Below are 93250 nucleotides of genomic sequence, written 5' to 3'. Positions count from 1 at the left end.
GGTGTCCGTCCTCGGTCCGGCCGCCCGTCCCCTGACACGGCGCCCTGTGCCGGTGCCGGACGCTGCGGGCGGACACCCCCCACCCCGGCCCCTCACCGCCGTACGCGGGTGCGGCAATGTCGTGGCGCGCGTCTCGACCCGCTTCGCTGCGGGTTGCAGCGGGGGCGCGGGCGGCTTGTCCGCTCAGTCCGCGGGCATGCGTGCCTCCCCCCAAGCTCTTCGAGCAGGGGGCCCAGGGCGGCACGGGTGGGCGCGGCCGGTGCCCCCGTCAGCGCCGACCTCCCCACCCCCGGCCGGCCACAACACCCGCCGGGCGGCCAGCGCCGTGGGGTGGGGTCAGGTTCGCAGGGCGTCCAGGCGGCCCTCCAGGCGGGCCAGCAGGTTGCCGAGGAGGGTTGCCAGGTCGTGCTGGTCGGTGTCGTCGAGGGCGGACAGTACCGCCGTTTCGTAGGCCAGCTGTTCCGGCAGGATCGAGTCGACCAGGTCGCGGCCGGTGGCCGTGAGGCGGACGTGCGAGACGCGGCGGTCGCGGGTGTCGGTGCGGCGGTCGACCAGGCCGCGCTCGGTGAGTTGCTTCAGCCGCTTGGTGACGGCCGCGCCGGACGAGAAGGTCTCGCGGGCCACCTCGCCCGGCGTCAGCTCGTGCCCGGTGCGGCGCAGCGCGCCGAGCAGGTCGAACTCGGCGCGGCTCAGCCCGGCCCGGCGCAGCGGCGCGTCCTCCGCCTGCTGGAGGAGGGCGGCGCAGCGGTTGACCCGGCCGATGATCTCCATGGGGCCGGTGTCGAGGTCGGGGTGGACCGCCCGCCACTGCCGGACGACGGCGGCGACGGTGTCACCCCTGTCGTCTCTTCCCTTGGTCGCCGTCATGGCCGTACGTCCTCCGCTCTCGTGCGTCCGTCCCGGTCCGGGGTCAGACCCTGGGCCCGTACCGTCGCCGCGAGCGTACGGTGTCCGGCCTGTTCGGTGAGCACCACCCGGTCGTGCGGCAGGGCGCGCTGCCACCACTCGCCGGACGCGGCCTCGGCGGTGGCGCGCAGGTCGACCAGCGCGCCGGCGAGCGCGCGGCGGGCGGCTTCCAGGGCGGCGGCCGGGGTGTGGGGTTCGGTGAGGAGGCGGGCGGCGCGTTCGCGGGCCTGCTCGGCGGTGGTGAGGGCGTGTTCCAGGCGGTCGCCCGAGCGGCGGTTGGTGACGGCCACGGCGGCCATGAACCCGACGAGGGCGCCGACCAGCGTGTCGATGGTGCGCTCGGTGATCAGTTCGGCGGAGTCCTGGAAGCGGGCGAACTCGGTGATCAGCAGCGCCATCGGGGTCACGCAGATCGTGCCGAGCCAGTAGTTGCGGCCGATCAGCGCCTCCGCGCCGAAGTTGAAGGCGAGGCACAGCAGGACGAGCGCCGCCTGGTGGAGGTGGGCCAGCGGGACGACCGCCGCGAAGACGAGGACGCCGATGACGTTGCCGACCACGCGCTGTACGGCCCGGCTCCAGGTCAGCGTGAGGTTGGCCTGGTAGAGGCTCGCCGCGGTGACCAGGGCCCAGTAGGGGCGGCCGACGCCGAGCGCGAGGGAGGCGTAGCCGGCCAGCGCGCAGCCGACGAAGGTGCGCACGGCGACGGGGGTCAGGTGGTGTCGAGGGGTGGGGGCGGTCCGCTCCGCTTCCACGCCCAGGAGTTCCTCCGCCTCGCCGGGCAGGTCGTCCACGCGGGGCAGGGGGCCGTTGCCGCGCAGGTCGCGGGCCCAGGCGCGCAGGCGGCCGGGGTCGCTGTCGGCGGGCGCGGCCAGGGCGACCTCGGCGCGGACGAGGAGGCGCTCCAGGCCTCGCCGGGTGCGGTCGGAGCGCAGACCCGCGGTGAGCAGGGTCTGCCAGGCGGCCTGGACGGCGGCGGCCGCCGCGCCCCGGGTGTGCGCGTCGCCGGTGGCGGCGTGGGCGGCGGCCGCGGTCAGGGCCTGCGCGGTCGCGCGCCGCTCGGGGCCGTGCGGCCGGACCAGGCCCGGGGCCATGCCGACCAGCCACGCCCAGGCGCCCGCCACGAGGGCCAGCCCGAGGTGCCCGGGGATCTGGGCGAGGGTCTGGGGGACGAAGAGGGACGCGGAACTGATGAAGGTGAGGACGACGTTGCCGGGCGGGCCGACGCGGGTGGCGTCGCACACCGCCTTCTGTACGGCGGCCAGCAGCGCGCCCACGGTGACCAGGACAGCCGCGTTGGTGGTCAGTGACGCGGCGGTCAGCGCGACGGCGAGGCCGCCGGTCATGCCGAGGACCACCCAGGCCAGCGTCCGGGCCCGGGCGGCGTAGGGGCGGTTGTGGGCGTACAGGGCGCACAGGGATCCGGCCATCGTGTACATCGCCAGGTCGAGACGGCCGAGCGCCAGCAGGATCAGGTTCGGCGGCGCCACCGAGACGACGGCGCTCAGCGCGGGCTTGAACCAGATCGGAGAGGGGCGGCCGAGCCGCAGGGCTCCGGCGAGGGGGAGGGGACGGATGTGCATGGCAATTAGTTTAACAGGTGTTTTACTTGTGAAATATCGCGTGCGCGCTCCCGCCTGCGCGCCCCGTGTACACCTCTGCGCTTGCGTGCGCACCGGGTGGCCCGGGCATCGCTCTCCCTGGACCGACCGTCGAACGGGGAGGCGCGCGTGCACGGACCGGCTTCTTCCGGCTGGCTCCTGGTCGCGCTGTGCGCGGCGACCGGCGCTTACTGCCTGGTGCGCATGCGCAGTGGGACACGGGAACAGCGCCGGGCCGCCGGCAGTGAGGCGCTGATGGGTTTCGGGATGGCCGCGATGGCGGTGCCGGCGGCGGTGTACACGCCGCCCGGGTGGGCCTGGCCGGGCTACGCGGTGGTGTTCGGGCTGGCCGCCGTCCGTGCCCTGTGGGCGGCCCGTCGCAGCGCCCATCATCTGCACCACCTGGTGGGGGCCGTGGCCATGGTCTATATGTCCGTGGTGATGGCGGGCGCGCCGGCCCACCACCACACGGGCGGCGGCGTCCCGCCCGTGACGGGGGCCCTGCTGCTCTACTTCGCGGTGTATGTGCTGCTGTCCGGGGCGCGGCTGGTGCCGGTGGCGGCGGTGGCCGGTGCGCCGCCCGCGGCGGGCTGGGGCGGCCGGCCGGAGCTGACGCGGGCGTGTCGGCTCTCGATGGGCATAGCGATGGTGGCGATGCTGCTGACGCTGTGACGCGTGGGGTGTGTCACTTTGCCCGCGCTGTACGTACCGCCCGGTAGCCCGCGCCTCATAGGCTGCTGCCCATGTTGGTGCCCGCGACGTTGATGCTGCTCGGCGCCCTGACCGCGGTTGTCGCGCCGCGGTTGCTCGCCCGGGCCGACTGGCCGGACCGTGAACCGGTGGTCGCGCTGTGGGTGTGGCAGTGCGTGGTGGCGGCCGTACTGCTGTGCTGCGCCCTGTCGATGACGCTCAGCGCCGCGGCGGCCTGGCAGGCGGTGCGCGGCCATGTGTTCGCGTCGGCGCCGCGCGCCGTGGTGGAGGCCTACGAGCTGGGTGTAGGCGCTCCCTGGGCGGCCACGACCGCCGTGACGCTGGCGCTGGGCGGGGTGTGGACCGCGGCGATGCTGGTCCGCGAGGTGGCCCGGGCGCGGGCACGGCGCAGGCTGCGCCGGACCGAACTCCTCGTGCGCGTCCCTCGACTGCCCGGTGAGGGCACGCGCCGCGAGCGGCTGGTCATCCTCGAGGGAGAGCGCCCGGACGCCTGGTGGCTGCCTGGCACACCGGCCCGGCTGGTGGTCACCACCGCCGCGCTGCGCCGGCTCGAGGGGCGTCGGCTGGACGCCGTGCTCGCACACGAACAGGGGCACGCGCGCGCCCGGCACGACTGGCTGCTGCACTGCTCCTCCGCGCTGGCCGGCGGCTTTCCGCAGGTGCCGGTGTTCGCCGCGTTCCGTGACGAGATGCACCGGCTGGTCGAACTGGCCGCCGACGACACGGCCTCGCGCCGCTTCGGCCGGCTCACCACCGCGCTCGCGCTCGTCGAACTCAACGAGGACCGTGGCGTGTTCGGACCCTGCCCCGGCGGGCACGGGCAGGTGCCGCAGCGGGTGAACCGGCTGCTCACCGCGCCGGCCCGGCTCACCGCGGCCCGCAGACTGCAGCTGACGGCCGCGGCCGCGCTGGTGCCGGTGATCCCGGTGCTGGTGGCGTTCGGTCCGGGGCTGCGGGCGCTGGGCTGACACGGGGCGGAGTTGGCCTCGCCCACCGCCCGTCGGCGAGGATCGCACCATGCACCCTCCGTCCGCCGACGCGCCGCCCCGCTCCCCCGCCCCTCGCTTCGCACTGCGCTGTGCCCTCGTGCTCGCGCTGTGCTCGGGGCTGCTGACCGCGCTGGTCGCGATCAGATGGCGTCCGCTCACCGGCACCGACGGCGACATCGCGCGGACCACCCACCGTTGGGCGGTCGGCGACCCCGGTGTCACGCACGTCTTCCGCGTCCTGACCGACTGGGTGTGGGACCCCACGACGATGCGCGTCCTGTGCGCGGCCGTCGCCGTGTGGCTGCTGTGGCGGCGCGCCGCGTGGTGGACGGCGGTGTGGCTGGTGACGGCGACGGCGACGGCCACGGTGGTGCAGCAGGCACTGAAGGCCGTGGTCGACCGGCCCCGCCCCGTGTGGCCCGACCCGGTCGACTCCGCCCATTACGCGGCCTTTCCGTCCGGCCACGCCCTGACCGCCACGGTGGTGTGCGGCCTGCTCGTGTGGCTGGTGCACGCCTACGGCGCCGGGCCTGCCCTGCGCCGGACGGCTCTCGGCGTCGCCCTGGTCAGTGTCGTCGGGGTCGGTGTGACCCGGGTGTGGCTCGGCGTGCACTGGCCCTCCGACGTGCTCGGCGGCTGGCTGCTGGGCGCGGCGCTGGTGGCGGGCGCGGTGGCGGCGCATCTGCGATGGCGGCCGTGATCCGGCCGGAGGGTGGTCACTAGGATCATCGTCATGACCGCTGTTCTCTTCGACTTCTCCGGCACGCTCTTTCGGATCGAGTCCGTCGACACATGGCTGCGCGCCGTCCTCGCGGACGCGGGGATCACCCTCACCGAGGACGAACTGGCCGACACTGTCAGCGCGTTGGAGGCGGCGGGCGCGCTGCCCGGCGGTCCGGACCCGCAGCAGGTCCCCGGCCATCTCGCCGAGCTGTGGGAGACCCGCGACGAGAGCGGCGCCGGGCACCGGGCCGCCTACACCGGCCTGGCCCGTCAGGTGCCGCTGCCCGATCCGGGGCTGTACGACGCCCTGTACGAGCGGCATCGCACACCGGCCGCCTGGACGCCGTACCCGGACGCGGCCGACGTGCTGAGCGCCCTGCGGGAGCGGGGGGTGCGGATCGGCGTGGTGAGCAACATCGGCTGGGATCTGCGTCCCGTCTTCCGCGCCCACGGTCTGGACGCGTTCATCGACACCTATGTGCTGTCGTACGAGCACGGCATCCGCAAGCCGGACCCGCGGCTGTTCGCCCTCGCCTGTGCCGCGTTGGACGTCGAACCGGCAAAGACGCTCATGGTCGGCGACAGCCGCCACGCCGACGGCGGCGCGGCGGCCCTGGGCTGCCGGGTGCACTTCGTGGACCATCTGCCGGCCCACGAGCGACCCGACGCGCTGCGCCCCGTAACGGCCCTGGTGGGCTGAAACCCGGGCCCCGTGTCACTCCAGGTAGCCCTCGACCTCCGAGGACGAACGGGCCTCGGCCTCGTCCGGGTTCTCCCCGAACTCCGCCTTCGCGCGCCGCTGGCGCAGCAGGTCCCAGCACCGGTCCAGCTCGTGCTCCAGTTCGGTGAGGCTCTGCCGCTCGGTGACGCCGTCGATCCGCCCGGACGCCAGGTCCGCCCGCAGCCGGTGCTCGCGCTCGACCATCTCCGTGATCCTGGCCAGGATCTTCTGGTCCTGTTCCATCCGCCCACGCCTCCTCGGCCGGCTCTCTCCGCATCACTCTAGGGAGCCCGGAGCACGCCTGCGACCGATGGCGGCTCGGTGATCGCCGTCGGCACGTCGAGGCCCTCCACCGATTGCCTGAGGCGACCATGCGGGCGAAAAGGGTCCGCTCTGGACGATCCCCCGCGTCGTCCAGAGCGGACGGCAACGCCGACCGGGCCCGAACACGGGCTGGTCGACACGCGTTGAGTATAGTTGGCTGGCAGCCAGTCAACGCAGGAGTTACAGCATGTCCCCGCGCAGCGCCTCGGTCAATGAGGAATTGCGGCGGCGCTCCCGGGAGCGGCTGCTGCAGGCGGCACTCGAGCTGGTCAGGGAGCGCGGCTACGAGGCGACGACGCTCGCCGACATCGCCGATCGCGCGGGCTCGGCCCGCGGACTGGTGTCGTACTACTTCCCCGGCAAGCGCCAGTTGGTGCAGTCCGCCGTGCACCGGCTGATGCACTGCACGCTGGAGGAGGCCCTGGAGCGCGAGCCGCGCACCGAGGACGGCCGCGAGCGCATGGCACGGGCGATCGACGCGATCCTGGGGCTGGCCCGGGACGAACCGGTGCTGATGCGCCAGCACATGGCGGGCCTGCTGCAGGCGGAGGGCTTCGTGCAGTGCCCGGAGCAGCAGCGACTCGCGGAGCTGCTGCGCTCCACCGTCGCCGGGTACGGCTCACGCGACATCGACCGCGACTACCCGATACTGCGCTCGGTGCTGATGGGCGCCGTGTACGCGATGGTCCTGCCGAACGTGGCGATGTCGATCACGGCGATGCGCGCCGAGCTGTTCCGGCGCTACGGACTGGCGTGGGAGGCGGGGAACCCGCCGGACGCCGAGGCGCCCGGCGGGGGCTGCGAGCAGGATCTGTCCCGCTTCTTCGCGACCGGCGCGCGGCCGGAGGGTCAGTCGAAGTAGTCGGGCTGTGTCTGGACGTTGAGCTCCCGCAGGTGGACCCGGCGGGCCGGGTCGGTACGGCGGTCGCTGAGCTTCAGCACGTCGAAGCCCTTGGCGATGTCGTTGGCGTAGATGTAGCCGTTGTAGTAGTACGCCGACCACGCCCCGCCGACGGTGAGCGTGTCGGTGCTCAGCGGGCCGCGCTCGAAGTAGGCGATCTCCTTCGGGTGCGTGGAGTCGGTGAACTCCCAGACGGAGACGCCGCCCTGGTACCAGGCCTGGACCATGATGTCGCGCCCCTCGACCGGGACCAGCGAGCCGTTGTGGGCCACGCAGTTCTCGGTGTCGGCCTGGTGGCGCGGGATCTTGTAGTAGCCGCGGAAGACGAGTTTGCGCTTCTCGCCCTTGCCGACGATGTCGTAGATGCCGTCGGCGCCGCGGTTCGGGCCGGTCGCCGCGTTGCACGTGGCCGCACCGCCGCCGCCGAGCTCGTCGGTGAAGACGACCTTGTTCGCCTTCTGGTTGAAGGTCGCCGAGTGCCAGAAGGCGAAGTTGACGTTGTCCTGGACCTGGTCGATGACCTTGGGGTGCTCGGGGTCCTTGATGGAGAACAGGATGCCGTCACCCATGCAGGCGCCGGCCGCCAGGTCCGCGGAGGGCAGCACGGTGAGGTCGTGGCAGCCGGTGGTCTTGGAGACGCCGGGGTTGGTGGGGGCGCCGGGGTTGCCGCCGCCGTCCGGGCCGTCGCCGGGGAAGAGCACCGGGAAGTTCACCACGGCCGCCTTCTCGGGGGCGTCGCGCGGCACCTTGATGACCGAGATGCCGTCGTGCGGCGGCTGGCAGTCGGGGTAACTCGCGCTGGGCGAGTAGGAGGAGACGTACACGTAGACGTTGTCCCGCTTGGGCACCAGCGTGTGGGTGTGCGAGCCGCAGGCGGTCTCGACGGCGGCGACGTACCGGGGGTTGCGCTTGTCGCTGATGTCGAAGACCTTCATGCCCTCCCAGGAGGACTTCTCGGTCGCCGGCTGCGTGGTGCTGTGGCAACTGCTGTCGCTGCGCGAGGAGTCGGTGGACAGGAAGAGCAGGTTGCCGGAGACGGAGATGTCGTTCTGCGAACCGGGGCAGAGCACCTGCGCGACGGTCTTCGGTGACGCGGGGTTGCCGATGTCGAAGATGCGGAAGCCGTCGTAGTTGCCGGCGAAGGCGTACCGGCCCTGGAAGGCGAGGTCCGAATTCGTGCCGGGCAGCGCGTCCTTGGGGATGTTGGTGAGGTGTTGGACGTTGGCGGAGTGGACGATCTGGTCCTGGCCGGGTATCTCGCCGGCCGCGATCGCCTCGGCCGCCTGCGTCCGGGCACTGCGGGAGACCTCCTTCGGCGCGGCCGGGTGATCGCCCGGGTCGGGGGTGGCGCCGGCGGGTGCGGCGGTGATCAGCGCGGCCAGCAGCCCGGCCGCCGCGGCGGCAACGCCCAGGCGTCTGCGTCGTGTTCGGGGATCGTGCAGGGTCACTGTTTCCTCCCTCGGCACCGTTCCGGTCGGAACGGTTCACGCTTCCCCGCAGTATCGTCTTCATCATGCCCAGATCAACAGATGGCAATGGGATCGTCATGAAGAACCCGGGAGGTCGCCTTGCTCCTGCGCCGTGGATCGCGTCCGGCCCTCGCCACGGTCTCGCTGACCGCCCTCACCCTGCTCGCCCTCGGGGGCTGTGACTCCGGCGCGGACGCCAGGTCCGCGGCGGCCGGCGGTCCTTCGGTGCTGGTACCGGGCAAGCCGGGCGAGGCCAACCGCACGCTCTCGGCCGAGGAGGCGGCACAGCAGCGGGCGGACGACGACACGCCCAACGCGGCCGACGTGTCGTATGCGCGCATGATGATCGCTCATCACGAACAGGCGTTGCGGATGACCGGACTCGCCCCGGACCACGCCCGGTCGGAGGGCGTCAAGCGCCTCGCGGCCCGGATCGCGGCCGCTCAGGGGCCGGAGATCGCGACCATGCGGGCCTGGCTGAAGGAGCACGGCAAGGAGGAGGCCGGCGGCGGGCATGTGCACGGCCGGATGCCCGGCATGGCGACCGAGGCACAGCTGAAGCAGCTGGGGGCAGCGCGCGGCGCGGCGTTCGACGCGCTCTTCCTCACGCTGATGATCACCCATCACCAGGGCGCGATCACCATGGCGACGGACGTCAAGGCGCAGGGCAACAACGTACGCATCGAGGAGATGGCCGACGACGTGGTGGCGCAGCAGACGAGTGAGATCACGCGGATGCGTCAGATGCGGTGACGGCCCGGGTCCTGCCGCCTGGAGCGTCCCGGCGTCGCGGCCGGCCCGATCCGGGCGCCCGGGTCTAGTCCGCCTTGCGGCGGGCGTGACGTGGGGTCAGGAAGCCGGCGTCGCGGGCCTGGGCGATCAGGCGCAGGGACTTGCGGCGGCTGTGGCCGGTCGCGCACATCACGGCGAGGACCGGGTCGGCGCCCTCCTCCTGGGCCGCGCGGTACTCCTGGGCGACCTGCCATCGCCCCTCGATGCCGCGCGGCCAGGCCGGACGGGCCCGGCGCCCGCCGGACCGCTCGCCCTCGCCGGCGTCCGCGCCGTCCTCGTCGGCGTCGTCGGCGTCCACCCCGCACGCCTCGAACAGCGGGCCCTCGATCCAGTCCGCGAGCACGGAAAGGTCGTCCAGGGACAGCGCGGGTTCGGCCCGGACGTCCTCGATGGACACGCACCCTTCGGTCATCACGGCGAGCGCCTCCACACCGGCGCCGTCGGGGAACGCCAGCCGGACGTGGAACCACCTCGTCGCGCCGGCGTCCTCCTGCACTTCCCACGCGGGCGACACGGTGACCGCGCCGTCCGCCTCCGATCGATCGGAAAGATTAAGAAAGGATGCTTCAAGCACACACGCAACGTAACCTCATGATCACATTCCATACGAACGGACACGCATCCGTCCACCCGGACAGCACCCTGTCAGCGCAGCCGTCACGGTGCGACGCCGGGGCCGGGAAGAAGCCCTCCCCCTGACAGAGGAGTTCCGCCGTGCTCCGTGTCGCCGTCGTCGGTTCGGGCCCGAGCGGGGTCTACACCGCGCAGAGCCTTCTCCAGCGAAGCCCCGAGGTACGCGTCGACGTCCTGGACCGCCTGCCGTGCCCGTTCGGCCTGGTCCGCTACGGCGTCGCACCCGACCACGAGAAGATCAAGTCGCTCCAGCACACCCTCCGCGAGGTCCTGGAGGAGCCCCGGGTCCGCTTCCTGGGCGGGGTCCGGATCGGCGGACCGGGCGGCGTGCCGGCCGCACGGCTGCGGGAGCTGTACCACGCGGTGGTGTACTGCGTGGGCGCCGCCGCCGACCGGCGCCTGGGCATCCCCGGCGAGGACCTGCCGGGCAGCCGGCCGGCGACGCAGTTCGTCGCCTGGTACAGCGCCCACCCGGACGCCGCCGCCGACGGCCTTCTGGACGGCGTCCGCTCGGCCGTCGTCATCGGCGCGGGGAACGTCGCCGTCGACGTCACCCGGATGCTCGCGCGCGGCCCGGCGGAGCTGAGCCCGACCGACGTCCCTCAGGCGGCACTGACCGCGCTGGCCGCGAGCCGGGTCACCCGGATCCACATGGCGGCCCGGCGCGGCCCGTCGCAGGCCCGGTTCACCACCAAGGAGCTGCGCGAACTGGGCGCGCTTCCGGACACCGAGGTTCGCGTGGACGCGGCGGAACTCGCCTTGGACCCGGGGTACACCGATCCCTCGGAGCTCCCGGCGGCGCAGCGCCGCAACGTCGAGGTGCTGGGCGAGTGGGCGGGGCGCGCGGGCACGGGTGGCCGGCGCCGGATCGGGCTGCGGTTCTTCCTGCGGCCGGTCGAGCTGCTCGCCGACGGGGGCCGGGTGGGCGCGGTGCGTTTCGAACGGACGGCGCCGGACGGGCACGGCGGGGTGAGGGGAACCGGCCGGTTCGAGGAGATCGAGGCACAGTTGGTGCTGCGGTCGGTGGGTTACCGCGGGGTGCCGCTGGAAGGGCTGCCGTTCGACGCCGAGCAGGGCACGGTGCCGAACCTGGCCGGGCGCGTCCTGCGCGAGGGGGCCGTCGTACCGGGCGAGTACGTGGCGGGCTGGATCAAGCGGGGGCCGACGGGTGTCATCGGCACCAACCGTCCGTGCGCCCGGGAGACGGCGGCCTCGCTGCTGGAGGACGCCCCCGCGCTCATGACCGCCGAGCTGCCCGGCGATCCGCTGCACGCGCTGCGGGCGGCGGGGGCCGAGCCGGTCGAGTGGGCGGGCTGGCTGGCGATCGAGCGAGCGGAGGCGCGGCTCGGGGCGTCACTCGGACGCTTCGTCGTCAAGCTGCCGGACTGGCGGTCGCTCATGACCGCGGCACGCGCCGCCGCCCCGTGACGGGACCCGCCGGGGGTGGGCCGGGTCAGGCGGGCCGGACGCGGTGAGCGTCAAGGGGAGCTGGGCGCATTGAGGCGAGGCGGGCCGGGCGCGCTGAGCCAGGGCGGGCCGGTTCAGGCGAGTCGGGTGGCCTGGCGAGCCGCGGCGTCCAGGAGGGCGTCGAGCAGACCGGGAAAGAGGTCCTCCAGGTCCTCGCGGCGCAGGCCGTTCATCTTGGCGGTGCCCTGATAGGTCTGCTGGATCACCCCCGCCTCGCGCAGCACCCGGAAGTGGTGCGTGGTGGTCGACTTGGTGACCGGCAGGTCGAAGTGTGAGCAGGACAACTCATCGGTGGCCACAGCCAGTTCGCGCACGATGCGCAGGCGCATGGGGTCGGACAGGGCGTGCAGCACGGTCTCCAGCCGGATCTCCTCCCGCGCCGGGTGCGGGAGCTCACGGCTGCTGACGGCGGGGGTGGCGGGGGCGGGGGTCACGGCGGGCTCCAGTTCGTCGGATGCCCTCCATTGTACGAAGGCTCTCGTAGTTTGACATCCACCGTACTACGATGGCTATCGTACGAGTCGACCACCGGCCCCGTGACGAATGGAGTCCGCCGTGAGTGCGCTCTTCGAGCCCTACACCCTGCGCGAAGTGACCATCCCCAACCGTGTGTGGATGCCGCCGATGTGCCAGTACTCGGCCGCGGCCGAGGGGCCGGAGGCCGGGGTGCCGCACGACTGGCACTTCGCGCACTACGCGGCCCGTGCGGCCGGCGGCACGGGCCTGATCATCGTCGAGGCCACCGCCGTCTCGCCCGAGGGGCGGATCTCGCCGTACGACCTCGGTCTGTGGAACGACACGCAGGTCGAGGCCTTCCGCCGCATCACCCGCTTCCTCGCCGGCCAGGGGACGGTGCCCGCGATCCAGCTCGGTCACGGTGGGCGCAAGGCCTCCACCGACCAGCCGTGGGAGGGCGGGGCGCCGGTCGGGCCCGACGCGCACGGCTGGCAGCCGCTGGCACCGAGCGCCGTCGCCTTCGACGAACGGCACCCGGTACCCACCGAGCTGACGGTGGACCAGATCAAGGAGATCGTCGGCCAGTTCGCGGACGCCGCCCGGCGCGCGCTGGCCGCGGGCTTCGAGATCGTCGAGATCCACGGTGCCCACGGCTACCTGATCAGCGAGTTCCTCTCCCCGCACTCCAACCGCCGCACCGACGCCTACGGCGGCTCGTTCGAGAACCGGACCCGGTTCCCGCTCGAGGTCGTCGACGCCGTACGGGCGGTGTGGCCGGACGACAAGCCGCTGTTCTTCCGCATCTCGGCGACCGACTGGCTGGAGGAAGGCGGCTGGACCGCCGACGACACCGTGCGCTTCGCGCGGGACCTGCACGCCCACGGCGTCGATCTGCTCGACGTCTCCACCGGCGGCAACGCCTCCGGCGTGCGCATCCCGACCGAGCCCGGCTACCAGGTGCCGTTCGCCGCGCGGGTCAAGGCGGAGACGCCGCTGCCGGTGGCCGCCGTCGGCCTGATCACCGAGCCGGAACAGGCGGCGAAGATCCTCGCCAACGGTGAGGCGGACGCGGTCCTCCTCGGCCGCGAACTGCTCCGCAACCCGTCCTGGGCCCGGCACGCGGCGCGCCTGCTGGGCGGCGAGGTCCACGTGCCGGACCAGTACCACCGGTCGGTGTGACCGCGGGCGGCCGACCTGACCGGCCGCGCCGGCGGCCGGTGCGGCACGGGGTGGCGACCGCCGCCGTTCTCCAACGGGTTGTCGTCGGCACCCTTCTGTGCCGCTGACCGGGCACCGGGACGGCAAGCCCCGTCCGGAGCCCCGCGCGGCCTCCTGCCCGTCCGCGCGGCCGATCCGTGCAGCCGCGGCGGGCTGCGCCGACCGGCGCGGGGCGGGACCCCGTCCGGGGCCCCGCGCGGCCGATCCGCGGCGGCGGGCTGCGCCGACCGGGTGCCGGGGCGGCGCCCCCTCCAAGGCCAGCCAGGGTGCCGCCCCGTCCACGCGGCCGATCCGTGGCAGCCGCCCTCGGTTCCCGTCCGCGCAGCCGCGGCGAAGGCCGATGCTGCGCTCCGGTCGGCGTCCCGTCCCGTCGACCGGGCCGTCGGCCGCACCGGGGTACGGCGGACCTCACCGGCGGTGCGTCCCCGTGACCGGCCGGCCCGCGGCGCCGTGGCGGTCCGGGGCGGGTCGGAGCCGCACCCGGTCCCACCCGGCGCCCCCGCGGAACGGCCGGTCCGCGGGGGCGCTCAGGGGGCGGCCGGAGCCTCACCCGGTTTCCCACCCGGCGACCCGCCGCCCCCGCGCTCAGCTCACCGCGTCAGCCTCAGTACGGTCTCCTCCAGGCGGGGCAGGGCTCGCTGGCCCGCGAGGGCCAGGGCGATCGCCGCGGCCACGCCGGCCCAGGCGAGCGGGCCGAGCGGGGTGCAGCCGAAGACCTGGCTGGCGCCCGGTGTCTGGACCAGCAGCACCAGCGCCGCCGCCGACCCGAGCACGGTGCCCCGCACCAGCGGGCTGCCCCGCCGGTCGGCCAGCGTCTGCGCGAGCTGCGTGCCGACCACCGCGCACAACGCCATCGTCGTGGACCGGCGGGTCGTCCCCGGGGTGAACCGGCCGAACAGCCAGGCCACCACAGCCCCCAGACACGTCGTCAGGGCCCGGTGCCGGATCTGCTCGATCAGCGGCTCGCCCAGCATCGACGAGCCCAGCGGCCCGCTCGCCTCCTCCGTCGGGTCCTTCTCCGGGGTGACCGCGACGGCCATCGCCGGGAACAGGTCCGTGAAGAGGTTCACCAGCAGCATCTGCCGCGTGGACAGCGGCGCCCGGCCTCCCAGCAGGGTACCGACGATACCGAAGCCGACCTCACCCGCGTTGCCGCCGATCAGGATGGCGATGGCGTCCGCGACGCTGTGCCACAGGGCGCGGCCCTCGCCGACCGCCTCGACCAGCACCCCGAGGTCGTCATCGGTCAGTACCAGGTCCGCGGCGTTGCGCGCGGCCGCCGAGCCGCGCGCGTTGATGCCGACCCCGATGTCGGCGGCGCGGATCGCGGCGGCGTCGTTGGCTCCGTCGCCGACCATCCCGACCACCCGGCCCGCGTCCCGCAGCGCCTCCACGACCTGGAGTTTCTGCTCCGGCGCGACCCGGGCCACGACACCGCAGTCACCCAGCATGCGGGCGCGTTCGGCGCGGTCGGCGGCGGCCAACTCGTCGCCGGTGACCACGCCGGTGTCCTCCGGCCAGCCCAGCTCGACGGCGATCGCCCGCGCGGTCTGCGGGTGGTCGCCGGTCAGCATGACGGGTCGTACACCCGCCTCGCGCAGCCCGTGCACGAGCGCGTTGGACGTGTCGCGGGCCACGTCGGCCAAGGCGACCAGGCCGGTGAACTCCAGCTCGCGCAGCGCCTCTTCGAGGGCGTCGGCGCCCGACTCGTCGTCGTCCAGGCGGCGTTCGGCGACCGCCAGCACGCGCAGTCCGTCGGCGGCCAGCGCGTGCGCGGTGTCGGACGCCTCGCCTGCCCGGTCGCCGCAGGCGGGCAGGACGTTCTCCGGGGCGCCCTTGACGACCAGGACACGTCCGCCGTCCGGGGCGTGTCCCACCGCGGCGGCGTACCCGCGCGCGGCCTCGAACGGCAGCGCCTCCTCCTGCGTCCACTGCGGATCGTCGGCGGCGGCCTCCAGGACGGCCTCGTCGGTGGCGTGCACCGGCCGGTCGGACCCGCCGTTCATCTGCGGGCAGGCGCGCGCCGCCTGGATCAGGGTGCGGCTGTCCTGGGCCTCGTCCCGCTTGCGGACGGTGCCGTCGGTGTCGGTGACCCGCACCAGACGCAGCCGGTTCTCGGTGAGGGTGCCCGTCTTGTCGAAGCAGATGGTGTCCATCCGGCCGAGGGCCTCCAGGGTGCGCGGCGCCCGCACCAGCACCCCGCGCCGGCTGAGCCGGCGGGCCGCCGCGAGCTGCGCCACCGTCGCCACCAGCGGCAGCCCCTCGGGTACGGCGGCCACGGCGACCGCCACTCCCCCGCTGACCGCCTCACGGATCGGCGTGCCGCGCAGCAGCGACAGACCGGTCACGGCGGCACCGCCGGCCAGGGTCAGCGGCAGCGCCTTGCGGGTGAGTTCCTGCAGCCGGGCCTGGACGCCCGCGGAGGGCGGCTTGCGGGCGGCCAGGTGGACCGCGCGGGACGCCTCGGTGCGCTCACCGGTCTCGACGACGACGGCGCGGGCGTTTCCGGCCACCACGGTCGTCCCCTCGAAGACCATGCAGTGCCGCTCGGCCACCGCGGCGCTCGGGCAGGCGTCGATGGTCTTGTCGACCGGCAACGACTCGCCGGTCAGCGCGGACTCGTCGACCTCCAGGCCGTCCGCCCACAGCAGCCGGGCGTCGGCGGGGACGACGTCGTCCGCCTTGAGGTCGATGACGTCGCCGGGGTGCAGCTTGGCGGCGTCGACCGTACGGGGTTCGCGCCACTCGTTCGAGGTGAGGCGGGCCTTGCGCTTGTGCTCGGCGAGCAGCCCGGACAGCGCCCGCTCGGCGCGCAGCCGCTGGACGCCTCCGACCAGGGCGTTCAGATCGAGCGCGCCGACCACCAGCAACGCGTCCGCGGCCGAGCCGAGGATCGCCTCGGCGGCCGAGCCGACCGTGAGGACGGGGGTGAGCGGGTCGTGGAGTTCGCCGCGCACCGCGCGGGCCAGCTGAAGGGTCCAGCGCACCGGCGCGAGCGCGGGGACCTTCTCGGCCCGCTTGGCCATCTGGTGCACGCGGCCCGACGTCTGTTCCCTGAGTGTCGGCCGGTCCTCACGGCGCCGCGCCAGCCGCTCCCGTACGGCGTCGGCGTCCAGGGCGTGCCAGGCGACGCGTGCGCGGGGGCGCGGGGAGCGGGCCCAGGCCACGCCGAGCGCCGCCCGGGCACCGCTCAGCAGCGCGGCGGTCGCGCTCACGTCCACCGGGGCGTGCCGCAGTCCGGGAATCATCGGGGAGCGCCGGACACGGCGTGCGTCGCCGATCGCCACCAGCAGGCCCGACAGGGCGGCGCCGGACCGGGCCAGCGTCTGCGACCTGCGGCCCACGTCCCGCGCCACGGGCACGGCCCGCAGCAGCCGCCACACGTCGGGCAGGCCACCGGGCGCCACCAGGTCCGCGCCCCACACCACCGTGGCGTCGCCGTCCGCGAGCGCGACGGCCACATCGCCGGCGAGCAGCCCGGTCAGCACGTCGTCGTCCTCGGCCGCGGCCGCGCGGGCGACGGTGAGCACCGCGCCGCGTTCCCGCAGCCGGTCCACGGCCTCCCCGAGCGGCCGGTCCGCGGACACGAGGTGGTCGGCGAGTCCGGTGAAGTCCGCGAGCGCCGGGTCGTCCACCATCACCACCCGCAGCCCGGCGGCGCGGGCGGCGTCCAGTACGGCCTCGGCCCAGGGGTCGGCGCCCGCGCCCGGGGTGCGCAGCGCGCTCGGGTGCAGCAGCACCGACTGGACCGTCTCCAGCTGCCGCAGCCGCTCGCTGTCCCGTACGAGGACGCCGGTGCGGGCGAGGGCCATGCCGAGGACGGCGTTGAAGGCGGCGGGGCCGTAGCGGGCGGCCTTCGGGGAGCCGGCGAGGACCGCCTCGGCCGCCTCGTTCACGTCGTGCTTGACGAGCAGGGCCGCCACGGCGCCCAGCATGCTGCCGGTGCCCGCGTGTGCGGCGTACTGCTGGGCCGGAGTGCTGCGCAGCGGCGGGCGCGGCCGGGCGCTCGCGTGCACTCCGGTGCGGTCGGGGGTGCACAAACGGTCGTGGACGGCGTCGAATGCCGCCGAGCGGGCCACCGTCTCCGCCAGCTGGCAGGCGCGCAGTGTGCCGTCGAGCACCAGCGCGGTCGGTGTCTGCCCCGCGCCGTGCGCGGCCGCGTTGGCGGCGGCCAGCAGCAGGTCCATCCGGGAGCGGCCGAAGCGTCCGCGCAGCCAGGCCCGGACACGGGGGTTCTCGCGCAGCAGGGTCACGCACGCCGTCACCAGACGCGGGGACGGCGGAAGGTGCAGGGCGTACGCGGTCAGCGCGGCCCCGGTCCCGGCCGCGTCGGTCAGCAGCGCCGCCATGGCGGTGCGCACGCCGGCCGGGTCGCCCGGGTGCGGGAACTCCTCGATGTCGATGTCGGAGGAGTCCGCCGTGCCCAGGCCGTGGCGTTCGGCCAGGGCGGTGGCGTGTTCGACGACCCGGTCGGTCATGGCGTCCTCGGTCGCCGTCACCACCAGCCGGGCCAGCCCGCCGTCCCAGTACGCGAAGGCGACGTCGGGCCGTTCGGCAAGGATGCGCGCCACCCGCCGCGCCGTGTCCTCCAGCCCGCCCGCCCGCCGTACGTGTTCCTCGGCGGTCGGCCGCAGCGCGAGGTGCGCCCGTCGGCCGGACCGCCAGTGGCTGCCCGCGCCCGGCAGCGCACCGCGGGTGACCCGGCCGACCCGGACCGCGGCGTCCGCGCCGCGCACTCCGGCCCGGGCCGCCCCGGCGACCGCGCCCGCGGCCAGGCCGACGGCTCCGGCGGCCAGGTCCGCGGCGGGCGCGACACCGCGCGCCAGCAGGCGGGGGCCGGCAGCCGGCAGGACGGCGGCGGCCGCCGCGGGGAGCTTCAGCAAGCCCAGCGCCATGGAATCCTCACTCTTCGCCGTGTCGCGGCCGGACGTCCGGGGTGGACGCTCCCGCCCTGGTCCTCGTGGGGGACGCCGTGGTCCGTCGTGCCCGGGTTCCGGAGTAGTGCGCGCTCGCCCCCCTGGACGCGCTGAGCGCCGCGTTCTTCGCCACCTGCTTGGCGGCGCTCTTCGCCACCGCCCCTTCGTGCCGCGAGGTGGCGGGACGGGCTCCGGGAGCTCCGGTGCCCGCGGACTCGGACGAACCTGCGGGCGCGGGCCCGGGCGAGGCGGCGACGCCCTCGTGTGTCGTCGCGCCCGTGGCGTATGTGGTCCCACCGCCCGCGGCGTCCTCCGGGCCGCCCGGGGCAGGACCGGGCTCCGTGCTCGCGATGTGCGTGGACATACCGCCCGTGGCGTGGCCCGACGTGTCATCCGTCTCCTGCTCGACCCGGCCCGCCGTCTCGGACGCCGCTGCCCCGGCGGTCGCCGCGGCGCCTTCCCGTTCCCCGGACCGTGGCTGCGTCAGCCAGGCCACCGCCGCGCCGGTGAGGGCGACGGGCCACTCCACCACGCCCGCGACGCCGAGCACCCCGGCGCCGGTGTACACCGCCAGTCGCCGGCCACGCGGCGACACGGCCCCGATTCTGTCCAGCGCCCCGCCGGCCGCCCGGCCCACCAGCCCCGCGCCGGGCACCCGCCGCAGCGCCGAGACGGCGGTGCGCAGCGGCTGCGGGAGCGTCGCCGTGGGCGACTGCTGCGTTGCCATGACTGTCCTCACCTCGCGCGACCTCGCTTTCCGGAGGGCCGGGTTCCCGCAAAGCGCCTCGTCATCACGCGGTTCCGTGGAGGAGTCGCGGCGGGGCGTCAGTGGCTGATAACGCCCCTCGTGAAGCGTTGACCAGAAAGCGCTTACCCTCTACGGTCCGTTCAAGCATGTGACCGACCAAAACCCTTGAAGGGAGGGGTCGGCTCACAGCACGCGCACTTTGTTCGTCCTGCAGTCCATCTTTCACATAGCCGACCACGGAAAGGAAGGCACTCAGGACATGGCCCCCACGACACCCACGCCCACCCGGCGGCGCGCACTGACCGGCGCGCTGGCCGCCACCGGCCTTGCGTTTGGCATGCTCATGACTAGCGGCGCACTCTCCCCGGCGAGCGCGGCCACCTGGCCCACCGCCAACGGCAGCCAGGCGGTCTCCTCGACCATCGAGCTGTCCGGCACCAAGGACTACGGGATGAAACGCCTGTACGGCACCGGGGACCTCGGCTCCGGCAGCCAGGACGAGGACCAGGGGCCGATCCTGGAACTCGCCCCCGGGACCGTCCTGAAGAACGTCGTCATCGGCTCCCCCGCCGCGGACGGCATCCACTGTCTGGGCAGCTGCACGCTGCAGAACGTCTGGTGGGAGGACGTCGGCGAGGACGCGGCCACCTTCCTCGGCTCGTCCTCGTCCAACGTCTACACGGTCTCGGGCGGCGGGGCGAAGGAGGCCGGCGACAAGGTCTTCCAGTTCAACGGCGCCGGAACGCTCAACGTGTCGAACTTCGCGGTGAAGAACTTCGGCAAGCTGGTGCGCAGCTGCGGCAACTGCAGGACGCAGTACAAGCGGACGATCAATCTCAACACCATCGAGGCGACCTACAAGGGCACCGCGCTCGTCGGGATCAACACCAACTACGGCGACAGCGCCACGCTGCGGAACATCACCCTCGTCGGTGACACGAGCAAGAAGATCGTCCCGTGCCAGAAGTACATCGGCAACAACACGGGCAAAGAACCGACCACCAACGGCTCCGGCCCCGACGGCACCTACTGCAAGTACTCCGCGTCCGACATCACCTACAAGTGAGCCCGCCGAAGTGAACGGCGGCCGTACGCGGAGGCGTTCGCCCTCCTCGTACGGCCGCCGGTGCCGTCACCCCGTGCGGGCGTGGCCCACCGAGGCGGCCAGCTCCGCCTGGTACGCGGCATAGGCGGCCCGCAGGGCCGGGGCCGGCCAGTCCTCGGGGAGCAGCTCGGACGGCAGCACGGGGTCGGCGAGAAGGTGCCGTACGAGCGCGGCGAAGGCGGCGAGCCGGTCGGCCGGGCGGTCGGCCTCGTCCGCGTGGGCGAGCAGGGCCCGTGCGGTGGCGGACCAGGCGTCCAACGGCCACAGCTGCGCGACCAGTTCACGTGCGGGGCGGTCCGGGCGGGCCGTGTAGGACTGGGCGACCTCGGCGAGCCCGGCAGGCAGCGGCCGGTCGAGATTGGCCGGGCGCAGCCAGACGCCCTCGCGCAGTTCCGCCAGGCGCAGGGCTGCCAACCGGCTGCGCAGGTCGGCGCGTTCGGCGGGGCCACGGCCGGTCGCAGTGATCACGACCATCTCCCAGTCGCCGTGCCACGCGCGCGTCCGGGGCCGGACCGCCTCGTCCTGGCGGCGCCGGCGTTCCAGGAGGCGGTCGCCGATGCGGTAGCCGGTGCCGGTGCGCCGCAGATCGCCGGCTGAGGTCATCCGGCTGAGCGCGGCCCGCAGCGTGGACCCGCCGACGCCGAACGGCTCCACCGCGCGGGTCAGCTCCCTGACCGGCAGCTCCGGCGGATGGGCGCCGAGCAGCAGGCTCAGGACGATCGAACGGGCGGAGAGCGGGCGCAGGGCGAGGCCGCCGCCGGGCGGATCCTCCGAGACGTGCGTGCTGCGCATGGGGACGTACTGTAACCGCGCCGCTCGCTGTTGCACTATTGCTACGATCGCAGACAGAGTGCAACATGACGGCTATGACTTCGCTCCCGGGCTCCGCGTGGCCGCAGCCGTACCGCACGCACGACGTCACCAACCAGCCGCCGCCGCTCGCGCCGTACGACGCCTCCGACGACGTGGCGCTGCTCGAGGGTCTGCGCCGGGAGGGCGCCGGCTGGGCCGAGGCCGACATCCGGCGGCTCGGCGAACGGGCGGGTGGCGTGCAGGCCCAGGAGTGGGGCGACCTGGCCAACCGGCACGAGCCCGAACTGCGCACCCACGACCGGTACGGCGACCGGATCGACGAGGTCGAGTTCCATCCGGCGTGGCACGACCTGATGCGGGTGGCGGTCGCCGAGGGTCTGGCCGGGGCGCCGTGGGCGGACGGACGTCCCGGTGCGCACGTCGCGCGGACGGCGGGCGGACTGGTGTGGGGGCACAGCGAGGCGGGGCACGGCTGCCCGACGTCGATGACCTACGCCGCCGTGCCCGCGCTGCGCCGCGAACCGGAACTGGCCAAGGTGTACGAACCGCTGCTGACCAGCCGCGAGTACGACCCCGGGCTGCGGGTGCCGGCCCAGAAGCGCGGTCTGCTCGCGGGCATGGGGATGACGGAGAAGCAGGGCGGCTCCGACGTCCGGACGAACACGACGACGGCCACGCCGACCGCCGAGCCGGGCGTGTACACACTGCGCGGGCACAAGTGGTTCACCTCGGCGCCGATGTGCGACGTGTTCCTGGTGCTCGCCCAGGCGCCGGAGGGTTTGTCGTGCTTCCTGGTCCCGCGCATCCTGCCGGACGGCAGCCGCAACCCGTTCCGGGTGCAGCGGCTGAAGGACAAGCTCGGTAACCGGTCCAACGCGTCCTCGGAACCGGAGTTCGACGGGACGGTGGCCTGGCTGGTCGGGCCGGAGGGCCAGGGCGTCAAGACGATCATCGAGATGGTCAACTGCACACGGCTCGACTGTGTGATGGCCTCCGCGACGCTGATGCGCAAGACGCTGGTGGAGGCCGGTCACCATGTCCGGCACCGCAGCGCCTTCGGGGCGCGACTGCTGGACCAGCCGCTGATGCGCAACGTGCTGGCCGATCTCGCGCTGGAGTCCGAGGCCGCGACGACGCTGACACTGCGGCTGGCCGGAGCGGCCGACCGGGCGGTGCGCGGCGACGAGGGCGAGCGGGCGTTCCGCCGGATCGCCACGGCCATCGGCAAGTACTGGGTGACCAAGCGGGGCCCGGCCTTCACCGCCGAGGCCCTGGAGTGCCTCGGTGGCAATGGCTACGTGGAGGACTCGGGCATGCCGCGGCACTACCGTGAGGCGCCGCTGCTGTCGATCTGGGAGGGGTCCGGGAACGTCAACGCGCTCGACGTGCTGCGCGCCCTGGTCCGCGAGCCGGTGACCGCGGAGGCCCTGTTCGCCGAGTTCGCCCTGGCCCAGGGTGCGGACGCGCGCCTGGACACCGCCGTGACGCGGCTGCGGGACGACCTGCGGGAGGCGTCACCGGTCGGCGCCCGCCGCCTGGTGGAGCGGATGGCACTCACCCTCCAGGCGTCGCTCCTGGTCCGTCACGCCCCGCCCGCGGTGGCCGACGCCTTCTGCGCGACCCGCCTCGGCGGCGACTGGGGACTCGCCTTCGGCACCCTGCCGGCCACGGCGGACCTGGACGGAATCCTGGGGCGGGCGCTTGCGGAGGGCGCGTGAGGCGGCGGGGCCGTCGGGTGACGGGACGGTGAGTGGCCCTCCTCCGTCGGCGGCAGGGCCGCGGCGTCCACCTCGCCGCGCACGGCGATCAGCAGCGGCACCGACGGCACCAAGGCATCGGCTCCCTTGATCATCCGTCCCACGGTCGTCAGCCCGTCCTGCCCCTCCCCCACAGCGGGCCGAAGCGGGCCCACTCCGCCTCCCACTGATCCAGTCGGCGCTGCTCGAGGCGGCTGCGCAGGGCGCGGCCGGCGACGAAGGGGACGACCGCGGTACTCACTCCGGCCAGGGTGCCGAGCAGGACGGCGCGCAGGTGGGCCTGTCCGGCGGTGGCGGGGCGGGAGACGAGGCGGCCTCGGGGGTCGGTCCACACCGTCACCTGGCCGCCCGTCGCGCTGCCCGGCCGCACCCGGACCTGACCGGTGTGCGCGGAGCCGTCCGCCGCCCGCCAGGACACGTCCGCCCACACGTGGTCGGCGCCGGTGCCGGCCGTGGGCGCCCGCTGGGTGAGGCGGGCGACGACGGGACGCCATTCGGCACGCTCGCGGGCCAGCCCCTGCTCCACCGACCGGGAGGCGCCGAGCCCGGCGAGCACTCCGGCCACGACGGTGCACGTCCACAGCGCGAGCACCACCCAGGCCTCCACCTTGTCGGCGCGGCGCCTGAGCGGATTGCGCCGCCAGCGCCACAGCCAGACCTCGGGACCACGGACCGCCATCGACGGCATCCTCCTCATCAGCGCGAGCATCCCCGGCGCCCTCCAGTACGGCGGACGGGCGCCCGGTGCTCAGGACGAGCCCTGCGCTTCGACGGTCCCACGGTCGTCCGCGCCCCGCACGCGTTGTCGGGAAAACGCCCCGCGCACCGCCCGCGTCTGCCACAATCGCCGCTCTGACCTGCGGCGACACCCTCCGGAGAGGCCGCTGTCAGTGGTGGGGTGCACACTGGCCGATGTCTGGGACAAAGACGTCGCGGAGGTGTTCGGCATGACCGAGGTACTACTGGCCGTGGGCACCCGCAAGGGCCTGTTCATCGGGCGCGGGCGGGACGGCGGCTGGGAATTCGACGAGAGCCCGTACTTCAACGCACAGGCCGTGTACTCGGTCGCGATCGACACGCGCGGCGGCACCCCGCGGCTGCTGGCGGGCGGCGACAGCGCGCACTGGGGGCCGTCGGTGTTCCACTCCGACGACCTGGGCCGCACCTGGAAGGAGCCGTCCAAGCCGGCGGTCAAGTTCCCCAAGGACACGGGTGCTTCGCTGGAGCGGGTGTGGCAGCTGCACCCGGCGGCGGCCGAGCACGACGTGGTGTACGCGGGCACGGAACCGGCGGCGCTGTACCGCTCGGAGGACCGCGGGGAGACCTTCGAGCTGGTCCGCCCGCTGTGGGAGCACCCCACGCGGTCGAAGTGGGTGCCGGGCGGCGGCGGGGAGGGGCTGCACACGGTGCTCACCGACCGGCGGGACGCGCGGGCGGTGACGGTGGCCGTGTCCACGGCCGGCGTGTTCCGCACCACCGACGGCGGCGCCAGCTGGGTCCCGTCCAACTCCGGTGTCTCCGCGGTGTTCCTGCCGGATCCGAACCCGGAGTTCGGCCAGTGCGTGCACAAGGTGACGCGGGACGCGGCCAATCCGGACCGGCTCTACCTGCAGAACCACTGGGGGGTGTACCGCAGCGACGACGCGGGCGCCCACTGGACGGACATCGGTGAGGGGCTGCCGTCGACGTTCGGTTTCGCCGCGGCCGCGCATCCGCACCGCGGTGACACGGCGTACGTGTTCCCGATCAACGCCGACGCCGACCGGGTGCCGGCCGGCCGGCGCTGCCGTGTCTACCGCACGGCGGACGCGGGCAAGAGCTGGGAGCCGCTCACGGCGGGCCTGCCGCAGGAGGACCACTACGGCACGGTGTTGCGGGACGCGCTGTGCACGGACGACGCCGACCCGGCGGGTGTCTACTTCGGCAACCGCAACGGCGAGGTGTTCGCCTCGGCCGACGACGGCGACACCTGGCGGCAGTTGGCGTCGCATCTGCCGGACGTGCTGTGTGTGCGGGCGGCCGTGATCGGATGAGGTCCATGGGGGGAACGGGGGAACGAGGGGGGGAACACAGTGGACACGGTGTGGCGGGCGGGTGTTGGCCACCGGTTGATCGTCACCTTGTGTACGGCAGTAGGGTGACGCCCGTGGCACCACGACCGTTGCATGAAATCGTCGAAGCAGGCTGGGCGAAGGCCCTGGAACCCGTGGCCGGGCGCATCGCCGCGATGGGTGACTTCCTCCGCGCGGAGATCGCCGCGGGGCGCACCTATCTCCCGGCGGGCGCCAACGTCCTACGGGCGTTCCAGCAGCCGTTCGACGAGGTCCGCGTCCTGATCGTCGGGCAGGACCCCTATCCGACGCCGGGGCATGCGGTGGGGCTGTCGTTCTCGGTCGCGCCGGACGTGCGGCCGCTGCCCGGCAGCCTCATCAACATCTACCGCGAGCTGCAGGCCGACCTGGGGCTGCCGGCCCCGTCCAACGGTGATCTGACCCCGTGGACCCAGCAGGGGGTGCTGCTGCTGAACAGGGCGCTCACCACGGCCCCGCGCAAGCCCGCGGCGCATCGCGGCAAGGGCTGGGAGGAGGTCACCGAGCAGGCGATCCGGGCGCTGGCGGCCCGGGGCAAGCCGCTGGTGTCCATCCTGTGGGGGCGGGACGCGCGCAATCTGCGTCCGTTGCTCGGTGACCTGCCGAGCGTGGAGTCGGCGCACCCCTCCCCCATGTCCGCCGACCGCGGCTTCTTCGGCTCCCGTCCGTTCAGCCGGGCCAACGACCTGCTGATCCGCCAGGGCGGCCAGCCGGTGGACTGGTGCCTGCCGTGACCCCGGCCGACGCGGCGCGCGGTGCTTCCTCCGCGCCCACGGCCGACGCCGCCGGCGGGGATGCCACGGCGCCCGACGGGCACGCCGGTGTCCGAGGGCGCGCCGGGGGCGTCGAGGCGCCCGGCCCCGACGGGACCGCCGAGTCCCCTGGACCTGTCACGCGGCCTGCCGGTGCCGCCGCTCCCGTTGGGCGGGTGGCCGCACCCGGAGCCGCCGACGCGGTGGGACACGAGCCGGTCGGGCGCGCCGCGACGCGCCCCGGCGAAGCCGATGCGGTGGTGCTCGCCGTCGACTCCGGAGGTTCCGGGCTGCGCGTGGCCGTCGGGACGGTCGCGCGGGGGGTGCTGGGGCAGCGGGCCTCGCGTGAGCCGGTGCGCACCGGTGACCGGGGCATCGACGCGGATCATCTACTGGCCCAACTGCTTCCGCAGACCCGGGCGTTGCTCGCCGAAACCGGGCTGTCGGCGCCGGTCGCGGCGACCGTCGGGGCGGCGGGGCTCGCCACCCTCGGTGAGGCGCTGAGGGCTGAACTGCCGGGCGCGCTGCGGCAGGAGCTGGGGGTGCGGCGGCTGGCGCTGGCCGCGGACGCCGTCACGGCGTACACCGGCGCTCTGGGCCCGCGCCCCGGCGCGGTGATCGCGGCAGGTACGGGTCTGATCGCCGTCGGCACGGATCTGACCGGCTGGCGGCGGGCCGACGGCTGGGGTCATCTGCTCGGCGACTGCGGTTCCGGCGCGTGGATCGGGCGGGCCGGTCTGGAGGCCGCGCTGCGCGCCCACGACGGCCGGCCCGGCGGTTCGGCGGCGCTGCTGGCCTGCGCCGAGAAGACGTTCGGGCCGGTCGCCGGATTGCCCGGCGCGCTGTACCCGCGCCCCGACCGCCCGGCCGTCCTCGCCTCGTTCGCGCCGCAGGTGGCGGTGTGCGCCGCCGACGGCGACCCGGTGGCCGTGGCCGTTGTGCGCGAGGCGGCCCGGCACATCGCCGACTCGGCGGCCGCCGTGTGCCCCCCTTCGGGGGAACCGTGCGTGGCTCTCACCGGTGGCCTGTTCAAGACGGGCGATCCTCTGCTCGTCCCCCTGGAGGAGGAACTGGCCGCACGGCTGCCGCACGCGCGCCGGGTGCCCGCCGAGGGCGACCCCCTGCACGGCGCGGTCCGCGTCGCCACCGCTCTCGCCCTGGGCACCCTGGCCCTGCCCGCCGACGGCACGATGCTGCACGTGCTGGATACGGCGGGGCCGTGACCCGGCAATCCGCCCGCACGGAACAAGTCGCCCGGAACAGACACCGATCACTTCCAAACCGTACGTAACTCATCAGACAAATCCGGACGGATACCGCTCACCTGCACCCTCCCCGAACAGGGGAGCCCAGGAAACCAGTAACATGCGGCGCCATGAGCTCCCCCACTGGGCCCGCGTCCGGCCTGCCAGTACGAATGCCGCGCCCCCGCCAGCCCGGGCGGCACCGCCGACCCGAGCCCCTGGCGGCTCCCGAGGGCGCGCCCGCGCTCGTCCTCGCGGTTCCGGGCACGACCGGCGCCGCCACGCGCAGCCTCGCCGAGGAGGTCGTGAGCATCGCGCGCTCCGAGCTGCCCGGCCTGGACGCGCGGATCGGGTACGTGGACGGGGACGACGCGGAGTTCCCGACGCTGCAGTCGGTGCTCGTGTACGCCGCGGAGGAGCGCACCGCCCGCTACGAGCAGGCCCTCGCCGCCGGTCTCGAGGTCAAGGAGCCCGAGGGCCCGGTCGCGGTCGTCGTGCCGCTGCTGGCCGGTCCGGACAACGCGCTGCTGCGCCGGATCCGCCAGGCCCTGATGGACAGCCGGGTCGCCGCCGAGCTGACCGACGTCCTCGGCCCGCACCCGCTGCTCGCCGAGGCGCTGCACGTGCGCCTGTCGGAGGCCGGTCTGGCCCGCGCGGACCGTGCCCGCCTGTTCACCGTGGCGACGGCCGCGGACGGCATCATCCTCGCGGCCGTGGGCGGCGAGGAGGCGGTGCAGGCGGCCGGGATCACGGGCATGCTGCTCGCCGCGCGCCTCGCCGTGCCGGTGATGGCGGCCGCCCTCGACCAGGAGGGTTCGATCGCGAACGTCGCCGAGCAGCTGCGCTCCTCCGGTTCCCAGCAGCTGGCCCTCGCGCCGTACCTGATCGGCCCGGAGATCGACGCCTCGCTGGTCGAGGGGGCGGCCAAGGAGGCGGGCTGCCCGGCGGCCGAGGCGCTCGGCCCGTACCCGGCGATCGGCAAGCTGGCCCTGGCCAAGTACACGACGGCGCTGGGCATCGCGCCGCAGCAGGCGCAGGGCGCCCCGGTCCGCTGACCCGTACGACATTCCCGGAGACACCCGGACGAAAGCCGAAGGGCCCGCTCCCCACAGGGGAGCGGGCCCTTCGGCGTACGGTCCGACGAGCCGGACCGGGCGGTCAGGCGAGGACCACGCAGGACGCCGCGGGGACCGCGATCGAGCCGCCGCGCCGGGGCAGCCCGGTGGCCGGCTGCACCGCGAACCAGGTCACGTCGCCGGAGCGCTCGTTGGCGACGTACAGGACGCCGTCGGCCTCGCTGAGCGCCCGCGGCCAGTGACCGCCGCACGGCACCGTCCCGACGAGCCGCAGCACGTCGCCGCCGCCCTCCACCGCGAAGACGGACAGCACGTCCTCGCCGCGGGTGGCGATCCACAGGAAGCGGCCGTCGGGCGAGGCGACGATTCCGGACGGGTAGGCGTCACCGGCCGGGGCGTACGGCAGCACGGGCGTCTCGGCGAGCGGGGTGAGGACGCCGCCGGCGGCGTCCCAGCGGCAGACGGTGACCGTGGGCGTCAGTTCGTTGACGACGTAGGCGTACCCGCCGGACGGGTGGAACGCCAGGTGGCGCGGGCCGGAGCCGGGCCGCATCGCGAACTCCCGGTGCACGGACGGGCTGCCGTCCGCCAGGGTGCACACCCGCACCGAGTCCGTGCCGAGGTCGACGCTGACCGCCCAGCGGCCGCTGGGGTCGGGCTGCACCTGGTGGGCGTGCGGGCCCTGCTGTCGCTTGCTGTGCGGTCCGGAGCCGGTGTGCCGCAGCACGCCGGAGGCGGCGGGCGCGAGGGTCCCGTCGGCGCGGACGGGGACGGCGGTGACGCTGCCGGAGCCGTAGTCGGCGGTCAGGACGTGGCCGTCGTACAGGCTGAGATACGTGGGGCCGCCGCCGACCGCGACGCGGGGGCCGGCCGGCTCGGGCTTGTCGCCGTCGACTCGGAACGCGGCGATGACGCCCTCGGAGGTCTCGCTGACCGCGTACAGCGTGCGGCCGTCGGGCGACAGGGCCAGGTAGGAGGGGTCGGGGAGGCCGTCGACGCTGCTCAGGGGCGTCAGCGCGCCAGTGCCGGCCGCGACGGCCGCCGTGAGGATGCCGGGGCCGCCGGCCGCCGTGAACGACCCGATGAACGCCCGCCGACCGCTGTTCGCCACCGCTGTCCCCTCTCGTCACCCGGTATCGGGTGCGACGCTAGCAGCCGACGGACCCGGTCTAGACCAAACAGGGCCAGATCGCCGGGAGAGGACGGAGAGGACGACGGAAGGTGCGCGGTCCACCGGCCGTGCCGGGTCAGCGGGGCTCCGGCCCCCGCGGGAGTGTCGCCGCGTCCGCGTCGACCGCCCTCACGCGCCCACCAGGGGTGAGCCCGACGGGGTGCGCAGCGGGGTGGCCAGTTCGGCGAGGGCGCGCTCCAGGCCGTGCAGGTGGGCGAGGGCGGCCGGTTCGGTGGCCGGAGGGTGGGAACAGACCGCGAGCTCGCGGGTTTCACCCTCGGTCAGTGCCTCCACCGCCGTCTGCACCCGCCAGCACGCCGCGGCCAGACGGGCGTCGTGGGAGGCCTCGGGGTCGGCGGCGACGGCGACCAGGCCGCGGATCTCGCGGGCGCAGTCGTCGAGCAGGGCGAGGACGGTCCGGGCCCGCTCCTTGCGGCCGCGCATCGGGTTCAGCGGGTGCACCAGCGGCGCGATGGACAGCCGGACCCGGCCGAGCAGCTGCTCCAGCTCGGCCACCCGCGGCGCCGGGTCGGCATCGGGCGTGCCGGCGAGGCGCGCCGCGGCCTCGGCGGTACAGGCGTGCACGCAGCGCAGGGCACGCTGGATCCACGCGTCGGTGACGGCGTGCGTGGTGACCGGCAGCACGAACAGCACGGCGAGCACGGCGCCGAGCGCCCCCACGGCGGTCTCCGTCAGCCGCAGCGCCAGCAGCCCGGGGGTGAGGACGCCGAGGAGGCCGTAGAGCAGCTCGGCCAGCAGCGTCACGCAGAGCATCATCCAGGTGTAGGAGACGGCCGCAGAGTAGAAGATGCCGAAAACACACGCGGCGACGAGGACGGCCGTGGGGACGGGAGCCCCGTGCACGGGCACGGCGACGAGCAGGCCGAGCCCGATGCCGATGACGGTGCCGAGCACCCGGCGGAAGCCGCGCACCAGGGTCTCGCCGCGCGAGGTGGTGTTGACGAAGACCCACCAGGTGGCGCCGACGGCCCAGTACCAGCGCTGTCCGCTGACCAGCTGGCCGACGACCAGGGCGAACCCGGCGCCGGTGAACGCCTGGACGGCCTGCCGGGTGGTCACCCGGGCCAGTACGCCGCCGCCGGGCGGCGCGGGCGCGGCGGCCGGGGGCAGGCGTCGCTCGTAGCACCACAACCCGAAGCGCACCGCGGCCGCGGACGCCACGGACAGCAGCAGCGCCACGAACAGCTCGGGAAGTTGCCGGGGGCCGGCGTGCAGGAACTGAGCGATGAAGAACATCATGAACGCGAACACGCCGAGGCTGTGCCCGCGCGGCCCCCACCGGCGCGCGTACACGCCCGCGCCGACGACGGCGAGGAACGTGACGTCGCGCAGGACGGGCAGGTCGTGCAGCACGGCCGCGGCAGCGAGCACCGGCAGTCCGGCGACGGGCAGCAGGGCCGTGGTGACGGCCTGGCGGCGCACGGTGGCGTCGGCGACCGTGAACAGGGCGAGCAGCGCGGCGAGTCCGCCGGTGACGGCGCCCGGGAGGGAGTGTCCGGCCAGGCCACACACGATCACGGCCAGCCCGATACCGAGCACGGCCCGCGCCGCGAAGCACAGCCGCACCCGCCCCGGGTCCGGAGCCACGAACACCCGCTTCAGCACTGTCTACCGCCCCCTTGGCACACTCGCACGAAAAAGGCGCCGCGGAGGTCCGCAGCGCCATCGACCTCACTATGAGAGCATCAACGCCGCTGCTGGCTCAAGTCTTCACCTGAGCACTGGGCCATTGGCCCAATAAGAGCAGTCTCTCTTCGGCCGTAGACAGGCCAACGGACCAGCCTCGCTGGTCCGCCCGGCCAGCGCACCGCTGAGCCATTGGTACAGTCGGCAGTGATCGCCGCACGACCTGGAAGACCGGTGGAACCATGACCGTGGACGAGCTCGACACCCGCATCCTGCGGTTGCTGCTCGAACAGCCGCGCACGAGCGTGCGCGAGTACGCCCGCATCCTCGGCGTGGCCCGCGGCACGCTCCAGGCGCGGCTGGACCGCCTCGAGCGGGACGGCGTCATCACCGGTACCGGCCCGACCCTCTCCCCCGCCGCGCTGGGCCACCCGGTGCTGGCGTTCGTGCACATCGAGGTCACGCAGGGCCACCTCGACGACGTGGGCGACGCCCTGGCGGCCGTACCGGAGATCGTCGAGGCGTTCTCGATCACCGGCGGCGGGGACATGCTGACCCGGGTCGTGGCACGCGACAACGCACACCTGGAGGACGTGATCCAGAAGGTGATCAGCCTGCCCGGCGTGGTGCGCACCCGCACGGAGGTCGCCCTGCGCGAACGCGTCCCGCACCGTCTGCTGCCCCTGGTGGAGTCGATCGGGCGGCAGACGGCGCAGTGAGGACGCCGGACGGCTCGGTGACGTACGTCAGGGCGCGGGCCGGCTGCCACGGGCCCGCGCGGCCAGCTCCGTCTTCCTGATCTTGCCGGTCGGGGTCAGCGGCAGTCGGGGAACGATCTCGACCAGCGGCACCTTGTACGCGGCCATCGTCTCGCCCGCCCAGCCGCGCAGCTCCTCGGCGGTGAGCGTGGCGCCGGGCGCGGTGGTGACGTAGGCGTACGGCAGCTGCCCGCTGCGTTCGTCGGCGACGGCGACGACGGCCGCGGCGAGCACGTCGGGATGGCGGGCGAGGTAGGTCTCGATCTCGGTCGGGAAGACGCTCATCCCGTTCACCTTGATCATGTCCTTGTGGCGTCCGAGGTAGCGCAGGCAGCCGTCCTCGTCCAGGCTGCCGATGTCGCCGGTGTGCAGCCAGCCGTCCCGCAGCGCGGCCGCGGTCGCCGCGGGCGCGCGCCAGTAGCCGGTGAGCAGCGAGGGCCCGCGGACGACGATCTCGCCCGCCTCGTCCAGCGGCAGCGGCTCGCCGGTGGCGAAGTCGACGACCATGAACTCGGTGCCGGGCACCGGCAGCCCGCAGAACACCGGGTCACCGAGCAGGTCGGCGTCGCCGTCCTGGAAGCCGAGCGTGCTGGTGTCGCTCGTGTGGGTCTCGGTCATGCCGTACGACGCCTCGCGCAGGACGGCGCCGGTGGCCTTGCGCCAGCGGGCGCGGACCTCCGGGGTGAGCGCCCGGATGAAGGAGACGGCGAGCGGGTGGGTGAGGCTGCTCAGGTCGCGGTGCGGGAAGTCGGGGTGGCCGAGGAGTTCGAGGTAGTTCTCGACGGTGCCGGCCATGGTGGTGACCCGGTGCTCCTCGATCAGCCGGAGCACGGCGGCCGGGTCCCAGCGGGGCAGCAGCACGCTGGTGCCCCCGGAGACGAGCGGGGCGAGGATGCCGAGGTTCTCGCCCGCGATCCAGAAGACGGGCAGGTAGCACAGCGAGACGATGCCGTCCTCGGCGCCGGGCAGACCTGCCTGGATGGCGGTGGCCGTGTAGACCATGTGCCGCTGGGTGTGCTCGACACCCTTGGGCAGGCCGGTGGTGCCGCCTGTGTAGTTGAGGGCGGCGAGCGCTTCGAGGTCCTCGGGGCCGTCGGTCAGCGGGGCGTGGGCGAGGACCTCCTGCCACACGTCCTCCAGGAGCACACGGTGCGCCTCCCGGCCGGCCAGTGCCTCGTCCAGCACGTCTCTCAGCGGCTCGAAGGACAACACCAGCCGGGCGCCGGAGTCGTCGATCTCGTGCTGTATCTCCGGCGCCCGGAACATCGGGTTGACCGGGACGTGCACAGCCCCGAGCCGCAGGATCGCGAGAAAGGCGACCGCGAAGAACACGCTGGTGGGCAGGCAGACGGCGACCCGGTCCCCGGGCCGCACGCCGCGGTCGGCGAGCCATCCGGCCAGGCGGTCGGTGACGTCGTCGAGTTCGCGGTAGGTGAGGGATCCGCCGAGCGCGATGATCGCGGGCTGCTCGGGTCGCTCCCGCGCCCAGTGCCGTACGTACCCGGGTACGGTCCGTTCGCCCGCGCGGTGGCGCACGGCCTCGGGCTGACGGCCGCGCCGGGCCCGGGCCCAGCGGGTACGCAGATCGGTCAGGTACTCCTCGGTGCGGGGCGTGTGCGTCATCGCGGCTCGTCCTCACGTCTCGGGGCGACACGGAGCAGCTGCATGTACATGGCCGTCACATCACGCACGGCGGCCGCGTGGCCGATCCGGCGGGCGGCGACCTGGCGGGCGAACTCGACGCTCATGGCGCCCACCGCGCGGGCCACCGCGAGCGGTTCGGCGACCGGACGCGCCCGGTCCTCGGCGACGAGGCGGCGGATGTAACGGGCGTGGCGGTGCACGGGCCGCTCGCGGATCTCCTGCCACAGGGCGCGTACGTCGTCGTCGGTGCGGGCCTGCTGTTCCAGCAGCGGCATCAGCGCCGCGTGCCGGGCGTAGGCGGCGACGAACGCGGCGACGGACTCCCGGGCGACGGCGCGCACGTCGTCGGTGTCGACCCCGGGCACCTCCTGGGAGGCGAGGAAGGCGTCCCGCACGCGGGCCGCGAGGACCCGGAAGACGTCCTCCTTGGAGGCGAAGTACACGTAGAAGCCGGCCCGGGAGACCTCGGCCTCGGCGGTGATGTCGGCGACGGTGGCCGGGCCGTAGCCGAGCCGGGCGAAGACGGCCTCGGCGGCGTCGAGCAGCCGGGCCCGCGCGGGGGCCTCGGTGCGGTCGCGGGCGGTGCGGACCGCCCAGGTCTTCGGGGTGTGTGCCACGCCGTCAGCGTATTGACGTTGACGTCAATGTCAATGAGCATGGCTGAGCCGGTCGTCCGCGCGCTCTGGGAGCTGCCATGGGTTCTGCCGCCGTCCTCGTCGCCAACCGTGGGGAGATCGCCGTCCGCGTGCTGCGGGCCGCGCAGGAGGCGGGGCTGCGCACGGTCGCGGTGTACGCCGACGGCGACGACGCCCATGTGGGGCTCGCCGACGAGGCGGTGCCGCTCGCCGGTGGCTATCCGGACGCCGGGGCGCTGATCGAGGCGGCCCGCCGGACCGGCTGCGGCTTTCTGCACCCGGGGTACGGCTTCCTCAGCGAGGACGCGGACTTCGCCGACCGCTGCGCCGAGGCCGGCATCCGCTTCGTGGGACCCTCGGCGAGGACCCTTCGCCTGCTCGGCGACAAGGTGCGCGCCCGTGAACTGGCAGCCCGGGCGGGGGTGCCGGTGCTCGACGGGGCCTCGGACCTCGCAGAGGCTCGCGCGCTGCTGGCCGGTGGGCCGTTGATGGTCAAGGCCGTCGGCGGGGGCGGCGGCCGCGGAATGCGGGTGGCACGCTCGGCCGAGGAGCTGGCGCAGGCCTGGGAGCAGTGCCGATCGGAGGCGCGGCAGGCCTTCGGACGGGACGAGGTGTACGCGGAGCGGCTGCTGGAGGGCGCCCGGCACATCGAGGTGCAGATCGTCGGCGACGCCACCGGCGCGGTCACGCATCTGTGGGACCGTGACTGCAGCGCCCAGCGCCGCCACCAGAAGCTGATCGAGATCGCGCCGGCGCCCGAACTCCCGGAATCCGCCCGGGACAAGGTCCTCGACGATGCACTGCGGCTGGCGCGCGCCGCGGGCGTCACCAGCCTGACGACGGTCGAATTCCTGCTTCGCGGCGAGGAGTTCCGCTTCATCGAGGCCAACCCCAGACTGCAGGTGGAGCACACGGTCACCGAGGAGGTGACCGGTGTCGACCTCGTCGCCGTGCAGCTGCGGCTCGCGGCCGGGGACACGCTGGCCGACGTGGGGCTCGCGGGCCCGCCGCCGGCGCCGCGCGGGGTGGCCGTGCAGGCCCGCGTCAACGCCGAGGTGACGGCGGGCGACGGGAGCGTGCTGCCGCAGTCGGGCCGGATCACGCGGTTCGACGTCCCCACGGGCCCGGGCATCCGGGTCGACACGGCGCTGCGCGCCGGGACGGAGATCGGCACCCGCTACGACGCCCTGCTGGCGAAGGTGATCGCGCACGCACCGCACGGCGGGGTGGAGGCGGCCTGCGCCCGGGCCCGGCGAGCGCTGGCGGAGTTCGCCGTGGACGGCGTGCGCACCGGCATCCCGCTGCTGCGCGAGGTCCTGGCCCGGCCGAGGTTCTGGGCGCACACCGGCGTGGTCACCGAGCACGTCCGCGCGACGGAGCCGCAGGCCCTCGCACCGCAGGACGGCACGGTCACCGCGCCGATGGGCGGCACGGTCGTCTCCGTGGACGTGGCGCTCGGCGAACCGGTCCGCCCCGGCCAGCAGGTGCTGGTGATCGAGGCGATGAAGATGGAGCACGTGGTCCGCGCACCCGCCGCCGGAGTCGTACGGCGGCTGCACGCGCGCGTGGGCGGGACGGTCGCCGCGGGGGCGCTGCTGGCGGCGCTGGACGAGGTCACCGGCGTGGAAGCGGCCCGGCCCGAGGGCGAGCCGGTCGATCTGGACGCCGTCCGCGCCGACCTGGCCGAGTCCGTCGCCCGGCACGGTTTCACCCGGGACGCGAACCGGCCCGAGGCCGTGGCCGGACGGCACGCACGGGGCCGTCGTACGGCACGGGAGAACATCGACGACCTGTGCGACGAGGGCTCGTTCACGGAGTTCGGCGCGCTCGCGATCGCCGCGCAGCGGCGGCGCCGGCCACTGGACGAGCTGATCCGCTCGACCCCGGCCGACGGCATGGTCACCGGCACGGGGCGCATCGACGGCAGGGCGTGCGTGGTGATGTCGTACGACTACACGGTGCTGGCGGGCACGCAGGGGCTGAACAACCACCGCAAGACCGACCGGATGCTGGGGCTGGCGGAGCAGCGGCGGCTGCCGGTGGTGCTGTTCGCGGAGGGCGGTGGCGGCCGTCCCGGGGACACGGACACCACGTCGGTCGCGGGCCTGGACGTCACCACCTTCCAGCGCATGGGTCGGCTCAGCGGCCGGGTACCGCTGGTCGGCATCGCCTCCGGCCGCTGCTTCGCCGGGAACGCCGCACTGCTGGGCTGCTGCGACGTCGTGATCGCCACACCGGAGGCCAGCATCGGCATGGGCGGCCCGGCGATGATCGAGGGCGGTGGGCTCGGCGTGTACCGGCCGGAGGAGGTCGGCCCGCTGTCGGTGCAGGTCCCGAACGGGGTGGTGGACCTCGCGGTGGCCGACGAGGCGGAGGCGGTGCGCGTCGCCCGGCGCTATCTGTCGTACTTCCGCGGGCCGCAGGACGGCTGGGAGGAGCCGGACGCGCGGCTGCTGCGGCACGTCGTGCCCGAGAACCGGCGGCGGTCCTACGACATGCGGGCGGCCGTGCGCGCCCTGGCCGACGTCGACTCGGTGCTGGAGCTGCGCCCCGCCTTCGGGGTGGGCGTCCTGACCTGTCTGGTCCGCATCGCGGGCCGGCCGCTCGGTCTGATCGCCAGCAACCCGGCCCATCTCGGCGGGGCCGTCGACCGGGACGCCGCCGACAAGGCGGCCCGTTTCCTCCAGCTGTGCGACGCGTTCGGGCTGCCGGTCGTCTCGCTGTGCGACACGCCCGGTTTCATGGTCGGCCCGGACGCCGAACGCACCGCGACCGTACGGCACTTCGCCCGTCTCTTCGTCACCGGCGCCAACCTGCGCGTGCCGCTGGTGAGTCTGGTGCTGCGCAAGGCGTACGGTCTCGGGGCGATGGCGATGATGGGCGGTTCGACGCGCGCCCCGCTGGCCACGGCCGCCTGGCCCAGCGGCGAGTTCGGCGGCATGGGCCTGGAGGGCGCGGTCCGCCTCGGCTACCGCAGGGAACTGGAGGCCATCGCCGACCCGGCGCAGCGGCAGGGCGCCTTCGAGGCCCGGGTCGCCGAACTGTACGAGCACGGCAAGGCGGTGAACGCGGCGGCGGCGCTGGAGATCGACGCGGTGATCGATCCGGCGCAGTCCCGGGCGTGGATCTGCGCCGCTCTGCAGGACTGGTCCGAACCGGCCGAGCAGCGAAGGGCGTTCGTCGACACCTGGTGAGACGGGCGGGGCGGTCGCAGCCGCCGGACGCGAACTCGTCGGTACCGTTGACGCCCTCCTCTCTCCCCTCTAGCGTCTGGTCGACTTCCCGTACATCGTTCGCGATATCGAACATTCGTGGAGGAGCACATGGCCCCGCCCCTCACCCGACGGACCCTCCTGCGCTCTGCCGTACTCGCCGCGTCCGCGTCCGGCCTGGCGGCCGGGACGACCGGCGGGGCAGACGCGGCACCGTTGCCCGCGCCCGGCACTTCGGCGCTGCGTCCCTTCGCGCTCGACGAGGTCGCCCTCGGGCCCGGACTCTTCGCCGACAAGCGCGAGTTGATGCTGCGGCACGCCCGCGGTTACGACGTGGACCGGCTGCTCCAGGTCTTCCGTGCGAACGCCGGGCTGTCCACGCGCGGCGCGGTCGCCCCCGGCGGATGGGAGGGCCTGGACGGGGAGGCCAACGGGAACCTGCGCGGGCACTACACCGGGCACTTCCTGACCATGCTGTCCCAGGCGTACGAGAGCACCGGCGAGCAGGTGTTCGGCGACAGGATCCGCACCATGGTCACCGCGCTGACCGAGGTGCGCGAGGCGCTGCGGCACGACCCTGCGGTGCTGAGCCTGGAGGGCCGGTTCGGGCCTGCCGTGGAGAACGTCCGCGGGTCCTACCGGTACGTCGACCTGCCGCCGCAGGTGCTCGGCTCTGCCGCCGGACTCACCCTGGCCGTCTGGGTGAAGCCCACGCATGATGCCGCGTGGGCCCGGGTCCTCGACTGCGGCAATGACACCACCCGGTATCTGTACCTGGCCGCCCGCAACGCGAACGGAGTGCCCCGGTTCGCGATCACCGCCGGCGGGCCGGGAGGTGAGCAGGCTGTGAACGGCACGGCGCCCCTGCCGCTGAACCGGTGGAGCCATGTGGCGGTCACGCTCGGCGCGGGCACGGGAACGCTGTACGTCAACGGCACGGCCGTGACCCGGAACACGGCCATGACCCTCACCCCCGCCGCCCTCGGCACGCTCGCCCACCACTGGCTCGGACGCTCCGCCTTCCCCGCCGACCCCGTGTTCGCCGGTGCCTTCGGCTGCTTCGACGTGTGGTCACGGGTGCTCGGCCCGGACGAGATCACCGCCCTGCAGAGCCGCCGCGGCTCCGGCGACCTGGCCTCGTACGCCTTCGACGAGCAGGAGGGCGGTACGTTCGCGGACGCCTCCGGCCGCGGGCTCACCGCCACGCTGCGGCGAACCTGGGGCGGTCCCAGCCACACCGGATTCCTCGCGGCATACCCCGAGACGCAGTTCATCCAGCTGGAGTCGATGACGCGCAGCGACTACACCACGGTGTGGGCGCCCTACTACACGGCTCACAAGATCCTGCGCGGGCTGCTCGACGCGCATCACGCCACCGGCGACGCCCGCGCGCTCGACCTCGCCGCGGGGATGGGCGACTGGATGCACAGCCGCCTGTCGAAGCTGCCCGCCGCGACGCTCCAGCGCATGTGGGGGATCTTCTCCAGCGGCGAGTTCGGCGGCATCGTCGAGGCGATCTGCGATCTGTACGACCTCACCGGCCGGCCCGAACACCTCGCGCTGGCCAGGCTGTTCGACCTGGACCGGCTCATCGACGCGTGCGCCGCCGGCACCGACGTCCTCGACGGACTGCACGCCAACCAGCACATCCCGATCTTCACCGGGTACCTGCGCCTGTACGACGCGACCGGCGAGGAACGCTATCTGAAGGCCGCACGCGCCTTCTGGCACATGGTCGTACCGCACCGCATGTACGCGATCGGCGGCACCAGCACGGGCGAGTTCTTCAAGGGCCGGGACGTCATCGCGGGCACGATCGGCGCCACCACCGCCGAGACCTGCTGCGCGTACAACATGCTCAAGCTGAGCCGGGCACTGTTCCTCCATGAGCAGGACCCGGCCTACCTGGACTACTACGAGCGCGCCCTGTACAACCAGGTGCTCGGCTCCAAGCAGGACCGCCCGGACGCCGAGAAGCCGCTCGTCACCTACTTCATCGGCCTGACACCCGGTCATGTCCGGGACTACACGCCGAAGCAGGGCACCACCTGCTGCGAGGGCACCGGCATGGAGAGTGCCACCAAGTACCAGGACACGGTGTACTTCGCGCAGGCCGACGGCAGCGCCCTCCACGTGAACCTGTACAGCCCCTCCACCCTGACCTGGGCGGCGCACGGCGTGACCGTCACACAGGTCACCGGCTTCCCGCGCGAGCAGGGCAGCACGCTGACCGTGCGGGGCCGCACCGCCGCCTTCGCGCTGCGGCTGCGGGTGCCGGCGTGGGCGACGGCCGGCTTCCGGGTGACGGTCAACGGGCGCCCGGCGGGCGGCACTCCGGTCCCGGGCAGCTACTTCACGGTGGAGCGGACCTGGCGGGACGGGGACGTGGTCCGGGTGGCCATGTCGTTCCGGCTGCGGGTCGAGAAGGCCCTCGACGACCCGTCCCTGCAGACCCTCTTCTACGGCCCGGTGAACCTCGTCGGACGCGACCCGGCCACCTCCTACCTGGAGCGCGGGCTGTACGGCAACGCCGCGCTCTCCGGCGACCTGCTGCCCTCGCTCACGCCGGTACCCGGCGAGCCGTTGCACTTCACGCTCGACGGCACACGGTTCGCGCCCTTCCACGAGGGCACCGAGGACCCGACGCACGTCTACATCCGGCGTGTCGAGCCGCGGGTGGTGTTCGGCGGCGTCGACTCGGGCGTGACCAACCCTGTGGGGGCCGACGGCACCACCCTGCTCGACGCGGTGTGGGCGGGGGCGCCCTTCGCCGGGAAGGGCGCGCTGGTGGCCCGGGTGCGGTCGGTGGTGAACGCCTGGGTCGCCGACGGACTGCTCGGGCGGGCCGACGCCGAGACGGTGGTGCGTACGGCGGACTCGGCGACGTACGTGCCCTGACGGGAAGGTGTTCCCGCGGCGAGGTGCGTACGGCGCTGTCGGCGACGTACGCGCCTGGAGGGGAGGTCTTCTCGCGGCGGGCCCGGCCCGATCGGCGAGAGGCCCTTACGAGCGGCGGCGGGGCTTGCCTCCGCTGCCGCGCCGGCCGCCGGTGCCACCGCCGCGGGAGCCGGCCGTGCGCGAGCCGCCGCTGCGGGAAGCACCCCCGCTCTTGCGCTCACCCCCGGCGGCCTTGCGTCGCTCCCCCTTGGCCGGCGTCTGCTGGGCGGCCTGCTGGGTCCGGCCACGCCCCCGGGTGCTGTTCACCGTGCGGCCGCGCACGATGCCGATGAACTCCTCGACCAGGTCGGTGGTGGCCTCCTCCGGCCACGACAGGACGACGCTCGACTGCGGCGCATCGGTGACCGGCCGGTAGGTGAGGTCCCGGCGGTGATACAGCCGGGCCAGCGACTGCGGCACGAACAGCACCCCGATCCCGGCCGCGACCAGCTCGATCGCGTCCTCGGTGGTCTCCGGGCGCTGGAAGGCGGGCTCCCCGGGCGGTGCCTCGTCCCAGCCGAGGACGTCGTCGAGGGGGTGCAGCACGACCTCGTCGGCGAGATCACCGAGGGTGACCTCGTCGGCCGCGGTCACCACATGGTCCTTGGGGACCACGACGACCGTCGTCTCGGTGTAGAGGGGGATCGCGCTGAAGAACGTCCGGTCCACCGGCAGCCGCAGCAGGCCGATGTCGGCGCCCTGCTCGCGCAGCATGTCCGGGGCCTGTGCGGCCGCGACCTGGAGCAGGGTGAGGGGGACGTCGGGCAGGCGCTCGTTCCAGACCCGCGCCCACTTCGCGGGCGTCACCCCCGGGACGTAGGCGAGCCGGAACGATGGGGAGTCTTCGGAGCCTGTCACGCCCGCAAGGCTACCGGCTGTGGTCGGAGGTCTCAGCCCGGGCGGATAGTCTGGAGTGCATGAAGTCGCAAGCGAACACCCAGACGATGAAGCCGGCCACCGCGGCGAAGAAGCTGGGTGTGTACCTCCCCGCCACCCCCAAGGAGTTCCAGGAGGGTGTCGTCTCGCGTGCCGAGCTCGACGAGCTCCAGGCCAACCCGCCGGAGTGGCTGCGCGAGCTGCGACGCACCGGCCCGCACCCGCGTCCCGTGGTCGCGGCGAAGCTCGGCGTGTCCAACGCGGGTCTCGTCCGTGCCGGGATCACCGGCGCCCTCACCACCGAGGAGATCGAGGCGCTGCGGCAGGAGATGCCGGAGTGGCTGGTGAAGGAGCGCGCCACCCAGGCCGAGGTGCGCAAGGAAGCGGCCCGCCTGAAGCAGCGGGACGCGGAGCGCGACCAGGGCTAGGGACCGGCGCCGCAGACCGGGGCCGGCCGCGAAAACCCGGTGCGGCGGCTCGCAGCGCGCTGCGATCATGCCGCCATGCGTGACACCCTCGAACAGCTGGTCGTACGGCACACCCACCGCATCCCCTCCCCCGCCGGACCGGCGGGGTCGGGCGAGGTCGCGGCGCGGCAGTTCGACGCCGCGCTGATGTCGGTCGGGTTCAAGCTCTCCGGGCAGGCGCTGGAGCACTTGTCGTCGCTGTCCGGGACGACGGTCACCGACACCGCCCGCCGGGTGCTGACGACCGTCCGCGCCATGGTCGGCGACCACGTCCGCCACAACGTCTACTTCGTGGACTTCCCGGCGAACGTCCCCGACACCCTCGACTTCTGGATGCGCTGCATCACCGAGGCACTGGCGGACCACGACACCCGCGCGAGCACGCTGGAGCAGTTGAGCCACGGCGTGGTGAACCTGCTCACCCTGCCCTCCTACGGCCGTTACCGGCACACCTATGCCGAGATGCTCGCCGCGCACGACGAGCTGGTCCCGGCCGCGGGCGACCGCCTCACCGTGCTGCACCTCGGCGGCTCGCTTCAGGACGAGGCCAGCGCCCTGTACCTGGCGCTGGCCGGCAGCAGCACCCCGCTGGGCGAGGACGGCCTGCGCGACCTGGAGCTGCTCGCCGGGACATGTGCCGACGGGCCGCAGCCGGAGACGATCCCGGTGCGCGAGAACCGGGCCGTGCTGAACCGGGCCAGGCTGGCGGCGGGCGCACCACTGCTGCTGGACACCGTCACCGACGTGCTGCGTCTGGCCTGCGCGCTGTCCGACGGCGATGTGACCCTGACCGGGCCCACCCGGCTGCGGACGCTGCCGCGGCCGGTGCGCCGGGCGCTGCTCGCGGGTCTTGACGCGGTCGTGGCCGCCTCCCCCGCCAAGCTCGCCGACGTCACCGCACACCGGGAGGCGTTCAAGCGGCTCGGGGAGCGGCTGCACCCGCACGAGTACCCGCGGTGGCCGCACGCCGCCGACGTGTTCGCCGTCGCCCGCGGGGAGAAGGAGGCACGCTCGTTCGACAGCCGGGTCGAGGAGCTGCTCGCGATGCACGACGTGACGGGGGCGGTGAAGCTGCTCGCCGCCGCGCCGGGCAAGCTGTTCCGCTCCCTGGACCGGCTGCTGCGCATGGCTCTCGACCAGGACGAGCGGGACGCGGTGGCCGGTGCGGCCGAGCAGGTCGTCGGCGAGGTGTCGGGGCGCGTACTGCTGTCGGTGGCCGAGCATCTGCGCAATCGCGCCTGGGCGACCGGGGAGCGGCGGGTGTTCGTGGGCCGCACGGGCCGCGCCTGGGTCACCGAGGACACCCGGCCGCCGGTGCTGCCGCCGGAGCGCGAGCGGCTGATCACCCTGATCGACGAGGAGACGCGCCGTCGGCTGCCGGAGGTGGGGCACCTCCTGGTCGACCCGGACGTGCTGGACGTGGCGCTCCCCCTCAGCGGCAAGGCGACCGCGTCCGGCCTGGGCGTGCTGCCGCGCGGGTCCCTCTCCCCCGTCGACGGTGAGTTGCTGCGCTTCTTCGTGTACTGGAAGGAGCGGGCGCAGCGCACCGACTTCGACCTGTCGGCGCTGCTGCTCGACTCGCACTACGAGACGGACGGCTGGCTGTCGTACACGGCGCTGTCCGCCGTGGAGGGCGAGCACTCCGGCGACATCACCGAAGCTCCCGACGGCGCCTCGGAGTTCATCAACCTGCGGCTCGGCGCCGTGCGCGGCACGTACATCGTCCCGCAGGTCAACATCTTCTCCGGGGAGGGCTTCGAGGAGGTCGAGGAGTCCTTCTTCGGGTTCATGCTGCGCGAGGCGGAGCAGGCGGGCCGGCCGTTCGAGCCGCGGACCGTGCGGATGAAGTCGGAGCTGCGCGGGCCGGGCCGGGTGGCGCTTCCGCTGGCGTTCCTGCGGGGCGAGGACGGGCGCTGGCGCGCCAAGTGGCTGCACCTGTACCTCAAGGGCCACCCCTCGGCGAACCGGGTCGAGGACAACCGGGTGTCGGTGGCGACCCTGCTGCGGGGCATCGTCGAGCGGGACCACCTCACCGTGGGCTACCTGGCCGATCTGCTGGCCGACAGCGGAACGACCGTGACCCGCTGGGACGGTACGTCGGTTCCGGACGGTCCGGTGACGTACATCGGTCTGGAGCGGCCCGACGGCCTGCACCCGGACTCCCGGATCCTCACGCCGGAAAATCTGCGCGACCTGATCCCGGCGTGACTGCTACCTTGGGCGGTGGCGAGGCCATGCAGGGGCTTCCTTCTCACCACTCCTTGAATTAGCCCTTGCGCTCTCCTCGCCCTCGACGTCGGCCCCCCGACACCGTCCCGGTGTCGGGGGGCCGTTGTCGTCGCAGGGCTCAGCCGATCACGACGAGCAGGTCGCCGCCCTCCACCTGCTGGACCCGGTTGATCGCCAGCCGGGACACGGTGCCCGCCTTCGCCGCGGTGATCGAGGCCTCCATCTTCATCGCCTCGATGGTGGCGACCGTGGCGCCCGCCTCCACCTGGTCTCCCTCGGCGACGGAGAGGGTGACCACGCCCGCGAAGGGTGCCGCGACATGGCCGGGGTTGGCGCGGTCGGCCTTCTCCGTGACCGGGATGTCGGCCGACGCGGCGGCGTCACGGACCTGGATCGGCCGCAGCTGGCCGTTGAGCGTCGACATCACCGTGCGCAGGCCTCGCTCGTCGGCCTCACCGATCGCCTCCAGGCCGATGAGCAGCCGCACACCGGGCTCGAGGTCGACGGCGTACTCCTTGCCCGGGCGCAGGCCGTAGAAGAAGGCCTTGCTGTCGAGGATGCTGGTGTCGCCGTAGGAGTGGCGGTGCGTCTCGAACTCGCGGGTCGGGGCAGGGAAGAGGAGCCGGTTGAGGGTGGCGCGGCGGTCCTTCTCCAGGCCCTCGCGGTCCTCGGCGCTCAGCTCCGGCACCGGCTTGGCCTCCGCGCGGCCCTTCAGAGCCTTGGTGCGGAACGGCTCGGGCCAGCCGCCGGGCGGGGTGCCCAGCTCGCCGCGCAGGAAGCCGATCACCGAGTCCGGGATGTCGAAGCGGTCCGGGCTCTCCTCGAACTCCTTGGGGTTCACCCCGGCGCCGACCAGGTGCAGGGCGAGGTCGCCGACCACCTTGGAGGACGGGGTGACCTTGACCAGACGGCCCAGGATGCGGTCGGCGGCCGCGTACATCGCCTCGATGTCCTCGAAGCGGTCCCCGAGCCCGAGGGCGACGGCCTGGGTGCGCAGGTTGGACAGCTGGCCGCCGGGGATCTCGTGGTCGTAGACGCGCCCGGTCGGGGAGGCGAGGCCCGCTTCGAAGGGGGCGTAGATCTTGCGGACGCTCTCCCAGTACGGCTCCAGGTCGCCGACCGCCTTCAGGTCGAGCCCGGTGGGCCGCTCGGAGTGGTCGGTGGCGGCGACGATCGCCGACAGCGACGGCTGCGAGGTGGTGCCCGCCATGGAGGCCACCGCTCCGTCGACCGCGTCCGCGCCGGCCTGGATCGCGGCGAGGTAGGTGGCGAGCTGGCCGCCCGCGGTGTCGTGGGTGTGCAGATGGACCGGCAGGTCGAACTCGCGGCGCAGCGCGGCGACGAGCTTGGCGGCGGCCGGGGCGCGCAGCAGGCCGGCCATGTCCTTGACGGCGAGGATGTGGGCGCCGGCGTCGACGATCTGCTCGGCGAGGCGCAGGTAGTAGTCGAGGGTGTAGAGCTGCTCGCCGGGGTCGCCGAGGTCGCCGGTGTAGCAGAGGGCGACCTCGGCGATCGCGGTGCCGGTCTCCCGGACCGCCTCGATGGCGGGGCGCATCTGGCCGACGTCGTTGAGGGCGTCGAAGATGCGGAAGATGTCGATGCCGGTGGCCGCGGCCTCGTGCACGAACGCGTCGGTGACCTCGGTCGGGTACGGGGTGTAGCCGACGGTGTTGCGGCCGCGCAGCAGCATCTGGAGACAGATGTTGGGTACCGCCTCGCGCAGGGCGGCCAGCCGCTCCCAGGGATCCTCGGCGAGGAAGCGCAGCGCGACGTCGTACGTGGCGCCGCCCCAGCACTCCAGCGACAGCAGCTCGGGCAGAGTGCGGGCGACGACGGGCGCGACGGCGAGCAGGTCCTTGGTGCGCACGCGGGTGGCGAGCAGCGACTGATGGGCGTCGCGGAAGGTGGTGTCGGTGACGCCGATGGTCGGGGACGCACGCAGCCAGCGGGCGAAGCCGTCGGGGCCCAGCTCGGTGAGCTTCTGCTTGGAGCCGGGCGGCGGCTCGGCGGCGGGCAGCGCGGGCAGCTTGGTCACCGGGTCGATCAGCTCGGGGCGCTCGCCGTGCGGCTTGTTGACGGTGACGTCGGCGAGGTAGGTGAGCAGCTTGGTGCCGCGGTCGGCGGAGTGGCGGGCGGTGAGCAGGTGCGGGCGCTGCTCGATGAACGACGTGGTGACGTTGCCGTTCTGGAAGTCCGGGTCGTCGAGGACGGCCTGCAGGAAGGGGATGTTGGTGGCCACGCCGCGGATGCGGAACTCGGCGACCGCGCGGCGGGCCCGGTTGACGGCGGTGGTGAAGTCGCGGCCGCGGCAGGTCAGCTTGACCAGCATCGAGTCGAAGTGGGCGCTGATGTCCGTACCGGCGTGGGTGGTGCCGCCGTCGAGGCGGATGCCGGAGCCGCCGGGCGAGCGGTAGGCGCTGATCCGGCCGGTGTCGGGGCGGAAGCCGTTGGCGGGGTCCTCGGTGGTGATACGGCATTGCAGGGCGGCCCCGCGCAGGGTGACCGTGTCCTGGGACAGGCCGAGGTCGGCGAGGGTCTGGCCGGCGGCGATGCGCAGCTGGGACTGGACGAGGTCGACGTCGGTGACCTCTTCGGTGACCGTGTGCTCGACCTGGATGCGCGGGTTCATCTCGATGAAGACGTGCCTGCCCTGGCGGTCGAGGAGGAACTCCACGGTGCCGGCGTTGCGGTAGCCGATGTGCCGGGCGAACTTCACGGCGTCGTCGCAGATCCGCTCGCGCAGCGCGGGGTCCAGGTTGGGCGCGGGCGCGAGTTCGATGACCTTCTGGTGGCGGCGCTGCACGGAGCAGTCGCGTTCGAAGAGGTGGATGACGTTGCCCTCGCCGTCGGCGAGGATCTGCACCTCGATGTGGCGGGGCTCGACGACCGCCTGTTCCAGGAAGACCGTCGGGTCGCCGAACGCGGACGCGGCCTCACGGGAGGCGGCCTCGATGGACTCGCGTAGCTGGGCGGGGTCCTCGACGCGGCGCATGCCGCGCCCACCGCCGCCCGCGACGGCCTTAACGAAGACGGGGAAGCCGATGTCCTCGGCGGCGCGCACGAGTTCGTCGACGTCGTTGGAGGGCTGGGAGGAGCCGAGCACGGGCACGCCGGCCTCGCGGGCGGCGGCCACGGCGCGGGCCTTGTTGCCGGTCAGTTCGAGGATCTGCGCGCTCGGGCCGACGAAGGTGATGCCCGCTTCCTCGCAGGCGCGGGCCAGCTCGGGGTTCTCGGACAGGAAACCGTAGCCGGGGTAGACGGCGTCGGCGCCGGCCAGCCGGGCGGCGCGGATGACCTCGTCGACGGAGAGATAGGCCCGCACCGGATGCCCGGGTTCCCCGATCTCATAGGCTTCGTCGGCCTTGAGCCGGTGCAGGGAGTTGCGGTCCTCGTGCGGGAAGACGGCCACGGTGCGCGCGCCGAGCTCGTATCCGGCGCGGAAGGCCCGAATCGCGATCTCGCCACGGTTGGCGACCAGTACCTTGCGGAGCATCCCCGATCCCTTCGGCCTGCGGGTGATTCCCCCCATGGTCTCCGCAACGGTCCCGGCTGGCCATGAGACGCGGGTCACCATTCAGGCGACGGTCTCAGGATGCGGGATCTCCGGAACCGCTGGGACTACCCCGGCGGCATGCCCGTCTGGCCCTGCAGCCGCTCCAGGTCGGAGGAGCGGACCTGGATGGCGACGACGGCGATCAGCGCGGCGAGGGCGGTGAAGATCGCGGCGACGACGAACGCGGCGGACACGCCCGAGGTGAGGACCTCGTCGGAGAAGGGCTTGGGCAGGACCCCGGTGCGCTGGAAGCGCAGCCGCTCCAGCGGGGTGGCCTGGGCGAGGAAGCGCGGGATCTGTTTGCGCGCCTCGTCGGTGCTGGCCGTGCCGAAGGTGGTGACGAGGATGGACAGACCGAGCGAGCCGCCGACCTGCTGGGTGGCGTTCAGCAGCCCGGAGGCCGCGCCCGTCTCCCGGGGCGACACGTTGGACAGGGCCATCAGGGTCAGCGAAACGAACTCCATGCCCATGCCGAGGCTGAAGACGAGCATCGGGCCGAGGATGCTGCCCGCGTACGTGGAGTGCACGTCGGTCAGCGTGAGCCAGGCAAGGCCCGCCGCCGCGAGGACTGCGCCGGTCACCATGAACGGCTTGGGCCCGAAGCGTGGCAGGAACCGCGAGGCCAGCCCGGCGCCGATCGCGATGACCGCGCTGACCGGCAGGAAGGCGAGCCCGGCGCGCAGCGGGCTGAAGCCCAGCACGTCCTGCACGAACAGGGTGAGGAAGAAGAACATCCCGAAGATCGCCGCGGCCAGGCAGAGCATGATGCCGTAGGTGCCGGCCCGGTTGCGGTCGGCGAACATGTGCAGCGGCGTGATCGGCTGCTTGGAGCGCCGCTCGATCAGCACGAACAGCGCCAGGACGACGACCGCGGCGGCGAACGAGGCCAGCGTCAGCGCGTCCCTCCAGCCCTCCTGCGCGGCCCGGATGAACCCGTAGACCAGCAGCACCATGCCCGCGGTGGAGGTCAGCGCTCCGGCGATGTCGAAGTGGCCGGGGTGGCGTTCGGACTCCCGGATGAAGCGGGGCGTGGCGAGCACGATGAGCACGCCGATGGGCACGTTGACGAACAGCACCCAGCGCCAGTTCAGCCACTCCACGAGGATGCCGCCCATCAGCAGTCCGATCGCGCCGCCGCCGGCGGAGACCGCGGCGAACACGCCGAAGGCCCGGTTGCGCTCGGGTCCCTCCTTGAAGGTCGTGCTGACCAGGGACAGCGCGGTCGGGGAGGCGATCGCCCCGCCGACGCCCTGCAGCGCGCGGGCAGCGAGCAGTTCGCCGGGGTTCTGGGCGAGGCCGCCGAGCAGGGAGGCGACGGCGAAGAGGGCGACGCCGAACATGAAGACGCGCCGTCTGCCGAGGATGTCGCCGGTGCGTCCGCCGAGCAGCAGCAGACCGCCGAAGGTGAGGGTGTAGGCGTTGACCACCCAGGCGAGGCTGGTGGTGGAGAAGTCCAGCGCGCTCTGGATGTGCGGCAGGGCGATGTTCACGATGGTGATGTCGAGGACCACCATCAGCTGACAGGAGGCGATGACCAGCAGGGCCATCGCGTTGCCGCCGCCGCCCCGCCGGTCGGTGGCGGGCTGCGTCGCGGAGATCGGTTGTGGGCTGGTGCTCATGATCCACCCCAGGGTGCCGGGTCCGTCGTAGACGCTACGCCCGCCCGTGCGGGGTCACCACTCGGCCGGACGTGTCGCGTCAGGCGGTGACACCGGCGGTACGCAGGGTGGCCTGGCCCGGCTGCGCCACCGGCACGGTGAGCACATGCGCCTGGCGGGCGGGCAGGTCGACGTACAGGCCGGCGTCGGCCAGTTCGTCGCCGTCGCGGTCGTACGACTGCCGGGTGAGCAGGTCCGTCAGACGGTGGCCGGTGCCCCGCAGGTCGTCCCAGGGCAGGCGGACGCGGCCCTGGGCGGGGTGGTCGGAGTGGTTGACGACGACCAGGTGGCGCGTGTCCCGTGCGGTCCAGCTCCACGCGAGCAGGGCACGGTGGGTGTCGTTGTCGGGCCACCCGGTGGTCTCCAGCAGGCGCCAGTCGCCCCGGCGTACCGCGGCCGCGACCGGTAGCAGGCGGTCGTGGAAGGCGCGCAGGTCCTCGTCGGGCGGCTCCGCGGGGCGGCGGGCGAGGAAGACGGGCAGCCTCGTGCGGCGGCCCTCGAACTGGCCCTCGTGCCACAGCGTCGCACCGGGCAGGGTGGCGACCGCGACGGCCGCCGCGCGTTCCCGGTCGCCGGGCAGGAGCGCGGCGGCGCGTGGTTCGTCGTGGTTCTCCAGGAACCGGACGAGCCCGCGCTGGTAGGCGGGCCCCGCGCGCAGATGGGCGCGGACGGCGTCGGCGTCCTCGTGGACGAGGCGGTCGTAGAGCCGCTTGTCGTAGGCGAGGTCGAAGCCCTGCTGCTGGAGGAGGTACTCCATGTCCCAGTAGGCCTCGGCGACGAAGAGCATCGCCGGGTGGCGGGCGCGCACGCGCGGGATCACGTACGGCCAGAAGTCCTCGGCCGGCACGGCTCCGGCCCGTTCGCCCCAGGTGCGGGCGAACACCTCGTTGGTCATGAGCATCGCCATGTCGCAGCGCACGCCGTCCGCCTGGTCGCCGATCGCGATCAGCGTCTCGACGGCCGCGTCCCGCAGCTCGGCGCTGAACGCGTTCAGCTGGACGACGTCCGGCCAGGGAGGGAAGTAGGGGTCGCGGCCGCGGGCGTAGACGCGTCCGGCGGCCTGAAGGTAGGCGTCCGGGGCGTGGGCGAGGTCGTCGGGGGTGCCCTGGATCAGGCAGCCGGGGCGGTCGGCGGTCCAGGGGTGGTCGGGGGCGACGTGGTTGGGGACGTGGTCGAGGAGCAGCTTCAGGCCGCGCGCGGCGAGCTGGGCGCGGGCCTCGGCCAGTGCGCCGGGGCCGCCGAGTCGCGCGTCGACGGTGTAGTCGCGCACGCAGTAGGGGGAGCCGGCGATGTCCGCCTCGGTGAGGTCGGGCAGGGCGGCGCGGAAGGATGCGCGCAGGCCGGGATCGCGCAGGGCGAGGCCGAGCCCCGCCGGGCTGCGCTGCCACACGCCCATCAGCCACACGGTGTCGACGCCGGGCCGGGCGACGGTGTCCCATGCCTCGCCGGGCACGTCGCCCAGGGTGACCGGGCGGCCGTACCGCTCGCTCAGCTCGCCCAGCCACACCAGGGTGTTGATCTCGTACACGACCGTCATGCGAGCGGCTCCTCGGTCCCCAGGGAGTCCCGGCCACCGCGGTGCCACGCGTCGGCGCCGATGGTGCGGAACAGGGTCGCGGTGGCCGCGACGAGTCCGGTCCAGCCGGTCTGATGGGCGGCGCCGAGGCCGGCTCCGGTGTCGCCGTGGAAGTACTCGTAGAACAGGATGAGGTCCTTGAAGTGCGGGTCCTTGGCGTACACGGCCTGGGTGCCGTGGACGGGGCGGTGGCCGTCGGCGTCGGGCAGGAAGGTGGCGGTGAGCCGGTCGGAGACCTCCCGGGCGACCTCGTAGAGGGTGAGGTGCCGGCCGGAGCCGGTCGGGCACTCCACGGTGAACTCGGGTCCGTGGTAGGCGTGCAGGTTCAACAGCGCGCGGATGATCAGGACGTTGACCGGGAACCACACCGGGCCGCGCCAGTTGGAGTTGCCGCCGAACATGCCCGAGTCGGACTCGGCGGGCAGATAGCCGACGCCGTACCGCACGCCGTGCACCTCGAAGGTGTAGGGGTGCTCGGCGTGGTACCGGGACAGCGAGCGGATGCCGTAGGGGCCGAGGAACTCGTCCTCGTCGAGCATGCGGGACAGGATGCGGCGCAGCCGGTCCTCGCCGAACAGGGCGAACAGGTAGCGGCCGTCCGCGTTGGGGTCGGCGGTGACGTGCCGGTCGACGAAGGCTTCGACGGCGGGATGCCGTTCGATGAACTCCTTGGCCCCTTGTACGAGTTCGGGGAAGCGGCGGTCGGCGCGGCCACCGATGACGCTGGTCGCGGCGAGCGGGATCAGACCGACCAGGGAACGCACCTTCAGCGGGGTCGCGCGGCCGTCGGGCATGCGCAGCACGTCGTAGAAGAAGCCGTCGTCCTCGTCCCAGAGGCTCGCGTTGTCGCGGCCCATGCGGTTCATGGCGACGGCGATCCACGCGAAGTGCTCGAAGAGCATCTGCGCCTGCTCGACGTACACGGGATTGTCGACGGCGAGTTCGATGGCGATCTCCAGCAGGTTCTGGCAGTACAGCGCCATCCAGGCGGTGCCGTCGGCCTGGTCCAGGTGACCGCCGGTCGGGAGCGGGGCGCTGCGGTCGAAGACACCGATGTTGTCCAGGCCCAGGAAGCCGCCCTGGAAAACGTTGTTGCCGTCGACGTCCTTGCGGTTGAGCCACCAGGTGAAGTTCTTCATCAGCTTCTGGAAGGCGTTCTCCAGGAAGGCGCGGTCGCCGCGGCCGGTGCGGTGCTTGTCGAGTTCGTGGACGAAGAGCACGGCCCAGGCGTGCACGGGCGGGTTGACGTCGCCGAAGTTCCATTCGTAGGCGGGAATCTGGCCGTTGGGGTGCAGATAGAGGCGGCGCAGCAGCAACTCCAGCTGGTCCTTGGCGAAGTGGGTGTCGACCATGGCCAGGGCGACGGCGTGGAAGGCGAGGTCCCAGGCGGCGAACCAGGGGTACTCCCAGGTGTCCGGCATCGAGATGACGGCGTCGTTGACCATGTGGTACCAGCCGCTGTTGCGGACACGGGGGTCGACGGCGAGCGGATCGACGCCGTGCTCGGCGAGCCAGCGTTCCACGTCGAGGTAGTAGTACTGCTTGCTCCAGAGCATCCCGGCGAGCGCCTGGCGGACCATGCGCCGCTCCTCTTCCCCCATCCCGTCGGGGGTGAGGGCGGCGTAGAAGGCGTCGGCCTCGGTGCGGCGGGTGTCCATGACCTCGGTGAAGTCCCGCCAGGGGTCGGCGAGTTCGGCGTCGCTCAGGCGGAGTCTCACGGTGGCGCTGTCCCCGCCGGGGACGGTGAGGACGTGGTGTACGGCCGCCTTGGTGCCGGTCCTCTGCGGGTTGACGGCACCGCTCTCGCCGTGGACGACGTACCGGTCGATGCCGTCCTTGACGTAGTCAGCGGTGTCGGCGCTGCCGAAGACGCGCTCGTTGTCGGTCTCGTTGCCGGTGAAGAGGGTCTCGGCGGCTGGGTCGTGGTGGAGCCTGCGGGTGCCGAGTTCGTCGTGGTCGGCGCGGATCGCGTGCCCGGTCTGCCGCAGGACCGGCTCGGCCGTGCCGCCCGCCCAGGACCAGGTGTGGCGGAACCACAGCGTCGGCAGCAGGTGCAGGGTGGCCTCGTCGGGGCCGCGGTTGTACGCCGTGATCTCGACGAGCAGGTCTTCGGGGCCGGCCTTGGCGTACTCGACGACCACGTCGAAGTAGCGGTCCTCGTCGAAGATCCCGGTGTCCAGCAGTTCGTACTCGGGTTCGCCGCGGCCGCGGGCGCGGTTCACCTCGACGAGGTCGCTGTAGGGGAACGCGCCCTGCGGGTACTTGTAGAGGTACTTCATGTAGGAGTGCGTGGGCGTGTTGTCGAGGTGGTAGTAGCACTCCTTGACGTCCTCGCCGTGGTTGCCCTCGGCGTTGGTCAGGCCGAACAGGCGCTCCTTGAGGATGGGGTCGCGGCCGTTCCACAGGGCGAGCGCGAGGCACAGGCGCTGTTTGTCGTCGCTGACGCCGGCGATGCCGTCCTCACCCCAGCGGTAGGCGCGGGAGCGGGCCTGGTCGTGGGTGAAGTACGACCAGGCGTCGCCGTCGGCGCTGTAGTCCTCGCGGACGGTGCCCCACTGCCGTTCACTCAGGTACGGGCCCCATCGCCGCCAGGGCACCTGCCCGGCGTCGGCCTCGGCGAGCCGCCGGCGTTCGGGGTCCGGCACATCGGTGGTCATGGCATCGTCCTCCCGCGAGCCCGGCGCACTCCCCCAGACTCGGGCATCCCGGACGGCCCCGCAATCACTGCGGAGCGGACCGGTCACGCTCCGGGACCACGCTTCCGGGTTGGGACGGCGGCACGGCCGCGCCGGGGCCGGCCGTCAGCCGGCGTCCCCCGTGCGGTGGCCCTGGACCGCGGCACGGCTCGTGGCCAGGTGGTGCAGGACCAGGGACTCGACCCGGCCGACGTCGCGGTCGGCGATGGCCTGGTAGAGGGTCTCGTGTTCCTCCGCGATGCCGAGGAGGTCGTCGTGCTGGCCCAGCAGCCAGCGCACCCGGCTGCGCATCACGCGTTCCAGCTCGCTCAGCAGCTCGTTGGCGGCCAGCCAGATCACCGTCTGGTGGAAGTCGGCCGCGGCGCGGCGCGCCCCCACGGCGTCGCCGGCACGAGCCGCCCGCAGTTCACGGTCGAGGTCCGCGCGCAGCCGCTGCAACCCCTCGCGGGTGTGGCGCTGCGCGGCCAGGCGGAAGGCCAGAGTCTCCAGGACGCCGCGCACCTCGTCGAGGTCGGCCAGGTCGGAAGGGGTGAACTCGCGGACCACCGCCCAGCTGCGCGGCCGCGGCGTGACCAGGCCCTCGGCGACGAGCGTCTTGAGGGCGTCGCGGACGGGCAGCCGGCTCACGCCCAGGGACTCGGCGAGCTCACGCTCGACCAGCCGGCTGCCCGGCTTGCGCACCCCGTCGAGAATCTCGTCCCGCAGCTGCCTGGTCACGCGCTCCGACTCGGGCGTGAACCCCTCTGACCCCGTCATGGTCGTCCTTCTCTCGTCACGTCCCCGGCGGCCCGCCGGCGCTGTGCGGGTGCCGGGGGCCGTGGGACCAAGCCACAGTGACCTTAGCCCGTGACGAGGACGGGGCGAGCGGGGGTCAGCAGGCCGTGGGCGGCCAGTTGGCGATGAGCTTGGGCCGCGGGCGGGCGTAGGTGCGCACCTTGGACGTGCTCAGCCCCAGGCGGACCAGTGACTCGGCGACGGTGACGGCCGCCGCCACCCCGTCGACGACGGGGACCCCGGTGCGTTCCACGACGCGCTCGGCGAGGCCGGCCATGCCGCCGCAGCCCAGGCAGATCACCTCCGCCCGGTCGTGTGCGACGGCGTACGCGGCCTGCTCGACGATGGCGTCCAGGGCCACCTTCTCGTCCTCCTCCAGGTCCAGCACGGCGAGCCCGCTGGCCCGCACGGAGGCGCAGCGCGCGCTCAGCCCGGCCGCGTGCAGCCGCTCCTCGATGAGTGGGACCGTGCGGTCGAGGGTGGTGACGACGGAGTAGCTGCGTCCGAGGAACTGGGCAGTGCTCGCGGCCGCCTCGGTGATGTCGACGACGGGCACGTCGAGCAGCTCCTGCAGTCCCTCCCGGCCGTGCTCGCCGTATCCGGCCTGGATGACGGCGTCGTAGGGCCCCTCGTAGGCGCGCACGGTCTCCATCACGGCGACGGCGGCGAGGTAGCTCTCGTAGTTGCCCTCGACGGACTCGGCACCGAACGCCGGGGTCAGCGGGACGATCTCGGTGCCGGGCGAGGCCGCGCCGGCCGCCGTCCGGCCGATGGCGTCGGTGATGGACTGCGTGGTGTTGACGTTGACGACGAGGATGCGCATGGGTCGGCTTTCTCGGTGGCGTGACTGACTCGGCCCGGTCGGGCTCACTCGGCGGCGACGGCGATGGCCTCGCCGTCGACGTCCCGGACGAGGACGGACCGGTCGGAGATGACGGCGTACACGGCGGCGGCGAGGAGCGCGCCGATGAACCACGAGAATCCGGCCGCGGCGTGGAAGAAGGGCACCAGGGCGACGGTGACCGCGATCGCGGCGCTTGGCAGGAAGGCGGCGACGGCACGCGGGTTGTAGCCCCGCCGGTAGTGGTAGTCGCCGGCGGCGTCCTCGGTGTACAGGTCGGGCACGTTCACCCGTGAGCGGCGCAGCAGCCAGTAGTCGGCCATGACGACGCCGAAGAGGGGGCCGAGGAGCGCGCCGAGGCCGCCGAGGAAGTAGTTGACGACGATCGGGCTGTTGTAGAGGTTCCAGGGCGTGATGACCAGGCCGAGGACCGCGCTGACCAGACCGGCCTTGCGGAAGTCGAGGCTGCGCGGGAAGAGGTTGACCAGGGCGTAGATCGGTGCGACGAAGTTGGCCAGCAGGTTGACCGCCACGGTCAGGGCGATCAGGGCGAGGGAGGCGACGGCCAGCAGGGCCATGTTCGGGATGGTCCGCACGATGTCCGTGGGACTGCTGATGACGTGCCCGTCGAGCTTGAACTGGGCTCCGCTGAGGATGGAGACGATCGCGGCGAAGAAGAGCATGTTCACCGGGATGCCGATGACGTTGCCGCGCACGATGGCGCCGCGGCTGCGGGCTGAGCGGGTGAAGTCACAGAAGTTCAGCACGAACGTGCCGTAGATGACCACCCACAGCGCGGCGGCCTGGAGGACCTGGAGCCACATCGCGCCACCGCTGAGCGGGTCCCCGTCGGAGAGCGAGATCGATCCGCCGGCGCGGAAGAACATCCAGGCGGCGAGGGCGCACATGGTGATCAGGGTGGTGGGGGCCGCGAACGCCATGTAGCGGCGGATCATCTGCATGCCGTAGCTGACGATGAGGACCTGCAGACCCCACAGCGCCAGGAAGGTGATCCAGCCGAGGGTGGACTGGCCGAGCAGGGAGTCGTCGTCCAGCCGGCCGAGGCCGGGGAACATCGCGACGAGCAGGGTGCCGAGGACGGACGAGGCGAGGTAGGTCTGGATGCCGAACCAGGCGATGGCGACCAGCCCGCGCACACCTGCCGGGATCTTCGCGCCGTGGATGCCGAAGGCGATGCGGCTCATGACCGGGAAGGGCACGCCGGTCTTGTGCCCCATGAAGCCGGACAGGGTGAGCAGCAGGAACAGCAGCAGGGAGGCGAGCGCGAAGGCGGCCAGGATGCCCCACACGTTCAGGCCGAGCGCGAACAGCCCGATGGCGAAGGCGTAGTTGCCGAGACTGTGCACGTCGTTGGCCCACAGGGTGAAGACGTTGTAGGCGCCCCAGCGGCGCCCTTCCTTCTTCGTGGGGGCGAGATCGTACGTGTAGAGACCAGGGCTGGGAGTGCTGCTGGTCTCCACGGACGACCGGTTGTCCAGCGCGGTCATACGGGACTCCGGGAGGGGGAGGGGGGAACTGTCAGAGGTTTCCACAAAGTGGAAGATAACTTCCGCGCGAATGAACGTAGTTTTCGCCGAAGACCACCGTCAAGGGATGAGGCAGAACTCATCAAAACGGTTTTCAGCGGGTGAAAAAGGGCAGCGCGAATCAGCCCGTGCGGAAGGCCCACACGGAATGATTCGCGCTGCGGTGTACTTTTTTGACGTACCGTCAGACAGGTCGGCCGGCGCGGACGACGTGTGCCGGGCGGGTGAGGAGCGTCAGATCGGCCAGCGGGTCGCCGGCCAGCAGGACGGCGTCGCCCGCGAAGCCGGGGGCCAGCCTGCCGACGGCGCGCTCGAGCCCCAGCAGCCGGGCCGCGTTCGTCGTCGCCGTGCGGATGGCGTCCAGGGGCGTGAGACCCGCGCTGTGCATCAGCACGACCTCGCCGCCGACGGGGTCGACCACACCACCGGAGGAGTCGGTGCCGGCGGCCAGCGGGACACCGAGCGTGTGCGCGGTCCGTACGGCCTCCTTCAGCACGGGCAGGAACGTGCGGCCCCGCTCGTCGAGCACCGGGTTCGGATCGCCCACCATGCCCGCGACGGCGGTGAGGGTGGGCGTGAAGTACGTCCCGCGGCGCGCCATGTCGTGCAGCGTGCGTTCGGCGACGAACACCCCGTGCTCCAGCGAGCGGATGCCGGCGCGGACCGCGTCGTCGCAGCCCTTGGCGCTGTAGCTGTGGCAGAGCACTCCCCTGCCGCCGCGCCGCGCGGCCGCAACGACCTCGGCGAGCTGCTCGTAGGAGTAGACCTGGGTGAGCGGGTCCTGTTCGGGCAGTCCGGCGCGCTCGTTGACCCGGGTCTTGATCACGTCGGCGCCGCGGGCGAGGTTGACCTCGACGACGCGCCGAAGCGCCTCGGCGGACCGCACACCGTTCGTCAGCTCGGTCAGGGGCGCCAACTCGGGGTCGGCGAGCACCGACTCGCCGAGGTCGGGGGTGACGAAGACGCCCGCGGCGGCGAGCCGCGGCGCCCGGGTGGGCAGCCGGCGGGCGAGTTCGCGGACGGCGATGTCCTGGAAGAAAGGTGGTGGAGCCGCTGCGGGCACTGGTGGCGCCGTGTGTGAGTGCGGCGCGCGCCTCGGTGACGGTCTGGAGGTGGATGTGGGCGTCGACCAGGCCGGGCAGCACCCAGTGACCGTGCGCGTCGAGCTGCGGGAGGCCGGCGGGGACGGGTCCCGTGCCGCGGCGCCCGGCCCACCGCACCGTGCCGCCGCGGATCACGACGACGGCGTCCTCGGTGACTTCACCGGTGGCCGGGTCCAGCAGTGTGCCGCCCTCGATGACCAGGTCACCGGCGGCGTCGGACTCCGGCCGGCCCGCCGGGCGGGCAGCCGCCTCGGGGGCCGCACCGGCGAGGAGGGTGGCCGTCCCGGCGAGTGCCGCGGCACCCGCGAGGACACCTCGCCGGGTGAGCCTGCTGGGGGGCGGGGGGACGGACTCCAGACACATGGGTGACTCCTGAGACCTGGGCGGGAGTTCAACAGGTCTCCGTTTTGTATACCAAAATTCGACCGCACCACAAGGGTTCTTGTCCGACAGCACAGGAGCGTCCGAGATTTGGTATCCAATTTTCTCCGCCGGGACGAGCACCTCCGTTCAGCGCGCAGGGCGCGTCAGCGTGGCCGTGAACTTGTAGCGGGAGCCGCGGTAGACCGAGCGGACCCACTCCACCGGCCTGCCCTCCGCGTCACGGGAGTGGCGGGACAGCAGCAGCATGGGCAGGCCGACGTCCGTACCGAGCAGCCCGGCCTCGCGCGGGGTCGCCAGCGAGGTCTCGATCGTCTCGTCGGCCTCCGCGAGCCGTACGCCGTACTGCTCGGCGAGGGCCGTGTAGAGGGAGGTGTACTTCGCCAGGTTGCGGCGCAGCCCCGGGAAGCGGCGGTCCGGCAGATGGGTCGCCTCGATCGCCATCGGCTCACCGCTCGCCAGCCGCAGCCGCTCCACTCGCAGGACGCGTTCACCGGTCGCGACGTCGAGCAGTCCGGCCAGCGCTGCGTCGGCGCTGACGTATCCGATGTCCAGCACCCGGGAGGCCGGGCGCATGCCCTGGGCCTCCATGTCCTCGGTGTAGGAGGTCAGATCCAGCGTCCGGGACACCTTCGGACGGGCGACGAAGGTGCCCTTGCCCTGGACCCGGTCCAGCCTGCCCTCGCCGACCAGTTCCTGAAGGGCCTTGCGGACGGTGGTGCGGGACGTGCGGAAGTCCAGGGCGAGCAGCCGCTCCGCCGGCATGGGCGCGCCGGGCGGCCGCGCCTCGGTCATCTCCAGCAGTCTCTTCTTGATCCGGTAGTACTTGGGCACCCGTGCGACACGTCCGGGCCCGCCCCGTCGCTCCCCCTGGGCACTGCTGACGTCGGTACTCATGACCCGCCTTTCCCGGCTCCGGCGCCCGATACGGCCGACGGCAGCGGGCCGCTCGGCGGTTCTCCGTTATAGCGACGGATCCGGTACTTGGTCTAGTCCAACCCCCGCAGCACCAGACGACGATGCGGCCGGTGACGTTCCGGTCACGACGGACATCACCTCCTTGAACACCCCTTGACAGCCCCATAGGTCTAGGCCAAGCTCGCGGTGCTGGTCTACACCATTGGGGCCAGGTTCCCCAGCCCACCGTGCAGGAGCGCCGTTTTCCGCAGGTCACCGCCGAGGGCGTGGGTGAGAGGTATTCCTTAGGAGGGGTGGCGTGAAGCGCAAGCTGGTTGCCGCGATCGGTATCGCGGGCATGATGATGTCCATCGCGGCGTGCGGGGGCGACAGCGACAACGGCAAGGACGCCGGGCAGGACAGCTCCAAGGGCCAGACGCTGGTCGTGTGGACGATGGACGGCTCGGCCCCGGCCCAGTGGACCAAGGACGTGCAGGCGGCGTTCGAGGCGAAGACCGGCGCCAAGGTCAAGTTCGAGATCCAGAAGTGGGACGGGATCCAGCAGAAGATCACCACCGCTCTGTCGGAGTCCACCCCGCCGGACGTGATCGAGGTCGGCAACACCCAGACCCCGGCCTACGCCGCCACCGGCGGTCTCGCCGAACTCGGCGACCTGAAGCAGGAGATCGGCGCCGACTGGACTCCGTCCGTGTCCGCCTCCTCCGTGTACGAGGGCAAGCAGTACGCCGCCCCCTGGTACTTCGCGAACCGCATCGTCATCTACAACAAGAAGATCTGGGCGCAGGCCGGCATCAAGGACACCCCCAAGACGCGGGACGAGTTCTTCAAGGACCTGGAGACCATCGGCAAGAAGACCGACGCCGAGCCGATCTACATGCCCGGCCAGAACTGGTACTTCCTCGACGGCCTGATCATCGGTCAGGGCGCCGACCTGGTGAAGAAGGACGGCGACAAGTACGTCTCCAACCTCGGCGACCCGAAGGTCTCCGCGGCCATGGAGATCTACAAGAAGTACGCCTCCTACTCCAAGGCCCCCAAGGACAAGGACGAGGCCACCCCGCAGCAGGCCGAGGTCTTCGCCAAGGGCAAGACCGGCGCGTTCATCGGCATGGGCTGGGAGGCCGGCACCGCCGTCACGGCCAACAAGGCCATCGAGAAGGACCTCGGCTACTTCACCATCCCCGGCGCCAGCGCCGGCAAGCCCGAGAGCGTCTTCCTCGGCGGCTCCAACTTCGCGGTCGCCGCGGGCAGCAAGAAGCAGTCGCTGGCCAAGGAGTTCCTGAAGGTCGCCCTGTCGGACAAGTTCGAGGGCGAGCTGGCCAAGCTCAACGGCATCGTGCCGAACAAGCAGTCGCTGCAGAGCAACCTGCAGGGCAACGCCGTCGCCGAGGCCGCCGCCCCGGCCGCCGCGGCCGGTGGCACCACGCCGCTGATCCCGGAGTGGGCCGCGGTGGAGAACACGCCGAACCCGATCAAGAGCTACATGACGGCGGTTCTGAACGGCAAGGCGCCCGCGGACGCGGCCAAGGACGTCGAGTCCGAGATCAACAAGCGTCTGGCACAGAAGAACTGACGGATGGTGACGGGGGCGGCCACCGCGCCGCCCCCGGTTCCACTTGTGTTGCTCGTACGGCCACGGAAGAGACGGCAAGCCATGCCAGTGCAGACCGAAGGCACGGACACGGCCGGGGGGCCCGGTGTCCGCAAGGTCCAGGCTCCCTCGCCCCCGCGTGACGGGACACGCGCCACCACCGCGCCCGCACGCGGCCGACGGAAGGCCGCCCCCTATCTGCTCCTGCTGCCCGCGCTGCTCGCCACCCTGATCCTGCTCGGCGTGCCCCTGGTGAAGAACGGCATGCTGTCGTTCCAGAACCTCAACCCGCGCCAGCTGATCCTCCACCTGACCGAGTGGAACGGCATCGACAACTACCGTGCCGTGCTCACCGGTTCGGACTTCTGGCGGGTCGTCAAACGCTCCGTGCTGTTCACACTCGCCAACGTCGCGCTGATCATGCTGCTGGGCACCCTGACCGGCCTGCTGCTCGCCCGGCTCGGCAGGAAGATGCGGCTGCTGCTCCTGCTCGGCCTGGTGCTCGCCTGGGCGATGCCCGTCATCGCCGCGACCACCGTCTACCAGTGGCTGTTCGCCCAGCGCTTCGGGGTCGTCAACTGGGTGCTGGACAAGCTCGGCTGGCACACGATGGCCGACTACAACTGGCTCGGCACGCAGTTCTCCACGTTCTCCGTGATCACGCTGCTGATCGTGTGGCAGTCCATCCCGTTCGTGGCGATCAACCTCTACGCCGCCACGACCACCATCCCGCGCGAGCTGTACGAGGCGGCCTCCCTGGACGGCGCCGGCTCCTGGAAGAGCTTCACCTCGGTGACGTTCCCCTTCCTGCGGCCGTTCCTGTACTCCACGACGTTCCTCGAGGTCATCTGGGTCTTCAAGGCGTTCCCGCAGGTCTTCGCCATGAACGAGGGCGGCCCGGACCGGCTCACCGAGACCCTGCCGGTCTACGCGTTCGTCGAGGGCGTCGGCAACCAGCACTTCGGCATGGGCGCCGCCATCTCGTTCCTGACCGTCCTGGTCCTGCTCGCCCTCACCTCGTACTACCTGCGCATGGTGCTCAAGCAAGAGGAGGACGAGCTGTGAAGCGCTCGATCTTCGGCCGGATCTGGCCCAACGCGACCGCCGTCATCCTCTTCGTGGCCTTCGCGTTCCCCGTCTACTGGATGCTCGCCACGGCCCTGAAACCGACCGGCGACATCATCGCCGAGGACCCGGTGTGGTTCCCCACCGACGTCACGTTCGCGCACTTCGACAAGGCGGTGCACGCCGACCACTTCTGGACGCTGGTGCGCAACTCCGTCACCGTGACCGTGCTCGCGGTGCTGATGTCGCTGGTGATCGCGCTGTTCGCGTCGTTCGCCCTCGCGCGGATGCGCTTCAAGGGGCGCGGGGTGTTCGTCGTGACCTTCATGCTGGCGCAGATGGCGCCCTGGGAGGTCATGATCATCGCGAACTACATGCTGGTCCGCGACAGCGACATGCTCGACAGCCTCGTGCCGCTGACCGTCTTCTACATGATGATGGTGCTGCCGTTCACGATCCTGACGCTGCGCGGCTATGTGGCCGCCGTGCCCAAGGAGCTGGAGGAGTCCGCGATGGTCGACGGCTGCACCCGCGCCCAGGCCTTCGTCAAGGTGATCTTCCCCCTCCTCGCCCCCGGCCTGATGGCCACCTCGCTGTTCGGCTTCATCACCGCCTGGAACGAGTTCCCGCTGGTCCTGATCCTCAACAAGAGCATCGAGAAGCAGACGCTCCCGCTGTGGATCTCCCAGTTCCGTACCGCCTTCGGTGACGACTGGGGCGCCACGATGGCCGCCTCGACACTGTTCGCCCTCCCGATCCTGGTCCTCTTCGTCTTCCTGCAGCGCAAGGCCGTCAGCGGCCTCACCGACGGCGCCGTGAAGGGATAACGCCCGATGACGACATTCACCAGCACCGCGTCCGGCAGCGGATCCGCCGCGGGCGACGCCCTCACCCGGGACGCGCTCGCCGTGCTGCAGCCGGGCTTCGCCGGCACGACCGCTCCGGACTGGGTGCGCCGCCGGCTCGGCGAGGGCCTGGTCTCCGTCGGTCTGTTCGGCCGTAACGTCACCACCGCCGGGCAAGTCGCCGAGCTGACCGCGCAGCTGCGGGCGGAACGGGACGACGTGCTGGTCGCGATCGACGAGGAGAGCGGCGACGTCACCCGCCTGGAGGTGCACACCGGCTCCTCCTTCCCCGGCAACAACGCTCTCGGCGCCGTCGACGACACCGAACTGACCCGGCGCGTGGCCCGCGAGCTGGGCCGCCGGCTCGCCGCGTGCGGCGTCACGTTCAACTGGGCGCCGTCCGCCGACGTCAACGCCAACCCCGACAACCCGGTGATCGGCGTGCGCTCCTTCGGCGCCGATCCCGACCTGGTGTCCCGGCACACCGCGGCCTATGTGGAGGGCCTGCAGTCGGTGGGCATCGCGGCCTGCACCAAGCACTTCCCCGGCCACGGCGACACCGGTGTCGACTCCCACCTCGCCCTGCCGCGCATCGACGTCGGCAGGGACACGCTGCACGCCCGGGAACTGGCGCCCTTCCGGGCGGCGATCGCGGCCGGCACGCGCGCGGTGATGAGCGCCCACATCCTGGTGCCCGCCCTCGACCCGGAGCACCCGGCCACCCTCTCCCGCCCCGTCCTGACCGACCTGCTGCGCGGCGAACTCGGCTACCAGGGCCTGATCGTCACGGACGGCATGGAGATGCGCGCCATCTCGGGGACGTACGGCATCGAGCGGGGTACCGTCCTGGCCCTCGCGGCGGGCGCGGACGCGATCTGTGTCGGCGGCGGGCTGTGCGACGAGGACATCGTGCTGCGGCTGCGGGACGCGCTGGTCGCCGCCGTGCGCTCCGGCGAGCTGCCCGAGGAGCGGCTGGCCGACGCGGCCGCCCGGGTGCGGGAGCTGGCCGGATGGACCGCGAAGGCGGCCCGCGAGGCGGACCCGGGCGAGGCGTCCGACGGGGAGATCGGCCTCACCGCCGCCCGCCGCGCGGTGACCGTGACGCGGGGTCCGGCCGATACGGGCCCGGTGACCGAGCCGGTGTACGTGGCGACGTTCAGCCCGACGCCCAACATCGCCGTCGGCGACGAGACACCGTGGGGCGTGGGCGCCGAGCTGACCCGCCTGCTGCCGGGCACCGCGACCGGTGTGTTCACCGGTGACGGCGCGGGCGAGGCGGCGCTCGCCGCGGCACGGGGCCGGCGGCCGGTGGCCGTGGTGCGCGACGAGCACCGGCACGCGTGGATGGGGTCCGCCCTGGACACCCTGCTCGCCGCCCGCCCCGACACGATCGTGGTGGAGATGGGCGTCGCCCAGGCGGCCCCGCGCGGCGCCGTTCACCTCGCCACCCACGGCGCGGCCCGGGTGTGCGCGATCGCGGCGGCGGAACGGATCACCGGGGCCTGACCGCCCCGCCCCGTTTCCCGGGGCGGGGCGGCCGGCCACGGCCCGCCCCGAAAGCACGGCCGTACGGCGGCGGAGCGCTCAGACCGCCGCCGTACGGCCGTCCGGTGCGCCCGCTCGGACCGTTCGGTCGTCCGGTGCGCTCGCGCGGTGGATCGGCGCGTCGGTCGCCGTCAGCGGGACCCCCGTGCCGCCGCGGCGCTCGGCGACGATCTCCGCGGCGATGGACAGCGCGGTCTCCTCGGGCGTACGCGCGCCGAGGTCGAGGCCGATCGGGGAGCGCAGCCGGGCCAGCTCCCGCTCGCTCAGCCCCGCCTCCCGCAGTCGCTCGGTCCGGTCCTCGTGGGTGCGGCGCGAGCCCATCGCCCCGACGAAGGCGACCGGCATCCGCAGCGCCACGGTCAGCAGCGGTACGTCGAAGCGGGCGTCGTGGGTGAGCACGCACAGCACCGTGCGCCTGTCGGTGCGGGTGGACTGCAGATAGCGGTGCGGCCAGTCCACGACGATCTCGTCGGCGTCGGGGAACCGGGCCGCGGTGGCGAAGACCGGGCGGGCGTCGCACACGGTGACGTGGTAGCCGAGGAACTTCCCGACCCTGACCAGGGCGGCGGCGAAGTCGACCGCGCCGAAGACGATCATCCGGGGCGGCGGCACGGTCGACTCGACGAGCAGGGTGAGCCCGCCCGGGCAGTGCGTACCGTCCTCGGCGAGCTCGACGGTGCCGGTCTGCCCGGCCTCCAGCAGGGCGTGGGCCTGGGCGGCCGCCGTACGGTCCAGGTCCGGGTGGCCGCCGAGGGTGCCGCGGGCCGTGCCGTCGCCGTGGACCAGCAGGGCGTGGCCGAGCAGCGCGGCCGGGCCGCGGGCGACCCGGGCCAGGGCGACCGGCTCGCCGCGTCCGGCGGCGGCGAGCGCCGGCCCCAGCACCGCTCGGCCCGCGTCGTGCGCGCGGACCGGGGTGACCAGGACGTCGATCACGCCGCCGCAGGTCAGCCCGACCGCGAAGGCGTCCTCGTCGTTGTAGCCGAAGCGTTCGAGGACGCTTCGGCCGTCGGCCAGCGCCTGCACGCACAGCTCGTACACCGCGCCTTCGACGCAGCCGCCGGAGACCGACCCGATCACGGTGCCCTCGCCGTCGACCGCCAGCGCGGCGCCCGGGCCGCGCGGGGCGCTGCCGCCGACGGCGACGACCGTGGCGACGGCGAAGTCGCGGCCCTCCTCGGCCCAGCGGTGCAGCTCGGCGGCGATGTCAAGCACGCGGCCCCGCTCCCCGGATGACGCGGTCGGGCCGGATCGGCAGATGGCGTTGGCGCACACCGGTGGCGTGCCAGACGGCGTTGGCGACCGCGGCGGCTGCTCCGACGATGCCGATCTCACCGACGCCGCGGATGCCGATGGGGTCGTCCGGGTCGACGTCCTCGATCCAGTCGGCCTCGATCAGGGGAACGTCGGCGTGGGTGGCGACGTGGTAGCCGGCGAGGTCCGCACCGACGACCCCGCCGGAGGCCCGGTCGCGGGCGGCCTCCTCGTGCAGGGCCATGGACAGGCCCCAGATCATGCCGCCGACGAGCTGGTTGCGTGCGGTGAGCGGGTTGACGATCCGGCCCGCGGAGAAGATTCCGAGCATGCGCCGCACGCGCACCTCGCCGGTGGTGACGTCCACGGCGACCTCCGCGAACTGGGCGCCGAAGGAGTGGCGTTCACTGGGCGCGAGGGTGCCGACGGCGTCGGTGGTGTCGGCGCGCACGGTGATGCCCTCCGGCGGGACGCCGGTGCCGAGGGCGAGCCGTTCGCGCAGTTCGGCGGCCGCCGCGGTGACCGCCCACGCCCAGGAACGGGTGCCCATGGACCCGCCGGCGATCCACGCCCGCCCGAGGTCGCTGTCGCCGATGAGCACCCTGACCCGGTCCGGCGTCGCCTCGAGCGCGTCGGCGGCGACCAGGGTCAGCGCGGTACGGGCGCCGGTGCCGATGTCGGCGGCGTTGACCCGCACGGTGAAGGTGCCGTCGGCCTCGGCGGTCACGGCCGCCGTGGAGGGGGCCGACCCGGCCGGGAAGGAGGCGGCCGCCGTGCCGGTGCCGAGCAGCCAGCGTCCCTCGCGGCGCAGGCCTGGGCGCGGGTCGCGGTCGGCCCAGCCGAACCGGCGGGCGCCCTCGCGGAAGCAGTCGACCAGATGGCGGCTAGCGAACGGCAGCCCGGACACGGGTCCGGCCTCGGGTTCGTTGCGCACCCGCAACTCGACGGGGTCGAGGCCCAGTTGCTCGGCGAGCTCGTCGAACGCCGACTCCAGTGCGAACGACCCGGGTGCCTCGCCGGGGGCGCGCATCCAGGTCGGGGTCGGCACGTCGAGCCGTACGATCCGGTTGGCCGTGTGGTGGGCGTCGGCGTCGTACATCACCCGGGACGGTGTGGCGCCGGGCTCGACGAACTCGTGCACCGTCGAGGTGACGCTGAGGCAGCTGTGCTCCAGGGCGCGCAGCCGCCCGTCGGCGCCGGCGCCGAGCCGGACCCGCTGCCGGGTAGGGCTGCGGTAGCCGGCCAGGGAGAACATCTGACGCCTGGTCAGGACGACGCGGACGGGACGGTGGAGCGCGGTGGCGGCGAGCGCGGCGGCCACCTGGTGGGCGCGCACGCCCTTGCTGCCGAAGCCGCCGCCGACATGCTCGGAGCGGACGTGCACCGAGGCGGGGTCGAGGGAGAAGAGCAGCGCGAGTTCGTGCGCGACCCACATGGTGCCCTGGTTGGAGTCGACGACCTCCAGCCGTCCTTCGTCCCAGTGGGCGGTCGCCGCGTGCGGCTCCATCATGGCGTGGTGCTCTTCGGGGGTGGTGTACTCGGCGTCCACGACCGCGTCGGATGCCGCGAGTTCGGCCGCGAGGTCGCCCTTCTCGGCGGGCGTGTGCGCTTCCGGGCCGTAGGCGTCCGTGCCCGCGTGCGCGAAGTCGACGTCGTGCGGCTGCTGTTCGTACGTCACGACGAGTGCTTCGGCGGCCTCCCTGGCCTGCTCGGAGGTCTCGGCGACGACGAGCGCGACCGGCCAGCCCAGGTGGGGCACACGGTCGTGCTGGAAGAGCGCGGAGGTCCGGTCCGGGGTGCCGAGCAGGCCGGTGTACTCGGTGTCCAGGCGCGGGGCGTTGCCGTGGTGCAGGACGGCGAGCACACCGGGCATCGCCAGTACGGGGTCGGTGTCGATCGACGTGATACGGCCCCGTGCGACGGCCGACGTGACCAGCCAGCCGTGGGCGAGGTCGGTGAAGGGGATCTCGCCGGCGTAGCGGGCGGCGCCGGTGACCTTGGCGCGGCCCTCGACGCGGGTGTGGGCGGTGCCGACGGACCGCGGGGTGGTGGCGGGGGTTGTCGTGGTCATCGGGCGGCCTCCTCGGCGAGTTCGGCGAGCACCGCCACCACGAGGTTGCGCATGAGGGTCACCTTGTATCCGTTGTCGGGCAGCGGGGTGGCCGCGGCCAGTTCGGCGTCGGCGGCCGCGGCGAAGGCGTCGGCGCCGGCGGCTGCGCCGGTCAGCGCTCGTTCGGCGGTGCGGGCCCGCCAGGGCCGGGAGGCGACGGCGCCGAGGGCGATGCGTACGTCGTGCACGACGCCGTCGCGGACGTCGAGCGCGGCGGCGATCGAGCCGATGGCGAAGGCGTACGAGGCCCGTTCACGCACCTTGCGGTAGCGGGAGCGGGCGGCGACCGGCGCGGGCGGCAGGGTGACGGCGGTGATCAGCGCGCCGGGCGGCAGGGCGGTCTCGCGGTGCGGGGTGTCGCCGACGGGCAGGTAGAAGTCGGCGAGCGGGATCTCGCCCGGTCCGTCAGCGGTGGTGTAGGACACGACGGCGTCGAAGGCGGCCAGGGCCACGGCCATGTCCGAGGGGTGAACGGCGACGCAGTGCTCGGAGGCGCCCAGGACGGCGTGGTTGCGGTGTTCACCGGTGCGGGCGGGACAGCCGCTGCCGGGGAGACGCTTGTTGCAGGGCTGGGTGACGTCGGTGAAGTAGGCGCAGCGGGTGCGCTGGAGGAGGTTCCCGCCGACCGTCGCCATGTTGCGCAGTTGCCCGGAGGCGCCGGCCAGCACGGCCTGGGCGAGGGCCGGGTAGCGGCGGCGCACGTCGGGGTGGGCGGCGAGGTCGCTGTTGGTGACGGTGGCGCCGATGCGCAGGCCGCCCTCGGGCGTCGACTCGACGTCGTCCAGGGGGAGTTCGCGGATGTCGACGAGGCGGCCGGGGCGTTCGACACCGCTCTTCATCAGGTCGACGAGGTTGGTGCCGCCGCCGAGGTAGCGGGCGTCGGGGTCGGTGCCGAGCAGGGCGACGGCGCCGGCGACGTCCCCGGCGCGCTGGTAGCCGAACTCCTTCATGCCGCCGCCTCCTCGTCACCGGTGGACTGCTCCTGCGCGGCGCGGGTGATCGCCTGGACGATCGAGACGTAGGCGGCACAGCGGCACAGGTTGCCGCTCATCCGCTCGCGGATCTCCTCGGGCGTGAGCGGTGGCGGTCCCGCCTCGGGTCGTACGTCGTCGGTGGCGGCGCTGGGCCAGCCGCGGGCATGCTCGTCGATCATCGCGACGGCGGAACAGATCTGGCCGGGGGTGCAGTAGCCGCACTGGTAGCCGTCGAGGTCGAGGAAGGCCTGCTGCACCGGGTGCAGGTGCTCGCCGTCGGCCAGCCCCTCGATCGTGGTGATCTCCCGGTCCTGGGCCGCCACCGCGAGTTGCAGGCAGGCCACGGTGCGCCGCCCGTCGACCAGGACGGTGCAGGCGCCGCACTGTCCCTGGTCGCAGCCCTTCTTCGTGCCGGTGAGATCGAGGCGCTCGCGCAGGGCGTCCAGGAGGGTGGTGCGGTGGTCGACGGTCAGCGTGTGCTTCTCGCCGTTGATGTGCAGGGTGACGTCGCTGTGGGTGGGCGACGGGGCTGTGGCCATGGTCAGCCTTCTTTCACGAAGAGCAGGCGGAGGCCTCGCCGGGGAGGGGGCGGAGTCCTTCCCGGGAAGCGGTTTCCGTGGGAGCAGGCAAGGAGCTTCGGAACGGGCTGGGAGCGTCGGTGCAGGTCGCGAGCGGCGGCAGGAGGGCGATCGACGGGAGCGGGCTGAGGAGACGTCGGTGCAGGCAGGCGCTATGGTGACGGTGGCACTAACCGGACAGCTGTCCACTGGACCGTCCGAACCTAACGGACAGCTGTCCGGTTAGCAAGGCCGGGTTCGCGCCCCGGACCCGTGAGGAGGACCAGTGCAGCCGAAGAAGGAGGCGCCCGGCGCGCCCCGCCGCTCCGACGCCCAGCGCAACCGCGAGCGCATCCTGGAGGTCGCCCTGGCCGAACTCACCCGCGACGCGGACGCCCCGCTGAGCCGGATCGCCAAGGAGGCAGGCGTCGGACAGGGCACCTTCTACCGCAACTTCCCGAGCCGGGAGGCACTCGTCCTGGAGGTCTACCGGCACGAGATGCGGCAGGTCGCCGACAGCGCGGACGAGCTGCTGCGCGAGCACCCCCCTGAGCGGGCCCTGCGCGTCTGGATGGACCATCTGGCCCGGTTCGCGATGACCAAGGCGGGCCTCGCGGACGCCCTGCGCCAGGCCACCAGCGCGCCGGGCGCCCCGCAGAAGCCGGCTCCCACCGCCGTGGCCGAGGCGGCCGAGCGCCTGCTGCGCGCCAACGAGCGGGCCGGCACCATCCGCCCCGGCGTGAGTGCGGAGGACTTTCTGCTCGCCATCGCCGGGCTGTGGCAGGTGGGCCCCCGCGAGGACAGCCAGGCCCGCGCCTCCCGCCTGCTGGATCTCGTCATGGACGGACTGCGTTCCGGGGCCCCCGGTACGCCTGTGCTAGGCTGAATGCGTTGCAGTTTTGGTACCCATGACTTTGTGCGCGCCTGACGGTCTGTGACCTTCAGGCGCGTTGTGTTGCCGGGGTTTCTCCGGTGTCCGGATTTCTCCGGATGGGGTCATTGCGGCGACCGGGTCCTCCGCGCGGTGCGGAGCGCCCGTCACACCCCATGCAGAGGAGAAAAACATGGCCAGCGGCACCGTGAAGTGGTTCAACTCGGAAAAGGGCTTCGGCTTCATCCAGCAGGACGGCGGCGGCCCGGACGTGTTCGCGCACTACTCGAACATCGCCACCCAGGGCTTCCGTGAGCTCCAGGAGGGCCAGCGGGTGACCTTCGAGGTCACGCAGGGCCAGAAGGGCCCGCAGGCGGAGAACATCCTCCCGGCCTGACGCCCACGCCTTTGAAGGGCCCGCACCCACTCCGGGTGCGGGCCCTTCGGCGTGCCGGCGCGAAACCTCGTGCAAGCCTCTTGACCCTGGGCGGTTACCGGCCAGTAGGCTCACGCCGCCACCCCCTCACACCGGTGTCCCTCCCCATACCGCTCCTGTGAGGCCCCCCAGTGAACAGACCGTTCGTGACTGCTGCCCTGGCTGCCGCCGTTGCCCTGCTCGCCGCGATGACAGCCGTCCCCGCCCAGGCGTCGAGCGCCTCCACCTTCACCTCCGCCAGCAACCCCGTCCTCTTCGTGCACGGCTACAGCGGGGACGGCAGCAACTGGAACACCATGGCCGGCCGCTTCCGCACCGACGGCTGGCCGTCCTCCTACCTCGACCAGTGGACCTACGACTGGCACCAGTCGAACACCACGACCGCCCAGCAGCTCTCCGCCGAGGTCGACCGGCTGCTCGCGGCCACCGGCGCCACCAAGGTGGACATCGTCAGCCACTCCATGGGCGGGCTGTCCTCCCGTTCCTATCTGAAGAACCTCGGCGGGACCGCCAAGGTCGACGCCTGGGTGTCCCTGGGCGGCCCCAACCACGGCACCGACAGCGCGAACAGCTGCTTCGACCCGTCCTGCACCGAGATGCGCGTCGGCTCCGACTTCCTCGCCGCCCTGAACTCCGGCGACGAGACACCGGGCTCCCCCCGGTACGCGACCTGGTGGTCGCCCTGTGACACCGTGATCAACCCCGACAGCTCCGTCGCCCTCGCCGGAGCGGCCAACACCAAGACGGCCTGTCTGAGCCACACCGGCCTGCTCTCGGACGCCACCGTCTACGCCCAGACCCGGGACATGATCGACTCCTGACGGGAGGCGGGGCGGAAGGTGCCCGCGGACACCTTCCGCCCCCCTGTCCCCCAAGCCCTCGGTCAGCGGCCCTGGGGCAGGCCCGCCCAGGCCCCCCTCAACGGCAGTCGAGGAGGCCCGCCTTGCGCTTGGCGTCGAGTATGCGGCGCACGCCGGCGTCGACCTTGGCCCGGAACGCAGCGTCCTGCCGCATACGAGTCTGGAGGGCCTGCGCCATCGGGGGTACGGTGCTCGGCCGCACCGTGAGGATCATGTCTCCCCCGGCCTCGATGAAGTTCACGGCGCGCTGAGCGGGGGTGAAGGAGCGGACCGCGACCGCGTTCCCGAGGTCGTCCGAGATGACCACGCCCTTGAAGCCCAGTTGGCCGCGCAACAGGTGCCCGATGACCGTCGGCGAGAAGGCCGCCAGGTGTGCGGGGTCGATCCTGCTGTAGATGGCCGACGAGATCATCACGAAGGGTGCCCCGGCCCTGATCCCCTCGCGGAAGGGCGTGAGGCTCGAACTGGTGCTGGTCGTCACGGAGTCCACGACGTGGGCGGTGGTGTCGGTGTTCCCGATCACCCGGCCCAGCCCCGGGAAGTGCTTGAGCGTGATCAGGACGCCGGACTGCGCGAACCCGGCGGCGAAGGCGCCGGTGTGGGTGGTCACGGTGCCCGCGGTGTGGCCGTACTCCCGCCGGAAGGAACCGATCGGGATGTTACGGGTGCCCAGGGATGCGGGGACCACGTCGGCGACCGGTGCCAGATTCAGGTCCACGCCCGCGGCCTTGAGTTGCTTGGCCCACGCGGCGGCCTGGGTACGCAGCGTTCCGGTCGACCAGCTTCCCTGGGTCAGGCCATTGGGCATGGTGGAGAAGCCGGGGCCCTTGAGCACCTGCACCTGGCCGCCTTCCTGGTCGGTCGAGAGCAGGAGGCCGACCTGCCGGCCGGCGACCCGGTCCGCCTGGCCCCGGAAACCGTCGACGAGCTTTCTGGTGGCCGTCGTACCGGCGGTGCTGCGGCCGGTCAGCATGACGGAACCCACGTGGTTGGCCCGCAGAATGGCCAGCTGGGCCTGGTCGGCACCGGCGGCGGGGATGCCCCCCATGAGGAGTTGTCCGGCCTTTTGCGCCGCGGTCATCCCGGACAGGTAGCGGTCGGTGCAGGTCGGGGCAGACGCCGACGGCGCCGCAGATGCCGACGGCGCCTCCCTCGGCGTGGCCGGTGGCGTGACGGTGCGGCTGGGCGCCGGGCTGACGCCGGTCGGGGCGTGCGTGCCCTGACCGGGTGTGATGGACCGGGGTGAGTCGGCTCTTGCCCCGGATGTGGACGACGCGCCACAGCCTGTGACGGCGAGCGCCAGGGTGACCAGCGAAACTCCCGTGCGCAGGACTGTGCCGCGGCGGCCCGTGGGCCGCTGCCGGACGCGTAGTGTCATGTTTCGTCTCCCGGCCTGGACCAGTCGGGCCGCCTCCGGCCGCGCGCTGCGTCGCCGCCTCCGGCCGGGGCTGCGCAGCGGCTTCCCTCACGGCGAGCCCGGCTTGCTGCCTCCGTCACACCGTACGCTGCGGGGGATGCGTTCGCCCCCCGGGGGGGCTACCCGAGGAACGACAACCGCACCTGCCGCTGCGGGTTGTCCTTGTTCGTGTCCACCAGGCACACCGACTGCCAGGTGCCCAGCTCCAGCCGGCCGGCGATGACGGGGAGCGTGGCGTGGGGCGGGACGAGGGCCGGCAGGACGTGGTCGCGGCCGTGGCCGGGGCTGCCGTGGCGGTGCTGCCAGCGGTCGTCGGCGGGCAGGAGCGTGTGCAGCGCGGCGAGGAGGTCGTCGTCGCTGCCGGCGCCCGTCTCGATCACGGCGATACCGGCCGTCGCGTGCGGCACGAAGACATTGAGCAGGCCGTCGCGGCCGGCGGCCGCCTCGCGCAGGAAGGCCTCGCAGTCGCCGGTGAGGTCGACGACGGCCTCCCGGGAGCCGGAGGACACGTTCAGCACTCGGGTGGTGAAGGCATCGGACATGGGGTCATCCTCACCCATCGCCGCGTTTTCATGCCGAATGAACCGCCCGCCTGATGAAACCGCCGTCCAGCCAGCGAGACGCCCGTTGACCTAGGCATGCCGGCTGGCTACTTTCGTGCGCATGTTGCGTACAGCCCTCCTCACCACGCGCGGTCACATCGACCTGCTGCGGGTGGCCTCCGCCGCGTGTCACCGCGGCTGCTGACGCCTCCTCACTTCCCCACCCCCGCCTGACGCTCCGCTGAAGCGGATCGCCGAGTCAGGCGCGCCCACGCGTACCTCCCTGCCGCCTCACCGCTGCCTGCCCTGGAGCACCCATGAGCATCAGCCATGCCCCACCCAGCTCTTCACAGACGGATATTTCCGGTATATCCGTTGCCAAAGCCTCACTCGACCTCGTCCCCCTCGTCCCCTTCTCCTCCCGCCGCACCCGCGTCCCCCGCTGGCTGCGCCGCACCGCCGGACCACTCCTGCTGCTGGCGCTCTGGCAACTCCTCAGCGCCACCGGCGCGTTGCCCTCCGACGTGCTCGCCTCCCCTGGGCGCATCGCACAGGTCGGCCGGGAGCTGATCGCCGACGGCTCGCTGCCCTCGGCGATGGGGACGTCCCTGCGACGCGTCGCCGCAGGACTGCTGCTCGGCGCGGTCGTCGGCACCGGACTCGCCCTGGTCTCCGGGCTGTTCAGGATCGGCGAGGACCTGGTCGACGCGCCGGTGCAGATGCTGCGGACCGTGCCGTTCGTCGGTCTCATCCCGCTGTTCATCATCTGGTTCGGCATCGGCGAGGCCCCGAAGACCGCCATCATCACGCTCGGCGTGACCTTCCCGCTCTACCTCAACGTGTACGCCGGAATCCGCGGGGTGGACGCCCAGCTGATCGAGGCGGGCGAGTCCCTCGGCCTCTCGCGCTGGGGTCTCGTGCGCCACGTGGTGCTGCCGGGCGCGCTGCCCGGGGCCATGACCGGACTGCGCTACTCCCTCGGCATCGCCTGGCTCGCGCTCGTCTTCGCCGAGCAGGTCAACGCCGACTCCGGCATCGGGTTCCTGATGGTGCAGGCGCGCGACTTCCTGCGCACCGACGTGATCGTGGTCTGCCTCGTCGTCTACGCCTTCCTCGGCCTGTTCGCCGACTTCGTCGTCCGTTCCCTCGAAAGGCTGCTGCTGCAATGGCGACCGACGTTCACGGGCCGCTGACCGCGCGCTCGGCGATCCGCGTCGAAGGGCTCACCCGCTCCTTCGACGGCCGCAAGGTCATCGACGACCTGCATCTCGACGTGGCACCCGGCGAGTTCGTCGCCCTGCTCGGGCGCAGCGGCTGCGGCAAGTCCACCCTGCTGCGCATCCTCGCCGGCCTCGACCGCGACATCGAGGGCACGGTACTGGTGCCGCGCCGCAAGGCCGTCGCCTTCCAGGCGCCCCGGCTGATGCCGTGGAAGAGGGTGTGGCGCAACGTCCTGCTCGGACTGCCCGGCAAGCCCGAACGGGACGTGGCACAGCGGGCGTTGGAGGAGGTCGGTCTCGGCCACCGCAAAGACGCCTGGCCCAGGACGCTGTCCGGAGGCGAGGCCCAGCGCGCCTCACTCGCCCGCGCCCTGGTCCGTGAACCCGATCTGCTGCTGCTGGACGAGCCGTTCGGCGCGCTCGACGCACTGACCCGCATCAAGGCCCAGCGCCTGGTCGGCGAGTTGTGGCAGCGGCGCGGCTGCGCGGTGCTGCTCGTCACGCACGACGTCGAGGAGGCCGTCCTGCTGGCCGACCGCGTCCTGGTCATGGACGACGGTGTCATCGCGCACGAGCACCGCATCGGTCTCGGCCGTCCGCGCGACATCACCGACCCACGCTTCGCCGAACTGCGCGCCGCGCTCCTGGAACGCCTCGGCGTCGACACCGCCGCCGAAGCCGCCTGAACCACGCTCCCCATCCCGGCCATGCCCAAGAACGGAACCCTGATGCGACGACGTCTCGTCCCCGCCGCGCTGCTCCTGCCCCTCGCACTCCTGCTCTCCGCCTGCGGCGGCACCTCCGCCGCGCAGACGGGCGGTGGCGGCACCGACGGCAAGGGCTCCCTCACCCTGAACGTCGGTGACCAGAAGGGCGGTTCCGAGGCCGTCCTGCGCGCGGCCGGCGAACTCAAGAACCTCGACTACAAGATCAAGTGGTCCACCTTCACCTCCGGCCCCCCGCTGCTCGAGGCCGTCAACGCCCGCGCCGTCGACATCGGGGGCGTCGGCAACACCCCGCCGGTCTTCGCGGCCGGTGCCGGGTCGAAGATCACGGTGGTGGCGGCCTGGCACGGCACGTCCAAGGGCGACACCATCCTCGTACCGAACGACTCGAAGCTGAGCAGCCCGCGGCAGCTCAAGGGGCACTCCGTCGCCGTGGCGCAGGGCTCCTCCGCGCACTACCAGCTGGTCGCATCGCTCAGGAAGGCCGGGCTCACGCTCGGCGACGTCAAGGTCAAGTATCTCCAGCCCGCCGACGCGCTGGCCGCGTTCACCTCCGGCAAGGTCGACGCGTGGGCGGTGTGGGACCCGTACTCCTCGCAGGTGCTCCAGGGCAAGCAGGGGCGGGTGCTGACCACAGGGGACGGCATCACCAACGGGCTGACCTTCCAGGTGGCCGCACCCGGCGCGCTGAAGGACGCGAAGAAGGCCGCCGCGATCAAGGACTACCTGGAGCGGCTGCGGCGGGCCCAGGGCTGGGTCTACGCGCATCCGCAGGAGTGGGCCAAGGTGTGGGCGAAGGACACCGGGCTGCCCTACGAGGTGGCGCTGGCCGCCGTGAAGCGCACCTACGGCACCCGGGTTCCGGTAGCCGTCGACCGGCCGCTGATCGCCTCCGAGCAGCAGATCGTGGACACCTTCGCCGGCCTGAAGCTGATCCCGCACACGGTGGACTTCGGCGACTTCACCGACACCCGGTTCAACGGCACCCTGCCCGCGTCGACGTCGGCGCCCCGTCCCTCGAGGGAGTCCTGAGATGACGGTCCGACTGCACTGGTTCCTGCCGACGGGCGGGGACGGCCGGACCCTGGTGGACCGGCATGCCTACGGCCCGAACACGACCGGCAGGGTCACCGGGGTGCGCGCGCCCGACCTGGACTACCTCGCGCAGATCGCGAAGGCGGCCGAACGCCTCGGCTTCGAGGCGGTGCTGACGCCGACCGGCACCTGGTGCGAGGACGCCTGGCTGACCACCGTGGCCCTCGCCCAGCACACCGAGCGGCTGAAGTTCCTGGTGGCGTTCCGGCCGGGGCTGCTGTCACCGACGCTGGCCGCGCAGATGGCGTCGACCTACCAGCGACTGACGGGCGGCCGGCTGCTGCTCAACGTGGTCACCGGCGGAGACTCGGCCGAGCAGCGGCGCTTCGGCGACCGGCTCGGTCACGACCGGCGCTACGAGCGCACCGACGAGTTCCTGTCCGTGGTGCGCGGGGTGTGGGGCGGCGCGCCCCTCGACTTCCACGGCGGGCACTACCAGGTCGACGGTGCTCTCACCGCGCTGCCGCCGGACCCGGTGCCGCAGCTGTTCTTCGGCGGGTCCTCATCCGCCGCCGGGCCGGTCGCGGCCCGGCACGCGGACGTGTACCTGACGTGGGGCGAGCCTCCGGCCCAGGTGAAGGAGAAGATCGACTGGATCCGTGAGCTCGCCGAGCGGGAGGGGCGCACGGTCCGCTTCGGGGTCCGGCTGCACACGATCTCCCGGGACTCGGCCGCCGAGGCGTGGGCGACGGCGGACCGGCTGCTCGACGACCTCGACGCGGACACCGTCGCGGCCGCGCAGGCGGCGCTGGGTCGCAGCGAGTCGGTCGGGCAGCAGCGGATGCTGGCCCTGCACGGCGGTTCGCGGGACAAGCTGGAGATCCACCCCAACCTGTGGGCGGGGGTCGGGCTGGTCCGCGGCGGTGCGGGGACGGCGCTGGTCGGCAGTCATGCCGAGGTCGCCGACCTGATCGAGGAGTATCACGCGCTGGGCGTGGAGCACTTCGTGCTCTCCGGCTATCCGCATCTGGAGGAGGCGTACTGGTTCGGGGAGGGGGTGATTCCCGAGCTGGCGGCGCGGGGGCTGCTGGCGGGCGGTGCGGCGGCGTCCGGCGCGCGGGTGCCGCTGGCCGTGGCGAGCGGGCGGTAGGACATACCCGGGTGCGGGAAGGTCCACGCACCCGGTCCGTCCGGGGAAGATCCACCACCGTCCCGGCGTTAGTAGAAACGTGAACGAACTGCGCGAGGTCGAGGTAGTCGTCGTGGGCGCCGGGCAGGCGGGCCTGTCCAGCGCCTACCACCTGCGCCGCACCGGTTTCGCACCGGAGCGGGACTTCGTGGTGCTGGACCACTCCCCCGGCCCGGGCGGCGCGTGGCAGTTCCGGTGGCCGTCGCTGACGTACGGCAAGGTGCACGGGATGCACGCGCTGCCCGGTATGGAACTGACCGGCGCGAATCCCAAGCGGCCGTCGTCGCAGGTGATCAGCGAGTACTTCGCGGCCTACGAGCGCGCCTTCGATCTGCGGGTACGGCGCCCGGTCGAGGTGTCGGCCGTACGGGAGGGGGCGGACGGGCGGCTGCTCGTCGAGACCTCCGACGGCGTTTGGGCGACGCGCGCGCTGATCAACGCCACCGGCACCTGGGACCGGCCGTTCTGGCCGCACTACCCCGGCCAGGAGACCTTCCGCGGGCAGCAACTGCACACGGCGCAGTACCCGGGCCCTCGGTGGTTCGCCGGGCGGCGCGTCGTGGTGGTGGGCGGGGGCGCCTCCGGCACCCAGCACCTCCTGGAGCTGGCCCCCTACGCGGCGGCCACCACCTGGGTCACCCGGCGGCCACCGGTGTTCCGCGAGGGCCCCTTCGACCAGGAAGCGGGCCGCGCGGCGGTCGCGCTGGTGGAGGAACGGGTGCGGCAGGGGCTGCCGCCGCGCAGCGTGGTGTCGGTCACCGGCCTGCCGCTGAACGACGCGATACGGCAGGGAATCGCCGACGGCGTCCTGGACCGGCAGCCGATGTTCGAGAGGATCACCCCGGACGGCGTGGAGTGGCGGGACGGACGGCGGGTGGAGGCGGACGTCATCCTGTGGGCGACCGGGTTCCGGCCGGCGATCGACCACCTGACGCCGCTGCGGCTGCGCGAGCCGGGCGGCGGGATCCGCGTCGAGGGCACGCGCACCGTCGCCGATCCCCGGATCCACCTCGTCGGCTACGGCCCGTCGGCCAGCACCATCGGCGCGAACCGGGCCGGACGCGCGGCCGTACGGGACATCCGGCGGCTGCTGGCGCGGCAGGACGCGGAGCCCGTCGCGGCCTGAGGTGCCGGGGCCGGCCCCGGTCGCTCAGTGCCCGCCGGCCCGCTGCGCGCGATTGAACTCGGCGACGTTGCGCTGGTGTTCGGCGTAGTCGGCGGTGAAGCGGGTGTCGCCGGGCTTGACCGTGACGAAGTACAGCCAGTCGCCCGGCGGCGGGTTGATCGCCGCCCGCATCGCGTCCGCACCGGGGTTGTCGATCGGGGTGGGCGGCAGACCCATGCGCTGGTAGGAGTTGTAGGGGCTGTCCAGGCGGGTGTCGGCGGTCGTCGTGCGCAGGGTGGAGCGGCCCAGCGCGTAGTTGAGGGTGGAGTCCATCTGCAGCGGCATGCCCCGCTCCAGCCGGTTGAAGACGACCCGGGCCACCTTGCCCATGTCCTCCTTGGTCGCGGCCTCGGCCTGCACGATGCTGGCGATGGTGACCGCCTGGTAGGCGTTCATCGCGTTGCGCTGGGCGCCGGCGGCGACGGGGGCGCCGTTGAACTTCCGGTTCGCGGTGTCCACCATCGTCGCGAGCACCTGCTCCGGCGTCGTCCCCTTGTCGCCCAGCGGGTACGTCGCCGGGTAGAGGTAGCCCTCCGGGTTGCCGCCGGCATCGCTCGGCAGCTTCAGACGGGCCTTGGCCAGGGACTTGCGCGTGCTGCCGGGCGGCAGGGCGAGCGCCTTGTCGACGGCGTCGTAGACCTGCGCGGCACGCCAGCCCTCGGGGACGACCAGGGTCGGCGTCCGGCCCGTCCCGCCGCCCAGGATCAGCAACGGCACCGCCACGGCCGTTGCGGCGACGACGGCTCCGGCGGCGATGAGGACGAGACGGCCGCGACGGGTCAGCCGGATGGCTCCGCCGGTGTTCCCGCTGCCCGTCCTTGCCCCGCTCGTCCCGCCCCCGGCGCTCCTCCGGCCCCTCGCCGCCCTCGCGCTCCCCGTCCTGCGTCGCCGAGTGTTCATCTGCATGCGGGCACGGTAACCCGCATACCACTACAAACCCGGCAAACCCTCCCGGGCGTCAGCTCGTCGGCTCCAGACGGGCGTCCCGGCGGACCAGGGCCGCGTACCGCCCCTGGCGTGCCAGCAGTTCGTCGTGCGTACCGCGCTCGGCGACCCGGCCGGAGTCGAGGACGACGATCTGGTCGGCGCCGCGGATCGTGGAGAGCCGGTGGGCGATGGTGACCGTGGTGCGGTCGGCGGACAGGGCGTCGATCGCCTGCTGCACGGCGGCCTCGGTGCGGGTGTCCAGGGCGCTGGTCGCCTCGTCGAGGATGAGCACCGGAGGGTCGCGCAGGATGGTGCGGGCGATGGCCAGGCGCTGCTTCTCGCCGCCGGAGAAGCGGTGGCCACGCTCGCCGACGACCGTGTCGTAGCCGTCGGGCAGGGACATGATGTGGTCGTGGATCTGCGCCGCGCGCGCCGCGGCGTGCAGCTCGTCCTCGGTGGCGTCCGGCTTGGCGAAGCGGAGGTTGTCGGCGACGGAGGCGTGGAAGAGGTACGTCTCCTGGGACACGACGCCGACCGCCCGCGCCAGGGTGTCGAAGTCGAGATCGCGCACGTCGACGCCGTCGAGGGTGACCCGGCCACCGGTCACGTCGTACAGCCGGGGCACCAGGTAGCCGAGGGTGGACTTGCCGGCACCGGTCGGTCCGACGACGGCGAGGCTGCCGCCGGCCGGGACGGTGAGGTCGACGCCGTCGAGGACGGGACGGGTGCTGCCGCCCTTGCCCTGCTCGCCGCCCTCGCTTCCCTTTTCCTCCTTGCCGTCGTAGCGGAAGGTGACGTCCTCGAAGCGGACCTCGCCCTTGATCTGGTCGAGATGGACGGGATCGGCGCGCTCGGTGATGTCGATGGGAAGGTCCAGATACTCGAAGATGCGCTGGAAGAGCGCGAGGGAGGTCTGGATCTGCACGCCCGTGGACAGCAGACTGACGGTCGGCCGGAACAGCCCCTGCTGGAGGGAGACGAAGGCGACGATCGTGCCGATGGAGACGTCGGGGCCGCCCGTCTGAAGGGCGAGACCGGCGGTCCAGTAGATGACGGCGGGCATCGCGGCCATGACGATCGTGATGACGGCCATGCGCCAGCGGCCGGCCATGTTGGACCGCACCTCCAGGCCGACGAGAGCCTCGGACTCCTCGGCGAAGGACGCGGTCAGGGAGTCGGAGCGGCCCATGGTGCGCCCGAGCAGGATGCCGCTGACCGAGAGGGACTCGGTGACCGTGGCGGCCATGGCGGCCATCTGCTTCTGACGCTGGGTGGTGATCTTGCGCCGCTCCTTGCCGACGCGGCGGCTGATCCACACGAACACCGGCAGCAGGAGCAGGGAGACGACGGTGAGCCGCCAGTCCAGGGCGATCATCGCGACGACGGTCGCGACGACGCTGGTGAAGTTGGAGACCAGCGAGGTGGCCGTGGAGGTGACCGTCGCCTGCATGCCACCGATGTCGTTGGCGATGCGGGACTGCACCTCGCCGGTGCGGGTGCGGGTGAAGAAGGCGAGCGACATGCGCTGCAGACGGCCGTAGACGGCGGTGCGCAGGTCGTGCATGACGCGCTGGCCGACGGTGGTGGAGATCAGGGTCTGCAGCACACCGAAGACGCTCGTGAGGACGGCGCTGAGGATCATGCCGAGGGCGAGCAGGCTGAGCAGCCCGGTGCGTCCCTGGGGGATCGCGACGTCCAGGGTCTCCTTCAGCAGGAAAGGCGTGGCGACCGAGACGAGCGAGGAGGCGCCGACGAGCAGGCCGACCACGGCGAGCCGGCCGCGGTAGGGGCGGAAGAGGCGCAGGATCCGGCGGACCTGCCGGGGCTGCGACGCCGCGTCGGCGGGTGGGGTCCAGGAGGGGGCGTGATCGGGGTGCATGGGCTCCTACGGAGTGTGGGGCGGGCGGGCCGGCGGGGCCCGGCGGGGTGGACGGTGCCACGGGGTGGACGGTGCGCGTGCGGCACAGCGCACGGCACCACCACCGGCCGGACGGACCATAGCTCATTGTTACCTAAACTCACAATGAACTACGTCCTGATATTGTTCCCGCATGACCTCGCCCGACTCCGACGGCCTGCTCGCCGAGCAGTTGCTGCGGCTCACCCGCCGGGTGCACCGCATCCAGAAGCGCCATCTGCACGCGCGCGACCTGGGCATCACTCCGGCCCAGTCCCGCCTGCTGCGCACCCTCGCGCACTACAGCACGCCGCCGCGCATGGCCGACCTCGCCGAGCGCCTCGAGGTCGTCCCGCGCGCGGTCACGACGCTCGTGGACGCCCTGGAGGGAAGCGGCCAGGTGCGCCGGGCCCCGGATCCGGCCAATCGCCGGGTGACCCGTATCGAACTGACGGACGAGGGGCGCGCGACGCTCCGCGAGCTCCACACGGCCCGCCGCTCGGCGGCGGAGGAGATCCTGGCCCCTCTGACGAAGGAACAGCGCGAGGTGTTCGGGGATCTGCTCGACACGCTGATCGACGGCGGGCCGGCGGAGCGCTGCTGACGGCCGGGCCCTGGCTCAGCAGCCGTCGCCGTCCTCCACGAGCACCCCCTGACGGGTCACGAGGGTCTTGTCGTAGCAGCCGTCCGAGCCGTGCAGCCGGTAGCGTTCGCGGCTCGTCCCGACCGCGTGGCGCTGGTCGCGCGGCACGTTCATCGTGTACGCGGCGTCCCCGGCGTAGGTGTCGTCGAACCGGGACCACGCCGTCCGCCGTCCGCCGCGCCTGTCGTCCACGGCGGCACGGTCGCCCATCGTGAGCACGGTGCGCAGCCGGTCGTCCGCGCCGATCGTGATGGTGCCGTTCATCGTGTACGTCCGGCGGGTGCGCGTGGTGCGGGACGGCCCGCGTCCGTCCACGGTCGCAGTCTCGTCGTCCGTCCAGGTCGCGTCCAGGCCGTCCAGGGTCTCGCCGTCGTTCCAGCGGTGCGCGGAGGTGTTGGCGAGGACGCGGTCGACGGTGGTCGTCACCCGGCCGTGCGAGGTGTCGAGGTAGCCGGCGACAGTGAGGCGGTGACCGCCCCGGGTGTCCACACGGTGCTCGGAACCGGGCGTGTAGACCGAGGAGTTGGCGAGGTCACCCACCCGGTGCACGGTGAGTCCCCCGCTGAGCTGCGCCTTCCCGGCATCCTGCCAGACGAGGACGTTGACCGGCGTGCTCCAGCCGGCCTGCCCCGCGGGCACCCCGGCGACGGACACCTCCACGCGGTGCGGACGCCCGTCGTCGAGCAGACCGGCGAACGGCGTCAGATCGTACGTGATCGGCTTGACGTCGAAGGCGCGCGGGCCGGGAACGACGTACCAGAGGAAGGGGTTGGACCAGCCGCCGGTCCACACCGTCGGGAACGGGGCGGCGATTCCGGCCAGTTGCCCGTCCACGGAGATCTGCACCTCGCGGTAGGGCCCCTCGCCCGCCTTGCAGGAGTACGGCGCCGCGTCCGGCACCGTCAGATACCAGAACTCCTCGCAGCCGCCGCCCGAGCCGGTCGCGTACACCTCGGCGAGGACGCGCTCGCTGTTGCGCGGCGTGGTGAGCGTGGTGCCGTCGGTGAGAGTGAGGACGCGGTCGGGGGCACGCTCGGCGGGAGCGCCGGTGTAGAAGGTGAGGGTCACCTTGACGTCGATGACGCCGGTGTAGGTGTCGTCGACGACGTTCCCGATGAGCATCTCGACGTCCTGTGCGCTGCGGAAGGTGTCGCTGTAGCGCGTGACGTCCTTCTCGACCGACCAGGTGATGCCGTCGGGCGAGGGCTCGGGCGTCGAGGTGCGCAGGACCTCGACCCCGCCGACGTGCAGATACCCCAGCCGGTCGAACTGCCGCCCCTTGACCTTGCCCTCGAGCCGCAGCACGACCTTGCTCCAGCGGTACCCGCACCCGGCGGGCGGGGCGTAGTGGCCCCGGTAGGGCGTGAAGTCGCGGAACTGCGTCTCGGCGAGGGTGACCTGGCAGGACCGGGAGTGCGGCCGGGTGACGGGCGGGGCGGCGGTGACCGGGTCGTGCCAGTCGGTGCCGAACTCGGCGGGCACGTCGGGGTTCTGGGCTGCGCCGACGACGCCCTGCGCGGCACGCTGGCCGACGGGTTGCGCGGCACGCTGGCCGGCGGGTTGCACGGCGCCTGCGGGGGTGGCCGCCGAGAGGAGGGTGCTCGCCACGAGGGTCGCTCCGGCGAGCATGGACATGATGATCCGACGTCTCATGGCCGGTCTTTCTACGGGGTGCGGGGCCACCCCGCAATGGGGCCTCGGTGCCTTTGGCGGGTCCCAGGGGGCGGGGTGTCTCAGGGAGCCCGGCCCGATGGGCGAGACGCCCCCTAGGCGAGCAGATCCGCCTTGTCCCCCATCACGACCACCGGATGACGCGCCGGGTCGATCGTGCGCAGCAGGTACTCCATGGCCGTCTGGGACAACGTGACGCACGCCGACGTACCGCTGCCGTGGTCCATGTGCAGCCAGATGCTGCCGCCCTTCTTCTCCCCCTGCGGCCGGGTCGGGTCGTTCGGCGAGGTGCCCTTGACCCGGTTGTAGTCGATGGCGATGACGTAGTCGAAGTCGTGCCAGGCACTCTTGCCCCACGTGTGCGGCGCGGCGAAGGAGGCGGAGCGGCTGTAGGGCAGTTTCGCGCCGGGGTCGGGCAGCACCCCGCCGGCGTCGCTGAGCGTGAACACACCCACCGGGGTGCGGTTGTCGCCCTCGTGATGGTCGAGTGTCCAGCCCCTCTTGCCGTTGTGCGCCGGCCAGCTGCGCACCCGCTCCCAGACGGAACCACGCCGGTCGTACAGGACCACCGTGGCACCGGGCGCGTCCTTGCCGTCGCCGTAGACCGCCACCACCTGGCGGGAATCGGCCGGAATACGGCGCCGCAGGCGGTCACCGACTCCGGGGATACGGGTCGGGTCCCCGCTCGGCCGGGCGGCCGGTGCGCCTGACCTCGCGTCATGGCCGCCGCCTGCTCCCGAACCGCCGCACGCGGTCAGCGTTCCGAGGGCCAGTGCGCACACTGCGGCGGTCGCCGCCGTCGTACGCCGTATCACTCCGTTGGCGCTGTCTCGCATCGGTCCATGATGGCACCGCCGTGGTGCGGGCCCCGTGGCCGGGGGTGTTCGCCGGCGTGGAAAACCGTTTGATTCCGACCACGCTGTGACGTCAACCTGTCACGGTTTGCTGCGCCGCCCGCCGGCCGCCCGCTGCGGCATGCCGCGCCGCCCGTCACCGTCCCTTCCGCGACCATCCGCCTCCTGACACGAGCCACTGGGAACGTCATGCAGATTCACGACCTTCCGTATTCCGACCCGGGCGTGCCCGACGTGCGCTCGGGGCCCCGATTCCTGTGGTGGCTCGGCCGGAACCAGCTGGGCGGTCAGGCGAAGGCGCTGGCCTGGGGTCTGGTGCACTTCGTGGCCGTCTCCGCGTTGCCGTTCTGCGTCGGGTTCGCCGTCCAGGCCGTCGTCGACCGCTCCGGTGCACGGCTGGCGTGGGCCGGCGGGGTGCTCGCCCTGTGCGGTGCGGCCACCGCGCTCGGCGACACCTTCCTGCACCGGGCCGCCGTCACCAACTGGATCACGGCCGCCGCCCGCGTCCAGCAGCTGCTGGCCCGCAAGGCCGCCGAGCTGGGCGCGGCGCTGACCCGGCGAGTCGCCGCCGGTGAGGTCGTCACCGTGTCCACCGCGGACGTGGAGAAGATCGGCTGGTTCGTGGAGGCCGTGTCCCGGTTCACCGCGGCGGCGCTCACCGTCGTGGCGGTCTGCGTCGGCCTGGCCGTCTACCAGCCCGCGCTCGGTGTGGCCGTCGCGATCGGCCTGCCGGTGCTCACGCTGGCCGTGCTTCCCCTGCTGCCCGCGGCCACCCGCCGCGCGGACGAGCAACGCGAGAAGGCCGGGCGCGCCACCGAACTGGCCTCGGACACCGTCGCCGGACTGCGTGTGCTGCGCGGCATCGGCGGCGAGGAGCTGTTCCTGCGCCGCTACCGCCGCGCCTCGCAGGAGGTCCGCCGCGCCGCCGTGCGCAGCGCCCGCATGTGGTCGCTGATCGCGGCCCTGCAGGTGCTGCTGCCCGGCCTGCTGCTCATCGGCGTCGTCGCCTACGGCGTCCACCTCGCCCGCCATGGCCGGATCACCGTCGGCGAACTCGTCACCGTCTACAGCTCGGTCATGGTCCTCGCGTACCCGCTGCGGCACTTCGAGGAGATCGCCATGGCGTACTCCTTCTCCAAGCCGTCGGCGAAACGCGCCGCCCGCGTGCTGTCCCTGGAGCGAGCCGTCGGCGCGGGCGGATCACGCACCCCCGACCTGCCCACCGGGGATCCGCACGTCCCGTCCAGCGGTGATCTGTGCGCCCCGGCGACCGGTGATCCGCGTGTCCCGGCCGCCGGTGATCTGCACGACCCGGCGACCGGCCTGACCGCTCCCGCCGGCCGGCTCACCGCTGTGGTGTGCGGCGACCCGGACGTGGCGGGCCGGCTCGCGGAACGGCTCGGCGGGCACGCCACCGAGGAGGGCCCGTCGGTACGGCTGGGCGGCGTCCCCCTGGACGCACTCCCGCTCGCCGCCGCCCGTACGGCCGTGCTCGTGCAGGACAAGGACCCGGTGCTGCTGTCCGGCACCCTGCGCGAGCTGCTCGACGTGCCGTCCTCCGGTGCCGTCTCGGCGCGGGCCGCGCTGACGGCCGCGCAGTGCGACGACGTGCTCCAGGCGCTGGTGCAGGGGTCTCTCGACGCGGCGGACCCGATGGACGCCCGCATCACCGAACGCGGACGGTCCCTGTCCGGCGGCCAGCGCCAGCGCCTCGCCCTCGCCCGCTCCCTGGTCACCGATCCCGACGTGCTCGTCCTGGACGAGCCGACCTCGGCCGTCGACTCGCACACCGAGGCGCGGATCGCGGAGGGCGTGGGCCGGCTGCGCGCCGGCCGCACCACGGTGGTGTTCACCTCCTCTCCCCTGCTGCTGGACCGTGCCGACCAGGTCGTCCTGGTGCACGAGGGCCGGGTCGCGGCGGTCGGGACGCACCGGGAGCTGGTGCACGGCGAGCCGCGGTACCGGGCGGTGGTGACGCGGGAGACCGCCGACGAGACCGAGGCCCTCGGCGCCCTCGGCACGACGCTCGAGGGTGACCTGGACGTGCTGGAAGAACTGCGAGAGATCGAGGAGACCGCATGATCGGCGTGGCGCCACCGGCGTACGACCCGGCGGCCCCGACGACGGCGACCACCCTGCCCGTCGGCGCCCCCGCCACCGTCCGCGCCTACGTGGCTGAACTGTTCCGCCGGCACCGCCGCGCCTTCCTGCTGCTCATCGGGGTCAACACGGTCGCGGTCGTCGCCTCCATGGTGGGCCCGTGGCTGCTGGGCGACCTCGTCGAAAGCGTCTCGCAGAAGACGGCGGACCTGCATCTCACCCGCGTCGCGGCTTCGTTCGTCGTGGCCCTCGCCGTGCAGGCCGCGTTCGTCCGGCAGGTACGGCTGCGCGGCGCGATGCTGGGCGAGCGGATGCTGGCGGACCTGCGTGAGGACTTCCTCGTCCGTTCGGTCGCCCTGCCGCCCGGCGTGCTCGAACGCGCCGGCACCGGCGACCTGCTCTCCCGGATCACCACCGACATCGACCGGCTGGCCAACGCCATGCGCGAGGCCGTACCCCAGCTGGCGATCGGCGTGATGTGGACGGTGCTGCTGCTCGGCGGCCTCGTCGTCACCGCGCCACCGCTGGCGCCGGCCGTGCTGCTGGCGCTGCCGCTGCTGATCGTCGGCTGCCGCTGGTACTTCCGCCGGGCACCGTCCGCCTACCGCTCCGAGGCCGCCGGGTACGCCGCCGTCGCCGCCGCCCTGGCGGAGACGGTGGACGCCGGGCACACCGTCGAAGCGCACCGGCTGGGCCAGCGCCGCACCGCGCTGTCGGAGCAGCGGATCACCGAATGGACCGCGTGGGAGCGGTACACCCTCTGGCTGCGCTCGATCCTCTTCCCGGTGATCAACGCCGTGCACGTCACCGTGCTGGGCTCGGTCCTGATGATCGGCGGCGTGTTCGTGCTGCGGGGATGGATCGGGGTGGGTCAGCTGACGACCGCCGCGCTGCTTGCCCAGATGCTCGTCGACCCGGTCAACCTGATCCTGCGCTGGTACGACGAGCTGCAGGTCGCCCAGGTGTCGCTGGCCCGGCTGGTCGGCGTCCGCGACATCGAACCGGACGCCGGCGACCCGTCGCTGACCCCGGACGGCCGTGACGTGCACGCCGACCAGGTGCGCTTCGGCTACCTGGAGGGCGTGGACGTGCTGCGCCAGGTGTCGCTGCGCGTGGCGCCCGGAACCCGGCTGGCGCTGGTCGGTCCCTCGGGTGCGGGCAAGTCCACCCTGGGCCGGCTGCTGGCCGGCATCTACGGGCCCCGCGCCGGCCGGATCACCCTCGGCGACGCGGAACTGTCCCGGATGCCCGCCGAGCAGATCCGCTCCCACGTGGCCCTGGTCAACCAGGAGCACCATGTGTTCGTCGGCTCGCTGCGCGACAACCTGCTGCTGGCCCGCACCGACGCCGAGGACGCCGAACTGTGGGCCGCCCTGGCCGCGGTCGACGCCGACGACTGGGCCCGCGCCCTGGAGGACGGCCTGGACACCGAGGTCGGCTCCGGTGGACTCGCGCTCACCCCGGCGCAGGCCCAGCAGATCGCGCTCGCCCGTCTGGTGCTGGCCGACCCGCACACGCTGGTCCTCGACGAGGCGACGTCCCTGCTCGACCCGCGTGCGGCCCGTCATCTGGAGCGGTCCCTGGCCCGGGTGCTGGACGGACGCACGGTCGTGGCCATCGCGCACCGGCTGCACACCGCGCACGACGCCGACGTCATCGCCGTCGTCGAGAACGGCCGTATCAGCGAGCTCGGCAGCCATGACGCCCTCGTCGCCGCCGACGGCGCATACGCGGCGCTGTGGCGATCGTGGCACGGCTGACCGGTGCCCCTGTGCCGTGGCTGAACCGAGCAGGCGTGCCGCTGCTGCCTGGAGCAGGCCTGGCACGGCTGACCGGTGCCCCTGTGCCGTGGCCGACCGACACAGTCGCCATGCGACTGACCGGTGCCGTCGTGGTACGGCTGACCGGTGCCGCTGTGCCGTGGCTGACCGACACAGTCGCGGTACGACTGACCGGTGCGGTCGTGGCACGGCTGACCCGAGCAGGCGTGGGAAGGCTGATCTGCGCGGGGGGGGCCGGGGGACGACGGGCCCAGGGATGCCCTGGCGCCCAGGGCGGCCACCGCCGCCGGACGCCGGACGACCGGCCCACGGGTGACCCTGCCGTTCGAGGGCGCCGCGGGCCGGGGTGAGCCCGGGTCCGCGCCCGGTCGGTGTCGCCCACGCGGCCCGACGGGAAGGCGTCTGCCGTTGCGCGGTGGCAAGCGGGGGTGGAACGCTGGATAGCGGCACCGGCTAGGGAAAGGCCCGGGGACCGTCCGGCTCGTGCCGTACGCGGCCTGTGTCCCGCACCCCGGCGGGCCACGACCGGCCGCCGTAACAGCGGGCCCGTCCCCACCCCCAGGAGGTACCCGTGAACAGCGCCGATGGATGGGGAGACGACGTCTACCAGCCCGATGCGTCCGACCAGCGGGAGGACACGGGCGTGCTCGACTCCGAGGACACCCTGGAGTACGACGGCGTCGACGATCCGCTGGACCGCGGCTGGTCCCCTCCGGAGCGGCCCTGGGCGGTGGAGCACACCGGCGTGACAGCCGCGGAGCGCCATGCGGGCGAGACCCTCGACCAGCGTCTGGCCGAGGAGCTGCCGGACCCACCGGTGCCCGACGGCGACGGCATCGGCGACACCGACGGGACCGACGGCGAGCCGCTGGACAACGAGGTCGGTGCCGTCCGCTCCGGCCGGCTCGTCGCCCCGGACGAGGGTGCACACGAGGACGATGAGGCCGCCCTGGTCGCCTCGGACGTCGGGATCGACGGCGCCGCCGCCTCCGCCGAGGAGGCCGCGATGCACATCGTCGACGAGGACGCCCTCTCCGGCTGACCCCCGCGGCCCGGCCGGCTCCCGCGCCGCCGCGCCCCGCCTCCCCCGACCCCCGCACGCCCACCCCGAGGAGCCGCCATGCAGCAGGACAAGCACCCCGAGTACCATCCGGTCGTCTTCCGCGACCGTGCCGCCGGCTACGCCTTCCTGACCCGGTCCACCGCGACCAGCGACGAGACGATCGAATGGGACGACGGGGAGAACTACCCGGTGGTGGACGTCGAGATCTCCTCCGAGAGCCACCCCTTCTACACCGGTAAGGCCCGCACCGTGGACACCGAGGGCCGCATCGCCCGCTTCGAACGGCGCTACAGCGGCGGCGAGGCCTCCTAGCGGCGCGTTGCCGGGCGGCGGCACAACAGGGTCGCAGGGCCGATGACGCGGGCCCGACCGGCTCGGACCGCTCAGATGAATCAGATGAAGTTGAGGGCCGCCGCCCCGCCCACTCCCCCGAGCAGCATGAACGCCGGCATGAGCACCTTCAGCTCGACCCAGCTGCCGGCCCGGAACCGCATCATCTTGGGCGGCCCTATCGGGTACCAGCGCTTGCGGCCCAAGGGGATGGGCCAGAGGATCGGGCAGCCGGAGACGGTCAGTGCGTCCCCGATGTCGTGCACCAACGCCCCGAGCACGATCGGCAGTCCCAGCCACAGGTACTGCTGGCCCGGCGCCGTGAAAAGCCAGTCGGAGCCGTTGCCCGGCTTGTCCAGCCACCCGGCGATGATCCAGGCGCTCGCGGCGGCCAGCAGCCACACCAGCACGTCGCTGCTGGACCCGCGGGCCGCCCGCCACAGCAGCCCCTCGATCGCCAGCACCATATGGACGAAGAGGATCGCCAGCACCGCCCAGCGGCCGCCCGTGATCGCCAGCGCCGAGGTGCCCGCGCCGATCAGGACCGCCCACAGCCAGGTGTGGGTGAGGGTGCGGTGGCCGCCCGAGCGGCGCGCGTCCCCCTGCTTGCGGGTCGCCTTGTAGACCGCGTACGACAGTTTGTCGACGATCTCGCACAGCCCGCGCGAGATCGGACCGAAGGCCCGGGAGATCGTGGCCGCCTTGTGGTCCAGATCCGGTGCGAGCGCGGCGCCGGCGCAGATCAGCGCACCCGAGAGCACCACCGGCCAGGGCATCGGATGCCCGGCCGCGGCGGCCGCCGCACCGACGCCGAGCCAGGCCGCGGCGCCCGACAGTGAGTGTGCTGGTCCCATCATGGCCGTTGCCCGCCCCATTCCTCTTCTCGCGCCGTGCAGTTGAGCGGGCGCGATGACGTTCCGTCGGCGACACAGCGTAGCGGTCGTGATCTTGGCGGGGACATCCGATTCCCGCATCGGGTGGGAGGGCAGGCAAGATGGGGGCGTGACCCTCATCGATCAGCTGCCGAAGACCGCCGACCCCGACGCCCTGTACGACGCCTTCGAGTCCTGGGCCCAGGAGCGCGGTCTCACGCTCTATCCGCACCAGGAGGAAGCGCTGATCGAGGCGGTCTCCGGGGCGAACGTGATCGTGTCGACGCCCACCGGCTCGGGCAAGAGCATGATCGCCGCCGGCGCGCACTTCGCGGCGCTGGCCCGCGACGAGGTCACCTTCTACACCGCTCCGATCAAGGCGCTGGTGTCGGAGAAGTTCTTCGAGCTGTGCAAGCTCTTCGGCACGGAGAACGTCGGCATGCTGACCGGCGACGCCTCCGTCAACGCCGACGCCCCCGTCATCTGCTGCACGGCTGAGGTGCTGGCCTCGATCGCGCTGCGCGACGGCAAGGACGCGGACATCGGCCAGGTCGTCATGGACGAGTTCCACTTCTACGCGGAACCGGATCGCGGCTGGGCCTGGCAGATCCCTCTGCTGGAGCTGCCGCAGGCGCAGTTCATCCTGATGTCGGCCACGCTGGGCGATGTGTCCTTCTTCGAGAAGGACCTCACGCGCCGCACCGGCCGCCCCACGGCGGTGGTCCGCTCGGCGACCCGTCCCGTGCCGCTGTCCTACGAGTACTGCTACACCCCGCTGACGGAGACGCTCACCGACCTGCTGGAGACCAAGCAGGCGCCGGTGTACATCGTGCACTTCACGCAGGCGCAGGCGGTGGAGCGGGCGCAGGCGCTGATGAGCATCAACATGTGCTCGCGCGAGGAGAAGGACCGGATCTCCGAGCTGATCGGCAACTTCCGCTTCACCACCAAGTTCGGCCGCAACCTCTCGCGGTACGTGCGGCACGGCATCGGCGTGCACCACGCAGGCATGCTGCCCAAGTACCGGCGCCTGGTGGAAAAGCTTGCCCAGGCGGGTCTGCTGAAGGTCATCTGCGGCACCGACACGCTCGGCGTCGGCGTCAACGTGCCCATCCGCACGGTGCTGTTCACCGCCCTGACCAAGTACGACGGCAACCGGGTGCGCACGCTGCGGGCGCGTGAGTTCCACCAGATCGCCGGCCGGGCGGGGCGGGCCGGTTTCGACACGGCGGGCTTCGTCGTCGCGCAGGCGCCGGAGCACGTCATCGAGAACGAGAAGGCGCTCGCCAAGGCGGGCGACGACCCGAAGAAGCGCCGCAAGGTCGTCCGCAAGAAGGCGCCGGAGGGCTTCGTCGGCTGGACGGAGAACACCTTCGAGAAGCTCATCGCCTCCGAGCCCGAGCCACTGACCTCCCGCTTCCGGGTCACGCACACCATGCTGCTGTCGGTGATCGCCCGGCCCGGCAACGCCTTCGAGGCGATGCGCCGGCTGCTGGAGGACAACCACGAACCCCGCAAGCAGCAGCTGCGGCACATCCGCCGGGCGATCGCGATCTACCGCTCGCTGCTGGACGGCGGCATCGTCGAGAAGCTGGAAACGCCGGACGCCGAAGGCCGGATCGTCCGCCTCACCGTGGACCTCCAGCAGGACTTCGCGCTCAACCAGCCGTTGTCCACCTTCGCGCTGGCCGCCTTCGAGCTCCTCGACCCCGAATCGCCGTCGTACGCGCTGGACATGGTGTCGGTCGTGGAGTCCACGCTGGACGATCCGCGCCAGATCCTCGCCGCCCAGCAGAACAAGGTCCGAGGCGAGGCCGTGGCCGCCATGAAGGCGGACGGCGTCGAGTACGAGGAGCGCATGGAGCGCCTCCAGGACATCAGCTACCCCAAGCCGCTGGAGGAGCTGCTCTTCCACGCCTACAACACCTACCGCAAGAGCCACCCCTGGGTCGGTGACCACCCACTGTCGCCGAAGTCCGTCGTGCGCGACATGTACGAACGGGCGATGTCCTTCACGGAACTGGTCTCCTACTACGAGCTGGCCCGCACCGAGGGCATCGTGCTGCGCTACCTCGCAAGCGCCTACAAGGCCCTCGACCACAACATCCCGGACGACCTGAAGTCCGAGGACCTCGAGGACCTGATCGAGTGGCTCGGCGAGATGGTGCGCCAGGTCGACTCGAGCCTGCTGGACGAGTGGGAGCAGCTCGCCAACCCGGCGGAGATGACCGCCGAGGAGGCCCAGGAGAAGGCCGACGAGGTCAAGCCGGTCACCACCAACGCGCGCGCCTTCCGTGTGCTCGTGCGCAACGCCATGTTCCGCCGGGTCGAGCTGGCGGCCCTGGACCAGGTGGAGGAGCTCGGTGAGATGGACGCCGAGTCCGGCTGGGACGCGGACGCCTGGGGCGAGGCGATGGACAAGTACTGGGACGAGTACGACGACCTCGGCACCGGACCCGACGCCCGCGGACCCAAACTCCTCGTCATCAAGGAGGAGCCGGAGAACGCGCTGTGGCGCGTCCGGCAGATCTTCGACGACCCGAACAGCGACCACGACTGGGGCATCAGCGCGGAGGTCGACCTGACCGCCTCCGACGCCGAGGGCCGTGCCGTCGTCCGCGTCACCGACGTCGGCCAGCTGTGACCACAGGAGACTCCCACCGATGACGAACCCCGCCGAGAGACTGGTCGACCTGCTCGACCTGGAGCAGATCGAGGTCAACATCTTCCGTGGCCGCAGCCCGCAGGAGTCCCTGCAGCGGGTCTTCGGCGGCCAGGTGGCTGGCCAGGCGCTGGTCGCCGCGGGCCGCACCACGGACGGTGACCGCCCCGTGCACTCGCTGCACGCGTACTTCCTGCGCCCGGGCCGGCCGGGCGTGCCGATCGTGTACCAGGTCGAGCGGGTCCGGGACGGGCGGTCCTTCACGACCCGCCGGGTGACCGCCGTGCAGCAGGGCCGCACGATCTTCAATCTCACCGCCTCCTTTCACAAGCCTGAGGAAGGGCCCTTCGAGCACCAGCTGCCGCCGGCCCGCGAGGTGCCCGCTCCGGAGTCCCTGCCGACCGTGGCGCAGGAGATCCGGGAGCATCTGGGCGAGCTGCCCGAGCAGTGGGAGCGCTTCGCGCGCCGGCAGCCCTTCGACATCCGGTACGTGGACCGGCTGCGCTGGACGGATCAGGAGGTCAAAGACGCCGAGCCCCGCAGCGCGGTGTGGATGCGCGCGGTGGGCCCGCTGGGCGACAACCCGCTGGTGCACACCTGCGCGCTGACCTACGCCAGCGACATGACCCTCCTGGACGCCGTGCGCCTGCCGGTCGAACCGCTGTGGGGGGAGCGCAACTTCGACATGGCGTCACTGGACCACGCCATGTGGTTCCACCGGCCGTTCCGGGCGGACGAGTGGTTCCTGTACGACCAGGAGTCGCCGATCGCTACGGGCGGGCGGGGTCTGGCCCGGGGCCGGATCTACGACCTGCGGGGCCGCCTGCTGGTGTCCGTCGTGCAGGAGGGTCTGTTCCGCGCGCTGTGACTCACTGCCCTCTGCGGAGCAGCCTGCCCAGCAGGCCGCGCTCCTGGGGCGGTCGGGGCACGGAGGCCGCCTCGGGGGCGCGCTGCCCCGCGGGCCGCGGCTTCGTCACCCCTGCCTCCGCACGCCGCGGATCCGCGTTCCGTGGCGCCGTG

Annotated in this window: 74 protein-coding genes and 1 pseudogene (1 of these 75 running past the window's edge); 39 read left to right on the top strand and 36 right to left on the bottom strand. The window is 72.9% G+C overall.

Going from position 1 to position 93250, the window contains the following annotated elements; all coding sequences use genetic code 11:
- Window positions 1-336: 336 nt before the first annotated feature.
- Together ACZ67Q_RS28070 and ACZ67Q_RS28065 are read right to left on the bottom strand one after the other, a co-directional pair.
- On the bottom strand, window positions 337-867 hold the full coding sequence (locus tag ACZ67Q_RS28070) for a MarR family winged helix-turn-helix transcriptional regulator (protein ID WP_471187506.1): 531 nt from the start codon (window positions 865-867) through the stop codon (window positions 337-339).
- Window positions 864-2486, bottom strand: a complete 1623-nt coding sequence (locus ACZ67Q_RS28065; RefSeq protein ID WP_471187503.1) for an FUSC family protein — start codon at window positions 2484-2486, stop codon at window positions 864-866. Before ACZ67Q_RS28065 ends, ACZ67Q_RS28070 begins: the two co-directional genes overlap by 4 nt.
- Window positions 2487-2633: 147 nt before the next feature.
- Here ACZ67Q_RS28065 and ACZ67Q_RS28060 point away from each other — a divergent pair, with 147 nt between their 5' ends.
- From ACZ67Q_RS28060 to ACZ67Q_RS28045, 4 genes are all read left to right on the top strand, one after another.
- Window positions 2634-3176, top strand: coding sequence for a DUF5134 domain-containing protein (locus ACZ67Q_RS28060; protein WP_471187500.1), 543 nt, complete (start codon window positions 2634-2636; stop codon window positions 3174-3176).
- Between the two features lie 71 nt (window positions 3177-3247).
- The gene (locus ACZ67Q_RS28055) at window positions 3248-4183 is read left to right on the top strand and encodes a M56 family metallopeptidase (RefSeq protein ID WP_471187498.1); all 936 of its coding nucleotides are present in this window, start codon (window positions 3248-3250) and stop codon (window positions 4181-4183) included.
- A gap of 49 nt (window positions 4184-4232) precedes the next feature.
- The gene (locus tag ACZ67Q_RS28050; RefSeq protein WP_471187495.1) at window positions 4233-4904 is read left to right on the top strand and encodes a phosphatase PAP2 family protein; all 672 of its coding nucleotides are present in this window, start codon (window positions 4233-4235) and stop codon (window positions 4902-4904) included.
- Between the two features lie 33 nt (window positions 4905-4937).
- Entirely contained in the window at window positions 4938-5627 is a 690-nt protein-coding gene (locus ACZ67Q_RS28045) for an HAD family hydrolase (protein ID WP_471187493.1), read from the top strand.
- 15 nt (window positions 5628-5642) lie between these two features.
- Here ACZ67Q_RS28045 and ACZ67Q_RS28040 read toward each other — a convergent pair whose 3' ends face one another.
- Entirely contained in the window at window positions 5643-5891 is a 249-nt protein-coding gene (locus ACZ67Q_RS28040; protein ID WP_471187490.1) for a DUF2630 family protein, read from the bottom strand.
- A 268-nt stretch (window positions 5892-6159) separates the two neighbouring features.
- Here ACZ67Q_RS28040 and ACZ67Q_RS28035 point away from each other — a divergent pair, with 268 nt between their 5' ends.
- Window positions 6160-6834, top strand: coding sequence for a TetR/AcrR family transcriptional regulator (locus tag ACZ67Q_RS28035; protein ID WP_471187487.1), 675 nt, complete (start codon window positions 6160-6162; stop codon window positions 6832-6834).
- On the opposite strand, the gene ACZ67Q_RS28030 is transcribed toward ACZ67Q_RS28035, so the two are convergent.
- Window positions 6822-8321, bottom strand: coding sequence for an LVIVD repeat-containing protein (locus tag ACZ67Q_RS28030; protein WP_471187484.1), 1500 nt, complete (start codon window positions 8319-8321; stop codon window positions 6822-6824). The two genes, ACZ67Q_RS28035 and ACZ67Q_RS28030, sit on opposite strands and share 13 nt — an antisense overlap.
- Window positions 8322-8441: 120 nt before the next feature.
- Here ACZ67Q_RS28030 and ACZ67Q_RS28025 point away from each other — a divergent pair, with 120 nt between their 5' ends.
- Window positions 8442-9095 (top strand): DUF305 domain-containing protein, encoded by a 654-nt coding sequence (locus ACZ67Q_RS28025; RefSeq protein WP_471187481.1) that lies wholly within the window; start codon window positions 8442-8444, stop codon window positions 9093-9095.
- A 64-nt stretch (window positions 9096-9159) separates the two neighbouring features.
- Here ACZ67Q_RS28025 and ACZ67Q_RS28020 read toward each other — a convergent pair whose 3' ends face one another.
- A complete protein-coding gene (locus ACZ67Q_RS28020; RefSeq protein WP_471187478.1) occupies window positions 9160-9648 on the bottom strand; it encodes a DUF6214 family protein in 489 nt (162 codons plus the stop codon).
- A 200-nt stretch (window positions 9649-9848) separates the two neighbouring features.
- On the opposite strand from ACZ67Q_RS28020, the gene ACZ67Q_RS28015 reads away from it, so the two are divergent.
- Window positions 9849-11195 carry an FAD-dependent oxidoreductase gene (locus tag ACZ67Q_RS28015; protein ID WP_471187476.1) on the top strand — a complete coding sequence of 449 codons (1347 nt, stop codon included), beginning with the start codon at window positions 9849-9851 and terminating at the stop codon, window positions 11193-11195.
- A 113-nt stretch (window positions 11196-11308) separates the two neighbouring features.
- On the opposite strand, the gene ACZ67Q_RS28010 is transcribed toward ACZ67Q_RS28015, so the two are convergent.
- Complete coding sequence (locus tag ACZ67Q_RS28010) at window positions 11309-11668, bottom strand: ArsR/SmtB family transcription factor (protein WP_471187473.1); 360 nt, start codon at window positions 11666-11668, stop codon at window positions 11309-11311.
- Window positions 11669-11789: 121 nt separating this feature from the next.
- Here ACZ67Q_RS28010 and ACZ67Q_RS28005 point away from each other — a divergent pair, with 121 nt between their 5' ends.
- Complete coding sequence (locus ACZ67Q_RS28005) at window positions 11790-12869, top strand: NADH:flavin oxidoreductase/NADH oxidase (RefSeq protein WP_471187470.1); 1080 nt, start codon at window positions 11790-11792, stop codon at window positions 12867-12869.
- A 629-nt stretch (window positions 12870-13498) separates the two neighbouring features.
- Here the strand turns inward: ACZ67Q_RS28005 and ACZ67Q_RS28000 are convergent.
- Together ACZ67Q_RS28000 and ACZ67Q_RS27995 are read right to left on the bottom strand one after the other, a co-directional pair.
- Window positions 13499-17803, bottom strand: coding sequence for an HAD-IC family P-type ATPase (locus ACZ67Q_RS28000; RefSeq protein ID WP_471187469.1), 4305 nt, complete (start codon window positions 17801-17803; stop codon window positions 13499-13501).
- A gap of 7 nt (window positions 17804-17810) precedes the next feature.
- On the bottom strand, window positions 17811-18551 hold the full coding sequence (locus ACZ67Q_RS27995; RefSeq protein WP_471187466.1) for a hypothetical protein: 741 nt from the start codon (window positions 18549-18551) through the stop codon (window positions 17811-17813).
- Window positions 18552-18831: 280 nt separating this feature from the next.
- Here ACZ67Q_RS27995 and ACZ67Q_RS27990 point away from each other — a divergent pair, with 280 nt between their 5' ends.
- Window positions 18832-19638, top strand: a complete 807-nt coding sequence (locus ACZ67Q_RS27990) for a pectate lyase (protein ID WP_471187463.1) — start codon at window positions 18832-18834, stop codon at window positions 19636-19638.
- Window positions 19639-19704: 66 nt separating this feature from the next.
- Here the strand turns inward: ACZ67Q_RS27990 and ACZ67Q_RS27985 are convergent, their stop codons facing one another.
- Window positions 19705-20469 carry a PaaX family transcriptional regulator C-terminal domain-containing protein gene (locus tag ACZ67Q_RS27985; RefSeq protein WP_471187460.1) on the bottom strand — a complete coding sequence of 255 codons (765 nt, stop codon included), beginning with the start codon at window positions 20467-20469 and terminating at the stop codon, window positions 19705-19707.
- 74 nt (window positions 20470-20543) lie between these two features.
- Here ACZ67Q_RS27985 and ACZ67Q_RS27980 point away from each other — a divergent pair, with 74 nt between their 5' ends.
- Window positions 20544-22208 carry an acyl-CoA dehydrogenase family protein gene (locus ACZ67Q_RS27980; protein ID WP_471187457.1) on the top strand — a complete coding sequence of 555 codons (1665 nt, stop codon included), beginning with the start codon at window positions 20544-20546 and terminating at the stop codon, window positions 22206-22208.
- A 148-nt stretch (window positions 22209-22356) separates the two neighbouring features.
- Here ACZ67Q_RS27980 and ACZ67Q_RS27975 read toward each other — a convergent pair whose 3' ends face one another.
- Window positions 22357-22926: an Rv1733c family protein gene (locus ACZ67Q_RS27975; protein WP_471187454.1), complete on the bottom strand. Its 570-nt coding sequence runs from the start codon at window positions 22924-22926 to the stop codon at window positions 22357-22359.
- Window positions 22927-23194: 268 nt separating this feature from the next.
- Here ACZ67Q_RS27975 and ACZ67Q_RS27970 point away from each other — a divergent pair, with 268 nt between their 5' ends.
- The 4 genes from ACZ67Q_RS27970 to ACZ67Q_RS27955 all read left to right on the top strand — a co-directional run bounded on the left by ACZ67Q_RS27970 (window position 23195) and on the right by ACZ67Q_RS27955 (window position 27388).
- Window positions 23195-24280, top strand: a complete 1086-nt coding sequence (locus ACZ67Q_RS27970; protein WP_471187452.1) for a WD40/YVTN/BNR-like repeat-containing protein — start codon at window positions 23195-23197, stop codon at window positions 24278-24280.
- A gap of 113 nt (window positions 24281-24393) precedes the next feature.
- Window positions 24394-25071 (top strand): uracil-DNA glycosylase, encoded by a 678-nt coding sequence (locus ACZ67Q_RS27965; protein ID WP_471187449.1) that lies wholly within the window; start codon window positions 24394-24396, stop codon window positions 25069-25071.
- Window positions 25072-25292: 221 nt separating this feature from the next.
- A complete protein-coding gene (locus tag ACZ67Q_RS27960; protein ID WP_471187536.1) occupies window positions 25293-26312 on the top strand; it encodes an N-acetylglucosamine kinase in 1020 nt (339 codons plus the stop codon).
- A gap of 152 nt (window positions 26313-26464) precedes the next feature.
- A complete protein-coding gene (locus tag ACZ67Q_RS27955) occupies window positions 26465-27388 on the top strand; it encodes a sirohydrochlorin chelatase (RefSeq protein ID WP_471187446.1) in 924 nt (307 codons plus the stop codon).
- Window positions 27389-27491: 103 nt separating this feature from the next.
- Here the strand turns inward: ACZ67Q_RS27955 and ACZ67Q_RS27950 are convergent, their stop codons facing one another.
- Together ACZ67Q_RS27950 and ACZ67Q_RS27945 are read right to left on the bottom strand one after the other, a co-directional pair.
- Window positions 27492-28520 (bottom strand): lactonase family protein, encoded by a 1029-nt coding sequence (locus ACZ67Q_RS27950; protein WP_471187443.1) that lies wholly within the window; start codon window positions 28518-28520, stop codon window positions 27492-27494.
- Window positions 28521-28709: 189 nt separating this feature from the next.
- A complete protein-coding gene (locus tag ACZ67Q_RS27945) occupies window positions 28710-30206 on the bottom strand; it encodes an FUSC family protein (protein WP_471187440.1) in 1497 nt (498 codons plus the stop codon).
- 263 nt (window positions 30207-30469) lie between these two features.
- Here ACZ67Q_RS27945 and ACZ67Q_RS27940 point away from each other — a divergent pair, with 263 nt between their 5' ends.
- Window positions 30470-30946: an Lrp/AsnC family transcriptional regulator gene (locus tag ACZ67Q_RS27940; RefSeq protein WP_471187437.1), complete on the top strand. Its 477-nt coding sequence runs from the start codon at window positions 30470-30472 to the stop codon at window positions 30944-30946.
- Between the two features lie 27 nt (window positions 30947-30973).
- On the opposite strand, the gene ACZ67Q_RS27935 is transcribed toward ACZ67Q_RS27940, so the two are convergent.
- Together ACZ67Q_RS27935 and ACZ67Q_RS27930 are read right to left on the bottom strand one after the other, a co-directional pair.
- On the bottom strand, window positions 30974-32608 hold the full coding sequence (locus tag ACZ67Q_RS27935) for an AMP-binding protein (protein WP_471187434.1): 1635 nt from the start codon (window positions 32606-32608) through the stop codon (window positions 30974-30976).
- Entirely contained in the window at window positions 32605-33246 is a 642-nt protein-coding gene (locus tag ACZ67Q_RS27930) for a TetR/AcrR family transcriptional regulator (RefSeq protein WP_471187431.1), read from the bottom strand. The genes ACZ67Q_RS27935 and ACZ67Q_RS27930 overlap by 4 nt, the downstream gene beginning before the upstream one ends.
- Before the next feature lie 77 nt (window positions 33247-33323).
- Between ACZ67Q_RS27930 and ACZ67Q_RS27925 the strand changes: the two genes are divergently transcribed.
- Together ACZ67Q_RS27925 and ACZ67Q_RS27920 are read left to right on the top strand one after the other, a co-directional pair.
- The gene (locus ACZ67Q_RS27925) at window positions 33324-36458 is read left to right on the top strand and encodes an acetyl-CoA carboxylase family protein (RefSeq protein ID WP_471187428.1); all 3135 of its coding nucleotides are present in this window, start codon (window positions 33324-33326) and stop codon (window positions 36456-36458) included.
- A 129-nt stretch (window positions 36459-36587) separates the two neighbouring features.
- Window positions 36588-39374 carry a beta-L-arabinofuranosidase domain-containing protein gene (locus ACZ67Q_RS27920; RefSeq protein ID WP_471187425.1) on the top strand — a complete coding sequence of 929 codons (2787 nt, stop codon included), beginning with the start codon at window positions 36588-36590 and terminating at the stop codon, window positions 39372-39374.
- Window positions 39375-39479: 105 nt separating this feature from the next.
- On the opposite strand, the gene ACZ67Q_RS27915 is transcribed toward ACZ67Q_RS27920, so the two are convergent.
- Window positions 39480-40271, bottom strand: coding sequence for a LysR substrate-binding domain-containing protein (locus tag ACZ67Q_RS27915; protein WP_471187422.1), 792 nt, complete (start codon window positions 40269-40271; stop codon window positions 39480-39482).
- 59 nt (window positions 40272-40330) lie between these two features.
- Here ACZ67Q_RS27915 and ACZ67Q_RS27910 point away from each other — a divergent pair, with 59 nt between their 5' ends.
- Window positions 40331-40717, top strand: coding sequence for a DUF5997 family protein (locus tag ACZ67Q_RS27910; protein WP_471187420.1), 387 nt, complete (start codon window positions 40331-40333; stop codon window positions 40715-40717).
- Window positions 40718-40792: 75 nt separating this feature from the next.
- A complete protein-coding gene (locus tag ACZ67Q_RS27905) occupies window positions 40793-42964 on the top strand; it encodes a TerD family protein (RefSeq protein WP_471187417.1) in 2172 nt (723 codons plus the stop codon).
- A 139-nt stretch (window positions 42965-43103) separates the two neighbouring features.
- Here the strand turns inward: ACZ67Q_RS27905 and ACZ67Q_RS27900 are convergent, their stop codons facing one another.
- The 9 genes and pseudogenes from ACZ67Q_RS27900 to ACZ67Q_RS27860 all read right to left on the bottom strand — a co-directional run bounded on the left by ACZ67Q_RS27900 (window position 43104) and on the right by ACZ67Q_RS27860 (window position 58011).
- A complete protein-coding gene (locus tag ACZ67Q_RS27900) occupies window positions 43104-46478 on the bottom strand; it encodes a pyruvate carboxylase (protein WP_471187414.1) in 3375 nt (1124 codons plus the stop codon).
- A gap of 125 nt (window positions 46479-46603) precedes the next feature.
- Window positions 46604-48157 carry an MFS transporter gene (locus tag ACZ67Q_RS27895; RefSeq protein ID WP_471187411.1) on the bottom strand — a complete coding sequence of 518 codons (1554 nt, stop codon included), beginning with the start codon at window positions 48155-48157 and terminating at the stop codon, window positions 46604-46606.
- A gap of 79 nt (window positions 48158-48236) precedes the next feature.
- Window positions 48237-49733 carry an alpha-amylase gene (locus tag ACZ67Q_RS27890; RefSeq protein ID WP_471187408.1) on the bottom strand — a complete coding sequence of 499 codons (1497 nt, stop codon included), beginning with the start codon at window positions 49731-49733 and terminating at the stop codon, window positions 48237-48239.
- Window positions 49730-52429 (bottom strand): MGH1-like glycoside hydrolase domain-containing protein, encoded by a 2700-nt coding sequence (locus tag ACZ67Q_RS27885; RefSeq protein ID WP_471187405.1) that lies wholly within the window; start codon window positions 52427-52429, stop codon window positions 49730-49732. The genes ACZ67Q_RS27890 and ACZ67Q_RS27885 overlap by 4 nt, the downstream gene beginning before the upstream one ends.
- A gap of 144 nt (window positions 52430-52573) precedes the next feature.
- Complete coding sequence (locus ACZ67Q_RS27880; protein WP_471187402.1) at window positions 52574-53224, bottom strand: GntR family transcriptional regulator; 651 nt, start codon at window positions 53222-53224, stop codon at window positions 52574-52576.
- A 115-nt stretch (window positions 53225-53339) separates the two neighbouring features.
- On the bottom strand, window positions 53340-54065 hold the full coding sequence (locus ACZ67Q_RS27875) for an aspartate/glutamate racemase family protein (RefSeq protein WP_471187400.1): 726 nt from the start codon (window positions 54063-54065) through the stop codon (window positions 53340-53342).
- 44 nt (window positions 54066-54109) lie between these two features.
- Window positions 54110-55591 carry an NCS1 family nucleobase:cation symporter-1 gene (locus ACZ67Q_RS27870; protein WP_471187394.1) on the bottom strand — a complete coding sequence of 494 codons (1482 nt, stop codon included), beginning with the start codon at window positions 55589-55591 and terminating at the stop codon, window positions 54110-54112.
- Between the two features lie 223 nt (window positions 55592-55814).
- Window positions 55815-57096: pseudogene (locus ACZ67Q_RS27865) on the bottom strand (amidohydrolase family protein).
- Window positions 57097-57243: 147 nt separating this feature from the next.
- On the bottom strand, window positions 57244-58011 hold the full coding sequence (locus ACZ67Q_RS27860; protein WP_471187391.1) for a GntR family transcriptional regulator: 768 nt from the start codon (window positions 58009-58011) through the stop codon (window positions 57244-57246).
- A gap of 319 nt (window positions 58012-58330) precedes the next feature.
- Between ACZ67Q_RS27860 and ACZ67Q_RS27855 the strand changes: the two genes are divergently transcribed.
- From ACZ67Q_RS27855 to ACZ67Q_RS27840, 4 genes are all read left to right on the top strand, one after another.
- Window positions 58331-59605 (top strand): extracellular solute-binding protein, encoded by a 1275-nt coding sequence (locus tag ACZ67Q_RS27855; RefSeq protein ID WP_471187388.1) that lies wholly within the window; start codon window positions 58331-58333, stop codon window positions 59603-59605.
- 81 nt (window positions 59606-59686) lie between these two features.
- A complete protein-coding gene (locus ACZ67Q_RS27850) occupies window positions 59687-60688 on the top strand; it encodes a carbohydrate ABC transporter permease (protein ID WP_471187385.1) in 1002 nt (333 codons plus the stop codon).
- A complete protein-coding gene (locus ACZ67Q_RS27845) occupies window positions 60685-61515 on the top strand; it encodes a carbohydrate ABC transporter permease (protein ID WP_471187382.1) in 831 nt (276 codons plus the stop codon). The genes ACZ67Q_RS27850 and ACZ67Q_RS27845 overlap by 4 nt, the downstream gene beginning before the upstream one ends.
- A gap of 6 nt (window positions 61516-61521) precedes the next feature.
- Window positions 61522-63039, top strand: coding sequence for a glycoside hydrolase family 3 protein (locus ACZ67Q_RS27840; protein ID WP_471187379.1), 1518 nt, complete (start codon window positions 61522-61524; stop codon window positions 63037-63039).
- A 78-nt stretch (window positions 63040-63117) separates the two neighbouring features.
- On the opposite strand, the gene ACZ67Q_RS27835 is transcribed toward ACZ67Q_RS27840, so the two are convergent.
- Genes ACZ67Q_RS27835 through ACZ67Q_RS27820 form a run of 4 tightly spaced genes read right to left on the bottom strand, consistent with a single transcriptional unit; the run spans window position 63118 to window position 67952 of the window.
- A complete protein-coding gene (locus ACZ67Q_RS27835; protein ID WP_471187376.1) occupies window positions 63118-64290 on the bottom strand; it encodes an XdhC family protein in 1173 nt (390 codons plus the stop codon).
- Complete coding sequence (locus ACZ67Q_RS27830; RefSeq protein ID WP_471187373.1) at window positions 64283-66400, bottom strand: xanthine dehydrogenase family protein molybdopterin-binding subunit; 2118 nt, start codon at window positions 66398-66400, stop codon at window positions 64283-64285. The genes ACZ67Q_RS27835 and ACZ67Q_RS27830 overlap by 8 nt, the downstream gene beginning before the upstream one ends.
- Window positions 66397-67389: an FAD binding domain-containing protein gene (locus ACZ67Q_RS27825; protein ID WP_471187370.1), complete on the bottom strand. Its 993-nt coding sequence runs from the start codon at window positions 67387-67389 to the stop codon at window positions 66397-66399. The genes ACZ67Q_RS27830 and ACZ67Q_RS27825 overlap by 4 nt, the downstream gene beginning before the upstream one ends.
- A complete protein-coding gene (locus ACZ67Q_RS27820; RefSeq protein WP_471187367.1) occupies window positions 67386-67952 on the bottom strand; it encodes a (2Fe-2S)-binding protein in 567 nt (188 codons plus the stop codon). The genes ACZ67Q_RS27825 and ACZ67Q_RS27820 overlap by 4 nt, the downstream gene beginning before the upstream one ends.
- 304 nt (window positions 67953-68256) lie before the next feature.
- On the opposite strand from ACZ67Q_RS27820, the gene ACZ67Q_RS27815 reads away from it, so the two are divergent.
- The 3 genes from ACZ67Q_RS27815 (at window position 68257) to ACZ67Q_RS27805 (ending at window position 70098) form a co-directional block, all read left to right on the top strand.
- Complete coding sequence (locus ACZ67Q_RS27815) at window positions 68257-68856, top strand: TetR/AcrR family transcriptional regulator (protein ID WP_471187364.1); 600 nt, start codon at window positions 68257-68259, stop codon at window positions 68854-68856.
- 178 nt (window positions 68857-69034) lie between these two features.
- On the top strand, window positions 69035-69238 hold the full coding sequence (locus ACZ67Q_RS27810; RefSeq protein ID WP_361626142.1) for a cold-shock protein: 204 nt from the start codon (window positions 69035-69037) through the stop codon (window positions 69236-69238).
- Between the two features lie 227 nt (window positions 69239-69465).
- Entirely contained in the window at window positions 69466-70098 is a 633-nt protein-coding gene (locus tag ACZ67Q_RS27805; protein WP_471187533.1) for an esterase/lipase family protein, read from the top strand.
- A 97-nt stretch (window positions 70099-70195) separates the two neighbouring features.
- Here ACZ67Q_RS27805 and ACZ67Q_RS27800 read toward each other — a convergent pair whose 3' ends face one another.
- Together ACZ67Q_RS27800 and ACZ67Q_RS27795 are read right to left on the bottom strand one after the other, a co-directional pair.
- On the bottom strand, window positions 70196-71515 hold the full coding sequence (locus ACZ67Q_RS27800; protein WP_471187361.1) for a glycoside hydrolase family 3 N-terminal domain-containing protein: 1320 nt from the start codon (window positions 71513-71515) through the stop codon (window positions 70196-70198).
- Window positions 71516-71673: 158 nt separating this feature from the next.
- Window positions 71674-72096, bottom strand: coding sequence for a secondary thiamine-phosphate synthase enzyme YjbQ (locus tag ACZ67Q_RS27795; RefSeq protein ID WP_471187358.1), 423 nt, complete (start codon window positions 72094-72096; stop codon window positions 71674-71676).
- A 121-nt stretch (window positions 72097-72217) separates the two neighbouring features.
- On the opposite strand from ACZ67Q_RS27795, the gene ACZ67Q_RS27790 reads away from it, so the two are divergent.
- From ACZ67Q_RS27790 to ACZ67Q_RS27765, 6 genes are all read left to right on the top strand, one after another.
- Entirely contained in the window at window positions 72218-72301 is an 84-nt protein-coding gene (locus ACZ67Q_RS27790; protein ID WP_363265707.1) for a putative leader peptide, read from the top strand.
- 112 nt (window positions 72302-72413) lie between these two features.
- Window positions 72414-73289 (top strand): ABC transporter permease, encoded by an 876-nt coding sequence (locus ACZ67Q_RS27785; RefSeq protein WP_471187355.1) that lies wholly within the window; start codon window positions 72414-72416, stop codon window positions 73287-73289.
- Window positions 73262-74002 carry an ABC transporter ATP-binding protein gene (locus tag ACZ67Q_RS27780; RefSeq protein ID WP_471187352.1) on the top strand — a complete coding sequence of 247 codons (741 nt, stop codon included), beginning with the start codon at window positions 73262-73264 and terminating at the stop codon, window positions 74000-74002. The genes ACZ67Q_RS27785 and ACZ67Q_RS27780 overlap by 28 nt, the downstream gene beginning before the upstream one ends.
- Window positions 74003-74044: 42 nt before the next feature.
- A complete protein-coding gene (locus tag ACZ67Q_RS27775; RefSeq protein ID WP_471187530.1) occupies window positions 74045-75073 on the top strand; it encodes an ABC transporter substrate-binding protein in 1029 nt (342 codons plus the stop codon).
- A gap of 1 nt (window position 75074) precedes the next feature.
- A complete protein-coding gene (locus ACZ67Q_RS27770; RefSeq protein ID WP_471187349.1) occupies window positions 75075-76226 on the top strand; it encodes an LLM class flavin-dependent oxidoreductase in 1152 nt (383 codons plus the stop codon).
- Window positions 76227-76305: 79 nt separating this feature from the next.
- Window positions 76306-77391: an NAD(P)-binding domain-containing protein gene (locus tag ACZ67Q_RS27765; protein ID WP_471187346.1), complete on the top strand. Its 1086-nt coding sequence runs from the start codon at window positions 76306-76308 to the stop codon at window positions 77389-77391.
- A gap of 24 nt (window positions 77392-77415) precedes the next feature.
- On the opposite strand, the gene mltG is transcribed toward ACZ67Q_RS27765, so the two are convergent.
- Window positions 77416-78336: an endolytic transglycosylase MltG gene (gene mltG / locus ACZ67Q_RS27760; RefSeq protein ID WP_471187343.1), complete on the bottom strand. Its 921-nt coding sequence runs from the start codon at window positions 78334-78336 to the stop codon at window positions 77416-77418.
- A 52-nt stretch (window positions 78337-78388) separates the two neighbouring features.
- Window positions 78389-80236 carry an ABC transporter ATP-binding protein gene (locus tag ACZ67Q_RS27755; protein WP_471187340.1) on the bottom strand — a complete coding sequence of 616 codons (1848 nt, stop codon included), beginning with the start codon at window positions 80234-80236 and terminating at the stop codon, window positions 78389-78391.
- A 172-nt stretch (window positions 80237-80408) separates the two neighbouring features.
- On the opposite strand from ACZ67Q_RS27755, the gene ACZ67Q_RS27750 reads away from it, so the two are divergent.
- On the top strand, window positions 80409-80858 hold the full coding sequence (locus tag ACZ67Q_RS27750; RefSeq protein ID WP_471187337.1) for a MarR family winged helix-turn-helix transcriptional regulator: 450 nt from the start codon (window positions 80409-80411) through the stop codon (window positions 80856-80858).
- Between the two features lie 15 nt (window positions 80859-80873).
- On the opposite strand, the gene ACZ67Q_RS27745 is transcribed toward ACZ67Q_RS27750, so the two are convergent.
- Both ACZ67Q_RS27745 and ACZ67Q_RS27740 read right to left on the bottom strand, forming a co-directional pair.
- A complete protein-coding gene (locus ACZ67Q_RS27745) occupies window positions 80874-82550 on the bottom strand; it encodes a peptide-N4-asparagine amidase (RefSeq protein WP_471187335.1) in 1677 nt (558 codons plus the stop codon).
- A 113-nt stretch (window positions 82551-82663) separates the two neighbouring features.
- The gene (locus ACZ67Q_RS27740; protein WP_471187332.1) at window positions 82664-83404 is read right to left on the bottom strand and encodes a L,D-transpeptidase family protein; all 741 of its coding nucleotides are present in this window, start codon (window positions 83402-83404) and stop codon (window positions 82664-82666) included.
- Window positions 83405-83611: 207 nt separating this feature from the next.
- Between ACZ67Q_RS27740 and ACZ67Q_RS27735 the strand changes: the two genes are divergently transcribed.
- The 4 genes from ACZ67Q_RS27735 (at window position 83612) to ACZ67Q_RS27720 (ending at window position 88678) form a co-directional block, all read left to right on the top strand.
- Window positions 83612-85504: an ABC transporter ATP-binding protein gene (locus ACZ67Q_RS27735; protein WP_471187329.1), complete on the top strand. Its 1893-nt coding sequence runs from the start codon at window positions 83612-83614 to the stop codon at window positions 85502-85504.
- Complete coding sequence (locus ACZ67Q_RS27730; RefSeq protein WP_471187326.1) at window positions 85501-87282, top strand: ABC transporter ATP-binding protein; 1782 nt, start codon at window positions 85501-85503, stop codon at window positions 87280-87282. Before ACZ67Q_RS27735 ends, ACZ67Q_RS27730 begins: the two co-directional genes overlap by 4 nt.
- A gap of 592 nt (window positions 87283-87874) precedes the next feature.
- On the top strand, window positions 87875-88345 hold the full coding sequence (locus ACZ67Q_RS27725; RefSeq protein ID WP_471187323.1) for a DUF5709 domain-containing protein: 471 nt from the start codon (window positions 87875-87877) through the stop codon (window positions 88343-88345).
- Between the two features lie 78 nt (window positions 88346-88423).
- Window positions 88424-88678 carry a type B 50S ribosomal protein L31 gene (locus ACZ67Q_RS27720; protein WP_471187320.1) on the top strand — a complete coding sequence of 85 codons (255 nt, stop codon included), beginning with the start codon at window positions 88424-88426 and terminating at the stop codon, window positions 88676-88678.
- Window positions 88679-88758: 80 nt separating this feature from the next.
- Here ACZ67Q_RS27720 and ACZ67Q_RS27715 read toward each other — a convergent pair whose 3' ends face one another.
- Complete coding sequence (locus ACZ67Q_RS27715; protein WP_471187316.1) at window positions 88759-89553, bottom strand: metal-dependent hydrolase; 795 nt, start codon at window positions 89551-89553, stop codon at window positions 88759-88761.
- Window positions 89554-89698: 145 nt separating this feature from the next.
- Between ACZ67Q_RS27715 and ACZ67Q_RS27710 the strand changes: the two genes are divergently transcribed.
- Both ACZ67Q_RS27710 and ACZ67Q_RS27705 read left to right on the top strand, forming a co-directional pair.
- The gene (locus ACZ67Q_RS27710; protein ID WP_471187313.1) at window positions 89699-92212 is read left to right on the top strand and encodes a DEAD/DEAH box helicase; all 2514 of its coding nucleotides are present in this window, start codon (window positions 89699-89701) and stop codon (window positions 92210-92212) included.
- A 19-nt stretch (window positions 92213-92231) separates the two neighbouring features.
- Complete coding sequence (locus ACZ67Q_RS27705) at window positions 92232-93098, top strand: acyl-CoA thioesterase (protein ID WP_471187310.1); 867 nt, start codon at window positions 92232-92234, stop codon at window positions 93096-93098.
- A gap of 1 nt (window position 93099) precedes the next feature.
- On the opposite strand, the gene ACZ67Q_RS27700 is transcribed toward ACZ67Q_RS27705, so the two are convergent.
- Window positions 93100-93250, bottom strand: the 3' end of a protein-coding gene (locus ACZ67Q_RS27700) for a DUF6397 family protein (protein WP_471187307.1). Its footprint extends 896 nt past the window's final position; the window shows 151 of its 1047 coding nt (coding positions 897-1047); its start codon lies off the right edge, out of view; its stop codon occupies window positions 93100-93102.

Source organism: Streptomyces sp. NPDC036813 (genome assembly GCF_055609245.1).
Note: the sequence above shows the minus strand (reverse complement) of the source record. Positions and strands in the feature narration are given on the sequence as shown.

Excerpts from the sequence above, each read along its gene's own strand:
- ACZ67Q_RS28070 (WP_471187506.1), bottom strand. The coding sequence starts at position 867 with ATGACGGCGACCAAGGGAAGAGACGACAGGGGTGACACCGTCGCCGCC.
- ACZ67Q_RS28065 (WP_471187503.1), bottom strand. The coding sequence starts at position 2,486 with ATGCACATCCGTCCCCTCCCCCTCGCCGGAGCCCTGCGGCTCGGCCGC.
- ACZ67Q_RS28055 (WP_471187498.1), top strand. The coding sequence starts at position 3,248 with ATGTTGGTGCCCGCGACGTTGATGCTGCTCGGCGCCCTGACCGCGGTT.
- ACZ67Q_RS28050 (WP_471187495.1), top strand. The coding sequence starts at position 4,233 with ATGCACCCTCCGTCCGCCGACGCGCCGCCCCGCTCCCCCGCCCCTCGC.
- ACZ67Q_RS28045 (WP_471187493.1), top strand. The coding sequence starts at position 4,938 with ATGACCGCTGTTCTCTTCGACTTCTCCGGCACGCTCTTTCGGATCGAG.
- ACZ67Q_RS28040 (WP_471187490.1), bottom strand. The coding sequence starts at position 5,891 with ATGGAACAGGACCAGAAGATCCTGGCCAGGATCACGGAGATGGTCGAG.
- ACZ67Q_RS28035 (WP_471187487.1), top strand. The coding sequence starts at position 6,160 with ATGTCCCCGCGCAGCGCCTCGGTCAATGAGGAATTGCGGCGGCGCTCC.
- ACZ67Q_RS28000 (WP_471187469.1), bottom strand. The coding sequence starts at position 17,803 with ATGGCGCTGGGCTTGCTGAAGCTCCCCGCGGCGGCCGCCGCCGTCCTG.
- ACZ67Q_RS27995 (WP_471187466.1), bottom strand. The coding sequence starts at position 18,551 with ATGGCAACGCAGCAGTCGCCCACGGCGACGCTCCCGCAGCCGCTGCGC.
- ACZ67Q_RS27990 (WP_471187463.1), top strand. The coding sequence starts at position 18,832 with ATGGCCCCCACGACACCCACGCCCACCCGGCGGCGCGCACTGACCGGC.
- ACZ67Q_RS27985 (WP_471187460.1), bottom strand. The coding sequence starts at position 20,469 with ATGCGCAGCACGCACGTCTCGGAGGATCCGCCCGGCGGCGGCCTCGCC.
- ACZ67Q_RS27980 (WP_471187457.1), top strand. The coding sequence starts at position 20,544 with ATGACTTCGCTCCCGGGCTCCGCGTGGCCGCAGCCGTACCGCACGCAC.
- ACZ67Q_RS27975 (WP_471187454.1), bottom strand. The coding sequence starts at position 22,926 with ATGGCGGTCCGTGGTCCCGAGGTCTGGCTGTGGCGCTGGCGGCGCAAT.
- ACZ67Q_RS27970 (WP_471187452.1), top strand. The coding sequence starts at position 23,195 with ATGACCGAGGTACTACTGGCCGTGGGCACCCGCAAGGGCCTGTTCATC.
- ACZ67Q_RS27955 (WP_471187446.1), top strand. The coding sequence starts at position 26,465 with ATGAGCTCCCCCACTGGGCCCGCGTCCGGCCTGCCAGTACGAATGCCG.
- ACZ67Q_RS27940 (WP_471187437.1), top strand. The coding sequence starts at position 30,470 with ATGACCGTGGACGAGCTCGACACCCGCATCCTGCGGTTGCTGCTCGAA.
- ACZ67Q_RS27935 (WP_471187434.1), bottom strand. The coding sequence starts at position 32,608 with ATGACGCACACGCCCCGCACCGAGGAGTACCTGACCGATCTGCGTACC.
- ACZ67Q_RS27925 (WP_471187428.1), top strand. The coding sequence starts at position 33,324 with ATGGGTTCTGCCGCCGTCCTCGTCGCCAACCGTGGGGAGATCGCCGTC.
- ACZ67Q_RS27920 (WP_471187425.1), top strand. The coding sequence starts at position 36,588 with ATGGCCCCGCCCCTCACCCGACGGACCCTCCTGCGCTCTGCCGTACTC.
- ACZ67Q_RS27910 (WP_471187420.1), top strand. The coding sequence starts at position 40,331 with ATGAAGTCGCAAGCGAACACCCAGACGATGAAGCCGGCCACCGCGGCG.
- ACZ67Q_RS27905 (WP_471187417.1), top strand. The coding sequence starts at position 40,793 with ATGCGTGACACCCTCGAACAGCTGGTCGTACGGCACACCCACCGCATC.
- ACZ67Q_RS27900 (WP_471187414.1), bottom strand. The coding sequence starts at position 46,478 with ATGCTCCGCAAGGTACTGGTCGCCAACCGTGGCGAGATCGCGATTCGG.
- ACZ67Q_RS27895 (WP_471187411.1), bottom strand. The coding sequence starts at position 48,157 with ATGAGCACCAGCCCACAACCGATCTCCGCGACGCAGCCCGCCACCGAC.
- ACZ67Q_RS27890 (WP_471187408.1), bottom strand. The coding sequence starts at position 49,733 with ATGACGGTCGTGTACGAGATCAACACCCTGGTGTGGCTGGGCGAGCTG.
- ACZ67Q_RS27885 (WP_471187405.1), bottom strand. The coding sequence starts at position 52,429 with ATGACCACCGATGTGCCGGACCCCGAACGCCGGCGGCTCGCCGAGGCC.
- ACZ67Q_RS27880 (WP_471187402.1), bottom strand. The coding sequence starts at position 53,224 with ATGACGGGGTCAGAGGGGTTCACGCCCGAGTCGGAGCGCGTGACCAGG.
- ACZ67Q_RS27875 (WP_471187400.1), bottom strand. The coding sequence starts at position 54,065 with ATGCGCATCCTCGTCGTCAACGTCAACACCACGCAGTCCATCACCGAC.
- ACZ67Q_RS27870 (WP_471187394.1), bottom strand. The coding sequence starts at position 55,591 with ATGACCGCGCTGGACAACCGGTCGTCCGTGGAGACCAGCAGCACTCCC.
- ACZ67Q_RS27860 (WP_471187391.1), bottom strand. The coding sequence starts at position 58,011 with ATGAGTACCGACGTCAGCAGTGCCCAGGGGGAGCGACGGGGCGGGCCC.
- ACZ67Q_RS27850 (WP_471187385.1), top strand. The coding sequence starts at position 59,687 with ATGCCAGTGCAGACCGAAGGCACGGACACGGCCGGGGGGCCCGGTGTC.
- ACZ67Q_RS27840 (WP_471187379.1), top strand. The coding sequence starts at position 61,522 with ATGACGACATTCACCAGCACCGCGTCCGGCAGCGGATCCGCCGCGGGC.
- ACZ67Q_RS27830 (WP_471187373.1), bottom strand. The coding sequence starts at position 66,400 with ATGACCACGACAACCCCCGCCACCACCCCGCGGTCCGTCGGCACCGCC.
- ACZ67Q_RS27825 (WP_471187370.1), bottom strand. The coding sequence starts at position 67,389 with ATGAAGGAGTTCGGCTACCAGCGCGCCGGGGACGTCGCCGGCGCCGTC.
- ACZ67Q_RS27820 (WP_471187367.1), bottom strand. The coding sequence starts at position 67,952 with ATGGCCACAGCCCCGTCGCCCACCCACAGCGACGTCACCCTGCACATC.
- ACZ67Q_RS27810 (WP_361626142.1), top strand. The coding sequence starts at position 69,035 with ATGGCCAGCGGCACCGTGAAGTGGTTCAACTCGGAAAAGGGCTTCGGC.
- ACZ67Q_RS27805 (WP_471187533.1), top strand. The coding sequence starts at position 69,466 with ATGACAGCCGTCCCCGCCCAGGCGTCGAGCGCCTCCACCTTCACCTCC.
- ACZ67Q_RS27800 (WP_471187361.1), bottom strand. The coding sequence starts at position 71,515 with ATGACACTACGCGTCCGGCAGCGGCCCACGGGCCGCCGCGGCACAGTC.
- ACZ67Q_RS27795 (WP_471187358.1), bottom strand. The coding sequence starts at position 72,096 with ATGTCCGATGCCTTCACCACCCGAGTGCTGAACGTGTCCTCCGGCTCC.
- ACZ67Q_RS27790 (WP_363265707.1), top strand. The coding sequence starts at position 72,218 with ATGTTGCGTACAGCCCTCCTCACCACGCGCGGTCACATCGACCTGCTG.
- ACZ67Q_RS27785 (WP_471187355.1), top strand. The coding sequence starts at position 72,414 with ATGAGCATCAGCCATGCCCCACCCAGCTCTTCACAGACGGATATTTCC.
- ACZ67Q_RS27780 (WP_471187352.1), top strand. The coding sequence starts at position 73,262 with ATGGCGACCGACGTTCACGGGCCGCTGACCGCGCGCTCGGCGATCCGC.
- ACZ67Q_RS27775 (WP_471187530.1), top strand. The coding sequence starts at position 74,045 with ATGCGACGACGTCTCGTCCCCGCCGCGCTGCTCCTGCCCCTCGCACTC.
- ACZ67Q_RS27770 (WP_471187349.1), top strand. The coding sequence starts at position 75,075 with ATGACGGTCCGACTGCACTGGTTCCTGCCGACGGGCGGGGACGGCCGG.
- mltG (WP_471187343.1), bottom strand. The coding sequence starts at position 78,336 with ATGCAGATGAACACTCGGCGACGCAGGACGGGGAGCGCGAGGGCGGCG.
- ACZ67Q_RS27755 (WP_471187340.1), bottom strand. The coding sequence starts at position 80,236 with ATGCACCCCGATCACGCCCCCTCCTGGACCCCACCCGCCGACGCGGCG.
- ACZ67Q_RS27750 (WP_471187337.1), top strand. The coding sequence starts at position 80,409 with ATGACCTCGCCCGACTCCGACGGCCTGCTCGCCGAGCAGTTGCTGCGG.
- ACZ67Q_RS27745 (WP_471187335.1), bottom strand. The coding sequence starts at position 82,550 with ATGAGACGTCGGATCATCATGTCCATGCTCGCCGGAGCGACCCTCGTG.
- ACZ67Q_RS27740 (WP_471187332.1), bottom strand. The coding sequence starts at position 83,404 with ATGCGAGACAGCGCCAACGGAGTGATACGGCGTACGACGGCGGCGACC.
- ACZ67Q_RS27735 (WP_471187329.1), top strand. The coding sequence starts at position 83,612 with ATGCAGATTCACGACCTTCCGTATTCCGACCCGGGCGTGCCCGACGTG.
- ACZ67Q_RS27730 (WP_471187326.1), top strand. The coding sequence starts at position 85,501 with ATGATCGGCGTGGCGCCACCGGCGTACGACCCGGCGGCCCCGACGACG.
- ACZ67Q_RS27720 (WP_471187320.1), top strand. The coding sequence starts at position 88,424 with ATGCAGCAGGACAAGCACCCCGAGTACCATCCGGTCGTCTTCCGCGAC.
- ACZ67Q_RS27715 (WP_471187316.1), bottom strand. The coding sequence starts at position 89,553 with ATGATGGGACCAGCACACTCACTGTCGGGCGCCGCGGCCTGGCTCGGC.
- ACZ67Q_RS27705 (WP_471187310.1), top strand. The coding sequence starts at position 92,232 with ATGACGAACCCCGCCGAGAGACTGGTCGACCTGCTCGACCTGGAGCAG.